108 protein-coding genes and 10 pseudogenes (2 of these 118 cut by a window edge) are annotated in these 115,343 nt (G+C 32.4%); 48 read left to right on the forward strand and 70 right to left on the reverse strand.

Annotated features, from left to right (window positions below):
• The 4 genes and pseudogenes from Q3V31_RS17705 to Q3V31_RS17720 all read left to right on the forward strand — a co-directional run.
• Positions 1-73: pseudogene (locus Q3V31_RS17705) on the forward strand (GNAT family N-acetyltransferase) (its annotated part extends 126 nt beyond the left edge of the window); the annotation flags it as partial.
• A 209-nt stretch (positions 74-282) separates the two neighbouring features.
• Positions 283-738 carry a CcdC protein domain-containing protein gene (locus tag Q3V31_RS17710; RefSeq protein ID WP_090813486.1) on the forward strand — a complete coding sequence of 152 codons (456 nt, stop codon included), beginning with the start codon at positions 283-285 and terminating at the stop codon, positions 736-738.
• Positions 739-817: 79 nt separating this feature from the next.
• The gene (locus Q3V31_RS17715) at positions 818-1,324 is read left to right on the forward strand and encodes a DUF3189 family protein (RefSeq protein WP_000576334.1); all 507 of its coding nucleotides are present in this window, start codon (positions 818-820) and stop codon (positions 1,322-1,324) included.
• A gap of 190 nt (positions 1,325-1,514) precedes the next feature.
• Positions 1,515-2,321, forward strand: a complete 807-nt coding sequence (locus tag Q3V31_RS17720) for a DegV family protein (RefSeq protein WP_000831936.1) — start codon at positions 1,515-1,517, stop codon at positions 2,319-2,321.
• Positions 2,322-2,396: 75 nt separating this feature from the next.
• On the opposite strand, the gene Q3V31_RS17725 is transcribed toward Q3V31_RS17720, so the two are convergent.
• Positions 2,397-2,969, reverse strand: coding sequence for a DJ-1/PfpI family protein (locus Q3V31_RS17725; RefSeq protein WP_090813485.1), 573 nt, complete (start codon positions 2,967-2,969; stop codon positions 2,397-2,399).
• Between the two features lie 118 nt (positions 2,970-3,087).
• Positions 3,088-3,450 carry a hypothetical protein gene (locus tag Q3V31_RS17730; protein ID WP_090813484.1) on the reverse strand — a complete coding sequence of 121 codons (363 nt, stop codon included), beginning with the start codon at positions 3,448-3,450 and terminating at the stop codon, positions 3,088-3,090.
• On the opposite strand from Q3V31_RS17730, the pseudogene Q3V31_RS17735 reads away from it, so the two are divergent.
• A pseudogene (locus tag Q3V31_RS17735) lies at positions 3,408-3,740 on the forward strand (ester cyclase); the annotation flags it as partial. The gene Q3V31_RS17730 and the pseudogene Q3V31_RS17735 sit on opposite strands and share 43 nt — an antisense overlap.
• A 195-nt stretch (positions 3,741-3,935) precedes the next feature.
• On the opposite strand, the gene Q3V31_RS17740 reads toward Q3V31_RS17735, so the two are convergent.
• Positions 3,936-4,634, reverse strand: coding sequence for a hypothetical protein (locus Q3V31_RS17740; protein WP_000189504.1), 699 nt, complete (start codon positions 4,632-4,634; stop codon positions 3,936-3,938).
• A 508-nt stretch (positions 4,635-5,142) separates the two neighbouring features.
• Between Q3V31_RS17740 and Q3V31_RS17745 the strand changes: the two genes are divergently transcribed.
• Positions 5,143-5,943 (forward strand): GNAT family N-acetyltransferase, encoded by an 801-nt coding sequence (locus Q3V31_RS17745; RefSeq protein ID WP_071734483.1) that lies wholly within the window; start codon positions 5,143-5,145, stop codon positions 5,941-5,943.
• A 46-nt stretch (positions 5,944-5,989) separates the two neighbouring features.
• Entirely contained in the window at positions 5,990-6,865 is an 876-nt protein-coding gene (locus Q3V31_RS17750) for a glycerophosphodiester phosphodiesterase (protein ID WP_000723970.1), read from the forward strand.
• A gap of 146 nt (positions 6,866-7,011) precedes the next feature.
• Here Q3V31_RS17750 and Q3V31_RS17755 read toward each other — a convergent pair whose 3' ends face one another.
• On the reverse strand, positions 7,012-7,479 hold the full coding sequence (locus Q3V31_RS17755) for a DUF2306 domain-containing protein (protein WP_000021857.1): 468 nt from the start codon (positions 7,477-7,479) through the stop codon (positions 7,012-7,014).
• A 160-nt stretch (positions 7,480-7,639) separates the two neighbouring features.
• Between Q3V31_RS17755 and Q3V31_RS17760 the strand changes: the two genes are divergently transcribed.
• Entirely contained in the window at positions 7,640-8,170 is a 531-nt protein-coding gene (locus Q3V31_RS17760; RefSeq protein WP_000495204.1) for a DUF4269 domain-containing protein, read from the forward strand.
• A 45-nt stretch (positions 8,171-8,215) separates the two neighbouring features.
• Here the strand turns inward: Q3V31_RS17760 and pdxR (Q3V31_RS17765) are convergent, their stop codons facing one another.
• Positions 8,216-9,649 (reverse strand): MocR-like pyridoxine biosynthesis transcription factor PdxR, encoded by a 1,434-nt coding sequence (pdxR, locus tag Q3V31_RS17765; protein ID WP_000102200.1) that lies wholly within the window; start codon positions 9,647-9,649, stop codon positions 8,216-8,218.
• A gap of 156 nt (positions 9,650-9,805) precedes the next feature.
• Here pdxR (Q3V31_RS17765) and Q3V31_RS17770 point away from each other — a divergent pair, with 156 nt between their 5' ends.
• The 16 genes and pseudogenes from Q3V31_RS17770 to Q3V31_RS17845 all read left to right on the forward strand — a co-directional run bounded on the left by Q3V31_RS17770 (position 9,806) and on the right by Q3V31_RS17845 (position 22,153).
• A complete protein-coding gene (locus tag Q3V31_RS17770) occupies positions 9,806-10,717 on the forward strand; it encodes a DMT family transporter (RefSeq protein WP_000551599.1) in 912 nt (303 codons plus the stop codon).
• A 282-nt stretch (positions 10,718-10,999) separates the two neighbouring features.
• Complete coding sequence (locus Q3V31_RS17775) at positions 11,000-11,923, forward strand: nucleoside hydrolase (protein WP_000416765.1); 924 nt, start codon at positions 11,000-11,002, stop codon at positions 11,921-11,923.
• A 77-nt stretch (positions 11,924-12,000) separates the two neighbouring features.
• Positions 12,001-12,465 carry a GNAT family N-acetyltransferase gene (locus Q3V31_RS17780; RefSeq protein WP_001102666.1) on the forward strand — a complete coding sequence of 155 codons (465 nt, stop codon included), beginning with the start codon at positions 12,001-12,003 and terminating at the stop codon, positions 12,463-12,465.
• 261 nt (positions 12,466-12,726) lie between these two features.
• The gene (locus Q3V31_RS17785; RefSeq protein ID WP_329765680.1) at positions 12,727-13,296 is read left to right on the forward strand and encodes a DUF4256 domain-containing protein; all 570 of its coding nucleotides are present in this window, start codon (positions 12,727-12,729) and stop codon (positions 13,294-13,296) included.
• 224 nt (positions 13,297-13,520) lie between these two features.
• Positions 13,521-13,634, forward strand: a pseudogene (locus Q3V31_RS17790) (cytochrome C biogenesis protein); the annotation flags it as partial.
• Positions 13,635-13,669: 35 nt separating this feature from the next.
• Positions 13,670-14,116, forward strand: a complete 447-nt coding sequence (locus Q3V31_RS17795) for an NUDIX domain-containing protein (RefSeq protein WP_000836818.1) — start codon at positions 13,670-13,672, stop codon at positions 14,114-14,116.
• A 199-nt stretch (positions 14,117-14,315) separates the two neighbouring features.
• Positions 14,316-14,576: a heterocycloanthracin/sonorensin family bacteriocin gene (locus Q3V31_RS17800; protein ID WP_001001870.1), complete on the forward strand. Its 261-nt coding sequence runs from the start codon at positions 14,316-14,318 to the stop codon at positions 14,574-14,576.
• Positions 14,577-14,687: 111 nt separating this feature from the next.
• A pseudogene (locus Q3V31_RS17805) lies at positions 14,688-15,720 on the forward strand (serine hydrolase domain-containing protein).
• 31 nt (positions 15,721-15,751) lie between these two features.
• Positions 15,752-15,895 (forward strand): hypothetical protein, encoded by a 144-nt coding sequence (locus Q3V31_RS17810; protein WP_000787556.1) that lies wholly within the window; start codon positions 15,752-15,754, stop codon positions 15,893-15,895.
• Between the two features lie 281 nt (positions 15,896-16,176).
• A complete protein-coding gene (locus tag Q3V31_RS17815) occupies positions 16,177-17,385 on the forward strand; it encodes an L-lactate MFS transporter (protein WP_000814376.1) in 1,209 nt (402 codons plus the stop codon).
• A gap of 130 nt (positions 17,386-17,515) precedes the next feature.
• On the forward strand, positions 17,516-17,932 hold the full coding sequence (locus tag Q3V31_RS17820) for a GNAT family N-acetyltransferase (RefSeq protein WP_016129555.1): 417 nt from the start codon (positions 17,516-17,518) through the stop codon (positions 17,930-17,932).
• 186 nt (positions 17,933-18,118) lie between these two features.
• A complete protein-coding gene (locus Q3V31_RS17825; RefSeq protein ID WP_000757617.1) occupies positions 18,119-18,562 on the forward strand; it encodes an NUDIX hydrolase in 444 nt (147 codons plus the stop codon).
• Positions 18,563-18,592: 30 nt separating this feature from the next.
• Positions 18,593-19,723 carry a DNA polymerase III subunit beta gene (gene dnaN / locus Q3V31_RS17830; RefSeq protein ID WP_016129553.1) on the forward strand — a complete coding sequence of 377 codons (1,131 nt, stop codon included), beginning with the start codon at positions 18,593-18,595 and terminating at the stop codon, positions 19,721-19,723.
• A gap of 22 nt (positions 19,724-19,745) precedes the next feature.
• Entirely contained in the window at positions 19,746-20,261 is a 516-nt protein-coding gene (locus tag Q3V31_RS17835) for an NUDIX hydrolase (RefSeq protein ID WP_090813481.1), read from the forward strand.
• Between the two features lie 70 nt (positions 20,262-20,331).
• Positions 20,332-21,252: a hypothetical protein gene (locus Q3V31_RS17840; RefSeq protein WP_000719882.1), complete on the forward strand. Its 921-nt coding sequence runs from the start codon at positions 20,332-20,334 to the stop codon at positions 21,250-21,252.
• 67 nt (positions 21,253-21,319) lie between these two features.
• Entirely contained in the window at positions 21,320-22,153 is an 834-nt protein-coding gene (locus tag Q3V31_RS17845; RefSeq protein WP_090813480.1) for an alpha/beta fold hydrolase, read from the forward strand.
• 53 nt (positions 22,154-22,206) lie between these two features.
• Here the strand turns inward: Q3V31_RS17845 and Q3V31_RS17850 are convergent, their stop codons facing one another.
• Entirely contained in the window at positions 22,207-23,169 is a 963-nt protein-coding gene (locus tag Q3V31_RS17850; protein WP_329765681.1) for an MBL fold metallo-hydrolase, read from the reverse strand.
• 297 nt (positions 23,170-23,466) lie between these two features.
• Here Q3V31_RS17850 and Q3V31_RS17855 point away from each other — a divergent pair.
• The 4 genes and pseudogenes from Q3V31_RS17855 to Q3V31_RS17870 all read left to right on the forward strand — a co-directional run bounded on the left by Q3V31_RS17855 (position 23,467) and on the right by Q3V31_RS17870 (position 26,708).
• Positions 23,467-24,435, forward strand: a pseudogene (locus tag Q3V31_RS17855) (LAGLIDADG family homing endonuclease).
• A 117-nt stretch (positions 24,436-24,552) separates the two neighbouring features.
• Positions 24,553-25,635 carry a hypothetical protein gene (locus Q3V31_RS17860; RefSeq protein ID WP_090813477.1) on the forward strand — a complete coding sequence of 361 codons (1,083 nt, stop codon included), beginning with the start codon at positions 24,553-24,555 and terminating at the stop codon, positions 25,633-25,635.
• 50 nt (positions 25,636-25,685) lie between these two features.
• On the forward strand, positions 25,686-26,258 hold the full coding sequence (locus Q3V31_RS17865) for a histidine phosphatase family protein (protein ID WP_016129548.1): 573 nt from the start codon (positions 25,686-25,688) through the stop codon (positions 26,256-26,258).
• Between the two features lie 54 nt (positions 26,259-26,312).
• On the forward strand, positions 26,313-26,708 hold the full coding sequence (locus Q3V31_RS17870) for a RidA family protein (protein WP_090813475.1): 396 nt from the start codon (positions 26,313-26,315) through the stop codon (positions 26,706-26,708).
• A gap of 731 nt (positions 26,709-27,439) precedes the next feature.
• Here Q3V31_RS17870 and Q3V31_RS17875 read toward each other — a convergent pair.
• The 6 genes from Q3V31_RS17875 to Q3V31_RS17900 form a co-directional block, all read right to left on the reverse strand.
• Entirely contained in the window at positions 27,440-28,255 is an 816-nt protein-coding gene (locus Q3V31_RS17875; protein WP_090813474.1) for a YwqG family protein, read from the reverse strand.
• 78 nt (positions 28,256-28,333) lie between these two features.
• A complete protein-coding gene (locus Q3V31_RS17880; protein ID WP_090813473.1) occupies positions 28,334-28,741 on the reverse strand; it encodes a DnaJ family domain-containing protein in 408 nt (135 codons plus the stop codon).
• A 78-nt stretch (positions 28,742-28,819) separates the two neighbouring features.
• Entirely contained in the window at positions 28,820-29,959 is a 1,140-nt protein-coding gene (locus Q3V31_RS17885; RefSeq protein ID WP_329765682.1) for an alpha/beta hydrolase, read from the reverse strand.
• A 93-nt stretch (positions 29,960-30,052) separates the two neighbouring features.
• Positions 30,053-30,418 carry a hypothetical protein gene (locus tag Q3V31_RS17890; protein WP_000432665.1) on the reverse strand — a complete coding sequence of 122 codons (366 nt, stop codon included), beginning with the start codon at positions 30,416-30,418 and terminating at the stop codon, positions 30,053-30,055.
• A 270-nt stretch (positions 30,419-30,688) separates the two neighbouring features.
• Positions 30,689-31,060 (reverse strand): YxiJ-like family protein, encoded by a 372-nt coding sequence (locus Q3V31_RS17895; protein ID WP_000600383.1) that lies wholly within the window; start codon positions 31,058-31,060, stop codon positions 30,689-30,691.
• A gap of 11 nt (positions 31,061-31,071) precedes the next feature.
• Entirely contained in the window at positions 31,072-31,923 is an 852-nt protein-coding gene (locus Q3V31_RS17900) for a patatin-like phospholipase family protein (protein ID WP_000789305.1), read from the reverse strand.
• Between the two features lie 179 nt (positions 31,924-32,102).
• Between Q3V31_RS17900 and Q3V31_RS17905 the strand changes: the two genes are divergently transcribed.
• Positions 32,103-32,480, forward strand: a complete 378-nt coding sequence (locus Q3V31_RS17905) for a PH domain-containing protein (RefSeq protein WP_000522461.1) — start codon at positions 32,103-32,105, stop codon at positions 32,478-32,480.
• A 121-nt stretch (positions 32,481-32,601) separates the two neighbouring features.
• Here the strand turns inward: Q3V31_RS17905 and Q3V31_RS17910 are convergent.
• The 5 genes and pseudogenes from Q3V31_RS17910 to Q3V31_RS17930 all read right to left on the reverse strand — a co-directional run.
• Positions 32,602-33,075 (reverse strand): annotated as a pseudogene (locus Q3V31_RS17910) (GNAT family N-acetyltransferase); the annotation flags it as partial.
• Between the two features lies 1 nt (position 33,076).
• Complete coding sequence (locus tag Q3V31_RS17915; protein ID WP_000999074.1) at positions 33,077-33,598, reverse strand: YfiT family bacillithiol transferase; 522 nt, start codon at positions 33,596-33,598, stop codon at positions 33,077-33,079.
• Between the two features lie 16 nt (positions 33,599-33,614).
• Entirely contained in the window at positions 33,615-34,142 is a 528-nt protein-coding gene (locus Q3V31_RS17920; RefSeq protein ID WP_090813470.1) for a GNAT family N-acetyltransferase, read from the reverse strand.
• Positions 34,143-34,204: 62 nt separating this feature from the next.
• Entirely contained in the window at positions 34,205-35,527 is a 1,323-nt protein-coding gene (locus tag Q3V31_RS17925; protein WP_090813469.1) for an FAD-dependent oxidoreductase, read from the reverse strand.
• Positions 35,528-35,608: 81 nt separating this feature from the next.
• Positions 35,609-36,388, reverse strand: a complete 780-nt coding sequence (locus Q3V31_RS17930; protein ID WP_001104270.1) for an undecaprenyl-diphosphate phosphatase — start codon at positions 36,386-36,388, stop codon at positions 35,609-35,611.
• A 132-nt stretch (positions 36,389-36,520) separates the two neighbouring features.
• On the opposite strand from Q3V31_RS17930, the gene Q3V31_RS17935 reads away from it, so the two are divergent.
• Positions 36,521-36,727 (forward strand): hypothetical protein, encoded by a 207-nt coding sequence (locus tag Q3V31_RS17935; protein WP_000267716.1) that lies wholly within the window; start codon positions 36,521-36,523, stop codon positions 36,725-36,727.
• Between the two features lie 49 nt (positions 36,728-36,776).
• Here the strand turns inward: Q3V31_RS17935 and Q3V31_RS17940 are convergent, their stop codons facing one another.
• The 8 genes and pseudogenes from Q3V31_RS17940 to Q3V31_RS17975 form a co-directional block, all read right to left on the reverse strand.
• Positions 36,777-37,157 (reverse strand): nucleotide excision repair endonuclease, encoded by a 381-nt coding sequence (locus Q3V31_RS17940; protein WP_001048945.1) that lies wholly within the window; start codon positions 37,155-37,157, stop codon positions 36,777-36,779.
• Positions 37,158-37,234: 77 nt separating this feature from the next.
• On the reverse strand, positions 37,235-37,798 hold the full coding sequence (locus tag Q3V31_RS17945; protein ID WP_329765683.1) for a GNAT family N-acetyltransferase: 564 nt from the start codon (positions 37,796-37,798) through the stop codon (positions 37,235-37,237).
• Between the two features lie 39 nt (positions 37,799-37,837).
• The gene (locus Q3V31_RS17950) at positions 37,838-38,410 is read right to left on the reverse strand and encodes a YybS family protein (protein WP_001079054.1); all 573 of its coding nucleotides are present in this window, start codon (positions 38,408-38,410) and stop codon (positions 37,838-37,840) included.
• Between the two features lie 197 nt (positions 38,411-38,607).
• Complete coding sequence (locus Q3V31_RS17955; protein ID WP_090813467.1) at positions 38,608-40,038, reverse strand: PQQ-dependent sugar dehydrogenase; 1,431 nt, start codon at positions 40,036-40,038, stop codon at positions 38,608-38,610.
• Between the two features lie 91 nt (positions 40,039-40,129).
• Positions 40,130-41,848: an alpha-keto acid decarboxylase family protein gene (locus tag Q3V31_RS17960; protein WP_090813466.1), complete on the reverse strand. Its 1,719-nt coding sequence runs from the start codon at positions 41,846-41,848 to the stop codon at positions 40,130-40,132.
• 379 nt (positions 41,849-42,227) lie between these two features.
• Positions 42,228-44,099, reverse strand: a complete 1,872-nt coding sequence (locus Q3V31_RS17965) for an ABC transporter ATP-binding protein (protein ID WP_329765684.1) — start codon at positions 44,097-44,099, stop codon at positions 42,228-42,230.
• On the reverse strand, positions 44,096-46,342 hold the full coding sequence (locus tag Q3V31_RS17970; RefSeq protein ID WP_000912549.1) for an ABC transporter ATP-binding protein: 2,247 nt from the start codon (positions 46,340-46,342) through the stop codon (positions 44,096-44,098). Before Q3V31_RS17970 ends, Q3V31_RS17965 begins: the two co-directional genes overlap by 4 nt.
• A gap of 162 nt (positions 46,343-46,504) precedes the next feature.
• Positions 46,505-46,609, reverse strand: a pseudogene (locus tag Q3V31_RS17975) (IS6 family transposase); the annotation flags it as partial.
• Between the two features lie 486 nt (positions 46,610-47,095).
• Here Q3V31_RS17975 and pssA point away from each other — a divergent pair.
• A complete protein-coding gene (gene pssA, locus Q3V31_RS17980) occupies positions 47,096-47,587 on the forward strand; it encodes a CDP-diacylglycerol--serine O-phosphatidyltransferase (RefSeq protein ID WP_000481773.1) in 492 nt (163 codons plus the stop codon).
• Positions 47,588-48,046: 459 nt separating this feature from the next.
• Here pssA and Q3V31_RS17985 read toward each other — a convergent pair whose 3' ends face one another.
• The 7 genes from Q3V31_RS17985 to Q3V31_RS18015 all read right to left on the reverse strand — a co-directional run bounded on the left by Q3V31_RS17985 (position 48,047) and on the right by Q3V31_RS18015 (position 54,008).
• Positions 48,047-49,162: an NAD(P)/FAD-dependent oxidoreductase gene (locus tag Q3V31_RS17985; RefSeq protein ID WP_090813646.1), complete on the reverse strand. Its 1,116-nt coding sequence runs from the start codon at positions 49,160-49,162 to the stop codon at positions 48,047-48,049.
• 126 nt (positions 49,163-49,288) lie between these two features.
• Positions 49,289-49,942, reverse strand: a complete 654-nt coding sequence (locus Q3V31_RS17990) for a YdeI/OmpD-associated family protein (RefSeq protein WP_329765685.1) — start codon at positions 49,940-49,942, stop codon at positions 49,289-49,291.
• Between the two features lie 210 nt (positions 49,943-50,152).
• Complete coding sequence (locus tag Q3V31_RS17995) at positions 50,153-51,142, reverse strand: hypothetical protein (protein ID WP_090813464.1); 990 nt, start codon at positions 51,140-51,142, stop codon at positions 50,153-50,155.
• A gap of 116 nt (positions 51,143-51,258) precedes the next feature.
• Positions 51,259-52,026: an arylamine N-acetyltransferase family protein gene (locus tag Q3V31_RS18000; protein ID WP_090813463.1), complete on the reverse strand. Its 768-nt coding sequence runs from the start codon at positions 52,024-52,026 to the stop codon at positions 51,259-51,261.
• Between the two features lie 138 nt (positions 52,027-52,164).
• Positions 52,165-52,668, reverse strand: a complete 504-nt coding sequence (locus Q3V31_RS18005) for a MepB family protein (RefSeq protein WP_001091371.1) — start codon at positions 52,666-52,668, stop codon at positions 52,165-52,167.
• A gap of 107 nt (positions 52,669-52,775) precedes the next feature.
• The gene (locus tag Q3V31_RS18010) at positions 52,776-53,144 is read right to left on the reverse strand and encodes a DUF4180 domain-containing protein (RefSeq protein ID WP_090813462.1); all 369 of its coding nucleotides are present in this window, start codon (positions 53,142-53,144) and stop codon (positions 52,776-52,778) included.
• A gap of 171 nt (positions 53,145-53,315) precedes the next feature.
• Positions 53,316-54,008: an HAD family hydrolase gene (locus Q3V31_RS18015; RefSeq protein ID WP_000120527.1), complete on the reverse strand. Its 693-nt coding sequence runs from the start codon at positions 54,006-54,008 to the stop codon at positions 53,316-53,318.
• 436 nt (positions 54,009-54,444) lie between these two features.
• Between Q3V31_RS18015 and Q3V31_RS18020 the strand changes: the two genes are divergently transcribed.
• Both Q3V31_RS18020 and Q3V31_RS18025 read left to right on the forward strand, forming a co-directional pair.
• Positions 54,445-55,110: a response regulator transcription factor gene (locus Q3V31_RS18020; RefSeq protein ID WP_000800740.1), complete on the forward strand. Its 666-nt coding sequence runs from the start codon at positions 54,445-54,447 to the stop codon at positions 55,108-55,110.
• Positions 55,103-56,575 (forward strand): sensor histidine kinase, encoded by a 1,473-nt coding sequence (locus tag Q3V31_RS18025; RefSeq protein ID WP_090813461.1) that lies wholly within the window; start codon positions 55,103-55,105, stop codon positions 56,573-56,575. The genes Q3V31_RS18020 and Q3V31_RS18025 overlap by 8 nt, the downstream gene beginning before the upstream one ends.
• Positions 56,576-56,631: 56 nt before the next feature.
• Here Q3V31_RS18025 and Q3V31_RS18030 read toward each other — a convergent pair whose 3' ends face one another.
• The gene (locus Q3V31_RS18030; protein ID WP_033656805.1) at positions 56,632-57,924 is read right to left on the reverse strand and encodes a hypothetical protein; all 1,293 of its coding nucleotides are present in this window, start codon (positions 57,922-57,924) and stop codon (positions 56,632-56,634) included.
• Between the two features lie 467 nt (positions 57,925-58,391).
• On the opposite strand from Q3V31_RS18030, the gene bla reads away from it, so the two are divergent.
• Positions 58,392-59,327: a class A beta-lactamase gene (bla, locus tag Q3V31_RS18035; protein ID WP_000637281.1), complete on the forward strand. Its 936-nt coding sequence runs from the start codon at positions 58,392-58,394 to the stop codon at positions 59,325-59,327.
• 235 nt (positions 59,328-59,562) lie between these two features.
• Here the strand turns inward: bla and gerXC are convergent, their stop codons facing one another.
• The 5 genes from gerXC to Q3V31_RS18060 all read right to left on the reverse strand — a co-directional run bounded on the left by gerXC (position 59,563) and on the right by Q3V31_RS18060 (position 65,884).
• Positions 59,563-60,723, reverse strand: coding sequence for a spore germination protein GerXC (gene gerXC / locus Q3V31_RS18040; RefSeq protein WP_097871941.1), 1,161 nt, complete (start codon positions 60,721-60,723; stop codon positions 59,563-59,565).
• Entirely contained in the window at positions 60,710-62,188 is a 1,479-nt protein-coding gene (gene gerXA / locus Q3V31_RS18045; RefSeq protein WP_001042777.1) for a spore germination protein GerXA, read from the reverse strand. The genes gerXC and gerXA overlap by 14 nt, the downstream gene beginning before the upstream one ends.
• Positions 62,189-62,244: 56 nt before the next feature.
• Positions 62,245-63,324 carry a spore germination protein GerXB gene (gerXB, locus tag Q3V31_RS18050; RefSeq protein WP_000166385.1) on the reverse strand — a complete coding sequence of 360 codons (1,080 nt, stop codon included), beginning with the start codon at positions 63,322-63,324 and terminating at the stop codon, positions 62,245-62,247.
• Between the two features lie 440 nt (positions 63,325-63,764).
• Positions 63,765-64,442, reverse strand: coding sequence for an ABC transporter ATP-binding protein (locus Q3V31_RS18055; protein WP_000447830.1), 678 nt, complete (start codon positions 64,440-64,442; stop codon positions 63,765-63,767).
• 11 nt (positions 64,443-64,453) lie between these two features.
• On the reverse strand, positions 64,454-65,884 hold the full coding sequence (locus Q3V31_RS18060; protein WP_001010241.1) for an ABC transporter permease: 1,431 nt from the start codon (positions 65,882-65,884) through the stop codon (positions 64,454-64,456).
• A gap of 514 nt (positions 65,885-66,398) precedes the next feature.
• Here Q3V31_RS18060 and Q3V31_RS18065 point away from each other — a divergent pair.
• Positions 66,399-66,860 (forward strand): GNAT family N-acetyltransferase, encoded by a 462-nt coding sequence (locus Q3V31_RS18065; protein WP_000665292.1) that lies wholly within the window; start codon positions 66,399-66,401, stop codon positions 66,858-66,860.
• Between the two features lie 352 nt (positions 66,861-67,212).
• Positions 67,213-68,214, forward strand: a complete 1,002-nt coding sequence (locus Q3V31_RS18070; protein ID WP_000577726.1) for an alpha/beta hydrolase — start codon at positions 67,213-67,215, stop codon at positions 68,212-68,214.
• A gap of 208 nt (positions 68,215-68,422) precedes the next feature.
• On the opposite strand, the pseudogene Q3V31_RS18075 reads toward Q3V31_RS18070, so the two are convergent.
• The 6 genes and pseudogenes from Q3V31_RS18075 to Q3V31_RS18100 form a co-directional block, all read right to left on the reverse strand.
• Positions 68,423-68,956: pseudogene (locus Q3V31_RS18075) on the reverse strand (MBL fold metallo-hydrolase); the annotation flags it as partial.
• Complete coding sequence (locus tag Q3V31_RS18080) at positions 68,914-69,513, reverse strand: undecaprenyl-diphosphatase (RefSeq protein ID WP_033656674.1); 600 nt, start codon at positions 69,511-69,513, stop codon at positions 68,914-68,916. The pseudogene Q3V31_RS18075 and the gene Q3V31_RS18080, both read right to left, overlap by 43 nt.
• 592 nt (positions 69,514-70,105) lie before the next feature.
• A complete protein-coding gene (gene pulA / locus Q3V31_RS18085) occupies positions 70,106-72,676 on the reverse strand; it encodes a type I pullulanase (protein ID WP_329765686.1) in 2,571 nt (856 codons plus the stop codon).
• Between the two features lie 485 nt (positions 72,677-73,161).
• Positions 73,162-74,865, reverse strand: coding sequence for a M4 family metallopeptidase (locus Q3V31_RS18090; RefSeq protein ID WP_090813459.1), 1,704 nt, complete (start codon positions 74,863-74,865; stop codon positions 73,162-73,164).
• Positions 74,866-75,552: 687 nt separating this feature from the next.
• On the reverse strand, positions 75,553-77,499 hold the full coding sequence (locus tag Q3V31_RS18095) for a bifunctional metallophosphatase/5'-nucleotidase (RefSeq protein WP_090813458.1): 1,947 nt from the start codon (positions 77,497-77,499) through the stop codon (positions 75,553-75,555).
• A gap of 577 nt (positions 77,500-78,076) precedes the next feature.
• On the reverse strand, positions 78,077-78,589 hold the full coding sequence (locus tag Q3V31_RS18100; protein WP_090813457.1) for a DinB family protein: 513 nt from the start codon (positions 78,587-78,589) through the stop codon (positions 78,077-78,079).
• A 536-nt stretch (positions 78,590-79,125) separates the two neighbouring features.
• Here Q3V31_RS18100 and secY point away from each other — a divergent pair.
• Positions 79,126-80,430 carry a preprotein translocase subunit SecY gene (secY, locus tag Q3V31_RS18105; RefSeq protein WP_000490110.1) on the forward strand — a complete coding sequence of 435 codons (1,305 nt, stop codon included), beginning with the start codon at positions 79,126-79,128 and terminating at the stop codon, positions 80,428-80,430.
• An 81-nt stretch (positions 80,431-80,511) separates the two neighbouring features.
• The gene (locus tag Q3V31_RS18110; protein WP_000083090.1) at positions 80,512-80,955 is read left to right on the forward strand and encodes a carboxymuconolactone decarboxylase family protein; all 444 of its coding nucleotides are present in this window, start codon (positions 80,512-80,514) and stop codon (positions 80,953-80,955) included.
• Between the two features lie 203 nt (positions 80,956-81,158).
• On the opposite strand, the gene Q3V31_RS18115 is transcribed toward Q3V31_RS18110, so the two are convergent.
• Entirely contained in the window at positions 81,159-82,076 is a 918-nt protein-coding gene (locus tag Q3V31_RS18115; protein WP_090813455.1) for a DMT family transporter, read from the reverse strand.
• A 148-nt stretch (positions 82,077-82,224) separates the two neighbouring features.
• Between Q3V31_RS18115 and pdxR (Q3V31_RS18120) the strand changes: the two genes are divergently transcribed.
• On the forward strand, positions 82,225-83,664 hold the full coding sequence (gene pdxR, locus Q3V31_RS18120; protein ID WP_000706784.1) for a MocR-like pyridoxine biosynthesis transcription factor PdxR: 1,440 nt from the start codon (positions 82,225-82,227) through the stop codon (positions 83,662-83,664).
• Positions 83,665-83,970: 306 nt separating this feature from the next.
• On the opposite strand, the gene Q3V31_RS18125 is transcribed toward pdxR (Q3V31_RS18120), so the two are convergent.
• Together Q3V31_RS18125 and Q3V31_RS18130 are read right to left on the reverse strand one after the other, a co-directional pair.
• The gene (locus Q3V31_RS18125; RefSeq protein ID WP_090813454.1) at positions 83,971-84,393 is read right to left on the reverse strand and encodes a DUF3995 domain-containing protein; all 423 of its coding nucleotides are present in this window, start codon (positions 84,391-84,393) and stop codon (positions 83,971-83,973) included.
• Positions 84,394-84,548: 155 nt separating this feature from the next.
• Complete coding sequence (locus tag Q3V31_RS18130; protein ID WP_001177627.1) at positions 84,549-85,082, reverse strand: TetR/AcrR family transcriptional regulator; 534 nt, start codon at positions 85,080-85,082, stop codon at positions 84,549-84,551.
• 412 nt (positions 85,083-85,494) lie between these two features.
• On the opposite strand from Q3V31_RS18130, the gene Q3V31_RS18135 reads away from it, so the two are divergent.
• The gene (locus Q3V31_RS18135; protein WP_097871945.1) at positions 85,495-86,988 is read left to right on the forward strand and encodes a multicopper oxidase family protein; all 1,494 of its coding nucleotides are present in this window, start codon (positions 85,495-85,497) and stop codon (positions 86,986-86,988) included.
• An 85-nt stretch (positions 86,989-87,073) separates the two neighbouring features.
• Here the strand turns inward: Q3V31_RS18135 and Q3V31_RS18140 are convergent, their stop codons facing one another.
• The 3 genes from Q3V31_RS18140 to Q3V31_RS18150 all read right to left on the reverse strand — a co-directional run bounded on the left by Q3V31_RS18140 (position 87,074) and on the right by Q3V31_RS18150 (position 89,501).
• Positions 87,074-87,571 carry a DUF421 domain-containing protein gene (locus tag Q3V31_RS18140; protein WP_090813452.1) on the reverse strand — a complete coding sequence of 166 codons (498 nt, stop codon included), beginning with the start codon at positions 87,569-87,571 and terminating at the stop codon, positions 87,074-87,076.
• Positions 87,572-87,634: 63 nt separating this feature from the next.
• Positions 87,635-88,492, reverse strand: coding sequence for an NAD-dependent epimerase/dehydratase family protein (locus tag Q3V31_RS18145; protein ID WP_329765687.1), 858 nt, complete (start codon positions 88,490-88,492; stop codon positions 87,635-87,637).
• A gap of 82 nt (positions 88,493-88,574) precedes the next feature.
• Positions 88,575-89,501 carry a zinc-binding dehydrogenase gene (locus Q3V31_RS18150; RefSeq protein WP_090813450.1) on the reverse strand — a complete coding sequence of 309 codons (927 nt, stop codon included), beginning with the start codon at positions 89,499-89,501 and terminating at the stop codon, positions 88,575-88,577.
• A gap of 110 nt (positions 89,502-89,611) precedes the next feature.
• Here Q3V31_RS18150 and Q3V31_RS18155 point away from each other — a divergent pair, with 110 nt between their 5' ends.
• Positions 89,612-89,854, forward strand: coding sequence for a hypothetical protein (locus Q3V31_RS18155; RefSeq protein ID WP_088008915.1), 243 nt, complete (start codon positions 89,612-89,614; stop codon positions 89,852-89,854).
• A 35-nt stretch (positions 89,855-89,889) separates the two neighbouring features.
• Here Q3V31_RS18155 and Q3V31_RS18160 read toward each other — a convergent pair whose 3' ends face one another.
• From Q3V31_RS18160 to Q3V31_RS18175, 4 genes are all read right to left on the reverse strand, one after another.
• Positions 89,890-90,093: a hypothetical protein gene (locus Q3V31_RS18160; RefSeq protein WP_000290880.1), complete on the reverse strand. Its 204-nt coding sequence runs from the start codon at positions 90,091-90,093 to the stop codon at positions 89,890-89,892.
• A gap of 212 nt (positions 90,094-90,305) precedes the next feature.
• The gene (locus Q3V31_RS18165) at positions 90,306-91,067 is read right to left on the reverse strand and encodes a glycosyltransferase (RefSeq protein ID WP_000140913.1); all 762 of its coding nucleotides are present in this window, start codon (positions 91,065-91,067) and stop codon (positions 90,306-90,308) included.
• A gap of 235 nt (positions 91,068-91,302) precedes the next feature.
• Positions 91,303-91,719, reverse strand: a complete 417-nt coding sequence (locus Q3V31_RS18170) for a VOC family protein (protein WP_090813449.1) — start codon at positions 91,717-91,719, stop codon at positions 91,303-91,305.
• Positions 91,720-91,967: 248 nt separating this feature from the next.
• The gene (locus Q3V31_RS18175) at positions 91,968-93,338 is read right to left on the reverse strand and encodes an aminotransferase-like domain-containing protein (protein WP_329765688.1); all 1,371 of its coding nucleotides are present in this window, start codon (positions 93,336-93,338) and stop codon (positions 91,968-91,970) included.
• Positions 93,339-93,463: 125 nt separating this feature from the next.
• Between Q3V31_RS18175 and Q3V31_RS18180 the strand changes: the two genes are divergently transcribed.
• Together Q3V31_RS18180 and Q3V31_RS18185 are read left to right on the forward strand one after the other, a co-directional pair.
• Positions 93,464-94,402 (forward strand): DMT family transporter, encoded by a 939-nt coding sequence (locus Q3V31_RS18180; protein ID WP_329765689.1) that lies wholly within the window; start codon positions 93,464-93,466, stop codon positions 94,400-94,402.
• A 17-nt stretch (positions 94,403-94,419) separates the two neighbouring features.
• On the forward strand, positions 94,420-96,111 hold the full coding sequence (locus tag Q3V31_RS18185; protein WP_090813447.1) for a M3 family oligoendopeptidase: 1,692 nt from the start codon (positions 94,420-94,422) through the stop codon (positions 96,109-96,111).
• Between the two features lie 70 nt (positions 96,112-96,181).
• Here the strand turns inward: Q3V31_RS18185 and Q3V31_RS18190 are convergent, their stop codons facing one another.
• Positions 96,182-97,258 (reverse strand): helix-turn-helix domain-containing protein, encoded by a 1,077-nt coding sequence (locus Q3V31_RS18190; RefSeq protein ID WP_090813446.1) that lies wholly within the window; start codon positions 97,256-97,258, stop codon positions 96,182-96,184.
• A 330-nt stretch (positions 97,259-97,588) separates the two neighbouring features.
• Here Q3V31_RS18190 and Q3V31_RS18195 point away from each other — a divergent pair, with 330 nt between their 5' ends.
• A complete protein-coding gene (locus Q3V31_RS18195) occupies positions 97,589-98,557 on the forward strand; it encodes a phosphotransferase enzyme family protein (protein ID WP_139265935.1) in 969 nt (322 codons plus the stop codon).
• Positions 98,558-98,641: 84 nt separating this feature from the next.
• Here Q3V31_RS18195 and Q3V31_RS18200 read toward each other — a convergent pair whose 3' ends face one another.
• The 5 genes and pseudogenes from Q3V31_RS18200 to Q3V31_RS18220 form a co-directional block, all read right to left on the reverse strand.
• The gene (locus Q3V31_RS18200; RefSeq protein ID WP_097871949.1) at positions 98,642-99,391 is read right to left on the reverse strand and encodes an aminoglycoside phosphotransferase family protein; all 750 of its coding nucleotides are present in this window, start codon (positions 99,389-99,391) and stop codon (positions 98,642-98,644) included.
• Positions 99,392-99,505: 114 nt separating this feature from the next.
• Positions 99,506-100,300, reverse strand: a complete 795-nt coding sequence (locus tag Q3V31_RS18205; protein ID WP_090813445.1) for a VOC family protein — start codon at positions 100,298-100,300, stop codon at positions 99,506-99,508.
• A gap of 117 nt (positions 100,301-100,417) precedes the next feature.
• A pseudogene (locus Q3V31_RS18210) lies at positions 100,418-100,519 on the reverse strand (alpha/beta hydrolase); the annotation flags it as partial.
• Between the two features lie 66 nt (positions 100,520-100,585).
• Complete coding sequence (locus Q3V31_RS18215; RefSeq protein WP_001003861.1) at positions 100,586-101,338, reverse strand: class I SAM-dependent methyltransferase; 753 nt, start codon at positions 101,336-101,338, stop codon at positions 100,586-100,588.
• A 278-nt stretch (positions 101,339-101,616) separates the two neighbouring features.
• Complete coding sequence (locus Q3V31_RS18220; RefSeq protein WP_001047225.1) at positions 101,617-101,955, reverse strand: winged helix-turn-helix transcriptional regulator; 339 nt, start codon at positions 101,953-101,955, stop codon at positions 101,617-101,619.
• Between the two features lie 176 nt (positions 101,956-102,131).
• Between Q3V31_RS18220 and Q3V31_RS18225 the strand changes: the two genes are divergently transcribed.
• A complete protein-coding gene (locus Q3V31_RS18225) occupies positions 102,132-102,848 on the forward strand; it encodes an SDR family oxidoreductase (RefSeq protein WP_000029176.1) in 717 nt (238 codons plus the stop codon).
• A gap of 444 nt (positions 102,849-103,292) precedes the next feature.
• Here the strand turns inward: Q3V31_RS18225 and Q3V31_RS18230 are convergent, their stop codons facing one another.
• The 8 genes and pseudogenes from Q3V31_RS18230 to Q3V31_RS18265 form a co-directional block, all read right to left on the reverse strand.
• Positions 103,293-106,463: an ATP-binding cassette domain-containing protein gene (locus Q3V31_RS18230; protein ID WP_090813444.1), complete on the reverse strand. Its 3,171-nt coding sequence runs from the start codon at positions 106,461-106,463 to the stop codon at positions 103,293-103,295.
• Positions 106,464-106,542: 79 nt separating this feature from the next.
• Complete coding sequence (locus tag Q3V31_RS18235) at positions 106,543-107,022, reverse strand: SRPBCC family protein (protein ID WP_016129479.1); 480 nt, start codon at positions 107,020-107,022, stop codon at positions 106,543-106,545.
• 428 nt (positions 107,023-107,450) lie between these two features.
• Positions 107,451-107,759: pseudogene (locus Q3V31_RS18240) on the reverse strand (class I SAM-dependent methyltransferase); the annotation flags it as partial.
• A 192-nt stretch (positions 107,760-107,951) separates the two neighbouring features.
• Positions 107,952-108,800: a GNAT family N-acetyltransferase gene (locus Q3V31_RS18245; protein WP_090813443.1), complete on the reverse strand. Its 849-nt coding sequence runs from the start codon at positions 108,798-108,800 to the stop codon at positions 107,952-107,954.
• A 27-nt stretch (positions 108,801-108,827) separates the two neighbouring features.
• Positions 108,828-109,568 carry a class I SAM-dependent methyltransferase gene (locus Q3V31_RS18250; RefSeq protein WP_097871953.1) on the reverse strand — a complete coding sequence of 247 codons (741 nt, stop codon included), beginning with the start codon at positions 109,566-109,568 and terminating at the stop codon, positions 108,828-108,830.
• A gap of 17 nt (positions 109,569-109,585) precedes the next feature.
• Positions 109,586-110,323: a 5'-methylthioadenosine/S-adenosylhomocysteine nucleosidase gene (mtnN, locus tag Q3V31_RS18255; RefSeq protein ID WP_000151937.1), complete on the reverse strand. Its 738-nt coding sequence runs from the start codon at positions 110,321-110,323 to the stop codon at positions 109,586-109,588.
• Positions 110,320-110,994 (reverse strand): DUF3885 domain-containing protein, encoded by a 675-nt coding sequence (locus Q3V31_RS18260; RefSeq protein WP_139265919.1) that lies wholly within the window; start codon positions 110,992-110,994, stop codon positions 110,320-110,322. The genes mtnN and Q3V31_RS18260 overlap by 4 nt, the downstream gene beginning before the upstream one ends.
• A gap of 12 nt (positions 110,995-111,006) precedes the next feature.
• Complete coding sequence (locus Q3V31_RS18265; RefSeq protein WP_090813441.1) at positions 111,007-111,501, reverse strand: HD domain-containing protein; 495 nt, start codon at positions 111,499-111,501, stop codon at positions 111,007-111,009.
• A gap of 190 nt (positions 111,502-111,691) precedes the next feature.
• Here Q3V31_RS18265 and Q3V31_RS18270 point away from each other — a divergent pair, with 190 nt between their 5' ends.
• From Q3V31_RS18270 to Q3V31_RS18280, 3 genes are all read left to right on the forward strand, one after another.
• Positions 111,692-112,390: a response regulator transcription factor gene (locus tag Q3V31_RS18270; protein ID WP_000981333.1), complete on the forward strand. Its 699-nt coding sequence runs from the start codon at positions 111,692-111,694 to the stop codon at positions 112,388-112,390.
• Positions 112,380-113,537 (forward strand): sensor histidine kinase, encoded by a 1,158-nt coding sequence (locus Q3V31_RS18275; protein ID WP_001243292.1) that lies wholly within the window; start codon positions 112,380-112,382, stop codon positions 113,535-113,537. The genes Q3V31_RS18270 and Q3V31_RS18275 overlap by 11 nt, the downstream gene beginning before the upstream one ends.
• Positions 113,538-113,718: 181 nt before the next feature.
• Complete coding sequence (locus Q3V31_RS18280) at positions 113,719-114,735, forward strand: D-alanyl-D-alanine carboxypeptidase family protein (protein WP_001159422.1); 1,017 nt, start codon at positions 113,719-113,721, stop codon at positions 114,733-114,735.
• A gap of 54 nt (positions 114,736-114,789) precedes the next feature.
• On the opposite strand, the gene Q3V31_RS18285 is transcribed toward Q3V31_RS18280, so the two are convergent.
• Positions 114,790-115,248: a DinB family protein gene (locus tag Q3V31_RS18285; RefSeq protein WP_000288274.1), complete on the reverse strand. Its 459-nt coding sequence runs from the start codon at positions 115,246-115,248 to the stop codon at positions 114,790-114,792.
• A 2-nt stretch (positions 115,249-115,250) separates the two neighbouring features.
• Positions 115,251-115,343: the 3' end of an alpha/beta fold hydrolase gene (locus Q3V31_RS18290; RefSeq protein ID WP_090813440.1), read on the reverse strand. It continues 648 nt past the right edge of the window; the window shows 93 of its 741 coding nt (coding positions 649-741); the start codon falls outside the window, past its right edge; its stop codon occupies positions 115,251-115,253.

A 115,343-nucleotide genomic window follows, 5' to 3' on the forward strand; every position in this document is an offset into this window, starting at 1 on the left:
TCCAGCTATTGAACTAGTAGCTATATATGAAGACCAAGTAGTAGGTTTGATAGATATTGAATATGAAATAAAAGTTTAAAACAGTTTAGGAATGTACTAATAAAGCTACTAAAGACGTATGAGTAAAAAGTACGTCTTTTTACTTTTATAAATTATGCTTCAGGCTGATGGGAAACCACATTCCATATTATACAAATTAAAGTAGCTATCGTATTTCAAGTATGGTATGAGCAGAGACGAATATAATTTTCAAAGGTAAACAAGTATATAGGAGGACTCTAAATGGATATTCTACTTGTTATTCTTATAATTGTATTAATGCAAGGTAAGGAATTCAAAGTGAATATTAATCGTATTTGGCTCATTCCGACTTTGCTGTGCTTTGTAACAATCCAGTCCATTATTCATATGGGACAATTAAATATATTGCACGTACTACTATTCGTTGCAATGCTCGGAATTGGATTGGGTCTTGGAGTTATTAGGGGAAAAGCTTTAACATTTCGATTAGATAGTGAAACAGGTCATGTATTACGAAAAGGAAATTGGTTAAGTACAATTATTCTCCTTGTTATTTTAGGTGCAAAGGTTTTGATTAAGCAAAGTATGTTTCCTGACAGTACTCACTACACATTAATGGTTGTAACGAATGCCTTTTTATGCATCACATTAGGTACAGTAATTAGTAGACGATATTATATTTGGAAAAAATATAATAAGTTAATACAAAAAGTGTAAATACATTTATCCCTTGTTTAACAATGCTGTGAACGGTAATACTAAATAACATTGAATTTTTACAACAAGGGATGATAATATGATATTCATTTACACAGATTTCGGCGGAACACATTCAACTGCACTCGCTGCAGCTTATCATTTGAATAAATTACCAACCGATCGGAAGTTAACGAAAGAAGAAATTTTAAATGTGGAGTACTTTAATAAATTGAAAACAGAAGATATGGGGAAAATTATTTTTCATGGACAAGATGAATATGGGAATCCCGTATATACAATTGGATGCGGGGCATCCAAGGTCGTTGTACCTGCGATGAAGCATTTAGGAGAGATTTTGCAAAAACATTATCAAAGTCATGAAAAGATTATTTTTTCTAATACATCACCAACTGTTCCTTTACCCATGACTTTTGGTGGACTGTTTTCTAGAAGGTTCCACATCGACTTTATCGGTGTACCATTACTCGTATGGGGAGCAAAACTTAGCTGTGATAACATACAAAGACTTGTTAGTTATACGAAAGAAGCTGGCCGATTGACGAATGATTATGTTGTAATTTTAGATAACGAAACATTTAAGTAATGTTAAGAAAAGACCGCAAAATTTCGCGGTCTTCTTTTTTTGACAAATAGACAAAAAATATTCACATTTATTATACATCTTCTATAGCTAAAATATTAAAGTCCTGTTACTATTACAGGGGATATTCTCTTTTCATAAGATAAATATATAGAAAAGTCAGAAAAGAGGAATTGAATAAGGGAGGAACAACATGAAGCGTGTTGCTTGGATTACTGATAGTACAACTGCGAGTTTTACAACAGAAGGAGATAATTTTGTTATCCCAATTGAAGTTATTATTGATGGAGTGTCGTATAAAGATTGCGAAGAGGGAGTTCATGAACGTCTTTATGAAGCGTTAAATGACGGAAGAACGGTTACTACTTCACAACCTAACATAGGAGAAATGGTAGAGTTATTTACGAAATGTAAAGAAGAATATGAAGAAGGTTTTGCAATTGCTATTAGCGGAAAAGTAAGTGGGACCTATCAAAATATGAAGCTAGCTGCTGATATGGCAGGTTTCCCTTTAACTGTATTAGATAGTGAAACGACAAGTTATCCAATGGATGAACTTATGAGAAAAGCTAAGACGTTATACAATGATGGTATGACTTTACAAGATATACACAAAACATTAGTTGATGAAAAAAGAAGACCTTATTATGTATTTCCAAAGAGCTTAAAAGGTTTATATGCAAGTGGTCGTGTAAAGGGAGTTCAATTTTTACTTGGAAGTTTATTAAGTGTCAACTTAATCTTAGAAGTAAAAGGCGGAGAACTTTTACTTGAAAAGAAAGTACGTAAAATACAAAAATGTAGAGAATACATTAAAAATGAGCTTGAAAAAGAATTACCAAAAGTACTTCATATGTTCTATGCTAACGATAAAGATGGAGCTGAAGAATGGATTTCAGATATTAAACAATCATTTCCTGAAATGGATTTCAAACTGTATCCATTACCGATTTCATTTGCTGTTCATGCAGGTGAAGGTACAATAGCAATTAGTTATTAAAAGGAAAAACCCGTGAATGATTCGCGGGTTTTTTTATTTGAAAATGGGACACACCACGTCGCCAGCAAGTTGAAATTAAAAATATAAACCTTTACCTACTGGCTGAACCGTTTCTAGCACAGTATCAACCATTTCTTCATTAATTAGAGTTCTTATGATCCAAGCTGAGAGATCTTGAGCAGCAAAACAACCCGCAGCAGTCGAGATACTTCCTTCGTTTACGAAACTTTGTTCAATAACGTCTACATCAAATTCTTTAAGCTGTTCTACTGCGGATGGATATGTAGTTGCTTTTTTGCCAGTTAGCAATTTTTTAGCTCCTAGTAGTAGTGAACCAGAACACATTGATCCTATTAATTGTCTTTGAGGATCTACATGAATACTAGTAATATATTCTTGGTTTTTATATAAATCTTGTACCCCTTTGCCACTTGCAAATATTACAGCGTCAGCAGAAGGAATATCTGATATGCTTCCTGTCATGGGAATACGTAAGCCAGACATGGATATATGAGTTTTTTCCGTTCCTAATAGTTGGACATTCCAATCAGAAATACCGCCAACTAAACGTACACGATTTAATAAATCCCATGGTAGAAAAACATCTATATCAGTAAACTTATCGAAACAGACTATTGCAATTTTCATTTTCTAATCCTCCATTACTTTTGTTAACAGTACCAATTAACTTTTCTAATACTTGAGCTACACCATTTTTATCATTAGTATCGGTAATTTCAAACCTGTTAATTAAAGAAGGAGGGAACTACCTCCACCATTCTTTAACAGTAATTTTATGGGATTTTTCATTTTTATCTATAATCTCTACAAAACAATCATATGTTTCTAGTTTAGCACTGGAAACTCCAATGTATGGATCTTCAATATTAAAAATTATGCTTGCCGTTGCGGAAAAAACATTATCTAAGGGAATATTTCCACTTTTTAAAAGACGTTCGAAGTCTTTCAATAAATCATCTAAAGACTCCTTTATTATTGGAATTTCAAAAACTTTGGGTGTAATACTTTTTTCTAAAATATTTATGACAATGTTATCTATATTTTTCTCTTCAGCAATATTATATACATCAAATTGTATCTGAAGAAGAACAAACAGTTTGCAGAACACCTAAAGATTATGCTGAACATGTAAGAGAGATGATTGAAGTATATGGAAATTTCTCTTTAGAAATTCAAGAATTTTTAGTACAAGGAAGTAAAGTGTATGTACGTTGGAAACAAGTAGGTACACATCTAAGAGAAACCGATGGATATCAACCTACAGGACTCCCAATAGTTCAAATGGCAAGTGCGGTGTATAGAATAGAAGATGGGAAAATTTCAGAGTATTGGATTCAAATTGATAGGTCAGGAATTCAAAATCAATTTGATTTCAATAAAAATATTAATAATATTTAGTAGCTAATTTTTAAGAGTAATAGAAAAATAAAGCACTATACAAAATTTGTTAACACAATCGTTCGATATGGGATTTCCCGTATCGCGAAATCCGTAAAAATCAAACAACTTTAAAGAGCCTTTCTGCATTTTATTGCAGAAAGGCTCTTATGTTTTTATATCAAAATTAAATAAATTTATTATCATTACACTTTTCTATCGTAATTCAGCTGTCTTTCTAATAACAATCTTATCAATATCATCCTCTTCATCACCAATAAATAATCCACGTTCTTTTAAATATGTTTCGAAGTATAAATCTGCTTCTGCACGTTCATCGTATGGCTTTACAGAAAGAACGAAACCTAATTTATTTTGCTCCTCTAAATGAGAAGTGGAGATGTAAGCCGGTACATTGTGGCGTAAAAAGAGCTCTTTAACTGGAATGATCATATCTTTCATTAATTTCGTTAACATACCCATTTCAAACTCAAAATTAAAGCGATCTATACTAGATAAATCCGCGAATACTACACCAATAAAACCTGTATTAAATACTTCTTGATATTCAATATCTTCGTCACCATAAAAATTCTTTTCGATCAAATAATTTATAAAATAAGAAACACCATCACTTTGTTCAAAAGGTTTTGTTGAAAGAACGAAGCCGATTTTCTTTTGTTTATGTAAATAAACACATGACATGTATGCAGCGATATTATGTTCTTTAAATAATGCACTCGTTGCTCCAGATAGACCATCTAGTACGTGGTGCACAATTTGAAGTTTTTTACGAGCGAAATAATAGGATTTCTTTTGTAACTCCAATGTATCAATAAAGACAGAGCCGATAAAGCCTGTATTTGAAATAATAGGTGTTTGCTTTTTTCTTCCTCTGCGCTTTGCTTGAGTCATTGTTAAAATCATCCCTTCATGTACAATTAAAATAAAAAAGAACATTTGTTCGTATATTTATATTTTACTATTAAAACACTCTAAAGTAAAGGGTTTTTGACGAAAAAAACAACAAAAAAGACACCTGAAAAGGTGCCTTAAACGCTGTAGGGAAGAGGTTTCATCCCAACTATTTATATTATGATACAGAAACAATCTCTTCTGTATCTTCTACATCTAAATGACAGTCCATAGTACGAACATCTTGATCCTCATGACTTCCGAAATAAATAGTAATTTTCATATGTATCGCTCCTTTATTCTAGGAATACCTAAAATAATTACTAGTAATGTTAATATTTATTATATACCACTTTTTTCATTCCGACAACGTTATATCATTTTTAATTCTTTTAGGACGCAAAGAGTGATTTATAGAGATATTTTTATAGAAATAGGTAGATTTCTTATATGTTATATTTAATACTGAAGGATTCGAATACGAAATTTTATGACAGGAGCAAAATGAATGAATTATAAGCAGTTACTAATAGACAATTTTACATATAAAACCTCATACATTGCGCGGCGGGTAATTGGAATGGATGTAAAAGAAACGAAGGATTACATTACTGTCGACTGCGGATTACCTGCAGATACATTTAATATTATTACACTACTAAATAGTAATGTAACGAAAGGGATCGAGAAATTATATAAGGAGGTAGAATGCTATAATCAAAAGAAATTTCCAATGAGTGTTTGGTTTTGGGATGATAAGCAAGAACAGACTATAAAAAGCGAATTAATCAAACTTGGTTTAAAAGAAGTAGAACAGAATATCGCGATGGTAGCAGACTTAAGAAAAATTCATCCAATAATAGACATTCCAGTAAGTTTTACAATAGAAAAAGCAACATCGCCAGAACAAATACAACAATTTGGCGAAACGTTAGCAGCTTTATTCGGTACATCAACAGAAGGTACTCACGTACAAGCATACTATAATCAAATTGCTTCTTTAGATTTATGGAATAGTGATGCCATGAAACTATACTTAGGCCTTTATAAAGGGAAGGTAGTATCTGTTGGCTCTTTAGTTTGTACGGAAGATAGCGTCGGTATTTATGATATAGCGACTAAAGAAGAAATGAGAGGAAAAGGATTTGGTTCTATTATGTTCAATTTCCTGCTTCAAGAAGCAAAACAACTAAAAGATACTTACTGCATTTTACAAGCTTCACCTGATGGAATAAATATTTATAAAAAATCTGGCTTTCAAGCTGTAGGACAAATGACAGTTTTTGAAAATCGACATTTAATTGAATAATTCATCCAAATCAAATCGCTTTAAATATAGGAGTAAACATACCGTTATGAAGAAAATATCTATAATTACAATTATCTGTTTCTTTTTTGTAATTAGCACTTTTGTTTTTCAGCAAGTAAATGAACAAAAATATACAAAAGCTATTAATCAATCAAATCATATTAAAAATATTGCGCATAGAGGGGCTTCTGCATATGCACCGGAACATACATTAGAAGCGTATCAATTAGGACAGCAATTAAAAGGTGACTATATAGAAATAGATCTCCAAATGACAAAAGACGGACATTTAGTAGCTATGCATGATGAAACATTAAACCGTACAACAAACGGTACTGGTTTTGTAAAAGATCATACATTAGATGAAATAAAACAACTGAATGCAGGTTCTTTTTTCAATAAAAAGTATCCAAATTTAGCAAAGAAAGAATTTGAAGATGCTAAGGTTCCAACACTAGAAGAAATTATTGAAACGTTTGGACGTAATGCAAACTATTATATTGAAACAAAATCGCCAGATGAATATCCTGGTATGGAAGAAAAGCTATTAGAGATTATAAAGCACTACGAAATAAGTGATAAAGTAATTATTCAATCATTTAGTGAAGAAAGTCTGCGAAAGATTCACAGTTTAAATGACAATATACCGTTAGTACAATTATTATCATATAAAAAAGCAGTTCAATTAACAGACTCAGAAATAGAAAAGTATAAAACATACTGCATTGGCCTAGGCATGAACTACAAATATATTGATGCAGTCTATGTGAAAAAAATAAAGAAACATGGATTAGAAGTTCATCCATTTACAGTAGATAATGAAAAAGATATGGAAAAGTTACTAAAATGGGGTGTAGACGGGATGTTTACTAATTATCCGGATCGTTTGCATTCAGTATTAGATTTGAAAAGTCAAAATTAAAAAGTATTATTCTTAAGGGAGTAATAAATAAAAAAGAATCCAATAAACATATTGGATTCTTTTTTATTTCTATACGCCAAACTTGATATAATACAATATTGATGATTATTTTTCATAAGTTTTGTCAGAAAGTAATCAAAATGTAATTAATTTTTTCTTTGTTTTTTATATTTTTTTGATACACTGACTACGAGCGGAATACCGATTAACGTCGGCAAAAACCAAAACCATATTGGCGGCAGTAAATTTATAATAGGAATATGGATGCCGATATTTACTAAAAGTGCGGTGACGGCACCTATATAAGAACCTAACATACCTCTAATGTGGTGATGGAGCCAATTTTTCCAACGCCTTTTTCTTGCAAGGTATCCATAAATCGCGAATGAATAAGAGAAAATTGCTACATAAAATAAATATGCGATTTTATCCCAGTTTATAATGGATAATATAATTGCAGTAAGGGTGATGACAACATAGGATGCATGATATATTTCACCCCACTCCGTATGTTTTCCTTTCTTCTTTTGAGCAACCATAGCTACAATACCGGTGATTAAGCATATTGTTCCAAATAGTATGTGTATGGTTAAAAGAATGCTGAAAATGCTCATAATAATTCCTCCTTTTTTTATTTTTATAGTATTGCAGTATAGGAGAAAAGTTGAAAAATATAGTTAGTTCGGCTTAATATTTTGAAATAAAGGTACTCTTAGAACAAATTTTTTTAAATTAAGTGAGGCTCGTATTACGTTAAATGAAGGAGAGACTTCTATGTTTACATCTATTACATATTTACAATCGGGGAATAACAAACAACAAAAAATATATGATGTTTTGAATGAGCTAAACATAATGGAGGATTTAGCTTTATATAGCCCAGTTCTTTGCGGGACAATCCCTATAAGAATTGATACTCCTCAATCTGACTTAGATATTGTAATGGAAGTATATAACTTTGATGTTTTTGAGCAGGAAATGAGATCTTTATATGGCTCTTATGAAGGATTCAAAATAAAAAAGAAAAAAATTAAAGGTACTGAATCGATAAAGGTGAATTTTAAATTTGAAGGTTTTGATTTTGAATTATTCGCTCAGCCTAAGCCAGTGCGTAACCAAAATGCATATAGACATATGATAGTAGAGCACATGCTATTAATGCAGCATCCGCATATAAGGGAAGAAATTATTCGCTTAAAAGATCAAGGGCTAAAAACAGAACCGGCTTTTGCTCAAGTATTAAACATTGACGGTGATCCCTATAAAGAACTTATTTTATTAGGACAGGAAATGAGATTATGGTAAAAAAGGCACATAAAAAATCCTCTTTATAAAAAGAGGATTTTTTTATTATGCCATTAACTTACGAATCAAATTACTTACTATAATAATACCTTGAGTAATTTGTTCAGGGGAAGAATACCCATAAGATAAACGTATAAACTGATCTGATTCTTCCTCATAAATACGTCCCGGGTTAATAAGAACTCCCTTTGATTGAGCCTCTGAAAATAGTTTTTTCATCGAAATGTTAGGCACCACCCTTAGCCATATAAAAAATCCACCACTAGGGATATCCCATGTAGTAATGTCAGCGCAGTACGTATTTAGTGCTTGTATCATTATTCGTCTTCGTTCTTTTAGGTGAATCCTTACGTTCGCTACGTGATCTTCATAACCCCCTTTACTTAACCATTCCGTCGCAACTCTTTGAGATAAAGAACTTGATCCATAGTCAGTTTGCATTTTTATATCTGACAATCTCTCGATAACAGGCTCTGGTCCGATGATCCATCCAATTCTAAGTCCTGGGCTAAGTGTTTTAGATAGACTACCGATATATAATACATGTCCATGTTTATCCATCGACTTTAAAGGAGGAGGCGGTAGGTCATCAATCCATAATTCACGGTAAATATCATCTTCAATGATAGGCAATTGTTCTTTTTCACATATTTTTAGTATTTCTTTTCGTCGATCCTCGGACATTAATACACCCGTCGGATTTTGAAAACAAGGAATCGAATATAAAATATTTTTCTTTTGACTATAATTAATTCTTCTTAACAAATCATTAGGGATAATTCCATGTTGATCCATCTGTATTCCAGAAAGGTGAATATTAGCCGATTGAAATACGTGAAGAGAATATAAGTAAGAAGGCCGTTCAAGTAAAACAGTTGACTCTCTATGTAAAAGACCGATTGATATTAATTGTAATGCCTGTAATGCACCAGAGACTATTAATATAGAACTCGGTGATGTATTTATTCCAAATGATTTTACATAATTACTTATTGCTTCACGTAAAGGGAGATATCCTTTTTGTTCTTCATATCCGAAATAATCTAGTTCCTCACATACGTTACGCATAATGAATTGCATAGTTTCTAATGGGAAAAGATGCGGTGCAAGTTCTCCTTTACTAAGATGAATCAATTTTTTATTTGCTTCTGCTTCATTAATCTCTCGGACCATTAGCTTACTTGGCTTATGAATACCAGCTTTTACATATTCACTCCAATCGGGCGGGGGATTGGTAGCTAATAATGACCATGTATTATTTATTACAATTGTTCCCGACCCGATTTGCCCTTGAATTAAACCATCTGCCATAAGTTCTTCTAGTGCAGTTATTACAGTACTACGATTTACATGAAATAATTTCGCTAACTGCCGCTGGCTAGGAAGCTTACTTCCAATCGGCCATTCTCCATATTCAATTTTTCCTTTCATATAGTCTATTATTTGCCGATATTTAGGCAGTTTTTTATCAGTAGACATATTAAAAACTCCCTCATTCATTTTAAAAATGCAAAGTGGTTGGTTTTTTCGAGGAATAACTGGTTGAAGACATTGTATCAACTATTAAATATGATGAAAAGAAATAATTGGTAATTAGAAAATGGCTGGTTTATTGGAGAGGGAGAGAGAGAAAGTATGCATAATAAAAAATGGGATTTTCGTATTGTATGTGCTCACATTTTTACGATTATTATATGGGGAACAGCTTTTCCAGGAATTCGGATGGGGCTTGAAGCTTACACGCCTGAACACCTCACATTGCTACGATTACTAATCGCTTCTTTGATTCTTTTTCTGTTTTCACTTATATACAAATTACGTTTACCTGATTTGAAAGATATTCCAGTAATATTTATATTTGGCGCTCTGGGATTTACGATTTATCATATTGCACTCAACTACGGTGAAAAGAGTGTGAATGCTGGACCTGCTAGTTTCATTGTATCGATAACACCGATATTAACGGCAATTCTTGCTTCTGTTTTTTTGAATGAAAAAATGAAATTTAATGGTTGGATCGGTGGTGTAATTAGTTTGATAGGAATTGCTTTTTTATCATTAAGTCAAGGTGATTCTATTCAATTGAATAGTGGGGTATTACTTATATTATTAGCGGCATTTTCAGAAAGTCTATTTTTCGTTTTCCAAAAGTCTTATTTAAAAAAGTACGGTTTCTTACCATTTACAATATATACAATTTGGTCTGGTACGGTATGTATGCTTATTTTTTTGCCCGGGATTTATGAAGAAATCGTAGCAGCTCCTATAGAAATTACTTTGAGTGTTATATATTTAGGTGTGTTCCCGACAGTACTTCCATATATTGCATTAGCGTATATTACATCCCATTCCGGTGCTTCTGAGGCAACAAGTTCTCTATATTTAACACCAGTTACTGCATGTTTTATTGCTTGGGTATGGTTAGGCGAGGTACCAACCTTTGTTTCGATTGTTGGAGGGATAGTTACTATACTTGGAGTTGTGATTGCTCATTTAACATTTAATAAAGATGATTATAAGCAAATTGAGCGTGAAAAAGTATGGTAAGACATTCTTACGAGTATTTGCAATTTGAATGCAAAATTTCGGATTAATAACAGGCTTTCAATTCAATAAATATAGTGAAAAAGATTTATATTAAAATCAGCTAGTCCAATATTTGTACGAGATTTAATTAAACTGTTAGATCATTTATCTGCAAAAGAACTAGCATAATGCTAGTTCTTTTTATCAATACATTACTCACCATTAATATTTGCTTAGAATTGTATAGATTTAAATTTTTTCCACATATACATAATTATCTTACCTATGAAAGGAGTGCATTTCTTGGAGAAGGTTTTATTTTTTGGAGACCCAGGTATTGATGATTCGTTTGCAATTATGTATGGCTTACTGCATCCTGAAATTGAAATTGTTGGTATCGTAACTGGATATGGAAATGTTGAACATATACATGCCGCTCATAATGCCGCATATATTTTGCAGTTAGCAAACAGACTAGATATTCCTGTAATTAGCGGAGCAACAAAACCACTTACAAATGAAATTACAACGTATTACCCTGAAATTCATGGACCAGAAGGATTAGGACCCATACATGTACCGGAAAGTGTGTTATCCATTCCGATATACAATTTTGGTAGTATTGCTTCGATTCTTGTAAAGTATGGAGAAGATCTAACAATTGTCGATGTAGGAAGATCTACCTCGTTAGCAATTGCGTTTAATTTATGGAACGACTTGATGTTAAATGTAAAAGGAATTTATTTTATGGGTGGTGTCTTTTTAGAAGCAGGGAATGTTACTCCATTAGCAGAGGCAAACGTGTACGGAGATCCTATAGCAAGTCAAATTGTATTTCAGCAAGCGAAAAATATAACGTTATTCCCTTTAAATGTAACAAATAAAACGGTTTTAACCCCAAGTGTATTTACTTATATTTTAGCTAATACAAAAAATCCATTTAAACCGATTATGAAACCCATGTACGATTATTATTTATCAGCATACCAAAAGCTCAATCCATCTATTGAAGGACCATTATTACACGATGTACTTGCTATAAGCGGTTTGGTGAATCCTACTTTTTTAAATTACACATCCCGAAAAGTGACTGTGGATATATGCGGTGAAACGAAGGGACAAACTTTTGCTGATTTTCGCCCACACTCTAAATCTGAAGGGGCTCGTATAGCGTTACAATTAGATGAGGAAAAATTTATTCAGGATTTTATGAAAATCATGTTATAAGTTGATGTCGAAAAAGGGAATCATTTCACTCCGTTGAATATAAAAGATAAATTCTCTTTTTAAAGGAGCTTAAAATAGTGAACGTCCAATTAAAAATTGTTACGAGAGAAAATTGGGAAGATGCATTAAAGTTACAAGTTAAAGAAAATCAAATGCAATTTGTTCCGGCAGTGGCAGTATCACTTGCTAAAGTATACATAAAACCAGATGGTGAAAATGTCGAATATATTCCATTCGCTATATATGATGGTGACCTTATAGTCGGTTTTATTATGCATGCTTTTGTACGTGAGTCAACAGATATGTATTGGATTAACGGATTTATCGTTGATGAAAAAGAGCAAGGAAAAGGATATGGAAAAGCTGCATTACAGGAAATCATTAACTTAATAAAAAATAACTTTAAAGAGTGTGAGGAAATTAGATTAACTGTTCATAAAGATAATATTTCTGCAAAGAAACTATATGAATGTTATGGTTTTAAACCGTTAGGAAATGTATATGACGGTGAGGAAGTATATCGCTTATTGTTGTTGAAATAAAGATGTACTGTTTTGAATAAAGTTACATCGTGTATTTATAGTGAACAGGCAAAGAACATCTAGAATTGAAAGATCGATTAAGAAACTGTTTGGAAACAATAAGTTGTTCCGTTAAAGGGTCAAATTGCGGAGAATTGGTTGTACCAATTCATATAAATTATCACAAATTGAATTCACGCAATTATTTTAACATTTTATTATAAAACAGTATTTATATATACTTAAACTATCATTAATAAAAACATCAATGGAGGAACTAATATGAAACAGAGCAATAAAAAAGAGTTGTCACTAGAGCAACGTGAAGAATTACTACAAACATTGAAAGATCGTTTTGAGAATAATATGAACCGTCATAAAGGTTTAGAATGGGCTAATGTTCAAGAAAGGCTGAATGCTAATACTGAAAAATTGTGGTCGCTTAATGAAATGGAAAGAACTGGTGGAGAACCTGATGTTGTAGATTTTGATAAAGAAAAAAGCGAATACATTTTTTATGATTGTTCAGCAGAAAGTCCTAAAGGTCGTAGAAGTGTTTGTTATGACCTTGAAGCGCTAGAATCAAGAAAGAAACATAAACCAGAAAATAACGCTATTGATATGGCAACTAGTATGGGCATTGAACTATTAACGGAAGAAGAATATCGGGCGTTGCAAAATCTCGGGAATTTCGATTTAAAGACATCGAGTTGGGTGCAAACACCTTCTGATATTAGAGAACTTGGAGGTGCCCTTTTTTGCGATTATCGCTTTGGACACGTCTTTGTGTATCACAATGGGGCAGAATCTTACTATGCCGCAAGAGGCTTTCGTGGTTCGTTAAGAGTCTAAAATTTGTACAGGCAGGTAAATTTGAAGTAGAGAATAGATTTGCTTATGGAATAGTAGTGATTGCATACTTTAGCTACGGCTTCGATTTTGAGGCCGCAAAGAATAGGGCTAATCGAACCTTATTGTAAAAGAATGAATCAACTAAAAATAGCAAGAGTATGTTTCGATGATTTATTTTCATAAACATACTCTTTTTTAGAATCGTTTATCAAAAATATTAGTTTCAATTAAATTGTAAACTAGAAGATGTAAAATGTTATCTTCTAGTTATTAATAATGTTCATCCATATGAAGCACCTATGATTAATATTATCCCGCTTTTAAATGACAATTTTTGAGCAAGTATAAAGTGAATGATTAGGAGGAATACAAAATGAAAAGTAAATTCCATCATATTGTACGAGCTATCATGATAAAAGATGAAAAATTACTAGTTGCTGAATACATAGGACATCACTATTTTTTACCCGGAGGCCATGTTGAAATTGGGGAATCAGCAGAGAATGCACTAATAAGAGAGTTACGCGAAGAACTTGGAGTAACTTGCAGTATAAAACAATTTTTAGGTGTCATAGAAAATAAATGGCAAGCTAAAGAAACCCTCCACCATGAAATTAACCACATTTTTGAAATAGATTCAAATGAGTTGAAATCAGATTTTACTCCAATATCTAAAGAGTCCCATTTAGTATTTCACTGGATTGATTTTACTAAAGAAAATATAAACTCCTATACAATAATGCCGACACCTTCAGTAAAAGAATTACTAGAAAGAAAATTAAGTGATGAACTATTAACTTGCTGGATTAGTAACTTTTAGTTATCTCTATTTATATTAATTCCGTCCACTAAAAGAATGTAAAGAAAATAGGCTCATGAACAAGGTACATCACCTAGTGTAAAGTCATATTTTGTTGATGTACGCATTTAGTCTATAGCCTTATTTCTACTTTATTTTTAAAAAGAAATAAACTTAAAGATATGGACGGAATTTACATTTGTAAATGGAGGGTTTCATAATGAATGAGTTTCAACAAGAACTACAAGCGTTAAACCTTAATGCTTATCAACCTGGTAATGTTGTGTATTGGGATCAGCAACAAAATCAATATCCATATTATTACATCCAAGACGATGCACGTCGTTGTGGCGGATGCGGTGGACGTTGTGGTGGCTGTGGTGGTCGCTGTGGTGGTTGTGGCGGCGGACGTTGCGGTGGTTGTGTAGGTTGTGTTGGTTGTTTCAGCTGTTCTAATTGCTGGAACTGGTGGATTATTTAAGTACAGAATAATATTTCACATGAAAGAAAAGTGTAAATACCAGTTTATGTTGTGTTAACGCTTTTCTTTCATGCTATCATTTTTTCGTTTTCATTTTAGGGGGAAATTTATTTGTACAAATATGAGAAATTAATTTCATGGGTAGAAAATATTAAAGAAACAAATCAAAGTTCTGCGGCTGCACTTTGTATTATGAAAGATAATAAAATTGTACTAGAGCACTATAGTGGAAAGCATTCAAATTCTCCTATTAGTAAAAAAGTAAACATATCTTCACAGTTCAATGTCGCTTCCGCAAGAAAAAGCTATTTAGGATTAATGGTAGCTTATGCAGTTTATGAGGGGAAAATAAAATCTCTTGATGACGAGGTAGTAAATTATTTAAAAAAACATGATCCTTCATTACTCGGTAAGACAACGATAAGACACTTAGTAACTCATTCACACGGTTTAAATGAAACCGATGAGGGGACAGTTTTTCGTGAATTTGAGCCGGGACAAGCTTGGGCGTACAGAGATATTAATGTAAGAATGGTAACGCAGCTTATTTATCAGCTGTATAATAAGAGTTTTCCTGAATTATTAAAGGAGCGTGTATTCCTACCTGCCAACTTCAATGAAACTAGATGGAGAATTGAGCATGATGAAAATTTAGTTAAGGTTATTGTAAATCCAAATGAAGATGCTGTAGAAAGTGTCGGTGCAGTAGATGACGGATCCGAGAAAAATTTATTTGTCTCTGCGAGAGAATTTGCATACTGGGGGAACCTGCATTTAAATAACGGGTACTTAAATGGTAAACAAATTGTGCCAAAAGAAGTTATAGAACTTGCTACAAGCATACAAAGTCCAGCGTATAAAAATAAAGAACTACCTCAAAACGGGTTGTTTTGGTTCGTTCAAAATGAACCTGCTTTACTTAGCGAACTTGGTGAGCGAGTTCCGAAAGGTTCCTATCAAATATTAGGAATTACAGGACCCACGAACGATATTAGTCATTCCAGAATATAATGTCGTCGTTGCTAAAATGTACAATAAAAGATACAACTATGGTGGAGACAATTATTTATATTATTTACGTGAATTTAGCAATTTAGTCGCTGATGCATTTAGTAGCAGTATAAATAATACGATTAGGGCATAACTACTCCTATAATAAAAAGGAGTGAACAATAATGAAAAATGAAGTGAATAAAAATAAAAAACAAAACATAAAGGATGTAAACACAGAACAAAATGCGATTTATAGCGATCCGAAAGATGCAGCAAATATGCAAACTGTACCGCAACCGAAAGACTTCGAGGAAGTTGAATATTAATTTTCTCTCCGACTTATTTATGAAAGAAAAATACGTCTTAAGTCTCATCACTTTCAGCAAATTATTTGATAACATATATACATAAGCATTTGAAAATGTCTTATCTTAACAAAGCTTTCTTTAAATACATCCGTATATAACCTACAAAAAGGCACTTCTTGATGAAGTGTCTTTTTGTGTAAACTAACTTAATTTCCATTTTCCGTACGGTATCGTGCAATTTATCATGGATATACTAATTGTGAAAATTCATGTCATGATAAAAGAAGGGGACAGTTAGTATGAAACAATCATCTATAAATCCGTTGCTAATTGTTCTAGGTACAATCATTGTTCAAATTGGCCTAGGTACAATTTACACATGGAGTTTATTTAACCAACCCCTTGTAAGTAAGTTTGGATGGAACCTCAATTCAGTCGCGATTACTTTCGCAATTACGAGTTTTTCTTTATCATTCTCAACTCTATTTGCAGGAAAGCTACAACAAAAATTTGGACTCCGTAAACTTATCGCTACTGCAGGAATTGTTTTAGGACTCGGTTTAATACTTAGTTCACAAGTTTCCTCATTACCATTACTTTATTTATTAGCTGGTGTTGTCGTTGGATATGCTGATGGAACAGCATATATTACCTCACTATCTAATTTAATTAAATGGTTTCCAAACCGTAAAGGACTTATTTCTGGTATATCTGTTTCGGCATATGGAATGGGAAGCTTAATCTTTAGATATATAAACGGAAATCTTATCAACAGTCTTGGGGTATCACAAGCATTTTTATATTGGGGTATTATCGTCTTACTATTAGTGTTGATAGGATCATTCTTCTTACGTGAAGCAATTGTAAGTAACACTACGGCTGAAACATTACACAATGATTATACGCCGCGTGAAATGATGAAAACGAAACAAGTATATCTCTTATTTTTCATGTTATTCACATCATGTATGGGCGGACTGTATTTAATCGGTATGGTAAAAGACATCGGTGTGCAGCTCGTTGGTCTTAGTGCAGCGACTGCCGCAAATGCCGTCGCAATGATCGCAATCTTTAATACAATAGGTAGAATTATTCTTGGAACGTTATCAGATAAAATAGGCCGATTAAAAATTGTCTCTGCTACATTTATTATTATTGGATTATCCGTCTTCACTTTAAGTTTTATTCCACTAAATTACGGGATTTATTTTGCTTGTGTAGCAAGTGTTGCCTTTTGCTTTGGTGGTAATATCACTATATTCCCAGCCATTGTCGGGGATTTCTTCGGATTAAAAAACCATAGTACAAACTACGGGATTGTTTACCAAGGTTTCGGATTTGGTGCGCTTGCAGGATCATTCATTGGAGCACTACTTGGCGGATTTCAACCAACCTTCATTACAATCGGTGTTTTAAGTATTATCTCCTTCATTATTTCTATATTAATTCGTCCACCGAATGCAGAGAAGAAAAAGGAAATAAAACATTTACATCGAAAAATAGCTTAATTCAAAAAAGGGTCCTAATGTCAGGGCTCTTTTTTATTACGCTAACTTTGCTTCTTTACTAACTCATTAAAGACAGGACAATATCATTATAAAATTGAATAGATAAGTAAAAAGGAGCGTGATACTTAAAATGAAAATAGCGCAGCAGTGGGTACAAGAAGATAGTGATTACATAAGAGAGAAAGTAATTGAATATAACCAAAAACATCTTTCAAATGAGGAAAAAACACCTTCAGAAAAGGTAAGTTTTATAGTAAGGAATGAAAAAGAAGAAATAATCGGAGGGGTAACAGCTATAACATTTTGGCATCAGTTGCATATTGACTTTCTGTGGGTGTCTGAAGAATATAGACACGAAGGCTATGGTAGCAAATTAATGAAACTTATTGAAGAATTTGCAATCGAAAAAGAATGTCGACTGATAAAATTAGACACTTTTAGTTTTCAGGCTCCAAACTTTTATAAAAAACATGGATATAAAGTGATCGGAGTCAGTAAAGATCATCCTAAAGGACATCATCACTACTATTTAGAAAAAAGGTTGTAAAAAACATATTAAATTTATAGTTGCTATCGCTTAGTATCTTTTAACCGAATCGATTTTTAACATTTAGAGGGCATGTTTTGATTATTCTTTTTCAAAGCACGTTCTTTTTCTTTTTTGTGAATAAAAATAATTTAATGGTAGAATGAAATAAAGACAGAAAATTCGTATCATTAAAGGGGATTAAACATGAAAAAGGTGAATGTTACATACGCGCTTTTATACGATGAAACTCACGAAAAGCTCTTAATGGTTAAAAACAAAGGGAAAAATGGCTCTTATTACACTTTACCAGGTGGAGCAGTAAAATTAGGTGAAACGTTAGAAGAGGCAGCAATTCGTGAAGTGAAAGAAGAAACCGGACTAGATATATATGTAAATGGGGTTTGTTCCATTAGTGAAGCGTTGTTTGAGGAAAGGGGACATCATGCAATCTTCTTTAATTTTTTAGGAGAAATAATCGGAGGGGAAATCTGTATATCACGACCAAAAGAAATTGAAGAAATTATCTGGATGGAATTACATAAAGCAGAACCTTATTTACGTATACCAGAACACTTAAAAGGCCTTTTACAAAAGAAAGAAACAATACCTTATATTTTTAATGGAACTATTATTCATCAATCTTCATAAATATATTATTACATTTAAGGCGGGGGAAAAATGGAGTTTATCGTTAATCATAAACAATTTACACAAGCTCTTTCAGAAGTAAGTAAAGCTATCTCAACAAAAAATTTAATTCCTATATTATCTGGAATAAAAATAACAGCAAATCCATCCGGAATTACTTTAATCGCAAGTAATTCGAATATTTTCATTGAAAAATTTATACCTAGTTCAATTGAAGGTGTACAAATTACAACTATTGTAAAAGCAGGAAGTATTGTTGTACCAGCGAAATATTTCATTGAAATTATTAAGAAAATGCCAAGTGATATTTTAATAAAAAGCATGAATGAGCAATTGATTACAATTCAATCAGATGAAATTACTTTAAACTTAAATGGATTCTCGGCGAACGAATTTCCAAATGTACCATTTATAGACGAACATGCAGAAATACAAGTAGAAACGGAACAGTTGATTGAAGTATTCAAACAAACTGTCTTTGCAGCTGCTAAAAATGAATCTAGACCCGTTCTTACTGGCGTACATTTTGTTATTGATCATAACAAATTAATTTGTGCTGCTACTGATTCGCATAGACTGGCTTTACGTGAAATACCCATTTCTTCACATGCGAAATTAAATTGTATTGTACCAAGTTCCACTATTAGTGAACTACTAAAATTAATGAACAGTAATTCAAATGTAGTATACATATATCTTTCAGAGAGTCACATTATTTTTAAATTTGGTACAATTACGTTGTATTCAAGGCTTATTGAAGGTAAATATCCTAATATATCCGGCCTAATTCCAAATGAATCCCAAACAGTTATTAATATAGATAGAAAGCAGATTTTACAAGGTGTAGATCGGTCAAGTTTATTAGCTAGTGAATGGGCAAACAACAACGTTAACTTAGAAATCATCGACGAATCCACAATACAAATCTCTTCTAATGCTTCTCAGATTGGTAAAATATCCGAGACACAACAAATAGATACTATTCTCGGTGAAAAGCAATTAAATATATCTTTTGATGGACGATATATGGTCGATACTTTAAAAGCAATAAAAGAAGATAGAGTTACTTTAAGTTTTGGTGGTTCCATGAGGCCGATAGTAATTGAAGCAGGTGAACAATCTGCAGCAGTATATTTAATATCACCTGTTAGAACTTATTAAGAAGAAAGGAATGAATTAAAAAATGTACAAGCATACTTTATGTTTTATAAAAAGAAATGAAGAAATACTTATGCTAAATAGAGAATATGATCCTGTAAAAGGATTATGGAACGGTGTAGGAGGGAAGATAGAAAAAGGAGAAACACCGTTAGAAAATGCAATTCGTGAAATAAAAGAAGAAACAAATATAGATGTGGAACAAAATCAAATTCAATTTAAAGGCATTATTAAATGGGAGGATTCCTCATATTCTGGTGGCATATATGTCTATCTAGTTGAGCTACTTAATGAATTTACATATCACACTCCAAAAAAAGTCTCAGAAGGAATTCTAGATTGGAAAGAGGTATCTTGGATTCTAAGTGACTATAATTACGGCGTAGGAGAGATGATACCTAAATTTTTAACTGAAGTACTTTATAATGAATTAATATTAGAGCACTCTTTCGTTTTATCAAATCATAAATTAGTAGAGTATAAGAATAAAGAATTAGCTAAGCAGAGCAGCCCAATAGATTCAATACATAAATTAGTGTAAGCAGTAACAGAAAATAGCTAATGTAATCGAAGTGAAACTAAAGATAAAATTTAACGTGAGGGTGAGTATTATGAAGAAAATAATCGCTTTACTCTTAGGTATTGTTCTAATTATTTTTGCTTTTTTTCATTACAATAAAGAAAGTTTAGTTCAAAATGATAAATTGTTTGTTGAGGACTTTAAAGGTAAAAATGATTCATATAAAATTCAAGCAGCCATTAATAAAGCAGAATCAAGTAAAATTAAAACGGTTTTGCTCGATGATAAAAAATATAAAATTACTTCACCAATCATCGTTAAGCAAGGTGTTAAATTATTATTCGGTTATGGTACACAGTTTGTTGTTGAGGGAAACTTTAGGGTATTGGAACTAGAAAAAAATGCTTCGATTGAAGGAGCGTACATAGCTATTGATGATCCTAAATTTAATTCTGAAGTTATATATTTAGATGGTAAAAATAAGTATTATAACACTTGGAACAAAACACAAATAAAAGATATAAATATTATAAATTGGGCCGAAACAAATAAAGGAACAGGAATTTCTTTATTCACTGGTGAAAAAGAAAATGAAATCTCATTTATTAACTTCGAAAACATTAAAGTAGCAGGAATGGAAACAGGGTTAAAATTAGTAGCGAAAAAACCGAAATCTGGACATGCTTGGATAAATGCCAACCGTTTTATGAACTTCTCTCTAGAGGATTGTGTGAATATGATTTATATGGATAGTAATTTAACTACGCCAAATGAGATTAGCGGGAATCAATTTACAAATCTACAAATACAACCGTCAAGTAAAACAAAAAACATTTTAAGGGTAAGTGGACAGCATAACGAATTCAATGGAATGGTGTGGGATTTACAGAAAATTAATCACGAAAACGAACTCATTGAACTAACTGATAAGAGCATGAACACAGTAATTGAAATGTCCAGTGTACCAACAAATAGAGTTTTAGATAGCGGAAAAGCTAATATAGTAAAGTAATATTTTTATTTATGAATTCACTTCTAAGAAGCAGTTAGAAATAAAAATTCTAGACAGGAGATTCAATATGTGGAAAACAAATATTATCAAAACTACTAGAGGCAAGTTCGAGTATTTTGTGAAGGGAGAAGGTCCGCCTTTATGCGTTACACATATGTATAGCGAGTATAACGATAATGGAAATACTTTTGCAAACCCGTTCACTGATTTTTATAGTGTATATTTAGTTAATTTAAAGGGTTGTGGCAATTCAGATTTAGCAAATAACGATTCCGAATATAGTATGACGGAAACTGTTAAAGATTTAGAAGCGATTCGGGAAGCTTTATATATTAATAAATGGGGGATTGCTGGTCATTCGACAGGAGGGATGTTAGCTCTTGTATATGCGACTGAAGCACAAGAAAGTTTAACGAAAATAATTGTTGGTGGCGCGGCAGCGAGTATGGAATATGCATCTCATAAAGATAGTATATACTGTAGTGAAAATGAAAATTTTAATAGAATCGTATCAATTATGAATGCATTAAATGATGATAGTACATTACAAGAAGAAAGAAAAGCATTAAGTAGAGAGTGGGCACTTATGTCTTTTTATTCTGGAGAGAAGCTTGAAGAGGCATTAAAATTTCCGAATAGCGGAAAGACAGTTGGCAATCGGTTAAATTATTTTAGACAAGTTGAATATAAAAACTATGATGTTCGTCAGAAACTTGAATACGTAAAAATCCCAAGCTTTATATACTGTGGTAAGCATGATGCACAATGCCCCTACATATTTTCTCGTGAAATAGCAAATTTAATCCCGAACGCAGTATTAACTAAATTTGAAGAAAGTAATCATAATCCATTTGTTGAAGAAATAGACAAGTTTAATCAGTTTGTAAACAATACTTTATAATAAATAAAAGCGAATCTTTCTTCTATACAAGGGAGATTCGCTTTTTACTATAATTAGACTTTTCGCCACCAAGCATACCTAGGATAATCTTCAGATTTTAACGTAATAGATTCACCAATTTGTGGCGTTGTAATTTTAACTCCTAAACGTTCGGCTTCTTTCGTAACACGTTCTACTGGGTCACTCCATTCGTGTAAAGCTAATGTAAAAGCACCCCAATGAATCGGAAGAAGTAATTCTCCTTTAACATCAATATGAGCTTGTACCGTTTCTTCAGGCAACATATGAATAGCAGACCATCTCGCATCATATTGTTCACATTCCATTAAAGTAAGATCAAACGGACCGTATTTATTACCAATCTCCTTAAAGTGCGAAGCATAACCACTATCACCACTAAAGAAAATTTTAGTCTCTTGACCAAGAATAAGCCATGAACACCATAATGAACAATCTCTATCTGTCATACCACGTCCAGAGAAATGCCTTGCAGGCGCACAAACTAACTTAATATTATCAAGCATAATTTCGTCCCACCAATTATGCTCACTAATTTTACTAGGTGAAACACCCCATTTAATAAGATAACGCGCAACTCCAGTCGGAACATAAAAGTGCTTTGCACGATCTTTTAACTGCATAATACTTTTGTAATTCAAATGATCATAGTGATTATGCGAAATGATAATCGCATCAATTTCCTGAAGATCTTCACGTTCTAAAGAAAAAGCACCACTATAACGTTTACTATTAAAAACAGGGAATGGGGAAGAGGCATCGCCAAACATAGGATCTAGCAACAGTTTTTTACCTTCTATTTTTAAAAGAGAAGCAGAGTGACCAAACCATGTAACACTCTCTAAAGACTCATTATCTTTATTCGATAATACAATAGGTAAATTCTTTATAGGACGCAGCTTTGTTTTTATTTTAAAGTAATCAGACATTAAACCTATAATATCTTTTGGTTTAAAACTTACATCAGTATGAATTTGATTTATATATTTCTTTTTCATTCGTTCTCCTTTTTACGTTTAACAATATACGTATGTTGTTATTGTTGCTATTTGTATTTTAAACTATATCATTTTACCTTTCATCTTAAATGCAGTACTTTTCATTAATTTGACATATTTATTATTTGTATATTTAAAATGAATTTCATTTAGCAGCAGCTAAAACTAATATGAAGTAAATGTAAATTGTTTTAATTTAGTAAATCCCTTCTTATACGCAAAAAAGAACATATGTTTCGTTATATGTTATAGAAGCAAATATGTCTCTAAATAATAAAAAGGAAGGAGAATTTGTAAATGCAAGCAGAAAGAAATAAGAAGTCAAAATGTAAACTATCAAAATCTGAAATAATGCAGCTTTATGCAGAAGGGAAGAGTACCTCAGAAATCGCGATGCTTGCTAATGTGTCTGCAAGGTATATTCGTATGGTTTTAACAGACAATAACTTTCCAAGACGCTCTATAGGGAGTTGGAAGAGAAAGTATGACATAACAGAAGATTATTTTAAAACATGGTCAAATAACATGGCTTATATATTAGGGTTTATAGCAGCAGATGGTGTCATACAAAAAGAAAGTTACATTCTAGAAGATATAAAAAAAGAATTAAACACCAACCAGCCACTTTATCAAAATAAAAAAACAGGCGTATATATGCTAAACATTAATAGCAAAACAATAAAAGATGACCTTATGAACATACACGGAATCATGCCATGTAAATCATTTAACATTGAATTTCCTTTTGTACCAGAAGAATATTTACATCATTTTATTCGTGGGTATTTTGATGGGGATGGTTACGTCAATTATGAAACTTATACAGTCAGTTTTGTAGGTGGATCATATAATTTTATGAATTCTTTAAATCAAATACTACAAAATCACAATTTACCAGCCGATTTACTAGATCAAAATAAACATTATCGCGTCATTTTATCCGGAAGAAAATCAATACAACTATTTTCAAATTGGATTTATAAAGACAAAGATATTTATTTGCATAGAAAATATGAAGTATTTTAGAAAGAAAGTCTAAGTTTAGACCAATTACAAGATCGAAAACTAAAACAAACTGCCGTTAAACAAAGAAAACGAAATTTCCTTAAAGAATATATGAAAACTAAATGTAATGCTACAGCTTGTTCTAATTTAGAAATAAGTGAATCAACTTTTAAACGTTGGTTAAAAAATGATAATCAATTTAACAGAGAGTTTGAAAAGAGTAATTTGATAAATCCAACTAGCGATAACTATAGGTATTAACATAGCCATACTAAGGTTTTTAATTTGAAATCATTAAAGGATTCTTATTTTTATTTATAGAACATAGTAAATACATAGATTTTACAATTAAATTACTAAAAAAGGAGGGATTTTAAAATGCTTGCTAATTATATTCCGGAGAAAATACTTAAAACAACTTATGAGACAAAAATGATTTCATCAGGTGAAAATTATCCAACTTTAAAAATAAGCGGAACAAACCTTCAATATTTACTTGTAATGCTCCATCATGGAATTGAGTCAAATACTATAAAAACGAAGCTAAATTGGACGAACGAAGAATTCGAAAAACAAATACATGCATTAGAACTAGAAGGTTTATTGAAAAAGATAGGAGAGAGTTACTATCCAACGTGTATGGTTATAACAGCTACTGAAGGAGAAAAACTTTATAACCTATGTGAGCCTCTAATTAAACCTACACTTAACATAATTGAAAAGTATTCTAATCAAATTGATGCTATGTCTAAAAGAATCGAGACATTTAATCATTTATCTAAAGAATCGTATAGTCTTTTACTTTATAGCGGTGTGTTATTAGATTCTGGACAAATAATTAACATTGAAGAAAACTATTTAGAAACAGAACGGCCTTTGAGAAACAATAAAAGATATTATTATGCGATTCTAGAACAAGAACAAACAGACAAAGAGGCCTTTGGAATGTATGGTAATACGTATTTGGATTTAGGGGAATATCAAATTGGTCTTTATGGAAACACTCGATATACAACTTTGAATTTAATAACTGCGAATAAAGAAACGTTTGAAGAATATTTTCACGATGCTATTATGGATATTAATTATACGAAAAAGCAATTAGTTGAAAATTTTGTAGCAGTAGATAGACAAGTAGACTTAAATTTAAATGTATTATACGAAGAATTAGGCTTATATAAAAATTCACAACCTGTTATCCCAGTGTTTACAGCCGCAGACTTATCTATACTTAACGAAATCGCGAACACGGTCAGTGAAGATTTGATTTTATTATGTAAAGAAAATGAGAAGCCTTTAAAAGAATACTTTGCAAGCAGCAGATACTCAAAAGAAATAACTTACGAAGAATTTTTTATTTGGTGGTATCACTTTTTCTATACAAAAGTAACTGAAGAATTAATTAAACACGGCGTAATTAAAATCAGTTCCCAAAAGGATCAGTCATATATAATGTATTAAACTATACGTATAGAATTTAAACTTCACATATGTAGCAGGAGGATATATGTATGACTGTTTTATGCTTAGTTAGACACGGGGAAACTGAATGGAATGCTATTGGAAAGCTCCAAGGCCACGAGAATATTGAGCTAAATAAAAACGGTAAACAACAAGCCGAAAGATGCGGTTTGTATTTGCGTGAAAAACAATGGGATATAATTATTTCTAGCCCTTTATCAAGAGCTAAGCAAACAGCTGAAATCATAAATACGTACATGTTAACATCAGTAAACATAATTGAAATGGAGAATTTTATAGAACGTGATTATGGCATGGCTTCAGGATTAACGACAGAAGAGCGGACGAAAATGTTTCCAAAACGTAATTATAAAAATCAAGAACCAAGAGAACTACTAAAAGCAAGAATTATAACCGGTTTAAATATAATCCTGAAAAAATACCCAGATAGTAATGTTATTTTAGTTACTCATAGTGCCGTTATAAACACAATTCTTGCTCTTATATCAAATAATGAAATTGGATCAGGAAAAACAAAACTTTTTACGGCCTGTATAAGTAGCATTTATTATCATCAAGAACAATGGAAAATACGTGAGTATAACAAAATTGACCATTTATAAACAAATAATAAAAATAAATATACAGAAAATACGATATTGAAGGAGAGAAGAGCCATGCAAAAGAAATTTATCAATCCAGAAACAATGCCAGCAACTTTTGGATACTCACATGTAGTTGAAGTTAGTGACGCTAAACGAACAATTTACATATCTGGACAAGTAGCGATCAATACCGATGGTCAAATAGTTGGCATTGATGATTTAGCTACACAAACGCGACAAGTATTCGAAAATATTAAAAGCGCATTAGAAACTTCGGAATTAAATTTTAATGATGTAGTAAAATTAACATTTTTCTTAACAGATATTTCTCAAATGGCCATTGTTAGAAATGTTCGAGATCAATACATTGATACTAAAAATCCACCAGCAAGTTCAGCTGTAGAAGTTAGAAAATTAATTAACGATAACTTATTAATTGAAATCGAAGCAATTGCTGTAGCAAACTAATTTTAAAAACTTATTCGTAATCATATCAATACAATTCGTTTAATGCATTCATTTTAAACGAATTGTATTTTTTATTGTCTTAAATATCATTTATATCTGGAGACATTATCATCAACAACTTATAAAACAACAACAAAACAAATAACCACACAAATCCATCACACAGAATGAATCCAAAGAAAAGGGGAGTCTAACAACTTCAATTTACATATAATAAGTTTATTACTTTTTGCTAGTTAACATAATATATATTATAGGTAGTTGTAGAAACAAAGTAATCTCAGGTATCAAAAACCAAGTAAACTATACTTAATGAGACGAAACAGGGATTTTTAGTGAGATTCACACAAAATCATATCTAAATGGATTTCTACAGTTTTTACCGTTTATTTTGCTATAAATTAATCACAGCAAATCTTAATCGATTATTGTTTAAGATTTAACGAATTGAAATCATTTTTGATTGGCAAGAATTTTTTATGCGAAATATTTTTTGCTATATAAAATACAAATTAATAATTTTATTTTATGTGTTACTTTATAAATTTATTGCTATTTACACACGTTTACAACTTTACATTATTTGTTGTTATTTCTGTTATTTACGCTTGACTTTTATTGCACTTATCGTTTCAAATCTTAGTTAACATAACGTTTATTTTTCAACATAAAAAAATCTCCCTCACCTTTAGGAAGATTTTTTAGCTTGCTAATATTTCATTTATATTTATTTAGTAACAATCCCAATTGTATATAACATTGGAAAAATCTAGATTTAACAAATCGTCTTTCTTTATAAAGAAATTAGCAACACCCGAATCTCCCCACATAATATTTAATGAATCGTCTGTATCGATTTGCAGCAATAATATATTATGTTGCTGGTACTTTTCTTCCCATTCCCTTGGATCTGTCTGTGTGAAAAATGGATAACCACCAATTTTATGTCCTTGATCTTTACATAAATCATCATACAGTTCGCCTAATTCTATGTTGTTTTCTTCATCAACGATTTCTTCCCAATCAATGTCATCGCTTATAATCTTTTCAAATCGATAATCTCTTAATGTTACTGGTTGATAACCCACTTCAAACTTTAGTTTCGCTGCTTCAGGTATGATAAAGTCATCTAATTCTAAAGTGTTTAAATAACTAAAATCAGTAATAACCTTATTTAAATCTTCTATAATTGTAGAATGATAAATAAGTCGAAAGTCATTTTGTCTTGTTAGATGATCAAAATCTGCTCCGAAAAGCTCATCATCAGCACTTACGAAAAATTGTAACATTCCCTTTTGAGGCATATATTCAACATGCGGCATTTCTTCAAAGTTTAACTGCGCAAGTAACATCATAGGTTGTCCATTTAAGTCTTTAGGATGCTCTTGGCTTATAGGTAAATACGGATAACCACCAAATTTGCTCTCAAAAAGAGTTGTCTCTGCTTTCGTTCCAGACACTTCAATATACGGTTTCACACTTTCTTCTAAAATACTACGATACTGCTCTAGTTCTTTCGGAATTTGAAGTTGATACGTATTCTTCATCACATTTTCCTCCCTTTAAAAGTGAATTAAAAATGCCTTTCTTAATTATATAGCAAGAGATAGATTTATTGAAAATCGTTAAAAATCCGTTTTCACCCTTGTTTTTTGCGCACTTGGTGGACAAATTAAATTATGTTCTGAAACCTTTTTATTAATAATTCGAATTAAATTCGCTGCTTCTGCGCTATTTGTTGTTTCTTTTAGAGTTTCTTTTAAAACATCGATTTCCTTTGAAAGTTCAATCCATTTAGGCAAAACATGATTATTTTTCAAAGTTCTATAAAGTTGTTTTTCTGGATTGTACGAAAGTTCTTTATCTAGGTTTAGAGGTTTCCCTTTACCAGGTAAATCATTAAAAACCCCTTTCTTTTCTGCTTGCTTTATGATTGAGCTAATATGGTCTTCATAAGTAAATGACCAAACCTTTTCATCTTTAACTAAAATTTCTTGTTTTTCAAGGTTTTTATCTAGTTCATCTTGATTCATAGATTCATTCCCCTTTTCATTTTTTAGCGTTGTTTTTGTATGTTTCAATGTTATCAATCCATCAAATAACTTTTCTCGCTACCACACACTGTCATGTCCGCCTCGAAACTCTTCGTAAGTAGATTTGTACCCTTTTCCTTTTAAAGCTTTGTACAGGTGCCTATTAGCCGTTAAAAGAGGTTTGTTTTCGAGTTCTCCTGTTGCTATGTAAAAATGAGGTTGACTCGTATTGGAATCTATAGTTGAAATTTTATTTTCAATCCAAGGAATTTTATTTTCATAACCATCTTTTTTCCAATGAACGGATCCAGACATTGACAACACGTTCCCGAAAATGTGTGGATTTTGAACTGCTACATAACAAGCTGCTAAGCCACCAAGACTGAAACCGGCAATTGTTGTATGTTTCGCTTCTTGATGCACACGATACTTCGACTGAATCCATGGAAGTAATTCCTCCGTTAAAAATGCATTCATTTTATCGTTATAAGTTAGCTCTTCTAGCCGATTAACTGATTCTATAGCAACAGCAATACAAGTTGGGATTTCTTTTGCGTGAATTAAATAATTGAGTGTTCTTTCGATTGAAAGGTTATTAATGAATGAATTCCCATCAAATACAATGAGAAGTTCTTGAAGATGTGAAGTGTGAGAATAATCATGAGGCGTATAAATATGAATTTTACGTGTGTTATTTAAAATCGTACTATGAAAAGAATATGTTTCAATTTTTCCGGATGGATAATGGTTTGAATGAAAACGACTGCTATACTGCACTTCCATTCCTATGTTTAACACAGACGCTTTATTGGCACCTTCTCCAAATGTATTTTCATTAAATTGGTCTAGTTCGTACTGTTCACTACGCTTTATCCAATCATTTTCGAAAACATCGTTTACTGAAAAATAGTACGTTGAAATAAAACTCTTATCCGTCCTAAACGTTGCATACCAAATATCTGTCTGTAACAATTGTTTTAATTGATTTACAGACAGATCCCAACCAGGAAAACTTCCGAATACATAAACGTTTTCAGTGTTTAGGTCCCCTAACCAAATATACGTTATAAGCTTATACTGACTATCTACAGGACATTGTTCTATTAGTGGCGTATTATTCGACTTTATTTCATGCAAAAAAGTATAAAAAGCTTTCTCGCTTCCATTCTTTAATTGATTATTAAGCTCCTCTAACTTAGGACTAATTATTGAAGTCACCCATCTTCCTCCTTTGTATTTCTTTCTTTTCACTAAATTGCTTTTATAAAATTAGGATTAGGATGTTTTGTATTTAGATGAGTTATTTATGAGCTATTTATCAGAAAGTTTATCAATTGCCTGAATAGAAAGTTCCAACGCTTTTATCCGTCTTGTTAAAAGTGTTTTTTGAGGACTACCAGCTTTAGACTTATCATAGGCCCTCTCGATTGATGGAAGCAAACCAGCAAGGACATTACGAGCTTCTGCTAACTCTTCTTGACTATATTGATGACTTTCTTGATTCCAAATGTTTTCTAGCACTGCTAACCCTACGCAAACAGCATTAAGTCTTTTTTTCACTAATGTAGTATTTGCACCTTTTTGAGTCATTTGTGATAGTGCATTTTCAAGTTTACGGATTGTTGACTGTAAAGATTTTATTGATTCCAATTTATCTATATTTGATACGTTTTCCATGTTAATGTTGTCCCTTCTCACTTATTTTGTTTAATGTTTGATAAAATAAGTACTTGATTTCACTCGAAATATTTTAACATAATTAACTAAATATATTCGAGATGGACAATAAATTAAAGGAAAACGGTCGCTAAACATCTCTCCCTCCCTTGCATCATTCTATATGTACTTCTTTCTTCGTATTAGAATCCCTATATAAACAAGGTATTAAAATTGTAGTTTTTATGAACATAAAAACGCACAAGCAATGTAACTTGTACGTTTTTATTTTTATTCAGTAAGATAATACAGTAATAGTTTCCGGACCTTCTCATAATTCATGAAATCTCTATATAAAATGGGATACTTCACAATTTCTGTTTCTATAAAACGATATTGCGGAAACCATTCATAAAATGATTTCCTTAGCCACTTTATTTGATCAAACACAATCTCCTTTTCGTTGTTATTAAGTACGTAACTTAAAGTACCTGCTGTATGCATCCAATAATAATTTAAATCAGCGTTTATACAGTCCTCATCTGTAAATTTACTTTTTAAGTCTCGTTGCAATTTTCCTGTAGCACGATACGGAAACGGTTTATGCAGCGAGCTATGCATTTTCTGCAATTCATTAAAAATAATCTTTTTTCCTAATATCAACTTCTCCCCCTTTATTTCTCTATCCAACTTAATAATTTTTCATAATGATATTGAGCATCTGTATAGCCAAGGTTATATAGATTAACTAGTTTTTCTTTATTTCTTTCTATTCCGCTTATAGGAAGTTGTACGCTAGGTTGAATGACATAAAAGTTGTCTTTTTGTTCTATTTGATTCATATACGATATCGTCTCATTATAAAAACGATAATGTTCTACTAAAGATTCTGCGATATTCGGATATTTTCTATATAAAATTTTAGCCAGGCCTGAAAATTTGTTTCGCTGCTTCTCATACCCTCCTGGCTTTGTCATAATAACGACGTTCTTTTGATAACCATCAGTTTGAGCTTTTAAAACTGGTATAGGATCTATAATCCCTCCATCTAACAATTTTCGATTATCATAATCTACAGCAGGCGCTATAAATGGGACAGAGCTTGATGCACGAATGATTTTTAAAATATCATTTCCGTGTTCTATTTTATTGTAATAAACTGCTTTTCCTGAATCGCAATCAGTCGTTCCTATTACAAACTGTTCATTTGAGTTTAAGAAAGTTTGAAAATCAAATGGGACAATTTTGTTTGGTACTTCATCAAATAAAAAATCCATTCCAAATAATTCACGTTTTCTAATTAAGTTTCGATAAGATATATACCTGTGATCTGCTACTAGCTCTGTATTTACTTTCTTATTTCTTCCTTTTTGACGTGATAAATAGGTTGCGCCCATACACGCTCCAGCGGATACACCGACTACATACGGAAAGAATAAGTCCCTTTCCATAAAATACTCGAGTACTCCTGCAGTATATAATCCTTTCATCCCGCCGCCTTCTAATACTAAACCGATATTCTTCATGCTTAATCCCTCTACTTCTGTTTTCTTACTTACATGTTAGCACAAGATTTTAGGATGAGGTTATATAAAATAGTTGCAATAATAACAAAAAACTATTAAAGCAATGTCATAAACTCTTAGTCATTCGCGTGGTACAATATAAGAAACTCATTCCACATATTATAAAGGAGGAATTTCTTATGGGTTTATTTAGTGGTATTTTAGGAAACGCATCAAATGCGAGTACAGAAAGTGTAGAACGTGATTTAGAGAAGATTATGCTAGACGATGAGAAAGTTGAGCATGCTTATAAATTAATTCGTGATTTAATTGTATTTACAAATCGCCGTCTTATTTTAGTAGATAAACAGGGGATATCAGGTAAAAAAACAGAGTATCATTCTATTCCTTATAAAAGCATTACACAATTCAGCATTGAAACAGCCGGGCATTTTGATTTAGACGCTGAGCTTAAAATTTGGATATCTAGTTTGAGTACGCCGATTACAAAAGAATTTAAAGGTGACGATAGTGTTTTAAGCATTCAAAAAGCGTTAGTAACATATACGACAAAATAACGCACTTTTGTATTTTTATTCACTTTCAAAATTACTAACCCGAAGATTTTGGAAGAATATACATTATTTTTGTATATTTAATCCCAAATAACATAAAAAGGTAAAGCGTTTTTTAAATGCCTTACCTTTCTTTTTTGTAATAAACAAGTGTAGTTTTATCATTTAATTTCTTTATTACTTTTGTTCTTTTATAACCCATCTTTTCGTATAGAAAACAATTTCGTTCTTCCTCTAAAATTGTAGCAAGCTCCCAAGTTGTTATTTCTGGAAACATCTCCTCGATTAAAATTAATACTTTTTGAGCAATTCCATTCCCTTGATATTTTGGAAGTATAAACATCGGGCTTATCCAAAATTTAAATACTTCATCTTTACGGGATATACAAATTGCTCCGACAAGATTCGTATTTTCTATAATTTTATAGAATCCGCTGTCCGGATTATTTATCCTTAAAATAGTTTTTTCAATAGATTCTTTTGCTGGATTTGTTTCATAGTCTTTATATTTATTTAATAAAGGGCTAAATGAGTCTATTTGCATTTGAAATAAAACTTCTGCATCATTTTCTGTCGCCTTCTCTAAAGTAATCTCCATGTTACCAATTTAGTCGATTTCTTAATGAAGTGATATGAGCTGTATGATGACGTCCGTGCCATGCATATAGTCCAATTGCAGCAGCAAGTTTTGTTTCCCCAGTATCTGGATGGTTAAATGTCTTTTCTAAATCTTCAACTTCTAGAGAATATAAAAGGTTCACCCATCTTTTATGTAATGAATCTAGCATTACTAGTGAAACATCTACTGGTAATTTAGAATCAGGTAGTTCTGCCCACTTTTCTTCTTTATATGGTTTAATAGTTGGATTCTTTTCTGTTAGTGCTAATTTAAAGCGTATGTAGCTATTCATATGGCTATCAACAACATGATGAACTACTTGACGAACCGTCCATCCACCAACTCGATACGGTGTGTCTAACTGCTTCTGATCTAAATCTTTGATTGCTTTTGTTAGTTCATTAGGTAAATCTTCAATTTCTTGAATCCATGTATCAATCATTTCTTCAGTTATAGGACGTTTGTATGTAAATTGGCCAATTGGATAACGTAAATCATTCATGTATAAGTCCCCCTTATTATAAGCGCGAAGTATTTCTCCAAATATAATGTACAAACTTCACATGTTCTCCGTTTAATTCTACAGAAGCTGTATCTGTTTCGTTATGATAAGAAGAAAATCCGCTTTTTTCTAGTACAATTTGTGATGCGAGATTATTTGTAGTTGTTTTAGCGTGAACCTCATTAATTTCATTATTTTTCGCCACGTCTAAAACTAGTTTTACAGCTGCTTTTGCAACTCCTTTTTTTGTAAACTTTTCTCCGACTCGATAACCTAACGAACTGCTTCGAGTTTCCGTATCTATATCTACTAAATTTATTCGTCCTACAATCTCTTTTTCTTCATTACGAATTAAATAAAAATAAGAATCTCCATCCGCCTGTTCTATTAATAAATCGTCTAGTAGTTTTTGGAAATATTCAAAATCAAAATATTGCGAGCCGCGATTTGGTACCATTGTTTCAAAAAAAGATTTATTCGTAAGTTCAAACGTAAATAAATCTTTAGCATCGTGTTTCTTTAATTGTTCTATGTATACTTTCATCTCGATTACTCCTTCTATATCTACTAACTGTTATATATTCTTTTTTATCGATTAATCTCCTGCTATTTCTTTCGCTTCAGTAACACAGCAAATAGCACTTTCGGATGAAATAGGTGAAATGGACTACGAATTAAATTCATCACTCTTACTAATCGAATATAAACGTCAGAGTCAGTTGCAGATAGTTGATATATTTGTTTCGTATACCATAGCTGAAATTTTTGCTTTATCGTTAATTCTCTTTTTAACTGAGGATGACGTGATATTTCCGTTGTAGTCATTTCCCAAGGAGTTTGTATGATATTCGCAGTCTTCTTATAAAACTGTTGTGTAAATGTTTTATCGAGATCTTTTCTATCTTGTAGTAGTAATTGCAACTGGTAAGCTTCCATAGCCGCAACTGAAACACCTTGCCCGAAAACAGGATCAAAACGACAATGTGCATCCCCAACTACTAACAATCTTTCGGGTAGATTATTTACTAAATCAAATCGCCGACGTACTTGATAAGGAATTTTGTATGTCTTTATATCAGTAATTCCCTCAGCTTTGTTTAGAAAATCTGTCACATTTGGGATTGATAGATTTTCAGCGAAATCATAAAACTCATCATCTGTTTGAGGTGCTTTCTCATTTGCATATCCGCTGAAAGTAACAAAATAACGATTATCCTCAATCGTTTGAATAAGAACACCATACGGATTATCAGGGAAACTTGGAGACATTAGCATATTACAGCAGTCTAATTTCTCATTTTCTTTGAGTTTAAACATTCTAGTTGCGTAAAATAAATCGATACGCACCTTTTCTTCTTGTACCTCAATATCGTATTCTCGTAACCACCCTATACTTTTTGAACCGAATCCACTGGCATCAACTACGATATCTGCTTGAATCTCTTCTTGCGTGCCAGTCTCTAAACATTTAGCTTTTACTCCACATATTTTGTTAAACTTTCCATCTACTAATAACCCTTCAACCAATGTTCCAAACTGTGTTGTAATATTTGAAATTAGATCAATTCGTTTTTGAATATGCCATTCAAGTAAAAGCCTACTTTGTTGAATCATATGCACTTCTCCTATGAATGGTTGTTTCCATAAGCCAAATTGATGCCATTTTAAATCACGAGTAAAGTTATTTACGATACTACCCGCTTCAATTAGTTCATTAGTGATAGTAGGAAACAATTCCTCAATTGCTTTTTCTCCACCTTTTAATAACACATGAGGATGATTACTTTGTGGAACTCTTTTACGCGTGTCTATTCCGTTCCATTCTTCTCCGGCCTCTAAAATGATTACTTCTTCAAAAGTAGTTGATAATGCTTTTGCTGCAAGTTTTCCTGCTATACTTCCGCCAATAACGATAGCCTTATTAAACATATTTTCCCCCTTAATGAAAAAAGACCCTGCCTTGTATGAATGAAACAGGATCTTAACTACATTGCTTCTTTATCATTATAATTAAAATACATGAGTGAATTGCAACGTTAAAATTAAAATACCTAATCCCCATACGTAATACGCGAATACTTTTAAGGAATGACGTTTTAAATATTGAATCATCCATGAAACTGCTATGTAACCAAAGAACGCTGCTGATAACGTTCCGACAATTAAAGGTGTACTAGAGATTGATTCTGCTTTCCCTTGATAAACATCTGCTAATTGCAAAATGATAGCTCCAACAATGGCTGGAGTTGATAATAAAAAAGAAAAGTAAGCAGCCGTTTCACGGTCTAGCTTCCTCCATAATGCAGCGACGATTGTCATACCAGAACGGGAAATTGCAGGGAAAATTGCAGCCGCTTGAAATGAACCGATGATAAATGCATCTTTATATGTAATGTCATCCATTTTTTTACGACCATTCTTTTGTTTATCTGCCATGTAGAGAAAGAAACCTGTCACTAAAAACTCCCATCCAATCGTAATACCTGTTTTTGAAATATCTTCAAAGAAGTCTTTAAATAACAATCCGATTACAACTGCAGGTATCGTCCCAACAATAAGCAATAACATTAGTTTTGAAAATGGATTTTTAATTAAGTATATAAATTCCTTTTTGTAATAAATAAACACTGCAAGCAAAGTCCCAATATGCAGCATCGTATCTAAAAACAATCCTGCTTCATCTAATTGAAACAAATGCCTACCTAAATAAAGATGCCCTGTACTACTTATCGGTAAAAATTCTGTTAAACCTTGTATGATCCCTAATATAAAAGCTTCTAACCAATTCATGATGGTCCCCTTTCTCGTTTGCTTGTACCAATATATGAAGGTTCAATTTTCGATATGAAAAAAACTATATTTCTCTATGAATTTACTTTTATTTTATGGATATATATGTAAAAAGGAGTGAGGAGGGTTACTATGTGGCAACATACGAAATTCGGCAATGTATTACTGTGGGCAGGACCTATCCTTGTGTTTATAGGGTTATGTATGACAAATGTTATTTCAGATATCCCTTTTTTTGAAGGAAAACATAGAACGCTTGGAATTATAATTTTATTTATAGGGCTTTTCTGTTTAATTGCTGCTAATCATTTTAAAAAAGGAGAAAGAAATGAAGAATGAAACACAAAAAAACAATCCCAGTATATGTGCTAGGATTGTTTTTTGTTACTTATTTATAGAACACTTTATCAACGTTATATTTTGCTTTATATTCATTAATAATGTAAGTTTCGTAAATTTCTCTTTCTGTTGGATCTTCTACGATACATGCATCGATGCGGTATACTTCATCACGATGATTTTTGATTGGTGAAACATTGTCTTCAAAATGCTTTTTAATACGTTGTCTAATTTTACGAGCTTTACCTACGAAAAGAAGTTCGTCATTAATATTGAAAAACATAAAAATGCCGCCTTTATCTCTAGGGAACAAGTGGAAATCGATAAAACCGTTAATCGGAGTAATTAATGGCTCGTCTCCTTTAATAACTTGTTTACGTTCAGTAATTGAAACATCAGCTTCAGGAATATTAATTTTAATCAAGTTCATTCACGTCCTCTTTTATTATAAAGATAAATAATAGCATAAGTATGTAAGAAAAGCTATGTTAAGAGAGATATTTCATTTTATAATTCAAATATTATAGGTATATCATGTAAACTTTTTTTCCAAATCATATGATCGTTTGATTCGCCCCAATAATCCTTCAGCACATAACTAGGTTTTCCAAACTTTTTTGTCCATATACTTTGTGCTTTTTTGTATCCACTATCTAAACAGCACTCAGTTATTCCTCTGCTAAGTAATGTAAGATACATTGTATTTAGTAGTAAACTCCCTACACCTTTTCTTTGATACTCCGGAAGTATAAATACAGTTCCTATTTCATACAAATCCTTAAGTACACTGTCTGTACAACTATTAATCAATGTACTTGCTGGACCGATTTCAATTGTTCCAATGATTTTATCGTTACTTGTATCTATCGCTAATAAAAAGTAACGACTTTCTCCGTTACTCTCCAAATCATTTTTCAAATACTGTTTTTTCGTTTTAATTTCATTTTCTATGTCATCTAATAACTGTGATAACCCTTCATTTTTAAATGTATCAGTAATAACAAGACGAAAAAACAAATGTAGTTCATCTAAATCATCCGAATTTGGCCTTCTAATGTTAACGTTATTCACGACTTGAATCTCCAATCTTTAAAAATATATGAGAAATTGTTAATACCATACTTTATATACTCTATTCAACATTATTCTACAAAGGCCTGCATAGATCCAGCAGTATAAAAAACTCAGTATAAATATTAATGTAATAGCTTTTATATCCATAATTGTATGAACAGTAGGACCAAGTACTGGAAAGCGGAATATATCGAGAACGATCATAATCCCTATAAGTAGACATATCGCCGAAAAGGAAACAACCCAAATCCTTCTCTTGAATTGTATAAAAGATACTCCTAACACTATACCTAATAAGCCTGTAGTAAAGGGAAAAACAATAAGTTCACTTGGCTCAATAATGAATAATAGGAAAATAGTAAGAATATAAGAGAGTATTCCCTCACGAATAGAATAACAAATAGCTAGAAAAATCGGCAGCGTCGCAAAAGGACTAATAAATAACCCGATACCAGGGATTAAGTTCCCCGCAGATTGAAAAATAGCAGCAAGTGAACCGAGTAATGCTGTAATGACTAACCTACTTGCAGGAGTCATCCTTCTTTTATAAACTAAGTTCACATCATGTGATATCATCAATTGATACCAATAGCTTCTAAAGCGATTCATCAAATTACCCCCTAAAGAGACCTAATTCACCACTTATTATTTTTATTCATATACGTATTGATTATATTTTACTTTCTGATTGTTAGGAATCACTATACAATAGATGTTTATCCATAGAAGGTTTTTAAAAGGCGCTAAATCATGCGTTTGAAAAAGTATGAATTCCATATATTTTTAGACTAAGAGTTTATACCGTATTAAGGAACAATTTCAAAAATAGTACCTTTGTTAAAATCCGTTACTTTCATTGATCCATAAACTCCTAAATATAATCTAGTTTGATCTAAGTTTGTTCCCAAACTCATATAATAAGCTGCTTGAGCACCAAAATCATAATTGGTTTCAATAACATGAAAATCATTACGTTTCCCGTCTATAGCTGCTCTAGTAAAAGCTAACATTCCCTTTACTGGAGATTGAGATTGTTCTTTCTTAGCAAGATCTGTAAACACGACACTACCAGCTAAATTTTGAATTGCAGTTCCCATATATGGCTGGACTCCTGTAAGTGAAGTTCCTCCAAATTTATCTAGTCTGGAATCTTTATGAAAATAACTAATTAGAGGCTGAATACGCCTCACTGACGTTTGAATTGTTTCATTATAATAAGCCATTGTTCTCTCATCCAATGTCTGATTCTCAGAACAGTGCCTTATAAAAGACGTAGGGAATTCCCCTTCCCATCCTCGCCAACCAAAATTAATAAATCCATCTTGATTGGTAGTGGATCGCATTACATGCGTTTGAACAAGTTCGGTAACCGGCATTGGTTTATAATGAGTAAACGAAAAAATGGACTCTACTATATCTTGTCCGACATTTCCGGCATATTTGATATATTGATTATAAAACCTTTGGAATGAAATACCTGTTATATTACGAACCCCTTTCGCAATTACCGTAAGCGTTTCTTGTATAGATAATGGAAACTCATTAAAGCGCGTAACTACTGGAGGGTTATTTATAAATGTATTTTTACTTACATCGATTTCAATTATTTTACCAGCTATTTCTAAATCATCCTGGCTTAGATTAAATGGATCATAACCCGATCCACCATCTCCATTTGTAAAAACAAGTTTTCCAGTCTCGGGTGAAAAGTTTAAACTATTAACACCGTTATGATTAAAAAATGGCCGTTTTATGTTAAGTAATGTTCTTCGTTTTTGAGGTTGACCGTTTGATTGTAAAATCCATTCTTCAATTGTATCAATATGATCATATTGGGTATCTCTATTTGTCCACTTTAAATTTAAAGTTTTCGGGTCACAAGGATTCGGTTTAAATTGTTCTGTAAGTGCACCTGGTCCTTGAGTCCCAACCATTGAATAATGGAGATAAAATAAGCCATTATGATTAAATTGCGGATGAAACGCTAGTCCTAGCAATCCGCGTTCATCATAACCGCTACTAGAAACACCTTCTTCAAACGTGCCTAATTTAATAATTCGCGGACTAATATTTAAAAATGTTTTTATTACACCGTCTCCTATATAAAAAATCTCTCCTAATTGGGTTGCAATAAATAGTCTTTCAGCCGATTCACCTGGAAGTATGGCTGTTTTTATTACAGTTGGTAAATTTATGTTATGAATGACTGGCCGTAAACTAACCTTAATTTTTGTCAACTTACTTTACACCCCTTTAATTGCGTTTTATTAAAAGAGTATGATTAGAACTGTTCGATTAGTATTCAATTAGGGACTAGGGCATTGAATACTATTTCTGACTGCGCTGCTTTTCTTGCTTCTCCATATAACTACGCATCCGTCGCATATATTCAGGTGCGTCCATTGGATTCTCTACGATCATTTCAATTATACAGAGTCTTTTGGCGCTTTCCTTTTCAGCATGGATTATAGCCTGATCAAGCTCTCCATAGGTCCGGACCGTAACGGTAAACGCGTTACCTCCAAAAGCTTCTGCCAGCTTGGTGTAAGACCATCGAGGGATTTGGTTGTACTTTTGATTCTCTGTTTTGACATTTAAATATCTCTCGATTGTATAACCATCGTTGTTCAAAACAAAGATTATAGGCTTGCAGCCGTAATAGAGCATAGAACTGATTTCCTGTGCCGTTAGCTGCAGGGCACCGTCACCTGTAAACACCAATACCCGGCGTTCCGGCGCGGCCATAATAGCACCAAACGCCGAAGGGATTGCGTAACCGATGGACTGCCATCCACCTTGTCCAATATATGTTACATTACCCGGCAGTCTTACCTCTCCCATTCCATAATAAAACGTTCCGGTCTCGGCGATTACAATATCCCCCTCTTTCAGCATGCGCTGAAAACGCGGATAATAGCCGTCTGCCATTAGAGGTCCGTCGGCAATAGTTGTGAATTGCTCATAAGGGAATGACAATTTTTTTGTCAAACCTTTGCCCGTATAACCCACCTTCTGAACGGCAAGTAGCATGTCGGCTGCAAGAACATTCGGATATTCCGCCTCAGCGATTTTAACTATATCTGGTTGAATATTGACAGTTATCAGCGGGTTCAGCTTTGCGGTAAAACTTGCGGTGTTTGTGTCCGCCCATACCATGCCAATCGCAATGATACAATCTGCATTCTCCACCGTACTTTGGACTTCAGTCCTCCCGAAAGAGCCTAGATACATTCCGATATAATTTGGATGGGTCTCATCGAATCCTCCCTTCCCGTACATCATCGTTACAACAGGCACATTCATTGCATCGGCCAGTTGCCGAGTTGCTGTCTGAAGGCCGAAACGCATCGTTTTCACATCCACCAAGATAACTGGCCGGTTGGCACGTTCCAAAAGCGGACGGACATGATTCACTGCAGCCTGAAGGGTATTAGGGTTGGATGTTGGACGTGGTGGTACCGGTTCTGTCCAAACTTTAATCGGCTTGGTCACTAAATCATTAGCCACAACCAGGTATACAGGCTTTTTCTTTTCCTTAGCAATGCGAATCGCAGTCTGAATTTCAATCTTGGCATTTTCCGGCGTAAGCACCGCGGTATATGCCGTAATCTGCTCATACACCTTGCGAAAAACGTCAAAATTTCCATCCATTAAGGTGTGATGCATCAGCTTATGCTCTTTTTGATCCTTCTCAGGAGACGCACCCACAATGTGTATTATTGGTACATGTTCGCTGTTGGCTCCCGCTATCGCATTGCATGCGCTGAGCTCTCCGACCCCAAATGTCGTAATAAGAGCCGATATTCCTTTGATTCTTGCATAGCCATCTGCAGCGTAGCCCGAGTTTAGTTCGTTTCGTCCTTCTATAAAACGGATGCCGTTATAACACTCCAAAGTATCAAGTAGTGTAAAATTATAGTCCCCTGCGACACCAAAAATTTCGGTAATGCCCTCGAGTTTCAGACAATCGAACAAATACTGGCCAACCGTTTTTGGAGCAGGTCCCCTTTGTAAACCAAAGTTGCCCGTATTAATCATGTTGTCCATCGCTTGCTCACTCCTTATCTATTTCTTGGGCTTGTTCTGTTTTATAGTACCCTTTTTGATAATGCCCATTAATTAAACCGATTATCCGTTGGGCAATAATTAATAGGGAAGAAATGCTCCTTATCTTTGGAGATAGTTATAAAACAAGAGAAGGAGGAGAAACACTAAAACATTACAAGAATGTATTAATTAATCTTCTAATGTTCTTTTTAAATTGTTTCCCTTTAAAATATTCCATTTATCATGCTCCTCACTCTGTTTTGCAAATGTCTAGCTTACTTTTAAAAACTTTGTAACAGAACCTTAAAAATAATAAAAACCCACGAAGAAAATGCATTTTCTTCGTGGGTTTAGTTATTTAAATGGACTTTCACCTAACTCAAGAAGCATCCGCACCTTCAAACTGACTATTATAAAGCGAAGCATAGAAACCATCAGCTTTCAATAACTCTTCATGATTACCTTGTTCTACAATATCGCCGTCTTTCATGACAAGGATTAAATCTGCATCACGTATTGTTGATAATCTATGAGCGATAATGAAGCTTGTTCTACCTTCCATAAGGTTTTCCATCGCTTTTTGAATCAGTACTTCTGTACGAGTGTCAATGGAGCTAGTTGCTTCATCGAGTATTAATATTTTCGGATCCGCTATAAGGGCACGTGCAATTGTTAGTAGTTGCTTTTGTCCTTGGGATACGTTGCTTGCTTCTTCGTTTAGTTCCATTTGATATTTATTTGGTAATGTTTTTACGAAATTGTGAACGTGAGCTGTTTTCGCTGCTTCAATTACTTCTTCGTCTGTAGCATCGAGTCTACCGTAACGTATATTTTCCATGATGGAGCCGTTAAATAGCCAAGTGTCTTGAAGTACCATACCAAACATGTTGCGCAGGTCTACTCGCGTGAAGTCTTTTATATCGTGACCGTCGATACATATTGCACCGCTGTTTATGTCATAGAAACGCATTAACAGTTTTACAATCGTTGTTTTACCAGCTCCGGTTGGTCCGACGATCGCTACCTTTTGTCCAGGTTTAATGTTAGATGAGAAATTATTGATGATGATCTTATCTGGATTGTATCCAAATTGAACATCTTGGAAGGTAACTTCTCCTTGAACTTTTTGCAGCTTCACTGGATTTTCTGCTTCTGGCACTTCCTCTTCTTCTTCTAAAAATTCGAAGACTCTTTCTGCAGCAGCTGCAGTGGATTGAAGTACGTTCGCGATTTGCGCTACTTGAGCGATGGGTTGCGTAAAGCTTCTAACATATTGCACAAATGCTAGAATGTCTCCAACTGCGATGGTTCTCTTTACCGCAAGCCATCCACCTAAAATAGATACAGCGACGTAACCGATATTACCGATAAATGTCATAATCGGCATCATCATTCCGGATAAAAATTGAGATTTCCATGCGGAATGGTAAAGGGTATCATTTACCTTTTCGAATTTTTTTACTTCTTCTTCTTCTTTGTTAAAGGCTTTTACGATATTGTGACCACTATAAATTTCTTCGACCTGACCGTTTACGTGTCCTAAATATTCTTGCTGGGATTTGAAGTATTTTTGTGATCGTTTTACGACTGCCATGATGAGAATCATCGATACTGGCAATATTAAGAGCGCCACTAATGTCATTTGCCAGCTGATTGATAACATCATGATAAGTACACCGATGATTGTAATAACGGATGTGATGATTTGCGACATACTTTGGTTTAAAGTTTGGCTCACCGTATCTACGTCATTTGTAATTCTCGATAATACTTCACCGTGCGTTGTTTTATCAAAGTATTTCAGCGGCATACGGTTAATTTTTTCATCGATTTCTTTTCTGAAGTTATAAGATACTTTTTGAGCTACCCCAGAAATAATGTACCCCTGGATAATACCAAACACAGTGCTCAGTATATATAATCCAAGGAGTAAAATGACAATGTTTCCGATATAGGTAAAGTCAATGGCCGCACCAGGTGCTCCTGATACTTTGCTTACAAGTCCTTCGAAAAGTTTTGTTGTCGCGTTTCCTAAAATTTTTGGACCAACGATTGTAAAGGCTGCACTACCGATTGCGAAAAGGATAACGATTAAGATTGATAATTTATAGGGCTTCAAGTATTGAAGGAGTTTATTCATCGTTCCTTTGAAGTTTTTTGCTTTCTCAATCTTTCTCATGCCGCCCATATGACCGCCACCGCCAGGACCAGGGCCGCTTTGTTTTGTATTTTCTATTTTTCTATCACTCATGATGACAACTCCTCTCTTGAAAGTTGTGATAAAGCAATTTGCTTATAAACTTCACAGTTTTCCATAAGCTCTTCATGAGTACCAGTTCCAACTATTTTTCCTTCGTCAAGTACAATAATTTTATCGGCATTCATGATTGTACTGATTCTTTGAGCAATAAGTAAAATAGTACTTCCTGTAATCTCATTGTTTAAAGCTCTGCGCAATGCTGCGTCTGTCTTAAAGTCAAGAGCTGAGAAACTATCATCGAATATGAAGATTTCCGATTTTTTCGTAAGAGCACGCGCAATAGAAAGTCTTTGTTTTTGACCACCGGAAACGTTCGTACCACCTTGTGATATTTCTGTACGGAAGTTTTCAGGTTTCGCGTTAATAAACTCCATAGCCTGCGCGATTTCTGCCGCTTTTTCGAGTTCTTCTTCAGTTGCTTCTTTCTTACCGTATTTCAAATTACTCTCGATTGTACCTGAGAAGAGAACTCCTTTTTGCGGTACATAACCAATTTTCTCTCTTAATTCCTTCTGCGATACTTCTCTAATATCCGTGCCATCTATTAATATTTGGCCGCTTGTGACATCGTAAAAGCGTGGAATTAAGTTGATTAATGTTGATTTACCACTACCTGTACTTCCGATGAAAGCTGTCGTTTCACCAGGTTTCGCAGTAAAGGTGATATTGGAAAGCACATCTTCTTCTGCACCTGGGTATCTAAAGCCAACATTTTTAAATTCAACGTAACCTTTCTTGTCTGAAGCAAATGTTTTTGGCTCTTTTACATCACTAATGGTAATGCCAGTATCTAAAACTTCTGCGATACGTTGTGCGGAAACTGAAGCACGTGGAACCATAATAGATACCATTGAAATCATTAAGAAGGCCATGATGATTTGCATTGTATATTGCATAAATGCCATCAAATCACCAACTTGCATATGTCCCATATCCACTTGGTGTGATCCAACCCAAATAATAAGTACAGTAACGGCATTCATGATAAACATCATCATTGGCATCATAAATGACATTAAACGGCTTACAAATAAATTTGTTTTTGTTAAATCTTGATTTCCTTTTTCAAATTTCTTTTCTTCATGTTTTTGATTATTAAAAGCACGAATAACAAGCATACCGGTTAAAGATTCACGAGTGATTAAGTTAATTTTATCTACTAACTTTTGGATACGCTTAAACTTAGGAATCGCGATGCTAAATAAACCAATGACTAGGCTTAAAATCGCAATTACCGCAACTGCGATAATCCATCCCATTGAAAGGTCTGTAGTAAGTACTTTAATAATGCCGCCGATACCTAAAATTGGTGCATAGAATACAATGCGAAGCATCATAACCATAAGTGTTTGAACTTGTTGGATATCATTTGTACTTCTTGTGATTAGAGATGCAGTGGAAAACTTATCAAACTCCGCATTCGAGAAGTTTGTAACTTTCCGAAATACTTTCTTTCTAAGGTCCCTGCCGAGTCCTGCAGCTACTTTTGCAGCAAGTAAACTCACGATAACGGTAGCTGCCATACTTACTAAGGATAAAAGTAGCATTTTCCCGCCGGAAGTAAGAATAAAATTAGATTGGAGTTTATCAGTATTGATACCGATTTTCTTATACTCATTCTCGATGTATGAAACAGCTGACTGTGTTACCATGCTGCCTGGCATATTCTTAAACTTTTCATCTGCCTTTTCTTTCATTGCATTGATTTGATCTTGAGGAAGTTTCGCAATGATTGCAAAAGGATCTGTATTTGGCGGCAGTTTCGCTGGTGTGTTGTTGTCGCCTGTCGCAGCAGGAGAGAAAGCAGATGAGCCACCTTTTTCAATTCCTTGTGTAATTAACATTGGTTTCCCAAAGATATCGTTAAGTTCGTTAATTATTTTTGTATCTTCTGTATGTAACTTATAAAGTGGCTCTTTATCAAGCTGCGGATAATCTTTGAAGTCATTTTTTAGTTCACTTTGAGAGAGGTCGTTCTTATCTAAAAGCACATAGTTGTCAGCAACTTTTTTCTTCTCGTTTTCATTCATAAAGAGCGTAAGTTTATCCATCTCACTTTTACGAATAACCTCAGGTACTGCATTTTCTACACCTTTTTGTTGAATCCCTACATTGACAATGTTAGACATGTAGTCTGGCAGTGATAGATCGCATACTGCCTGTACAGTTAAAAGACATACAACCGCAATGATGGAAGCAATAAATGGTTTTAAATGTTTGATGATCTTTAACATTTAGTTCATCTCTCCATTTTCTTTGTCTAATTTTTTTAGTTTTTACTCCGCTTCTCTCCTTTATTCTTCGTATTCTCAGTAATTCATTCTAACAGCTCTTTACGTATTTTCGACTACAGATTAATTTTATGACTATATGAATATATGATGCAAATTTTAGGGTGTAGATGTTGTTTTATAGGACTTAAATCCCAAAATAGAACGCACATGTTTATTGATAAAACGATGATCTTGTTCCACTATATCATTAATATATCTAACTAATCTTTTCTGGCGGAAAACCAGAATTTCGTAAACTAACTGAATTGATTGATGAATATCGGATTAATATGTTTCCTGTACTCTTAGGCAGTGGAATACTTTTATTTAAAGAAATTACGGACAAAATCAATCTTAAACTTATAAAAACAATACATTTAAAACCGGAGGAAAATGTTTGACTACTCGGCAATTCAACTATCGGGTGCTAATGTTCAACAACGCGTACCGAAAATAATCAAACATATTTTATAAAAAGTGATTCTATAAAATATGTTTAGAGCCTATTTTGGATAACTCTTTTTTTCAAAAACAGGTTTTTTATATTAGGTAAATTAGCAGTAATAGACTTACCAACATAACGTACAGGAAATCGACTTTTCTCTTGTCGAAATTTACTTAGCATACAGTGGTCATATATTTTCAAGAATAACGGAAGAATATATAGAAAATGCTACATAAACGTGAAGTTTGATCAACTTAGGGGGGACAACCTTGTTCAATCACATAGTAAAAGCTGTACCCAATTTATTTACGATTGGAAATTTATTGTGCGGTGTTTTTTCAATTACCATGAATATGAGTGACTATTTGGAAGTAGCCTCCATTTTTATTTTCTTTTCAGCTGTTTTAGATCTCCTTGATGGAAGAATTGCGAGAAAATTAAAAGTGAACAGTGAGTTTGGTGTACAATTGGATTCCTTAGCTGATATTGTTAGTTTCGGAGTTGCTCCTGCACTTTTATTTCATTCGATAGCAACACCATCTATTTTAACTTCTTTGGCATTTATCCTTTTCCCAACGATGGGTGCTTTAAGATTAGCTAAATTTAGTATAAAACCAACCATTGGATATTTTAAGGGATTACCTATTCCAGCTGCTGGATTACCATTGGCCGGTATGGGATTGTTTTCATATAGCAATGCATGGATTACATTAATCCTTGCTCTCTTAATGGTAAGTCCAATTAGGTTTAAAAAACTTTAATTGGGATCCCATCTATCGCTTTAATTTCATTTGTGAAACGGTTCGCTAATATCCATCAAGTTGAGGTTTTTGATGTTATTCATCATTTTACGAATACAGCGATGGGACAGACTTTAAAGAGCTTACCTATTGTAATTGCTCATAATAGATTGTGAAATTGAATAGCCTCCAGTTTTTGAGGTTATTGTTTTTATTTCGGATATGTATTAAAAGAAAGGATATTCGTCTCTATATTGAACGAATCAATCTTTCTTCTCTAATGCCTCAAACGATAAAAATGCACTTCGTTGCTATAAAAGGCAAAAAATTTTCGTTTTGTGGATTATTTATTTTCTTAACTTGATAGCGATGTGGTGGTACCCCTTGTTTAAAAGAACTCTTACCTCCAAAAATACTTAGTTACGCCCAAATAACATAATAAAAAGATTAGGAAATCACTCCTAATCTTTTTGTTTATTACTATTCCATTGCCCCAGCAACGTCATAATCGTTTAAATCTAATTCAATTGGTTGTCCTAATGCCAGTTTAGCAAGTTGAGATCCTAAGTATGGTCCCGCAGTTAAACCTGAAGCACCTAATCCGTTTGCAACGAGAATACCTTCAAATTTAGGTAGTGGACCAATAACAGGTAAGAACCCTGGTGTAAACGGTCTAAAGCCAACTCTTGTTTCAATCATTGTACCATCTTCTAAACCAGGCGCTACTGTTAACGCTTTATGGAATACTTCATGTAAACCACCCGCTGTTACACGGTGATCGAAACCAGTGTCATTTTCATGGGTAGCACCGATTACGACATGACCATCGCCAAACGTTAAAATATATTGATCGTTCGGCGGCATAACAACTGGCATATTTCCTGTTGCTGTATTTTCCATTTGTAAATGAACAATTTGTCCTTTTTGGAACGTAACTAAGAAATTAATTCCTAATGGGTTTAAGATTTCGTTCGCCCATGCGCCTGCAGTTACCATTACCTTTTCCGCTACAATTGTTTCGTCATTTACTTTAACTCCCGTAATATGATTCCCTTCACGGACTAATACTGCATCACCTTTTATGAAAGTTGCACCATGCTTTTTCGCAGCGCTTATTAATGCGTTGCGTAATAATCTTCCATTTACTCGTGCAGCGCCACTAATATGAACAGAACTATATTCTTCCGATAATGCTGGGAATAACTTTTTCGTTTCTTCAGCTGATAAACGAGTGATTTCACCAATCTCCGGTGCATCTTCACGGCGTTTATACGCTCGCTCTTCCATTTGATCTAGTTTTTTCTCATCAGTATGTAAACTAATTGCACCTACACGGTTGTAACCTGTATCCGTTTCACCGTCTTCTTCTAATTGCTGAATTAACGAAGAATAGTAACGTGCACCGCCTTTAACGATTTTATACCATGCTTTATTACGACGTTGCGACAGCCACGGACAGACAATACCTGCTGCTGCATCAGTTGCTTGACCTAAATCTTGACGATCTACAATAGTAACCTTCGCACCATTCTTAGCAAGATGATAGGCAGTAGATGCCCCTAAAATTCCCGCTCCAACTACAATATACGATTTCATTTCAAACACCTTTTCTCTTTTGCTAATTATTTAAATATAAGAACATACTTTAGTATACTGAAAGGAATCCTCTTTTCAATGTACTCTTTGCAATTAATTGTTGCATCATTGTGACGTTCCTAATTATTATTTTTTCTTCTTACGGAATAATTCAATTGTTTTATAGCCTTGTGAAAGGATTTCAATCATTTTCTCAAGACGTTTATCGCGTGTTTTTTCTTGTTTCACAGAAAATAAATTACGTGCCCAATTTTTTTGATAACCAGGAGTTAAACTTTGATAAAACTTAAGTTCAGCTGGATGATTAGCCAATAATGCTTCGACATCTTGAATACGATCTGCATAATCAGCAACACATTGACTCATAGCAGGCGTTTTCGTCGCTTTTTTCTTTTCGCGCTTTAAGCCTACAACAGTAAAGACGTCATCCATACTTACCATTCGTGCAAACTTAATATCACTCTGTCCTACATACCCATCTTCGCCAACGTTTAATGCTGGGAACATTTCATCACGGTGAATAAACGTACTGTAACGAGAATTACCTTTTTTCGGATACGCGAAGAATATGTAACCTTTTTCAATTAGTAATTCTTCATTACTAATAATATAATTCGTTTGTTTTACCATTTCATCAAGTGTTTCTACAAATACAAAAATGGCATCGTGTTCTTTTGAAAATGCAGTTTCTTTCCCTGTAAAAATGTCATAATCACTAGGTTCATTAATTACGACCATATTTGTATACTTATTAAGTTTCAATTTATCAATAATTGACATGAAAATCTTCCTTTACATTCAAAATTCATTGTTTATACTGTTCTAGTGTATTATATCTAACTAGAAAATCAAACTTTAATAGTTGTTTTAAATTAAGCTTTTAGTATTTTTTTATTACTTTTTTATACATAAAAAAAATAGACTAGACTCAATTTCAAGCCCAGTCAATATATCATCCGTGTTTTCCTCTATAAACTGTATTCCTATTTATTAATCCTCTACATTTACTCCGACCCGAATTGCTGTATCTATTTGTTGATTGTATACGGTTACTTTTTGAAAAGGATTATGTATTAAAATCGGTGTTAGATCATAGACTCCTTTGTCTTTGTTTATGGGAATTTGAGACTTTACAGTATAAACTGTATTTGGTTCTAAATCATAAAATAATACATCCTTATTATCTATAAATTTCATTTGCTCCCAATCAAAGAATTGTATTAATGCATATTGTTTTCTTGAATTACTATTATTGCCGACCTTCGTATAGAAATTCAAATTTTTATCGTTAGTTACTTCTTGAGTTAACCATCTCTTGTAATTATTTTCTTTAGCAATAAAAACACCATCTAAAATATCCTCTGTTTTCTTTTCTCCGTAACTATTAAATTTAACTTGATTATTTACAGTCTCATCCCCACCTACTACTGTACTAAATCTTACAAACAGAAGATTTGAGGCATCAGTTTGTTTCCTGAACTCTTCATCCAATATCTTTTTATCTGGGAATTTAGCAATAACAAAAGTTATATCATGCAACCCCTTTGGTAATGGTGGAATTTCTATCGGGATTTCCACTGCTTCTCCCGCACCTACTTGAAAGGTGAAGTCTTTTGCTAACTCTCTATCATCAACTTTAAATTTACTTTGTTTATAATCAACAAGTAGAAACATCTTATAAACTCTTTCAGTTTTAATTAGATTTCCTAAAGAAATAAATTTTTTAAGACTTTGATTTTCTTCTATATTAAAGTTGAAATCCTTCTCGATTTCTCCATTTAGATTATATATCCCTAAATTAATTCCCCCAGTTTTGGCAAAAGGCAATTTATCTCGATTTAATGCACTTTCAATAGTTGATTTGAAATTAGTGCTATCTAATGAAATTCCGGAAAAATGATTAGTTTGTTTTTTATCTTTGGTGCAGCCACTAAACAATAATAATATTACTAACATATATACTAGCCTAGTGTGACTCATTTCATCACCTCTAATATAAATTTTATAAATTCGAAAAGCATATTAGAAGAAATCTTTTAAATCAAAATGAATAAAATAGCCGATTCTGAATAAGAACCGGCTGGCTATTTGTTTCATCACAACTCAATAGCAAATAAAGTATATAAAAGCTCCCTATATTGAGCTTCTGTAATTACGCGTTTCGTTTTTTCCTCATGAATCATTTCAGTTAAACTCGTATTCGTTAATGAGACATGGCCAGATTCCGTCAATTTAACTGCAATTGGTCCCTTATTAAAAATAGATTTCTCATCTTCTATTACTCTTTTATGAACATCGTTCACTACTGCTTCATCAATGATACGATTATAAAAAGCATGACAAACTTTCCACTCTCCGTTCGTATCTTTTCTTTCTAGAATGTAATTTCCTTTACTTGTGTCTCGTTTTCTCACTCGATACGAACCATTTTTAGAGGAAACAGACTCTCCAGTAAAAGGTACAGGGATTAAAGGTACTAATGAAGCGATACCTACATCAATTAAGTATCGTTCGTTAGCATAATTTAAAATAATCGTTATATGCCCATCCTCAAGTGCCCATGCGTTTATTTCATTTTTATATACGGTTCCAAGTGCAAGTTGTACATCATAACCACAATCTTTTAAAAAGTAGTAAAATAGAGTATTTAATTCATAACAAAGTCCGCCGCGAGATGTAGTTAAAATTTTATTCTGTAAATTCCCCATAGTAATTGTATTCGCATTGCGTGCTATAACATCTAAATTCTCAAATGGTATAGTGTGTGCAAATGCAAAGAGAATTGTATTTAATTCTTCAAACTTAACTTCAGTACGGTTTGCAAGATTCAATCTTGTAAAAAGCTTTTGTTGTAGACTTGTCATAATCAGCACCCCTTAAATTTTATAAGTTAAAATAGTATATGCTGATTGTAAATTTGATGGGGTACTGAAACAATGTACATTTCGTTTAACTGTACCGGTACAAAAATTCTAACTCACAAGATTACTTAAGAAAAGAAGCTACAAATACAAATTTAATAGTTTGTCTATAGGTAAATTATTATGATCGCTTAAATCAACAAAATATTGAAGTTGCCACATTTGGCTCTTTTTAGCTTGGTTGCTAACAGGGATATCCCAAATTGGATAAATTCTCATAGCCATCTTTCCTTTTTGACTTTGCGTCTTCAATATTTTTTCTTTAAGAAGAGTTTCTTTAGGGAAAATAAATTGCCCTAGTTTATTATCATCTATACAAGTGATAACTAATAAGTCAGGAGCAGCGTCATAAGAAAACGCTTGATTTTGCATATTGTCATCTTTCTCCCAAAAAGAAACAAATTGACCAATTTTATTAGGAGTAATTTTTGATATTCTAAAACGAATGCTTTTATGATTTAAGTGGAATAAACATCCTGCATATTCTGCGTTTTGCTTTTCTTCTTTTAGATTCGTGATTATTAATTTGTTAGGATTGTAAACTAAATTGTTTAATTTTCGGATTGTATCATTAAAAGTGTTCAAGAAAAATCCCCCTTTATTCATTTCTTAGTTTACCACAAACGTTAGTTCTTATATGTTGTAAATAATTAGCGACATGAAAAGAGGAAGATTTTACTGAGGTATTATTATTACTTTAATGTACTTAGTTTTTCAATTGCTTGTTGTTCAGTTGCTAAGTAAAAAATGTCTTTCCCTTTATTACATTCATAAATAAAATCTTTTAAGCTTTTACTAGTATACATAGAGAAATCTCCAATGATAGCAATCTTTACCTTGTAGTTTATAAACTTTTGAAGAATATCACCCGCAAGGCGTGTTTTTAAGTCAAAGAACTTTTCACTTATTAATGATTTGTCGATAATAATATGTTTCGTATCTACTTCATATTGAACTGTTGCCATAAGATCCAACGCAGTTTGAACATCAGATATTAGTACTTTATCATTTTTTATGACCGCAATATTTATTCCATCGATAACTAATTTCTTTATTTCCATAGTCTCACCCCTTTATTACTTACACAGTATGAGTAAATTTGTATTGCAGCTCTTCATATTAATCATAGTTCAAATTAGATACAGCAAACAAAGTAGCCTCTTGTTATTTCAAATATAAATTATTTATATTACTAATACGGTCAATGAAATTATTAAATATCGAGATCGGTTTTACTTGTTATAAAAATATTGTGGTTTAACATAACTTAACAAACTATCCAAAGTATTAATCTCGGCATACGGTTGTATTTCGGCAGTGTTCTTGATTATCTGAGGGTTAAACCATACGCCCTTTATATTTGCATTTTGACAACCAGCAATATCCTTTTCTAAGTCATCCCCAACAAATAAAGTATTTTCCGGCTGTACATTTAGCTTATTTAATGCTAATTCGAATATACGTTTATCAGGTTTACTAAGTCCCACTTCTTCAGAGATAATGATAGTATCAAAGTAATTGTTTAAATTTGTGTTAATTATTTTAGCTTTTTGTCTATGCGTTGAGCCATTTGTTATAATTCCAATTTTAAAGTGCCTCTTTATATGATTTAAGAAATGAATAGTATTTTGGTCTATTGAAAAACATTTAGGGAAATTTTCATTCCAGAAATCTTGGATATAATTGTGTGGCAATCTATATTTCGGCGCGAATTCATTAAATAATGATTCTAAAACTATCGTTTTATCACGAATGCCGTATTCTCTTTTATCGTATTCTTTGAATTTCTGTAACATATTGTTTTTGACTATATCACTAACATCCTCATAACACTTTTCTAAAACAAATAAAAACAATTTATCTACTGCCTTATCCCTATCAAGTAACGTATCATCTAAATCAAACAGCATCGCTTTATAACTCATCAAATAATTTCACAACCTTTCTCACATGATTTAAATAATCCCTAGTTCGCACCTTAGGCCTTTACTAAATTAGCAAAAAAACTCCAAAATTTGTGGCGTACGCTCTAGAATTTCGCTGGCTTCTTTTATATTTAAATTCATCTCCCTTTCTCCCTTCTAGTAAAGTATCGAAAGTATATTTTCAAACAGTTTAAAAAACTACATGCAATTTACATTATTATACATTAGTTTTTCGTAAATATTAATCGTTCAGCTTTTTATATGATAAGTTTTTTCAAGCACACAAATATTTCTCCATAAAAAAGGAATATGGGTAATAATACTTTTTTATGGAGAATACACAATCTTGAAAATGGAGCTAATACGTTAATCGTCCCACTGTTTCTCCACATAAACTACAGATAGTACGGCTATAATGACTACCAGAGGTGATATTATGAAAAACTATCATATTCTCGTGGTAGAAGACGATCAAGAAATTCAGGAATTAATTAAACAATTTTTAATGACACAACAGTATACAGTGGTAGTCGCATCAGATGGATTAGAGGGTATGACACAATTTAATAAGCAATCCTTTGATTTAATTCTTCTAGATGTAATGATGCCCAATCTTAATGGATTTGAAGTATCCAAGATGATTCGAAGTCAGTCAAACGTACCAATTATTATGCTAACTGCGTTAGAAGAGGAAGAAGATCAAATGAAAGGGTTTGATCTTGGAATCGATGATTATATAACAAAACCCTTTTCGTTTCATGTTTTGATTAGACGAGTCGAAGCTGTACTTAGAAGAAGTTATGATAAAAATGTAAATAATCATTTGGTATTTAAAGAAGTGCGTATCGATGTTGATGCATATAGAGTATATGTAAATGACATTGAAATTTTATTAACGACAAAAGAATTTGAAATTCTACAACTACTATTTCAAAATGAGAGAAAAGTACTCACAAGAGAAAATATCGTAGAAAAAGTTTGGGGGTACGATTATTTTGGAGAAACACGAATAATTGATACACACATTAAAAACCTACGTAAAAAATTAGCTATTCCTTACATTAAAACAATAAAGGGTATTGGTTATAAAATTGATGAGTAGCATTATAAAAATTATGAAGATGAAGCAAATTACTTATAAACTCTTTATGACTACCTCTCTCATTTTGTTATCCTTTGCAGTATTGATTTATTTAACTTTATACTTCTTTCTCCCTACGTTTTATGAGCAATACAAAACAGATCAACTTCAAACAGGGATAAAAGAAATCATTGATAAGTCTAAAGATCTTACGTTTCAAGATGCGATACCACTTTTTGATGAATATGCCAAAAAAAATAATGCGATACTTTATCTTCAAAATAATGAGGGAATAATTAAATACTCTCCTTCATTTTCTTTTACTCAAAATGGTTCGCAAACAACAGTAGTTACTAGAGCGACACGGTTCGAGAATGCAGGTACCCTTAGCAATTCATATAACGTTACGAAACCAATTCAATTCCAAGATGGTAGTTTAACGCTTATAGTCTTTGCTACATTTCAACCAATTGATGAAGCTTCACAGGTTTTAGTACGCTTTCTCCCCTATATTAGTATCATTGTACTCGTAATTGGTATAGGGAGTGCTTATTTCTATTCCAGGTTTATTACAAAACCACTTATTTATATTAATGAGGGTGCACAAAAGATGGCAAATTTAGATTTCTCCGAAAAAATTGAGGTTCGCTCTACAGATGAGTTAGGAGAATTATCTAATAGTTTGAATGACATGTCTATTAACTTACAACAAGCTATGTTTGATTTAAAAAAAGCAAATCAACAATTAAAAAATGATATTGAAAAAGAACGAGAAATAGAAACAAAACGCAGAGAGTTTTTTGCGATTGTAGCACATGAATTAAAGACCCCTCTTACTGTAATGAAAGGATACTTAGAAGGGATGATATACAATATTGGCCCTTATCAAAATCGTGATCAATATTTAAAGAAAAATCATCAAATTATTGAAAGTATGGAACAATTAGTTCGTGAAATTTTAAGCATGTCGAAATTAGAACAACACACCTTTAAACTAAAAATAGAAGAAGTTAATCTTTCAAAGTTAATAGGTACAATCACAAAAGATCTCGAATTTTTTGCTTCTCAAAAAAGCATCCAAATAATAAAAGAAATTGATTCTGATCTTTCTGTTTATACAGATCGTGTTCTTTTTGAAAAAACATGTAAAAATATTATCCATAATGCGGTCATGTATTCACCACATAATGAAAAAGTCTATATAAAGTTAAGTGAGGATTCTAAACAAGGTCAAATCAAAATGCAAATTATGAATACAGGTGTCAATATTAAAGAAGAGGATATACAACAAATTTTCAAACCATTTTATCGAATTGAAAAATCAAGGAATCGAAATACTGGAGGAAGTGGTTTGGGGCTATATATTGTTAAACAAATTCTTGAAACGCTAGATATAAAGTATTCTATAAAGAATATGGAACGTAGTGTACAATTTAGCATGAACATTCCATTATCTAAACAAAAAACAAACAAACTCCCCTCTTAGTAGGACGAGTTTGTTTGTTTTTGTAGTTTTAGTATTGTTATTTTTCGAGTTACTTTTTAAGCATTATTGGGATTAGCCTTTTTACCAATCCACATACCTAAGCCCACCATGCCAAGCCAACAGTAAATTGCTAACATAAACATCAATCGTTGTACGGATAACCCTTCAATCTGCATTTGACTCTTCCCAACAATTGTTTGGAAAAGTTGCGACCATTCGACATTGTAAAATACCCCTACTCCCACAATCACAATCAATATAAAAAATTGTAAAAATATATTCCCCACATTTCTCCATGTTGTGTAAATGAGTAAAGAAAGCTCTCTATGTGTAGTATCCACCATATATACTTTCAAATTATTTTGAGAAGAAATACTATTAATGGCATAGCTCCCAAATGTAACGCTAAGGACTATAAATATTGGAGAATAAAACCCGAATATCATGATTAAAGTACTTACTAAAAACAAATGGATTGGATTAACTTTCTTAGCAGCTTTGATATCTAAAAATATGGACATCAAAATCCCTAATAGGTATGGTCCAACTACAATGAAAATACAGATTAACATGTTATAGAAAGTAAAACTATAAAAAATACCTATCAAAAATAAATATCCATTTCCTAATCCAAGTAAAAATGATTCTGCCTTTAAGCGAATTGGTAAAGAAGATGAAAGTTTATGAAAGAACTTTCCTTTCAACAAACTCAAAAACATGAAACAAATAAGCGCTATAGAGAGTAGAAAGAAACAGAAAATATATTGGTCATTATTTATGTTACGACTTGTTCGTATCAAAAGAATAAGCATTGAGACAAAAAGAAACTTTCCTACTACCGATACGATAGAGATAGGTAAAAGCCCTTTGGCTAACTCTGTTCTCGGCATTTTTTTTATAGCAAAAAGGATACTGATTAAACAAATCCCATATATACATGTTATCAGCGGCGGCGATAGAAAACTAATCGCTAACAATACGATTATTAGTAAAAGAAAAACGATGCCAATAATAATCGCTTGTTGATTTTTATTATAAATCTTTCCCCCGCCTTCCACATGTAGAAACAATAAAGTACTCGTCATGGTAGAAATTGTACTAACTGCAAAACCAGAAACTAACGCACTTATTTCGAGCCATCTTGAACTCCATCCAAAGAAAGTAACACTAAGTAATGATACTATCAGAATAGAAACAGTCCAATATAAGGAGCGGTGAATCCCAGCCTTATTCACAATAGGTATCCAGATAAACACACCCGTCATATAAGTTGTATAAAACAAGATTGATGGCCAGTATCCCTCAAAGCCTTTCGAAATCTGTAATCCATAAACAATATAAATAAGCATGGGTGTAAAGATAGTCGTTATTAGTAGACTAAATGTAGTTATACTTTGCACCACAAGTCTTTTTTGCTTTGGCGTATGTATCGTATAACACCTCACTTAAAATGAAATCAGTAGTTGTTATTACTTATTTTATCCGAAACGAGGTTGTTATATATGCGCTATCCAATTGAAATTCCCGTTACAAGGAAAATTCAATCTAAATCCATATTAAATTAAGTGAAGTTCAAAAAAATGGATTTTGCGATGCTGAAAAACAAAGTTAATGGATATATTAAAAACTTTAATCATAAATGGAACAAATGTGTTACTTAGATTGTCTATTACGTATAAAAAGGTGCTTTTGGTAGTACTCTCATTTTGCCATGCAAGAAACACATGAGGAGTGCTATCTGGTAGATTTATTAATTGTATCGGTATGTAAAATACCTAAACAAAATCCATATATTCTTGAAAGAGGTTGAAAATGTATGATAGTTTCAAAGAAGTTTTTTCACATTGCACATTATAAAAAGATGCTCCCTGTAGTATTACTTTCATGTGTAACGCTTATAGGCTGTTCCAATAGTAATATTCAATCCGAATCCCCTAAACAAACCAAACAAGAGCATATAAGTAATCAATCTTTTGTTAAGCTTGAAAAAGATTATGATGCTAAGCTTGGTATTTATGCATTGGACACAGGTACGAATCAAACCGTTACTTATCGTTCAGATGAACGGTTTGCATACGCATCTACCCACAAAGCCCTTGCTGTAGGAGCACTGTTACAAAAGACATCAATAGAAGATTTAGATCAAATAATTAAGTATACTAGCAAAGATCTTGTGAATTACAATCCAATTACTGAAAAATATGTAGATACAGGTATGACTCTGAAAGAGCTTGCGGATGCTTCCATTCGATATAGCGATAATACTGCACAAAATCTTATTCTTAAACAATTAGGTGGGCCAAGTGAATTCAAAAAATCACTGAGAGAAATAGGAGATACTGTCACAAATCCTGAACGTTTTGAACCAGAATTAAACGAAGTGCAGCCAGGAGACACTCGTGATACTAGTACCCCAAAGGCATTAGCTACTAGTCTTCAAGCATACGCGCTAGGCGATATACTTTCCATTGAGAAACGGAACTTTTTAATAGATTTGATGAAAAGAAATACTACGGGGGACAACTTAATTCGTGCTGGAGTTCCAGGAGAATGGGAAGTAGCCGATAAGACTGGCTCTGGGTCTTATGGAACAAGGAATGATATTGCAATCATTTGGCCACCAAATAAAAAGCCAATTATTCTTGCGATACTTTCTAATCATGCGAAAGAAGATGCGAAATACAATGATAAACTTATTGCAAATGCAACTAAAATAGTGTTAGATTCTTTAAAAGTAACGAATAAATCATAGTAATGAATTTAAGCTACTCCTACTTTACGGCACATATAGTTAGACTTGTACTTATCTAAACGCTAAGAAATGTAAGTGTATTTTCAGGCAACGAAGGAGGCAAAAGCCTCCTTCTACTCCTAATCGAACTCTCATCCCATTCCTAAAGAAGACGCCACCACATCGTAGTGGTCTTTCGCGTTCGAATCTCCTATTTAGAGTTAATATTTTACGTTTCCTTTCATCTTCAACCATTCTAATGCTCAATCATATTACGCATATTTTTAGATTTTCCATTTGTAGCTATATTAATCGAGACATTTAAATCTAATTCTTTATTTTGAAGGGATATTCCCCCCTCTTTTTTATATTGTTTCCACAATTTAGAATTCTGCCGATATAAGGAATGTGATAACTGATACGTGTCAATCCCTCTTTCGATTCCTTTTCGGTACGTTTTTTTTATTTCTTTTTCAACTTGGTTCTCTGCAATTTTTTTAATATCATTTACAGGCATATAATTTATTAATTGAAAAATATCAGCATCGAAATGGATGTTCATAAGCATGCGTAACTTTCCATTTTTAATAAAATGCTTTGTATCTATCTTTGGATTTTTTAATACTATATGTCCAATGATTTTCTTGTTAAATTTTAATAGTAATGGAGCTCGTTTAGTATTTTCATCCGTCCATCGAACACCAGCAATATCATGGCTGTTTAAATGATTTATATAGGATTTATCGTTTATAAAACCATAACCACTAAATTTTAACATTGGAAATGATGTATGCCCTTTTTTCCAATATGTTTTAGTTGTAGCTAAGAAAGGAATGCGAGTTGTCATCCCAGGTTCATAATAATTTCTTTGGAATTTATATAAAGGTAACGGATCTATTATTGTATATTGCTTGGTTATCTCTTTTGGTAAATTAATGATTGTATATAATTGAGAAATATTTAATATATTATTGTTCGCTAATATATTTTCTAAAGGCTCCTTAGTTCCAAATATCCACATAGTATCTCGAAATTGAAAAAACCGAGAAAAAAAATCATTAAATTGATTTAAGTCGCCATGTTTTAGAAACCTCTCTGTTACAACAATTGTTTTGAGATGCTCCCATGAGATTTCTTGTTGAGCACCCTTATAAAAATCAAATGCTGCCTCATCTAAAATGGGGCCTTTTCCCTTTCCGATATAGGCCTGGCTATAATTACGGGTAGTGCTCCCTTCTTGTTTAGCTATGTTAGAAAAATTAATAAATTGCGGACGGATGATATAATTATTATCTTTAAAATCGATACCTAGACTATTTATATACAAAACGTGATGCAACTCTCTTTGATCCCAACACCCTGTTAGAAACGTACACATCATAAAAAGAAATATAACTATTCTTTTATTTTTCTTCATCGGTACTCTCTCTTTTCCTTGTATTATCTTGCGTATGCAATTCTTTAGGTCTTTTTTTCATATACGTGAAAGGAAGTCTAAATGTGGCTGCTAGCATACTTTTAAACACAGGGGGTGAATATGGTGTAAAGAATGGAACTCCAAAAGAGCGTAAATTTACTACATGTATCACCATCACAAGGACACAAAAGATAAAACCCACTATGCCTAATAAAGAAGATACTAAGAATACTACATACCGCAATATACTTATTATTCCTGTTACTGACTGATTAGTTAAAGCAAATGTCGAAACAACCGAGATTGCTATTATAATGACCATAGATGCTGAAACAATTCCTGCACTAATAGCAGCTTGTCCAATAATTAATCCCCCTACAACAGATAATGTTTGACCAAATACGGCAGGAACACGCAATCCTGCTTGTCTCAAAATTTCAAATAAGGTCATCATAATTAGCCCTTCTAAAGGAGCTGGAAAAGGAATCCCTTCTCTTGATAAGCTTAATGTAGCTAGCAACGTATAGGGAATCTGATCTGGATGATATGTAATTAGTGCTATCCAAATTCCTGGAAGAAATATAGAAATCGCTATCCCCAAAAGACTTACAAGTCGTACAAAGCTACCGAATATGTAGAAAAGATCTTGATCTTCAGATGTATTCACAAAAAAAGGAAATGTAACTGGTGCAATTGTCGCTGTTGGTGACCCTTCAACTAATAAAATAAAACGCCCATATAGCAAACAATTCACAGCATAATCAGGGCGTCCAGTATATTCAACTAAAGGAAATACACTAAATTGATTGTTTGTAATTAATTCTTCAATTTGTGCACTTGAAACAACCCCGTCTATTTTAATTTTTCTTAATTTTAATCGAACTTGATTAATGATATCTTGGGATGCGACATCTTTTAAATACAAGAGTGCTACTTTAGTTTGTGTTCTTTCTCCAATAATAAATTCTTCATAACTAAGAGAACTCGTTTTTAGCCTTTTTCTAATTAATCCTATATTTGTGTTTAACTCTTCAACAAATCCATCACGTCCACCACGAATAGTCATCTCTGTATTTGTTTGTTCAACTGACCTTGTAGGTATTTGGGCAATATCAACTATATATCCATGTTTAGATTCTTCAAAAATAATAAGGAGGTTACCTTCAAATATAATCTGAGAGATAGTTTCATTCGAATTTACCATATCTAATTTCTTTACTGATAACTGGGGAATTAATGTTGAGAGGTTAAACTCTTCTATTGAATTACTTGAAAGCTCTTTGCAAACATGGGATGATGTGGCTTGTTTTAATTTTGTATTGTCAATTAAGTTTTGACAATACATAAACAATACTGAATTCTTTTTTTCTTTCTCATCCAAATCACGCTTTATTACTTTTACATCGTTGCATCCTTCAAACCACTCTAGTACTATCTTCTCATTTATTTCTACTCGTTTGTTCATCTACGTTGTCTCCTTCAAACTCAGCAACCTTATATAAAATACATCCTCATACTCTTTTAAGAGCTTTTCTTAAATTTAGCAACCCATACAAACACTATTAGTAAGATAGAAAACAAAAATAGTCCTAATGCTGAAACTGGTAAAATAATTTGAGATACAAACCAATAGAAACTAGAGTCACTGATGGGTAGTATACTTATTAATAAAATACATGAAAGTATTGCAAACATAACCCCATTTCTCGTTTTCCGATTTGTAATTGATAACAAATCTGGAATAAGAAAAACAACAAGTGATAAACGAATAAAGATCCCTACAAGCCACTGATACACGGAGAGAAAGTCTAAATTTTCAATGTACCTTCCTATTGACACAAGTCTCCATTCTTCAAATGCTGGATACCGTTGGTTTGCTGCTACGAAAGGTCCAAATTCTATAATAGCTGCCATAACTGGGCCTATTGTGATACCAATAATAACCATTCCCAAAGCAATCAGTTGATATAATTTGACTTTTGAACAAATGTGATGCTGTAAGAAAAGAATAAAAATTAACTCTAAAAATCCTGCTGCAGGATAAACCATCCCCCTAAATACTGGCTTCATTCCATTTTCCATCATTGGCTGAAGTAAAGAATAATCTTTATGCGGAACATTTGCAAACATTACAAAAAAACCAAGTAGGAATACAATAGGTAACAAAACACCTGTTGTAAGTGCAATAGATTGAATTCCTCTTGTAGCATTATAGAGACAAATCATTGAAAAAAGTATTCCTAATACAAAGTGAGGTGTTTCTGGTAAATAAAAAGAGAAAAAAGTTAATGTTTCTTTTAGTGCAACGACACCAATTGTTATTAAATAAATCACAACTATGAATATGATTGGATATACACTGAGTTTCCCAAAATTATTTTTTAACCACGAAAACAAGTGTTCATTTTTTATGTTTCTATATATGATGAATATTAATGAAATCCAAATCAAGTATATAATGCTTACTAATATGATAGAGATCCACGAATCTCTACCCGAGGTATCTAATAACATAGGAATCATAATGACATGATTAATTATCCCTATACTACCAATGAGTATCATAGAAACTTGAAATAAAGTAATTGTTTGCTTAGTCATACATACCACCATATTTTGTAATGAATAAATATTACATAGTATAACTGATACATTGCATCTTTATTCCAAATGGTTAGTGCTTAGAGCCATGGACAATTAAACGCTCTTATTTATAAAATCTATCACATGAGATGTAAGCTAGTTCCTTTTTACAGATAAATAATTAAACGGGACAGTATTTAGATCATACATCTAGATACTGTCCCGTTTTTTATATGCAATTCTTGAATGATATAGTAAACCGATCATAACAAAAAGAACCTGTAGAATATACTACAAGTTCTTTTTCGAAATTTGTTAAAAAGGGAATAACAAACTATATTAACATTCAATACAGGGAGACCATTTTGATTATGGCTTGGTTATATTGTATATCAAATATAAATATTTGAAGAAACTGATTTCGAAAATTATGTGAATTAAAGACTAGGGTATTTATATTAAATTTCGTTTACTACCAACTTCTTCTTACTTAAATAAACTGCACGATCTGATTTTTTAGCAACTTCCTGTGAGTGCGTCACAACAATAATACATTTATTTTCTTTATGTGCAAGTTCTTGAAACAGTTCTATTATATCCATTGCCGTTTCTTCGTCGAGGTTTCCTGTCGGCTCATCCGCAATCAGTAAATCAACATTACAAGATAACGCTCGAGCAATTGCTACACGCTGCTGTTGCCCGCCACTTAGTTGCAGAACATTTCGTTTCGCTTCTACTTCTGTAAGTCCTACTTTTTCTAATAATTCTAACGCTCTTGCCGTTTTATTTTGCACTTTAACACCTGTAATTTCCATTGCTGTTAAGACATTTTGAAGAGCAGTCATATAGGTAATCAAATTATAAGATTGGAAAATTACCGATACATTTTGATTACGGTACCGATCCAAACCAATTTTTCGAATATCCTTTCCATTAAACAGTACATAACCATTTTTAGGTATATCTAGCCCACAACCTAAGCTAAGAGTAGTGGTTTTACCAGATCCGGATGGTCCTAGAATCGTGTAGAAATGTCCTTTTTGAAAAGAAAAGTTAACATTTTCTAGTATCGCTACTTTTTTTCCGTTACTTTCATAATAATAATCTAAGTTTTTAAACTGTAAAATCGTCTCCATATCGAGCCCCCTTATTCATCTTTTAAAAGAATTTGTTTTGGATTCAGGCGTAGAATAGATAATGCTGGAAGAAGCGTTGCTAATATAGCAATAGCTAGTCCAATCCCCCCCATTTTCCCTACATCTTCTCCTGTTACACTTACATTAATTTTATCAATTGGATCCTCTTTTTGATTTTGTACAGTTCCACCAGGTCCAGCTACCATCACAGTTCCATTTTGTGAGGTGTTTGTTTCTTCTCCTGCTGTAGCAATTTCACTCGAAAGTAAATTATTCCCTATGAATTGAGAAATTTTTGCTCCTGTTGTTATGGATAATCCAAATGCTAAAATAGCGATACATACTACTTCTACTACGAACTGCGCCATCAGTTTCCACTTTTTCTCTCCAATGGACAATAGAATCCCCATTTCTTTACGACGTGCTTTAATCGATAACATAATGATTAACCCTAATATAATCGCCCCTGCAATCGATACAATATAAATAATCATTTGAGAAGTAGAAGAGATATTTTCGATAGGACCAATCATTTGTTTGTACAACGAATCATGTGCATCTAATTTATAATAATTAAAATCAATATCAGATTTTTTTGCTTCTTTTTTAAATGCATCAATGTTTTGTGGATCTTTCAAGAAATACACGACTTGAATGCTACTTATACCTTGATCTACTTCTAATTTTTTCATAGTTGAATGCGGCATATATAGTTTATTAGCTGGATCCATTATAGGAGGTGCCTGTTGACCCATGGCTTGCTCATTCGTTTCGTAAATGCCGATAATTTCAACCTCCAGGGTTTCCTTCTTATCCCCTGATTGCACTTTAACTTTGTCTCCTACTTTCAAATTGTTTAATTCCGCTAATCGTTTTTCCATTAAAGCTACATTCTGATCTTTCATCTGTTCTGTAATTGGTTTCCCATCAATGATTTTACTTTTTCCATTCTTAAAGCTTTCTTGTAATGCAGTTTTGCGAATGCCCTCAATCATAAAAGAAGAATTCATATCTATTTCTGTACCGGAGCTTGAACCGCCTCGTACAGCCGCCATTCCCGCCTTACCTTTTCCTTCTTCTTCTCCTTCTGAAGCTCCTACTAGTTTAAGTCCATCCGAAATTCCGAAAGTGTTAGTTATGTAATTATAGTCTTTTACATACTTTGACTTCGCTAATTGATCTGCTTCTTTTGTATTAAGCTTTGGCGGATTAGGCATCTCTCCAGTTTCCCTAGCTTGTTGACCTAATTTGTCAAAATCAAGACTTAAAGTAACATCTGCACCGAGTTTTTTTCTTGCTGCATCAGCAGCTTTTTTTGATGCATTTTGGATTGTAAATCCTGCCAACACTAAATTTGTAACAATTAGGAAAACCGCCATCAAAATTAATGATGTTCCTACTCTTTTTTTCATACTGAGAATTGCTCGTTTCATAAAGTTCATTTTTTCTTACCTCCTTGATAACTTGTATTCTATATAGGTTATCTAGAGTCTATATGGAGCTAATCAGTAGTTTATCTAGAGATATAAGGAGTTTATGTGTAGTTATTCATTGACCTGGTCAAGAAAAACCGGAACACATATTCAAAAACGTAATCGTTTTTGAATATGTGCAAGGAGGTATATGGCTTTAGATAGCATTGAATGAGAGCATACAAATCCATGCTTATTACGTAATTTCTATACAACAAATAAAAACCACCCTATTTGGATGGTTATATGTGTGCTTGTTAAATATGAAAATTCATTAAAGAATATGGAGGTTTATTGAAGTTGGTCGGATTTTCTAATAACAATATGGTGTTAAAAAGCCTAACTTATAATTTTATAAGTTAGGCTTTTATGCTATCTATAAGAAAAAGTTATAGAGACTCATAATATTTTATAATTTAACCTATTGTATTTAAACAAGTATAATAAAAGTAACAAGTGCATATATTAAGGAGGTTTTTTAATAGTGAAAGAAACTATAACATTTAGGATTGCAACGGCAGATGATTTAGATGAAATTGTAAAAATGCTTGCTGATGATGTTTTAGGAAATAAAAGAGAGCGCTATGAAACACCACTCCCTGATAGTTATATAAGAGCATTTCATGCTATTGATTGTGATCCAAATAACGAGTTGATTGTAGCGTGTGATGGGACGGAGATTGTTGGTATTCAACAAATTACATTTACGCCTTACATTGCACGTCAAGGGGGATGGAGAGCTACCATTGAAGGTGTACGGACAGCCTCATCAAAACGTGGTAAAGGTATAGGAAGTAAACTTATTAAATGGGCTATTCAACGTGCTAAATTACGGGGATGTCATTTAGTACAGTTAACAACAGATAAAGAACGACAAGAGGCTTTACAATTTTATAAGAAATTAGGTTTTAAAGATTCTCATGAAGGATTAAAACTCTTTCTCTAATGAATATAGCTATAGGCTTCGAAAATTATGGTAACAATCACTGTATTAAATATACAAATTGACACATTGTCTTTCATATAAATTACGTCACTTCAAAAGGTGTACCTTTTGATACGAAAATAAGCAAGTTAATGTTCTCTTTTATGAATGAGAATATTAACTTACTTTTTAGATTTTAGTAAAAATTATTTATAGTTTTATTTTATTGATAGCTTTATAATATAATATACAAATTCCTCACCTGTTTTATAATTCAAGCATCTACTATTAGGAAAAGAGAATATTTTACAATTAATTTACAGCATAAATTTTGTCCATTTTTTAGACAATATGTATTTTGGAGGAGGTTAATTTGATTTTTTCAAAACTCATTGATCGATACGCCTTGTATGATTTGCACAAAAAAAGAAGTGTAGAGTTTCAGTATACTTCTCTTTCTAACACCTCACTATATATAAAGGACATGGAATTTTTTTATAAAGTAAAACCATCTCATATTCATTTTAACATTAAGCATTTAAAACAAGAAAAGGAATACATGGTTGGGCAATTCAAATATAAAAGCTCGGTTCAATCTGGTGATTCATGCAACGACTCTGTCACTGGGGAGTTATTCTTACATAAAAATGAAGATGCACCTCATGTCATCTTTGTTCACGGTTGGAGAATGGATTCTAACGAACGTGTCAAAAAAATATTCCATGACCATATGACCAACTTGAAGTGGAATATGTATTATTTCACTTTACCATATCATTTTGACAGAAAACCGAACCAATCCCTATACAGTGGAGAGTACATGGTAAGTGCCAATATTGAACGAACTGTAGAAGCAACTAGACAAGGAGTAGCTGATTTACGAACTTTGATCAAATGGATTAAAGCAAATAAAAATGGTCCTTTGATTTTAATAGGAATCAGTTTAGGTGGAGTTATTACTAACTTAACATCTCTTGTTGAACCAGAAATTGATGTGTTAGCATCCATTTTCTACGCGAATCGACTCTCTTATTCAATTTGGAAGACAAATCCAGGTAAATTTATTAGAGAAGACTTGGAACATCATGGTGTTACGTATGATGATTTAATAGCTTATTGGAAAATCACTGAACCGAGTCAAACATTACCAAAAGTAAAAAAAGAAAATATTTTATTAATTTCAGGCAAGCATGATCTATATGTGCATTCTGAGGATACGGACTATTTGTGGGAATCCTGGGAAAGACCTACGCGATATATTTATACATGTGGGCATGCCGGGATTGTCCTTAAACGTAAAAAAATTGCAACTGATACTATCAATTTTATTCAGAATCGATTGAACTCCCAAAACTTCCCCAAAGACATACCTTAAATTGTGAGATTACTAAGTACGGGGTAGTACCAACATTCGTACGCTAAGATTCTTTCAACATAAAGATTGTTGATAACTTGTACGTGTCAGTAATGCTGATGTTACTCTAAATACAAAGAGCATGTTTTAAAAGATGATAATAACATGCTCTAAACTTATCTATTTATTTTAATTTCTTAAAGATGTCTACAGGTAATATTGAAACATCTCATGTATTAAAAAGTGCTGCCTGCAGTGCTTTTATGTATCGATCTGCTGACTTCTGAACAGCAAGGTCCGCATGTTCTGACACTACTCGATGAAAAGCGTTATAAATACGGTTGAATGGTAGCCCTTTTACTTTATCCATCATCTCTCTTACTTTACTAGCAGGAAGTAGAATCAGATTTGGATAACTGTACATGAAACTAACTCACTGACAGTCGGCAATCATTTGAATGATATCACCTGTTAGCAAAATACCTTTATTATGATTTCCACCTTTCCAGTGTAAAACAGTTCCTCCTTTAAAATGACCTCCAATACGATTTAAAGTAATGCCATTTGTTAATTCAAAAGACTCGCCTGACCAAAAAATTATTTTGTTACTTGGACGTACTACCCATTCTTTTTCGTTTTCGTGGATGTAAATAGGTGCATTGAATGTATCGACCCATTCAACTTGTATAAAATAATAATGAGGATGAGAAATGGCTATACTCAAAATCCCTTTGATTTGTTTTTGGATGGTAAAACATGTTTCTCTACTCTTTCATATAGAGAAAGCAATTGTTTGATAAAAGAAAATTTCGGTACTAACCAATACGAAAATAACGCTGCAACACCTCCTATTAAAGCCCCTATTGCAACATCAAAAGGATAATGAACCCCTACCCAAATACGAGAAATCGCTACACAAAATGCAAGTATAAGCCATAACCATCCAGTCTTTTTACGAACAAGCCAAAACGAAAAACAAATCGAAAAAAAGAGTATCGTATGGTCACTAGGAAATGAATTATCTACAGTATGGTCGACAAGTTTATTCACATTAGGTAATACTGCAAACGGTTGATAATTCAAATGAAATTTCCCTGCTATTTTTCCAATCACCTCAGCAATCACAAAAGCAAACATCGCTTGAATAACCATCATCCTACTTTTTCTGGACCCGGTAAACCAATAAGCTATAATAATTAAACCCAAAATATATACCATATATTCTGCCAAAAATACCATGGCTGAGTTTAGGAATGAATATTGTTTACCTAAATCATTAATTGCTCGAAAAATATCAATATTGAATTGAGAAAAAGACAGTTTAAATTCCTCCTTTTTAGTAAGGTGTTTTACTGATTGCCATATACCTTCATTACATGAATAGTTTTGGTTATTGTACTCATCTGAAAATACGAACCTCTTATAACATCGCTTTCTTCTTTTTCACTATAATAAAAAAAGAATAAGGAAAACATCGAACTTTCTTACAAACATTCGTGCATTCTTACAGTTTTGTCATTTTCTCGTCATTTTGTAAATGGATTCATCGTCTTGCCTTTCGCTATTTTCAAAAACTCTTGTAACTCTGGGTTTATATCGGTCTTTCGGTATGTAACGGCTAGTTCCGCAACAATTTTAGAATCGCATATTTCTTTTTAAACAACTTCTAATTGATATAATTTATTTGCAGACACCTATCCGCTGTTAATTAAATAAGAAAAGTTCATTTACACTACCTATACCTGCAACTATGGATACCTTAATTACAGATTAAAAAGGAGAAGAACCTTGATAAGTTCTCCTCCTTTTGTTTATTGTTATTATTAAATTATAATAAAATTACAGTATGTGAAATTATATTGCTTTAACTTTAAAAGCGAAGTGAAAACAACCGTCACTTCGCTTTTTGCATTTATTTAATCGGTTTCTCTATTTTTAAAACTAGTGAACTTAATGCAGGAACTTTAATTTTATTATCATGGATAACGTAAAGTGTTTTACTACCTGCCTGTTTACCGTCTACTAGCACTTTCCAAGGACCTTTCGATGGAAGTGTTATGTCAACAGCTTCCCTATTTGCATTGTGAGCCACTATAAAGGAGTCGCTTTTATTCCCACTTCCCTTTCCATCTAGTGTATATGCTACAACATTTTTGGGAACATCGATAAAAGCTATATGCTTTTTAATTTGCTCTGCAGATGTCATACGAAAAGCTGGGTATTTTTTGCGTAAATCTATTAAACCCTTCATATACTCTACTTCATTATTAAATGCTGCACGGCGTAACCAGTCCATCTGGTTAATTGAATCAGGAGATTTGTAACTATTATGATCACCATACTTTGTGCGCATAAACTCTTGTCCTGCATGTAAGAATGGAATACCTTGTGATGTTAATAAAATCGAAGAAGACAATTTGTGCATTTGTTTTCGCACTTCTTCACTGTCACCTGGATTAGTCAACTCAAGTTTGTCCCATAATGTATGATTATCATGTGCTTCCACATAAGTTAGCACCTGCTCCGGATCTTGATAAGTAGACGAATTTGTATCATAGTCAATACCGGCTGTAATGCCTTTTTTAATACGGTCTTCCATGTTTTGCTTTCCATTTACAAAACCATTTTCTTTCTCCTCAAATACACTACCTTTCAATCCATCACGAATATTATCGTTAAAATGAGCAATCCCTTTCATTTTCTCTGCATTTTTTTGATTTGCTTTCAATTCAGCTGCAAGTGGTGTATTTAAATCCCAACCTTCTCCATGCAGAATAATAGAAGGATCAATTTGATTAACAGCTTTACGTATCTCATTCATCGTTTCATAATCATGAATACCCATTAAATCAAAACGGAACCCATCTAAATTGTATTCTTTTGCCCAGTATGTGACGGAATCTACCATGAATTTTCTCATCATCTTTCGTTCTGAAGCGGTATCATTCCCTACTCCAGTTCCATTTGCTAATGTTCCGTCTTCATTGTAACGATAATAGTAACCTGGAACTAACTTATGAAAATTTGATTCAGCAGCATTATACATATGGTTATATACTACGTCCATCACAACACGAAGATTATTATCATGCAATGTTTGAATCATTTGCTTTAATTCAGTTATTCGAACGGTTGGCTCAAAAGGATTTGTAGAATAGGAGCCCTCTGGGACATTGAAATTTTTCGGGTCATATCCCCAGTTATATTGTGGTTCATTTAAATTCTCTTCATTTACTGAAGCATAATCAAATATCGGTAAAAACTGAACGTGAGTAACACCAAGATCTTTCATATGATCAAGTCCTGTTTTTACACCTTCAGGCCCTTTTGTTCCTTTTTCTGTTACACCTAAATATTTTCCTTTTTGCTTAATACCACTTTCAGGTTGAATGGAAAGATCGCGTACATGCAATTCATAAATAATAGCATCTTCCGGATCTTTAAATTTCGGCTTTTTGTTTGCTTTCCATTTTTTCGGATTTGTTTCTTCTAAATCAATAACTGCACCTTTATCTCCATTTACAGAAGCAGCACGCACATACGGATCAACCGCTTCAGTCCACTTATCCCCAATTTTTACCTTATACGTATAAAAGAGACCTTTTTGGTTCCCTTTAAGTTCTGCTTTCCAAGTTCCCTTTTCACCTTGTTGCATGTTTATTTCAGTACCTATTTTATCGTTCCATTTTTTGTATGTAACTAGCTTTGCCTCACTCGCAGTTGGAGCCCATAAACGGAACTTTGTTTCTTGCGGTGTATACATATTACCTAAATCATTACCACCATAATAAAATAAATTATCAAATTCCTCGCTACGAATGACTTTACCGATTTCAGTATTCGCATCAGCTAAGTTTGCTATTTTAACTTTGTATGTTTGTTTTAAATCAATTTTCTGTTCCGTAATTATTTTAACCTTATTAGTAATATCTCCACTATTTTTATCATAAGGACTAATTCCCTTAATTTTAACGCCTTCAATTTCAATTTTCTGTTCCTTAATATTAAACGGAATATTAGTATTTATAGTGATTTCATTAAAACTATCAATAGTAGCTTTTTGAATAGAGAGATCAGAAGAAGGCTTAGAATCATATACTTTTTCATCACCCGAAAGGATCCATACTTCAGCACGACCATCCCTTATATTTTCAACCCAGTGATCACCTCCATCTTTTTCCCATTCATTGGTACGAACTATAAATCCTACACGATTATAGTCACCATCTATTTTTATCTTAGCGTATTTTCCAAATTCATCTTCACCAGTAAATTCATAAGATTTACCGTTTGCATTTTCTCCCCATACCCAAAGATTCCAGTCTTTTGTATTTCCAGATTTCTCTTTGTAATGAATGATAACTTCAGTTGTTTTCGAATTTGAAACTGCCCTCACATTCTGAAAAGAAAAAACAGATGATAACATAACGATTATGGCAAGTAATAAAAATGATTTGTTAATTAATCTTTTTGTCATTTGCACCCCATACACCCTTTCTTTAAATAGTACGAGCTATTTATTATGCTCATACTAAATTACACTGCTTAAATTAATGTAGAAATCTCTTTTACTTCACCCCCATATTGACTATTTTCACGCATGTATTTCAATGATCTTTTAATACGAAAACGTTTGCATTAAAACTCAAAAAAATAGATTTGTTTATTCCTTCTTATATTTGTAAATACTAAAAGATCAGGGAAATCATTTTAAAGCAATCGTTTGTTATCGCTTTCATTTTATAGCACTTACTATTAAAAGGTCAATATATTATTAATTTTCTGTTTTTACATCCTTTAAATCTTATATATTTGTCGTAGCTTATTGAAGATAGACAGCCTGATTATTGCTTAGTAAGTTTATTTTCAATAATACATTGCTACGTAAAAAACCAGCTAATATCCTTAAAATGACATTAGCTGATTTTCATAATGTATTAATATATGAATGAGAACTATATTTCTAGCTTACTTAATTTTTGCTGCATCAAATGCTTTTTGCACTGCTTGAACTTCAGCTGTATTCGCCCCATATTTATTAGTTGCCACTCGAATACATGCGGATTTCAATTCTTTGAAATTAGAAGTCATGTTTAACTCATCTGTATTTGCATAATAGAAAATATCAAACATTTTATCTTCACCAATTCCTTTAACAGTTACTCCGTTATGAGTTCCGCCTTTTGCAATGAGATACGCAACTTTATTAATAATACTTGAATTAAAATGAACGCCACCTTGATCCCATCCATTAAAATCGTTAAATTCACTGTAATCATCTGGATACGGTACTCCAAGTGAAGATGGAACAGAAGCTGGGTTTTCCATATCACGGAAAACAGATCCAGTTTGTTCTCCCATTGTCCAGTTAAAGGTTCCATTATTTACATATTTCTCAATAGATGTTCCCATAATATCAGATAGCGCCTCATTAATCGCACCAGATTCACCGTAATATTCAAGATTAGATTCGCTAGAAGTAACCGCATGTGTAAATTCATGTCCAGCTACGTCATATGCCTTGACAATAGGATCGCCATATACAAGCATACTTCCATTATTAGCACTTAATGCATTCTGCCAATTTTTCGGATCATTCGTATCTTCAGAATCCCAAGCGTGTACAACTGAAACTACCTTTTGTCCCTTATTATCAAAACTATTACGCTTATATTTATCCTTATAAAAATCAAATACCTTTGTTGCTAAGTAATGAGCACTTACTGCTTTTGGATCGTTAAATGTTGTTGAAGTGCTGGTTGCTAGTGTACCAGGATAATAGCTTTCTTCTTTAGTAATATCTCTGTAATTCACATCATATGTTTCAATTCCTTGCCCTCTTGTATAATCAGCAAGTGCATATTTGCCATTACTTTGTTTAGAAATACCAAATGAACGAGATATACCTAAATCATCTTTTCCTGTTCCATTTAATGATGTAAGACTACTTTTTTTACTTTCCTTTAAAGCTCCAACTAGTTTTTCACTTGCTTTTAAGTTAGATTCTTGTACCATATTTTTTAACATATCACCATTTTGTGCATTTACTAAATAAGTTCCAGAAACATAGTTTGGTGTTGCCGCTTCAAAGGTAACTTGGTATGCATTGCTAGCTTGTCCATTATTTTCATCGACAAAAATAACTTCCTTAACTTCTGGCTCAGAAATAAACTTGATATCGTTCCCGTACTTCGTATAAATATATTGTTTTGCTCCATCTTTTGATAGATTAATAGGCTTTTTCAATTCTTCTTGTTTTAAATTTTGCGCGCTATCGCCTGAAACACTTTTAATAACACCCTTATTATCTACGTGTGCAGTTAATTGATGGCCATATACTTCTTTTCCTTCGTATGTTTGCTGCATACGCACAAGTGTTGTTCCATCATACGAACCACGTTTTTGAAGAACTTTATAATCTACTCCTGTTTCTCCATTGACTTGATTTGGAGAAAGAGCTTGTTCAGCTTTCTCCTTAAGAGCATCTTTTACTACATTCTCTGGTGTTTTTTGTGACGGTTGTGTAAGTTCACCTGAACGGAATGAGTCCTCCTGAATTTGAACTTGTAGTTGATCTGTTTCCTCTGCATGACCTATTCCGTATGGTGCCACAGCTGTTAAAGCTAATCCTGTTGTTAATGCTACCTTAGTTAATGTTTTTGTTTTTTTCATTTTTTCACCTCGTATAATTTTTGAAATAGAAAGCTTGTACAAAGTATACTGTCTAATCTTGTCGGAAAAAAGGGAAAATACAAAATTCATGTAATATTATGCAAAATTACATGAATATGGTCGATAAAATAAAAAATGAGCCCTTTTAGGTGCTCATCCAATTGGTTAGTTATTAATTATCTATATTCATTCTAATCAAAGTACACTTATATCTTATTAACAACATAAAAAACCACTCTTTACTATTTTAAGAATAGTAGATAAATACTTTAGTGGGGCAACGCATATACAAGTTAGATTTTTCAATATAATTTTGTTATTTATGTCTATAACTGCATGGATTGGAACGTTTTGAGACTGCTGAAGTCTTATATGAGTTTCAGGCTTTTTTTATCTTGTCAAAAATATTTTTTAAAGATAAATTTTTCTCCCCATTTAAATATAGAAAAGGACATATCTATTGCATGTTATTAACTTAAGGTATGTTCTTTTAAAGCATATTATAAATATACATAGTGAGAAATGAAACAATAATTATTCAAATGAAAAACCCCCTGAATTTTTAAAGCGATCCAGGGGATTTTTTACCGATGATTCTCTATATTTCCATACCGAACACAAACTTTTTTAGGATAATGGTATGTCCAAGTTGAATAGTTTTTTGCACGAGAGCCATCTTTTTTATATTTATTTAATTATCCTACTAAGTTTTTTGTAAAATTCACCTTTTCTTTTTACATGATTAAACTGATTTGGATTAATATTAGCTTTTTGTGAGAGTGCTACAATCTCTTCTTTTGTAATTGAATCTTTAGTATTTATAGATGCTATATTTGTATATTTTCCATCTTCTGTTTTTGGGATTTCTAAAATCCCTTTATCTACAAGATCAACTACAGCCTTATGCTCTGAAGAATGTGTATCTACACCAGTAATTTTCCAATTATGCATAACTTTTGGCGTGTATACACCGTTCTTTACCTCTTTTAAATATGTAATAGCAAGGTTACGAATGGTTCCACCTGTTTCTCCGAATGCATTCTCTTGTTTAGATGACCAAGTTTGTTCAAATTTACGTCCCTCTAAAGCTCCTCCTTTTGCCTGAAGAGCCTCCATTCTATATGCATTCATTCCTAGCGTCATAACATCGCTCATTTTGATTGGTTTATTTGTACGAATAGAGCGTAAATTTGTAATTCTACTACCATATGGTTTTGTTAAGTCAATTTCGTATTTTACGCCTCCAAAGAAATCGTTCGTACTGTATTTAGACGCACGACGGTTTTTATCAAAGCTAACTGTTACATCTCCGGCACGAGATGAGTTAAAATATCCTGCTGCCCATTCCATATAGTCTTTTAAATCTTTTCCAGTTATCTTATATACTGTAATTTCTCCCAAAGCATATTGATAATTATAAGCAATATCTTTCTTCTTTATAGGACCTATATCCAAACGGGCATAATCATTATCAATTTGATGGGCTACTACATCCGCCTTGCTGTAATGGAGCATGACTTCATGAAAGAAATCTGATAAAGGTGTCTCTTGAATCTGCACACTTGGAATACCCTTTATTTCATTTTCAGGAACAAGGTTTCTACCCTTTAATTGAGCGACTACAACATTTGCATCTCCCCTCGCATACTCGTGAAAAGGTGTTAGTGTTTCTTCAAGTGTAGGATCAGATACTACTGTTGTTCCATCAGTATTTTTTACAGGTATAGCGGTAGCAGTTTTATCTTTTAAAACCAGCTTTCCATCTTGCTTTATAAAAGTAAGGTCAATACGTGAAATATGCGTTCCGTATTTATCTGGTTCTGTAATAATTACACCATTTACAACTTCTTTTTTTACAAGTTTATGCATATGAGCCGCAAAAATAGCGCTTAGTTCCGGACAAGCATTCGCAATATCTTGAACACCAGTACCTGGGATTCCATTCTCATTTTCTAGTCCCATATGCATAACCCCTACCATTACATCTACTTTATCTTCTAATTCTTTAATAGCCTTTTTTGTCTCTTCTACTGGATTTTTCACTACTAAACCATCCAAATGATCTGTCCCTTTTTCAAAATCACTAATCATTGGTGTATTCATACCAATAATCCCGACTTTAATTCCACCTTTTTCAACAATCGTATATGCAGGAAGAAAACGCTCTCCATTTTCCTTATAAATATTTCCTGCTAACGTCTTTCCCTTGTATTGCTCACTAACTTTTTTCAATGTATCTAATCCAAAGTTGAATTCATGATTTCCAAATGCCCAGGCGTCATATCCCATTGTATTCATTGCTACCATCATTGGCGATTGTGGCTTATCGTTGAATAATTCTACTGAGTTTCCTTGAATTGTATCCCCGGCATCTACTAATATGGTATTTGGGTTTTCTTGACGTACCTTCTTTATAACCGTATAAAGCTGCGTCAAACTTCCACTCATATTTGCTCCATCAAGCGCATAATCCCAAGGCATAAATCTACCATGAATATCTGCAGTACCTAACAATGTAATATTAACATTAGATTCCTCAGCCTTAGAAATAGCTGGTTTGACTGTTACTGCTGTTACAAGAAGCATAAGAATAATAAAATTGCATACATAGTTCTTCCATTTCATTTTTTGCATAATAACAATATTTCTCCCCTTTTTGTACTGTCATAAAGTTGCTTGAACTTTAAAAATATAACTTGTTATTCAGAAAACTTCAACTGCAAAAATAAAGAGAATAAAATGCATATATCCCTTAATAGAATTGTATTTTATCGTTTTCTGACAAAATACTTATTCCTCAAACGCGTGAAAGGTGCTTACCCAATGGTAGGTGTAAGAGTACTTTCAAAAATTTGGACATATAGCTCATTTCCGAAAATCATTATAACTTAAAGATATAGTGTGTAATGCTGATTACATTTTCGGATTTCATTGCCAATTTATTTCCTTCTAAATGAAAATGCTGAGATCACTTCCAAAAATAATAACCCCGCTCTTCATTTAAGACGGGGTTACACTTATACAGCAAATCGGATTCAGATTTTTTTCGAATGTTCGTTTCCTCTTCAGGGGTAAGATCTGCTAGTTTCGTAATTTCTTCAGCTTTTTGGTTGCTTTCAACTAAATTCATCATAATTTTAATCAGGATTTCTATTTTATCACTCGAACCCTTGATGCTATCCCAAATCGCTCAATAAATAGATAATGATTTTTACTTTTCAACTCCACAAAGCAATTTTATCTCTTTAATTTGTTCTATATGACGCTGTTCATGCAAATAGATCAGTTCTATCCACTGATCAAGAAGTAATTCTCCAAGAGCTGGATGCGTCACTGATTTTTTCGCTAATATAGATTCATCTTCTATTGTACTCAGGAAACGCATCAATTCTTTTCTAGAGTCGTTTAACAAATCAACCATTTGCTGCACTTCAAATGGTTCTATACTTGGTTCAATCATTTCTGGGGCTATAAATTTTATCGATCTATCTAATAAAATAGTGTGAATTTCTTTACGCTCATTTAAGATACTATCCATCTTTTTTAATCCCGATGAAATAACTGTTATAACTCTCTCATCTAATAAAACTAAGTGATGACAAACTTGTGCTATACTCCATTTATCCTTATCTGGTTTCCTATTAAATTGAGCATCACTTAACAAAGTAATTTCCTCAAATAATTGATTTCTAGTTTCATAAAACTTGTCATTTACAAATTTCATGTGAATTCTCCTTTCATTAGAACCTACATACTTAAATTCCTACGCTAGAAATATTCTCTATGGAAAAAAGATTTTCCTTCACTATTATTCCAATCCAATCTTTTCTTTCTTTAGTAGGTTCTCTAATTCATGCTGAAATGTATGAGTTCTCTCAACATCCTTGAAGATTTCCTTGAGGTTATTATGCGCGACAGCTACATCATAATACTTTCAACGGAATCCTTTCAATATAACTACATAAAACGTTCCTAATTATCAATCTAGCATTAAATATATGTAAAAAATCAACCTATTCATTCATTTTTAATGCTTATGTATGTACATTTGTTAATTTATTAGTTATATTATGGGTATTGAATGATTACGAAAAGTTAATAAATCGCTTGTATAACACCTTATATTTTTATATCCGTGAAAACTACAAAATGTATAAAATTCCATTTGTCAAATGAATTTAATGCGGAAGGAGGTTTGTGGTTACTTCATCGGGATATAATAATCAGTTTTGAACTGATAAAAATATAGGAGGCGACATAATGTTTCGTACGATTTCAAATTTCATGAGAGTAGCTGAGATAAGAAACAAAATTCTTTTTACACTAGCGATGCTAATTGTTTTTCGAATTGGCACGTTTATTCCAGTTCCTCATACTAACGCAGAGGTATTAAAAGTACAAGATCAAGCCAACGTTTTAGGCATGCTAAACGTATTTGGCGGAGGAGCACTGCAACACTTCTCAATCTTTGCTGTAGGTATCACACCATATATTACAGCTTCTATCATTGTACAATTACTACAAATGGACGTTGTACCTAAATTTACAGAGTGGGCAAAGCAAGGAGAAATGGGCCGTAAAAAATCAGCTCAATTTACTCGATACTTTACAATCATTCTCGCATTCATACAATCCATTGGGATGTCTTATGGTTTTAATAATATAGCAGGTGGACAATTAATTACAGATCAAAGCTGGACTACATACTTATTTATTGCGACAGTTTTAACTGCTGGTACTGCATTTTTACTTTGGTTAGGTGAACAAATTACCGCTAATGGCGTTGGTAATGGAATCTCAATGATTATCTTCGCTGGACTTGTTGCGGCGATTCCGAATGTCGCTAATCAAATTTATTTGCAACAATTCCAAAACGCAGGCGATCAGTTATTCATGCACATAATAAAAATGGTTTTAATTGGACTCGTAATTTTAGCGATAGTTGTTGGTGTTATTTACATTCAACAAGCAGTTCGAAAAATACCGATTCAATATGCAAAAGCTGTTTCAGGAAACAATCAATATCAAGGAGCAAAAAATACTCATTTACCCCTTAAAGTAAATAGTGCAGGTGTAATTCCTGTTATCTTTGCCTCAGCCTTTTTAATGACGCCGCGTACAATTGCGCAGCTCTTCCCTGATTCAAGCGTATCTAAATGGATAATTGCGAATCTTGATTTTGCACATCCATTTGGAATGACACTATATGTGGGTCTTATCGTTGCCTTCACATATTTCTACGCATTCGTTCAAGTAAATCCTGAACAAATGGCCGATAACTTAAAGAAACAAAACGGATACGTTCCTGGTATTCGCCCAGGTAAATCTACAGAACAGTATGTAACAAAAATTTTATACCGTTTAACATTTATCGGTGCGATTTTCTTAGGAGCAATTTCAATATTGCCACTTGTATTTACAAAAATCGCTACATTACCACCATCTGCTCAAATCGGTGGTACAAGTTTACTAATCATCGTAGGTGTTGCATTAGAAACGATGAAGACGTTAGAAAGTCAACTTGTGAAGCGTCATTATAAAGGATTTATAAAAAAAGTGAATTAATTACAAAAACACACTAGAAGTCACAATAGCGACCTAGTGTGTTTTTATTATAAAAACTTATAATAACGGAGGTTTTGTCATATGAGTCAAAGAATGTCTTATTATGATATTTCGCCTGATGGTATGAAAATTATGATGGATATGGAGAAATACACGAAGAAATCTTCAATTAATCGAGCTGTTAGAGAGCTTATAAAAATTAGAGTCTCTCAAATTAATGGTTGTGCTTATTGTATCGATATGCATACTTCTGACGCCCGAAAATTGGGTGAAACCGAGCAAAGAATTTATTGCTTAAATGCTTGGGATGATTGTGATTTTTATACTCCTGAAGAAAAAGTGGCTCTGGAACTATCAGAGCATATTACTCTCATTCCTACTAAAAGAGTTCCTGAAAATCTATACAACCGAGTACGTGAATACTTTGACGAAAAACAATATGTTGATCTTGTGTTAATCATTAATCAAATAAATAGTTGGAATCGAATTTCTATTGCGATGGGTAATACCGTAATAAAAAAATAATACTTACCCACCAAACAATATGCGATCGATTTAGTTAAGTGTAAAATCAAATACACCCTATATTAAAACACAGTTGGTTATTTCCCCAACTGTGTTTTTGATTTTACTATCTCTAATCTGTTAATCATTTTCTTCAAATTAACTATTTTTTCTTCTAAATTTCGAATACGTTTTCCTCAGTTTTCCACATCATTAAACTTTAACTACATCTCTTTTTTTAACAACCTTCCTTGCTTAAAATAAATTCCAAGTGTAGAACGATTTGCTAAAAATACACCAATCAAGATTAAACAAGCACCAATTCCCATTGTAGGATTTAATGGTTCTCCTAATACAAAGTAACCTACAATAACAGCGATTAACGGAGATACATATAACCACGTTGATGGAAATACAGGATTTGTTTTTGATAAAAGCCAGTAATATAAACCATGTCCACCGATAGAACCTACAAATATGAGATATAAAATTGGCCATTGTACATTCCAAGATGTTAAGATTGTTGGATTAGGCTGCTCCATTACGATAGATACAATTAACAACAAAACTCCTCCATAAAACATTTGAATGCCGTTAATGAGAAATGGTGATACGTTAGGTAAATCTGAAAGTATTTCTTTTGAACGAATAGAACCAATTCCATAAAACAACTCCCCTACTAATATAACAAGGCAAGCGATACTCCATATGAATGTAAGTTCTTGATGCATTCCAGGTAAAGAAATACAAAAAACACCTATAAGTGCTATAACTAAAGCAACAAGTTGTTCTTTTTGCAATTTTGTTTTATTTCTCTTTGATTGCAATAGCAAGATCATCATTGGACCCGTAGCAGATAGAACTGCAGCTAATCCAGAAGAAATATATTGTTCAGCCCAGTATAGGGTCGCGAATGTCATAAATGTTAAACAAAAACCAGCATATATAATACGTTTCGATAATAAGTATGGCATAATATCCTTTCGCTTTAATTTAAAAATAATAATGAGAATAAGGCCCGCCAAAAAGAAACGAATTCCAGCTGAAAATAATGGTGGTGCCCCCGCTTCTATTCCAATTTTTATCGTTAAAAATGTCGTTCCAAAAATAATACATACTAAAATATAATTTAAAATGACCATTTTGCTTCCTCCTTTTTACTCTTGAAACGAGTATAGAGGATATGGTGTATAACAGTGTATCAACGCATATAACAGTTGAATAAAAATATAGTTGATTGTCAGACTGTTTTTCGCTTTAATTAAATTAAAAAGAAAAACAGGTGATTCTATGAAGATAGTACTGCGTAAAGAATCCAACATACCATATTACCAACAAATATATATGCAAATTGTTGAGAGAATTCAAAGCGGGATGCTTTCACATGGCGATTACCTCCCTTCTTTACGTTCTATGGCCGATGATTTACAAATTAGTTTATTAACTGTTCGTAAAGCGTATAAGCAGTTAGAAACGAAAGAATATATACGCATTGAGCAAGGAAAAGGTGCCTATATACATAAACGTGTGAATAAAGATTTCAAACCAATTCCGTATCAATGGCAAAAAACGAAATCCATTAATGTTATGCGTTCTCAATATGTAATGAACCAACACCGTAAATATTTCGATTTTTCACAGGCGGTCCTTTATCCACGTTTATTACCAAATCCGTTTCTTTCAGATGAAATGCACAAATTACTTAATAAGGATCAAATGATACTTGCAACATACGGACCGGTTCAAGGTGATAAAGAACTTAGAGTGGAAATAACAAACTACTTAAAAGAACACCAACAAGTAGTTACAGATCCATCTCAATTATTAATTACAAGCGGTGCCCAGCAAGGAATCGATTTAATCGCCCAAACATTATTAAAGCCTGGAGACGTAGTGTTAGTAGAAAGTCCGTGTTATGGAGCGGCGCTTGATGTATTTGTTAATAAAGGAGTTCAAATTATCCCTGTTAGTCTTGATAACAACGGCATTCGCTCAGATTTAATCGATGATATTTGTCAAAGAAAGAATCCTGTTTTGTTATATGTGAATCCTACTTTTCAGAATCCAACGGGCACAGTAATGAGTAAAGAAAGAAGAATGGAAATTGTAGAACTAGCAGAGCTTTATCAATTTTTCATTTTAGAGGATGATTCTTTCGGAGAGATATATTTTGAGGATTTTAAAATTCCCCCTCCATTAAAAAGCTTTGATACAAATGGTCATGTTATATATTTAAAAGGATTTAGTAAAACGTTAGCACCAGGTCTTCGCATCGCGGCACTTGCAGCTGAAGGTCCTATCTTTGAATGGTTATACGCTGTGAAGGCTTCCATGGATATTGGCAGTCCCTTATTGACACAAAAAGCACTACTTCCTTTTTTACGAGCGGAACGAATGAAAAATCATTTAGAAAAATTACGGACTGCTTTACAAATTAGACGCGATTTAACAATTGATATATTATCTCCATTAAAAGAATTAGAATTTGAAATACCTAATGGAGGATTTAACTTATGGGTTACACTCCCTCAGTCAATCGATCCTTTTACATTATTACAAAAAGCGAATGAAGTTGATGTTTCTTTTTTACCCGGCACAGCTTGTCTGTTAAGCCATGAAACTCAATATAATCATTTACGAATTAGTTATTCAATGTTAAATGAAAAAGATATGCTGATTGGATTAGAAAGATTATATGATACAATTGCCAAGTTTAAATCATTCATTTAAACTCCAAAACAACACTTTAAAATTTTATTAAAAGTCAAGATATAAGCTGAACCTATTATTAATAGTGAATTCTTATCTAATGTCATACATTATATGTATAAAAATTAAAAGGATAGAAGAGCTTGAATACATTCGCCCTATCTATCCTCTTTTTAACCACAAATGACTAATCATAGCGGACTTCGCTGTCAACAGAACCTGTATTGCTCTATTGCTATGCTCAAACTTCTTTTTATTGCTACTTGTTCAATAAGAGGTGTTTTCTTCCTGCATGAAATTTATTTTATAGGGAATTCATTATACTTATTAAAACAACAACATGATATAGACAAAACCAAAGAATAAACATAATGGACTATAGAACCAAGTGTCATATCTAGCAAACTGAGAATGTTTAATTTTTTTGAAAAATCCAACAAACTTAAAATCACCAATTGCCCTAACAATGAAAACTAAAGCACAGACAATACTTCCGATTTTAGATAAACTATTTGCTTCTAACCCCTGCAAATAACCTACTTGAACAACAATAATGACACTAGCTAATAGAATAAGAATGGCTACGAATAATGTTCCCCATATTCTCGGAGTAAAAGCAGGCTTATGTTCTCCCTCTTTTACTGGGATAACAGCGGCAGAACCCCATCGACCTCCAAAAGCCCAATAAATATGCAAAAAACTGATAAAACACAGAAGCACTACAGCTACTAATGTTAATAGTAATTTCATTTATTCGCCCCCAATGTCGAAACTCCAAAGATAACATACACTACCGTATGTTACAGTAAAAATTTTGTCCCTTCAGGTTTTATAACCATACTAGGGACATTTATCGAATAATCAATTATGCCTCAGCATAATTGCGTCCGGAGGCTTTACTTTTTTCAGTGGATGTTTGGACACCTGCTGAAAGAAGTTAAAAGCTCAACCATTTTATCAATATCAAAATTAGGATTTGCTTCAAACCTTGTCATCCATCCTACATACGTTAAATAGGCAAGTCTCGCTCGATCAATTGATTCAGTTTCGTCTACGCCCATTTTTTGATACAATTTTGCAACACAAGAAATTCTTTGCTCTTCTATATCTACTAAACGTGTTGCCACAACAGGATCATATTTAGCCCAAGCATAAATACCATTCTCAATTTTTTTATCTCGATTAAAACTAATCTGTAATAGCTGTTCTAAAGAGGCATCCGGTTGCTCCATACTTTGAACAATCAGCTTTGTTGCATGTACTTCCCAAAAGTCAAGCATAGAATCTAAAAGCTCTTGATGGTCACGAAAATAGTGATAGAAGCTTCCTTTGCTTATTTTTAGCAATCGAGCAAGTGCTTCAATGCGAACTTTATGTATTCCTTCATTAGCTAATTGTTGTAATCCTACTTTTATCCAGTCTTCCCTCGTTAATTGCATATCATCTCTCCAATAAAATACGGCAGCGTATGTTTTACGTTAGATTAATACTATTCTCATTTTTTGTCAATTATTCATCCTGTTTATTATTATAAACTTTAATGTTGTTGTTAATCGTAATATTGATCGTTATCACCCTTGGTAAAATACAAGCACATACTAAATCAAATAGAGTTTCTGTTATGTCCAGTAAAATACCTTCCTCTGTAAATTCCAAGAAAATTCGGATGGTCCACAGCCTAAAACCCCTGAAGAAGCAGTTAGACCACTAAATTTTTCTGTATATTATTTTAAGTCATATTAGCTTCACGTGTATAAGGAATATATCAATGATTTTGTTGGTCAAGTATACAAACAATACAACATTCACGTAATAGAATATACTATATTACACGAAAGGAGATAGCGATATTTGGAATTAAAAAAATTTATTGATCCCCTTCCGATTCCCTCTACAATAAAACCTAAAGGAACATATAAAGGTAAGCCGTTTTATGATGTACGTATGATTGAAACGCTACACAAGTTTCATAGTGATCTACCAAAGACGAAAGTATGGGGTTATAATGGCATGGTACCTGGTCCAACGTTTGAGGTGAAAAAAGATCATCCTGTATATGTGAGATGGTCTAACGATTTACCTAAAAAACACTTCTTACCTGTTGATACAACCGTTCACGGGGCGCATGATAACCCAGAAGTACGAACTGTTGTACATTTACATGGAAGCCCAAGTGAACCAGATAGCGATGGTCATCCTGAAGCATGGTTTACGAAAAACTTTCAACAAACAGGACCTAGTTTCGTAAAAGAGATTTATCATTATTCGAATCGAGAACGAGCAACTGCCCTTTGGTATCATGATCATGCACTTGGGATTACTCGTTTAAATGTATATGCGGGTCTCGCAGGACTTTACTTGATCCGTGATAAAGAAGAAAAATCACTACCCCTACCTAAAGGGAAATACGAGATACCACTTATCGTTCAAGATAAATCTTTTAATCCGGACGGTTCCCTATTTTATCCTGCTCAACCTGAAGATCCATCACCAGGTTTACCATACCCTTCTATTGTTTCTCTATTTTTAGGAAATACAATTGCAGTCAACGGGAAAGTATGGCCATTTTTAAAAGTGGAGCCCCGCAAATATAGATTTCGTTTATTAAACGCTTCTAATACTCGCACATACAAGTTCCAATTAAGTGACCTTAGCTCATTCTTTTTAATAGGGACTGATGGAGGCCTTCTTAAACGGCCGATTAAAGTACAAAGTTTAGATGTTTCACCAGCAGAGCGTATTGACATTATTATTGATTTTTCAAGGTTTGCAGGAAAAAAAGTAGTTTTACAAAATGGCATTGATTTAGATAATCCAACTGGTGAGATTATGGAGTTCCAAGTAACGAAACGATTATCCTGCCCAGATAAAAGTAAAATACCATGCAAATTAAGTAACATTGACTTTATTCCCGTAGAAAAAGTAAAGAAAGTAAGACGATTAACGTTAAATGACTCAGAGGATGAATTTGGGCGTCTCATGCTTTTATTAGATAATAAAGAATGGGCCGATCCAGTGACAGAAACACCCTTATTAAATTCTGTTGAAATATGGGAGTTAGTAAATTTGACCGTTGGGATTCATCCTATTCATATACATCTAGTTAATTTTCAAGTTCTTGATCGTCATGATTTGAATGGAAACTTATTAGATTCTCTCCCAGCTGATTTGGGTTTAAAAGATACCGTACTAGTAGCAGGTGAACAAATCGTTCGAATTATTATGAAGTTTGAACCCTATTCTGGAGATTATGTATGGCATTGTCATCGTTTAGAGCATGAAGACCATGATATGATGAGACCTTTAAAAATCATACCTTCCAGTCTTATTAAGTACAAAAAGTAACACGAAAGTCCCTTCAGAATTACTGAAGGGACTTTTACATATTTGCGAAAAGTACCTTTATGTATAAGCACTTTTCAATCTATAACTATTTTTTAAGATTGTATTTCTCTAATAGCTTTTCTAACATTTCTAACGTAACTGGCTGTGCCGTGGTAGTTAGTTGATACCCAATACGTCCGTTCGTTTCTACAGTTGCCTGTTGTAAATTCTTGATTTCATGTATACCTTTTTCTCTCAGATGCATAAACAATTGTTGTTCTGACATTTTTGCACGTAATAAATTCTTTTTTAAAATCTTTCCGTTTTCTATAACAATAATGCTAGTTCCATTGAGAAACTTTTCTAATTTTCGTGATTTCAATTCAAAAAAATGAATGATAAGTAAAACACTCGCAAAAATAAACGCAGTAAAAATAGATGGGACTACTTTCCTACTTAATATAGGTTCTACAATAATACGACCTATAGAAACAACAATAATAATTTCAGCTCTGGTCATTTGGCTAACGGACTTACTACCTGTCATTTTTAAAACAACAATTCCAGTGAGGATTAAAATAAAGCTTTCAAAAAGTATATTCATTACAGTCCAATCCTTTAATTGTGAATGTTACTAGTATTCCCATTAAAAGATTTTTATGATATTTCACATACTCATCAAATCTTTAAACCCTTCAGACCATGAAGGATATAAAGGTATCCATCCATACGCATTACGTGCTTTATTATTTGAAGCACCCCTCTCCCAGCTATTTTTCCCCGTTTGAATCTTAGGATTAAGTGCCCCTATTGCAGTTGTATATATCGGTAACCACTCTTTACTAGTAGCTGGGTAATCATCAACTATATTTACTATACCTGAGGGCCAATTAAGAGCTAACACTGCTGCCCTAGCTGCATCCTCGACATGTATAAACGAGCTGATCCCATCCGTCGCAACAATTTCGTTATTTAGAACTTGATTCGCAATCAATCCGTTTTCCGTATACCACGTTCCTGGGCCATATAACGTACCGTATCGAAGTATAACTGCTTCGGATAATTCAAAGGCTGTTTCTTCTAATTTAGCAATACCATTTATCGTAGCTTGACGAGGTATAGAAGCTGAAAAATCTAGCGGATCTGTTTCTGATGCAAGTGTATCTCCTGGTTCATATGCCCACGAAATACTTTGAGCAATTATTTTCTTTACACCTACCTTTTTAGCTGCGTCAACGAGATTACGAGTACCTTCAATTCTAATTTTTGCATTATCTTCAAAATCCCATGAAGACAATGATGTTAATTGATGAATAACTACATCGGGATTTGTCTCTTCTAATACAGAAAATACAGCATAGCGATTAAATACATCGGCTTTTACTGGTATAGCCCCAACTTTTTTTATTGCTTCTACTTGCGATTCATTACGAATCATTGCAAATACCGTATGCCCCTCTTTTATTAACATTGGCAATAAAGAACGTCCTATTACACCCGTTGCACCTGCTACAAAAATTTTCATATGTATTCCTCCTCATTTTGAATATCATAATTAAGACGAAACATATGTAAAGTATGTGACAAATATTTGGTTAGTTTTTTCATTATTCATATGAAACGTATACTTTTAAAGGATTAATTATCCCTTTCTCCAATTCCTCAAAACATTGTATGAGTGCAGTATAATGTATTTCATGTTGAAAAATTTCTTCTATAAATGGTGTTTGTTCTATTTTTCTAAAAAACCAATCTGCATGTTTTTGATAATCATATCCGTCACTTGAACCAATAATTTGCAATTCTTTCCGATAAAAGTCGGCGGTTAATGTTAGTTCTTCTTTATTACCATCTGAAAGTATACATATTACACCTTTACTATTAAGAGCTTTTTGCAATGTACGAAATCCGCTATTTGTAGCTGAAGATTCGAAACCGTAACTATATGTTTCTATTATTTGCTCTTCTGAATCATATATGTTTTTTGCACCAAATTTCTGTGCCAATTCTCTTCTATTTTTATTAGGTTCAACAACATCCACATGATCCACACCTGCATAGTATTTTAAGAAATAACATGTGAGTAAACCCATAACTCCCATGCCAGTAATAAGTACCTTTCTATCCTGTTGTGGGTTTAGTTTTAATACTCCTTTAGCGGCATCACATGAAAGAATGGATAATAAGGCAACTTTAGGATTTATATAACTAGGTACTCGAGTTACTTTATATCCCTTAACTATTCCTATCGTTTGATGCCCATAAAAAGAAACTACTTTATCGCCTACGTTTAAATTTGTTACTTTATTACCAATTTGAATAACTTTACCATAACTTTCATATCCAGTTTCTCTTGGATAAAAAGGATTTGTATCTGTAACATCCGATTCTTTATACTGTGGTAACTCTGCTCCAATACTAATTGCACCTGCGATTGTTTTAATGATAATTTCATCATCCTGTATAGACTTAATTTCACAAGTTTGCCAATTTAATTGTTTACGTCCTTCTAAAACTAACTTATATTGTTCCATTACTATCCTCTCACTTTACAAAAATATATTCTCACCAAAATTCAAACAATATATAATAGATTCATCCAAAATTAAAGCTATAACGTTGGCTAGCACTCAACAGTGATCACATGATAATTGAATTTGATGGATATGAAATTAATGAGTATGTTATTGGTCCTAACTGTTCTATTAACCAGTTAATAGTAATGTATTTAAACGTGAAAAATGAAGAGTTATCTAATGAGAATCTTGTAAGTTTATTTTGTGCACGATATCATTTTGAAAACATTCCAAAGTCATTACAAGAAAACATTACGAGCGATGTCGTCATTGATTTAGACACGGACTATATTTATATCCCTAATAGATAACAATAATCTAATAAACTAAAATGGTTGAATGTAACTTACGATTCAGACAAGAATTTAATAAAATAAGTAATTGCCCAAATGGAAGTCGCGAATTGAGTGACAAAATACATTGTCCATTCGAAAGAAGTCAGTTTTCTCTCTCGTTTAATCTTCTTTAAGTATCTGTAAAATATTAATGTACTCAAAAACATAAGTAATAAAGAGAATTGTTGTAGATCATCGACTATACGTACCGCCATAGACTCCATCACCCTCCTATAAAAAATAAAAACTATACTTTAAGGACATCATTTATTTGGCAATGTTTTTCCATTTATTCAATTAAATTTTAAAAATGTTTTATGCGATATATGTGTAGAGATAATAAATAAGATTCTTTTTGTTTTGTTGAATTTTATTTATCTTGATTCACCAGTTCATTTGAGGATGATTTGTTTAGAAATCTTCACAGTTACCTTTCTTGGTTATCATAATATGTTTTATCTGCGTATTTTTTATCCTTTCCTTTTAGATAAGCTAAGATTACTTTTGGATTTTTAAGTAAAGTCCAGTCTCCATATTTATCAAATCTTCTGCATGAAGTTATCATTCCATTTTTAATTGTACCGAATTTCTTATTATTTTGCTTTCCCCATTCTTTTAATCGTTTAGCGAAATCTGCATCTTCGGCCATAAGCATGTTTTCATTAAATCCGTTGATTGCCATAAAGTCTTTTCTATAGCACCAAAAAATCCCTACAGATATAGCGCCATACTTAAAAAGTAAGGGGATTATTATTAACATTGCGGAAACGAATATTCCTAAAGACATCCTTTCAAACTTCCCAGTTACCCCACCACCAATGTATTTACCTGAAGCTAAATATTTGTCTACATTAGACAACATAAACTCTGTCATTTGGGTATCAGCATCTATAGTAATGATTATTTCTCCACTAGCTATTTCGGCCCCTGCATTTCGGATTTTGGATAAGTTTTTATCGTTATTTTTTAATGTAATACAGTTATAAGACTTTGCTATTTCTTCTGTGTTATCTGTGCATCGATTTAAAACAACTATGACTTCAGTTTGATCTTTATATGCCTCTGATGCCTTTGCAATTGAATCCAAACATTTTTTAATGTACTTTTCTTCATTGTGTGCAGGAATTATAATAGAAAACTTCACATCTTTTTCTAGATTCCCTGCTAACGATTCTTTTGTTTCAGTCATAATATCCCCCTTATTTTATAAAGTAAATATCTACTATATATATTAATAGTTATTAGGTTGTATTATAGAAACTGAAGGTAAACTGTTATTTAAAAGTTTTACTTCGGAGTATTTAAAACATTACAGTAAACGTAAAACAAGCATAACCCCGTTCTGATGTTAAGAAAGGGGTTAAATAATATGAATTAAATTTGATTAGTATTGCGCCCTATGCCTCATTGTGCAACAGCGAGGTTCACGCTTTTTCGTTCGAAATCAGCACATCTAAATAGTGCTGATTGTACATAATGCCTAATATATTTCCGAAGGGATCAACTACAGAAGCCGTGATGAATCCCACGCCACGCTCTGTAGGTGCCTCATATTCTTTCGCTCCCATAGACAACAGCTTATTGAACGTTGCCGTTACATCATCAACATGCCAATACACGATAGCACCAGCTGGACCGGTCACTGTACCAACTGGTGCATAACGGCTATCGATTAAACCTAGCTCATGTTGGTAGTCTCCAATGCGAAATTCGACATATCCTGGGCGTTCAAAGTATGGTTCACTTCCTAATAGCTCAGCGTACCACTTCTTTGCATCTACTAAATTGTTTGTCCAAAAACTAACAGTAGTTAGCCCTCGTAACGTCTGTGTATCGCTCATAATCGATCTCCTCCATAATGTTGAGTAATACTTCCTCAAACTAAATAAAATAACCCTCTCTGAATTACCTTTAATTCACATATTAATAACCCATTCGCTTATTCATATTCAAGAAAACGACCTTTTAATGGTATATCATGAATGGAACGATTTTTTTATAATTAAACGATATTATTGTGACTCAACCAGAGCAGTACATACAAACAAGGCAATTATTTTCTTTTTCATATTACGCCTCTTAATAAACCTTATTCTTTATTAAACTGAAAATCTACACGGTTCATTCGTTTTATTTCCTCAATTACTTTGCCAATCCCTTCTTCAATCTTTTCTTCTTTTACATTAGATACATTTAACTTTAACAATCTCTCTTTATGAAAGTTACTTAAATAATTTTTATCAATAGAATCTATCCTTATTTGACTCTTGCTTAAATTTTTAATAAATGTGTCCGTGACTATATTTCTTTTCAACTGTAAACAAGTATGTATCCCAATTGGATCTACTGTTCTATAAGTAAACAAACTTGGATTTTCATTTTGAACACCTTCTACTACTGCCGCTAGTTTTTTTGACCTATTGTAGTAAGATGCTTTTATTTTATGTTTATGCCGATCAAACATTCCGCTCTTTATGTAAATTTCTAAAGCAGCTTGCGAGATCATAGGACTATCGATATCTAAAATCTTTTTATACTTATAAAAGGCATCTGCAATGGATTGCGGGATGACTGCAACACCGACTCGCAAACCAGGAAAGATGATCTTCGAATAACTTTTTAAATATATAACATGGTTACAATTATCTTGACTGTAAAAAGGATCAACTTTTGAATCAGTTTCTAAATCTGCTAAATAGTCGTCTTCCACTATAAATACATTATATTTCTTCGCAAGTTGAATAATCTTTTCTCTCTCTTTTTTAGAATACGAAGTTCCAAGTGGATGATGAAATCTTGGAGTTGTATAAAAGAATTTAATTTTTTCTTTTCTGAATATCCGCTCTAGTTCATTTAAATCTAACCCTTCATGTGTACGTTTTATTCCGATCACAGGGATCTTATTTGTTTCTACATATTCAATATATAAATGGTAACTTGGCTGTTCAATTAGTATCGTTTCGTTTTCATTTGGAAATGGTATTGAAGTTAATATAGCAAGTGCTTGCTGCACACCTGACGTTATAAATATATTATCTTCCTTCGTGAAAACTTGATAGTTTGCTAACTGTTTTTGCACAACCGAAATTAAAGATGGTAACCCTTTCGGTGTTCCGTATATAAACAAATCATTCTTATAGGTATCAATCGCTTTATTAATGCAATGCTGAAAATCTAAGTATGGAAAAACATCTGGATCTGGGGCCGAAGAAGCGAAATCAATAATCTCGTTACTTTCTACGTAACTTCCAGATTTCTTAACAACGTAATATCCACTTTGAGGTACAGAATAAATAATATGACGCTTTTCCAATTCATGCAGCGCTCGTATTACAGTCGCCTTATTACATTCATATTGTGTAACAAGCGACCGTATAGACGGTAATTTCTTTCCTTCTTTTATCTCACCATTTTGAATCATACTTTCTAAGTCGTTCAAAACATGTAAATACTTATACATCATTACACCTCCTATATTTTTTGTACCGGTACAGTTTGTATTTGTTCACATTGTAGCACTAGATCAGAAGGATTACTATGTACGTATACTGGCCAGTAAGAAATTAACTACTATGAGGTGAAATTATGAAAAATACAACAAAAGCATATATATCAGCATTACTCTATTCATTTATTATTGGATTTTCATTTATGTTTGTGAAGCTAGCACTAACCATTACGAGTCCTCTTGATACTCTGGCTCACCGTTTTACAGTTGCCTTCATGGCAGCAAATATTCCGGTTATTTTCGGTTTTGTAAAGTTAAATATATCATTTAAAAACATACTTGCACTTTTACCACTCGCAATATTTTATCCAGCACTATTCTTTGCTTTCCAAGCATTTGGATTAGTATATACAAGTTCTTCTGAAGCTGGAATTATACAAGCAGCTATTCCTATATTTACAATGATACTCGCTTCCTATTTTTTAAAAGAGTATACGAATACATGGCAAAAAACATCTGTATTTATTTCTGTCGTCGGTGTCATATATATATTTATCATGAATGGTATAGGAGCTCATGAAACGAGCTTCATCGGCGTTATTCTCATTTTATTATCGGCATTATCATCTGCTTGCTATAATGTGTTAGCTCGAAAAATGACAAAGAAATTCAAGCTAATGGATTTAACATACACAATGACAGCAATTGGTTTTATTACTTTTAATTTAATCGCTATCGTCAGCCATATAAACAAAGGTACAACAACTGTATACTTTAAGCCATTTACGAACAGCACATTTCTTATCTCCATTTTATATTTAGGATTACTATCATCCTTACTGACAGCATTATTATTAAACTATTCATTATCTTATATTGAAGCAGCCAAAATAAGTGTTTTTAGCAACTTATCTACACTTATTACCATTATCGCAGGCATTGTATTCTTACACGAGCAAATTGCCTACTATCATATTGTCGGTACACTTATGATTGTTCTTGGAGTAATAGGCACAAATTTTCTAGGAAAAAAAGGAATCATAGCGAAAAAGAAGAATACCTCCTTGAGTAAATAAAAAGTGAGGGGTAAATAATGCAGAACTCTAATACGATCGATATCCGTAATATACATGAGCTAGAGAACGAATTGTCTACTTTATTAAGTAAACCCATTTCTTCAGGAGAAGATTTAGAAAATTGGCTGAAAATACAGTCGAAATTAATTTGGGAAATCGAAGAACAATTAAGATCACACTATATTGACTTTCAATGTAATACAGATAACAAAGAAATAAAAGATATGTTTGAATATGATCAACAATATGTAAGGCCTCTTTTGAAACGTTATCAAAATTCCTTTGATAATAAATATTTAGAGTCACCCTTTCGAATGCAACTTGATCCAAAAACTTATAGCTTACTAGATAAAAAAATAAAAAATGCGCAAACATTATTTTGTGAAAAGAACATTGATTTAGAAGTAAAAGAAGACAAATTAGTAACCGAGTACTTCGAAATTACAGGCAGTTTGACTGCACTATGGGATGGCGAAGAAAAAACAATTACTGAACTACAGTCTTACTTACAAAATCCGAATCGTGATATACGAAAAAAAGCAAAAACGCTCATTTCTGAAAAATTCTTATCTGTTGAAAATAATTTACAACATATTTTAAATGAATTAATTGCAATCCGTCACCAAAAGGCAAAAAACATTCAATTAGATAATTATCGTGATTATATGTTTAAAAAACATGAACGTTTTGATTATACGGCTGATGATTGCTATGAACTTGCAGAATCCGTTCGTAAATACGTTGTGCCACTTATTGATAATATATTTAATGAGAAAAAAGCTGAACTTCAAGTAGATACACTTCGTCCGTGGGATCTAAAAGCAGCCGCACCAAATCAAAAAGTATTAAAGCCCATTGAAGACGAGGGTGATTTAATCGAAAAAAGTTCTCATATTTTACAAAAACTAGACCCAGAATTTTCTGCATTATTGAGCCGTATGCATAAAAATGATTGCTTAGATTTAGAAAGTCGTAAAGGAAAAGCACCTGGAGGATTTTGCGAACACTTACCTGCTTCTCAATTATCTTTTATTTTTATGAATCTCAATCATACACATTATGATGTTACTACTTTCCTCCATGAAATGGGCCATAGTATTCATAATGAATGTATGAATCAGCTAAAGCTACAAAAATATTTAGAAATCCCTTCAGAATCAGCTGAGCTAGCCAGCATGACAATGGAATTGTTTTCGATGGAGTATTGGGATACATTTTATGAGAATACAGAAGAATTTATAAAAGCAAAATTAGATTTCTTTAAAGATATTGTTAAGTATTTACCACAAATGCTTATCGTTGATCAATTCCAACATTGGATGTATGAAAATCCAAATCATACTGCTAAAGAAAGAAATGAAAAATATTTAGAATTACATAACACTTACCAATCGAATGTGGTAAATATTGAAGGTTATGAAAACTGGATAGCAACTGGCTGGTTACCTGTACTACACATATTCGAAATACCATTCTATTATATCGAATATGCAATCGCGCAACTTGGTGCATTGCAAATGTATAAACAATATAAAGAGAATCCTAAACAAGCACTACAAAATTACAAAAAAGCATTATCTCTAGGTAGCTCTGAATCCTTACCAGAGGTATATGAAGCAGCTGGAATTCGTTTTGATTTTTCTAGTGAGACAATAAAAGAATTAATGGCATTTGTAGAAGAGGAATTAAATTTACTTGAACAAATATAAGTAAAAAAGATGCACCTATACTTTTAGGTGTATCTTTTTTACTGTATTCTCTTCTAATTAGTTTCAATTTTCATCTCGCTTTATTAATAAGCTCTATATATTGTAGGTCCCCATATCCTATTGTTGGAAAAAGATTAAACAACCTTTTTAGTAACTCTTGTGTTGGTAAATCTTTATTTTTGGAGATATACTTTACTACTACATTATTTTCTTTTAGCATCTCTAAATATAAATCTATCGCCTGATACATTACAGGTAGTATCTCATGAGATGGCTTTTTATGATTTACTAGAACTTCATTGTAAACAGAAAAATAGTTCCCTAATTCAAGTTCTATTTGACTAACTTTAAATTCATCCTCTCTGAAGCTATTTAAGTATACTTTGCCCTTATAACCAGACTGTTCAAGGTAAGAAAGTACTGTAAGTAGATTCATTTGGCAAAACATATCTTCACCGAACCATAAAACAATACATTTATACTCTTTCTTAAAAAGATTCTCTAAAGGATGAATAACCTTTTTCGTATAATTTTCTACAGTACCTTGGTGCCCTTCTGCCCTTGTTTTAATAAACTCATCATCAAAAATCTGTGCAGTCGTCGCATTTACACACATAGCTTCATTAAATGGAGCGTAATCAGACTCCCCCATTAGTTTTTCACTTTTAAATTCTTCATACATAAATTGACCATTTAATATGTTTAGTACATCTTTATCAAACAGATCACTCTTCGCATTTCGTAACTGATCAACTTCAATTTTTCTAGAAAAATTCATTCTATCCCACTCCTTGCCATCATTGATTGAGAGTTTAATAAATGATTGAACCGGTATTTTGTTAAGTTGGAATTTTCCTGGGGTTATACCAAAAACAGTTTTAAATGCTCTACTATAAGCCTCTTGCGAAGAGTAACCGTAATCAAATGCGATATCAATTATCTTTCTATCATTCGTCAGATCTTCCGTTGATAAATACAATCTTCTAAGAAGAATATATCGTCTAATACTTATCCCTGTTACTTGATGAAATTTAAACGAACAGAAGTAAGGAGAATATCCCATATAATTAGATAATTTATCTAATGAAAACTTCTTTTTTAAATTGCCCTCAATCCATTCAATCATTAGCTGTATATGTTCATTCATTTATCCCCCTCCTCACTAAAAATTATAAGAAGTATCTACTTCTTTCTTTTGATATTTCTTGTGGTTTATAACATTAACCACTCTCTAGAACCTTTAAATATCATATGTAATTACTCATTTCATATTTTTTCAGCTATCTTATTTTGTTATACATTTACTTGAATTTCCAATAAAGTGAAACTTTAATCAGTGGGGAGTTTGTTCCTCCCCACTGATTATTATCCCATACTAATCGGGATTTTATGGGATAAATCTTTTTTAAAGGATTCTACCAAATAAAACACGAAATTTGTAAGTTAAGGAACTAGTAGTTTTGTGAGTGAAAAATTTATGTTTGGAAAGGAAGTTAAAATGAATAATATAGAAAAAGAGATACTTAAACTAATTAATAAACTATATCCATTGGATTTTATTGAAATGACACTAATAACAAATGAAATGTATCAATGTTTCACAGCACAAGGTACTTACTTCGTTAGAATTACAAACTATAAAACATATGAAGAGCAATTAGAAGAAGTTACATATACGAATTTTTTATATCAAAAGGGCTTAGGAGTCCCTCCAATAATACCTTCTTTAAAGGGGAATTTAGTAGAGAAAATAACATTAGACAAAGAAGTTTTTGCTGTATTATATAAAGCTGCTCCTGGTATACATTTACCAAGAAACGACTGGAATTCTAATGTATTTAAAAAGCTTGGTCAACAAATTGGAAAATTACATCGTATATCTAAAGACTTTGAAAGAATTCAACCGGTAAATCATATAAATGACTGGTATGAAAATGAAGAGTATAATTTTCTTAACTATATCCCTCAAGAAGAAACTTCTATAAGAGAAATTGCATCTGACGTTTTAGCTTCTATAAAGGAACTGCCAAAGAATCCTTCAAATTATGGCTTAATTCACGGAGATTTATGGTTAGAAAACATATTAGTCGAAAATAATTCAAATTTAACAATGATTGATTTTCAAGACTGTGAGAAACATTTTTATATATTCGATTTAGCAGTTCCAATCTATAGTGCGATAGAGTATTCATTCGTTGGGAATGGTAACATAGTTGACTATGAGAGTTCTATTACAAAAGCAATAGTTGAAGGATACAAAGAAGAAAATGATTTACCTAAAGAGATGCTAGACCAGCTACCATTGTTTACTAAATTAAAAGAGATATTCGAATATAGCTTAATGCATATGTATTGGAATAAAGAAAAATTAACTGAGGAAGAAGTACGGATAATGAATCTTTATAGAATGAAGATAGAAAATAAGTATACCTATATCAATATTTAAAAATGCTGTTGTTTAACTACAAGGAAACTTTAGTTAAACAACAGCATTTATTAATTAGCTACTAGACAACCTTTGTTTTATTACTTATAAATACTGATTCAATAATCTTTTCAAATACACTTCATTTTGCGGAGATATTCCCTCAGAAAATCTAGCTGCAATAATAATAGGAGCCCATTGAAAAATCTCATCTCTAGTTAGATCAGTATTATTGCAATATATTTGTAAATACATTTCCGCTAATTCTATATAAGACTGCGCATACAATAAATATGTACGAAACACATCTGCACGAATATCACCTGAACTAGCATCTACCCAATCTATAATATTCACATTCTTTTTACTCAAAATTAGATTAAATGGATGGAAATCCCCATGGCATAATCTGTGTTCAAATTTGATTGAATGTAACTTATTCAATATATTTTCCTTTTGCTTTTCATCCAATTTATGTACAGATTTAATTTGACGCTCTAACCTTTCCCTCATTGATTCCATTTCATCCGTATTCACACGTCTATCATGAATCTTTTTTTGCTCATTAACACATAGGCCAATGTAATGCTCTGCTTTATTCAAATTATTAAGTAGAAGCTCACCAACACTTTCTCCTTCCGCATATTCCATAATAATAGCTTGTCTACCTTGTATCTCTGTAACTTCAAATACTTTAGGAACGTGTAAACCACATGAATATGCATACTTTTGTTTTTGTGCTTCGTATAGAGATTCTGTATTAGGGAGATATTCTTTAAACAATTTTACAGCTTTATTATCACAAAGATAAATTTCAGCCGTATTTCCTTTGGCTATCGGATTTCCTAGATTCAATTCATTTCTCTCCTTACAGTAAATTAGAATAACACTTTATACTCCTAAATTCAGTGTAATTATCTGAAATCCTTTTCTTCATAAAAAATGCAAAAAACTTATCCCTCCCTATAATTATATAGAAAGTGGTAAGTTTAATTTGCTAGGAATATCGGAACGAAACTCCGGTGTATGCAAAACAGAAAATGAATACCTTTGCTGAATAAACAATACTTCAGTATGTTTATTTTCAAATGGAACACTATTTTTCTTAAAGTTATTTTGGATATGTTGTAAAAACGCATGATCCGGTGTTCCGAATGAAACATGTACTTTCGGTGGTAAAGCTTTCATCGCGATTGGAATCCACGGTCGCTGCCACCAGGTTGCAACGATATATGCAGTGCCACCTATAACAAAGTTAAAAATATCCCCATCTTCCTTCGTTTTCATGTCTAGATTTGATTTCAACCATTCCGTAAATACAGGTACACTTTTAACCGGAAGACCAATTTCCCTTACATATAAAATGTTTAACGGTGAATGCGGGACTAATACCTCTTCTTTAACATAACTATGTGCGATAATTTCGAGAAGATTTCCATCACCATCTTTAAAGTATAAATTGAATAGACCGTTCTCCTCACCAATTGTATTTCCATCTTTCCATTTCACAATGAGTAATCCAGAACCTTCAAGCCATCTTACTGTTTCATGAAATTTTGAATATGGAATCTCAAAGGCGAAATGCGCAGGTGCAATTGGTTCATATACTTCTTGAAAACTAATTGTTGTATACGGTGTTACTTCAAATTGAACAAATGATGCGGTTTCTTTTTTTATTGGAAAAGATAATATGTCTTTATAAACTTGTTTTACCCCTTCTATTGAAACCGTTTGTAGTTTTATATCTGATATATGTGTAATCACGTTACATTCCCCCTTGTTTCTTATTATCTATTCTTATTGTATTACACTTATAAATAGATAAAATCAAACCGAAGGATGGATTTTTTATATAAAAACTACAACTTTAGTATGAATATGTTAGCTCCAATTACTTTTTATTTCCTCTATAACAACTTCTGGTTTATCCCAATGCAGCAAATGTGTAGTGTCAGGAATTACTTTTACTATACTGTCAGTTTTCTCTGCATTCTTTTCCACAAAAAAAGCTGATTTTTTTAAGAAGATCAGCTTTTACGTTAAAATACACTATGATTTAACAGCAATAATCATAAACCTTTTTGAATTCGTACGAATACCTTTTTCAGAACTATTAGTGTCAATGAACTTTTGTAAAATATTAAAATCCTCTTCTTTTTCTCCAAATCTAGGAATAATAGGCGTATGTTTTAATAAGAAAATGAGATCCTCAGGAGTACTGTAATAATCAGTAACATCATATTCACGTACTTGTACGAGTTCAAATCCTGCACTAATAAGTTCACCCATATACTTATCTTTTAACGTACCATCTCTTTCACCTAAACATTGCCCTCTACCAAATGCTTCTTTAAGATTTAATTTATCACGTTCGCTAACTTGTTGTGTTAAGAAAAAAGCACCTTTTTTTATTACTTTTGCCAATTCAGATGCTACAAATGGCGCATGACAACTTGAAGCAATATCAAAATGAGCATGCGGAAACGTTAAAGCTTCAGAATCCATTTGAAGAAATTCAACGTTTTGTACACCTGCTTTATTCAAATTAGAATATGCTGTTTTGATCATTCCATTAGAATTATCTATCCCAATCAGTGATGCAGCTGAAGATGCTATGTTAAGTACATTTTCTCCTCCACCTGTACCAACATCAAGTAGAATATGTGATGGTTTACATCTTTCTTTCACTTCGCTATAAAAGTCCCAAGTGTCTCCTACAGTCTCACATTTTAGCTTACTAAAATCCCAACCGTTTTCACTTCCCACTTTATCATAAAAATTTTTGTACTCTAATTCATTCATTTTATTATTTCCCCTTTGCAAAAATGTATTAAATGTTTATGATGATCTTCGAAATAGACTCAAAGTTGATATTTTCGTAAATCTCCTTTTTTATCTGGTACGCATTTTTTCAGCCCCGAACAACTAGTTACTTCGAAAGATACACCATTTCATCCATATCACCTCATCTAGAAGACTGCATATGCAATAACCTATAACACTATTTAATTATATATTATAAAATACAAATTATTAAAACGATATGTTTCGACACACCATATTTAGTTTACATAATAATATTATAGTTTGTTCTTATCGATATATTCTAAATGTCCTCTTCCCCAACCACACATACTATCCAAAACAATACTGACTGTTTTTCCATGCTCGGTTAGGCTATATTCCACTTTAGGTGGTATTTCTTGATAAATTTCGCGTTTTATTAGTTGATCGTGCTCTAATTCACGAAGCTGCTTCGCTAATGTTCCTTGAGATATATCTGGTATTAATCTCTTTAATTCACCAAACCGTTTCGTTCCATCTGTTAATAATATAAATAAAATGAGTGGCTTCCATTTACCCCCGATTATTTGTAATGTTGCTATTACCCCTTTTAATTTCGGTTCCTCTAAATTCATTTTCCTCACCACTCCCTCCAGTAATTTTTAATATTATGTATCCATACAACAAGCGATTAGTACGAAATTCGCGACTAAGTACATATAAAGTGCGTACTTTTCAGTAGTCATTTTTTAACGAATAATAAAATTAACACAACTTATTTTAAATCTTATATTAAGGGAGATGTTTAATCATGTCTATTACTGTATTAAAGGATAAACATATCGTTATCATTGGCGGGAGTTCTGGTATTGGATTAGCAACAGCAAAACAAGCAATTGAACAAGGAGCACATGTTATTATTGCAGGAAGCTCAGAAGAAAAATTAATGCTTGCTCGAGAAGTAATAAATAACAACTATCTTCAAACTTATGTATTGGATAACCAAGATAAAAACCAATTACAAGATTTTTTCAAGAAAGTTGGGAATTTTGATCATTTATTCACACCAGGAGCCTCTTACACACTTGGACCAATAACTGCTACAGATGATATCGCCGAAAGCAGCTTTATCGGAAAATTTTGGCCACAATATTATGCCGTAAAATATGCAATTCCTTTTCTCTCAAACTCTGGATCTATCGTATTAATGTCCGGTGCATTTAGTCAACGGCCACTTAAAGGAGCGCCTGCTTACGGAGCTTGTAATGGCGCTATTGAAAGTTTAGGAAAAGCTTTAGCTGTTGAATTAGCTCCAATTAGAGTTAATGTTGTTTCTCCTGGAACGATACGAAGGGAAAATGAACAAAACGAAAATAGACTAGCTGCTTATGAAGCTTATAAATCCCTTTCTCTTGTACAGAGACCCGGGCATAATGATGAAATTGCACATACTGTCCTGTATTTAATGCAAAATGGCTTTACTACAGGCAATGTATTATTTCCTGATGGAGGATACACATACCATTAAATTATTTAAAACAAAAGCCCCTTATTAAGGTGGCTTTTGTTGCTAATTTAGAAACTGCTGAAGTAATACAGGATCCTTTTTTAAAAGTTCTGCTAAAAACAAAAGTTGAGAGATACATGCAATTGTGAAATTGAAACAAGAAAGAGTGGTAATCTGTCTTGATATTTACGGGCAAATTTATGATAAAGAAAAAAAGGCATAATTTATATGCCTTTTTCTTTATCATTATTTAATTGGATATGACATCTCTGTAACACAATTATTTTTCTCTATAAATTATCTACCTCAAAGCTCAACTTTAGCTTAACATTCTATTCTTCTATATGAGAGTTAACCATTTTTAATGATTAAAACAACAATTAAATATGTTATTTTTACATAATTAAAACCATGTATTTTCATCCTTATAACTAATTAATTTAATCATTATACTAGTTATTCCGTTTAATTATTTGTCTCCAGACATTCATAAACTGCCATCATTTCTCGCTTATTCAACTCACGAATTCGATTAAATATTAGAATGTCTGCAACATCCTCAGTTCGTAAACTTTCATCCACAACATCACTAACTTTTCCAGTTAACCATGTTTGTACATCTATGCCATCAACAATTTCTTTAAGCCCTTCATCATTAATACCACTTGCATTACAAGTTATACATGGAATTGTTAATTTAAACACGCCATCATGTAGGTTATCTTCGGTTATAACTTTTTTTCCGTTACAGAATGGACATGGGTTGCTTTTTTTTATTTTATTAATTTGGGTAACTAATTTTTTATAACCAAATGCTTCATACACATATGTTAATTTTTTATATTTTCCATTTGTGAAATACTTATCTATGATAGTTTCTCTTGTTTCATTGATATTTTGGAAATCACAAATAGTCACCTTATTATTATTGCTGATTGATTCGATATTACCTTTAATTTCGCCCCAGAATGGTAAAACATTTTGTAACACCATTTCATAGTTTGAAAAGCTTGCTTGTTCTAATTCAAACATTTTCAGTGCGACTTGTGTTTTCCTAGGCAGTAAAGAGACATCTTCTGTCATAATCATATTGTCACCTACGATAGATTTCAATTTGATGAGTACAGGTAAATCTCCTACAATTTTTATTATTTCATTAAGCGGCTGATTGATAATTTCACGAATATCTGTATCTCCAAATTTAAGTGGTTTTTGGTGATTTAATACAGTTGCCTCACAAATTGGACATGTCATCATTTCTTTAGAAGTCTTAATATCTTCTTTAATAGCTGCTTTTGAAATAACAATATAACCGCCAATAATTGTATTAAATCCTACCCATGTTCTACGTGTCTTGCCTTTCTTATCATAAAATGACTTATCAAAATAGCCGTACCAAAATGTATGTTTTTCTTCCCCAGACATATCACTATAGCTCTTTGACAAATCATGGCCAAGCTCATTTTTAATTTCTTCAAATAGAAATTCTATTTTTTCATATTGATAAAATTTTAATACTTTCATGATTTCCGGATCGAATAGACCATCCCAAAATGGAACATTTTTATCTTGAATTGTAATTTCTTTATCAAAAACTTCAATTTTAAGACGTCCCGAACATGATGGGCAATGATTATCCTGAGAATAGAAATCGAAGCTTCTCGTATCTTTATTAGTCGGATGAGCAGCTACAATATGATTGATCAATCCACCAATTTCATATAAGAAACTATATTGACTATACAAATGTCTTTCGAGATCAATAGCAACAACAGGTGCAATTGTATCAGATTCGTATTCACCGTAAATTAAACGAGCCATTGATGATAAGCTTTTTAATATGCCACCCTTATAGATGTTTTCTGCATTTTTAAAATAATCAATATGATTTTCTTCTAAGTAATTAATTCCATTTTGTTGATTCAGTGTTGAAGAAATATGTATTTGCTCAGCATTATTCAGACTGCTTTTTTGAAGATAATAATCCTCATGACTTACTACATCAAGATGCTCTATAGATTCAAGCTGTCTTTTTCCAAAATCGACAATATAATCAGAACTTTCTAGCATGTAACTGTTATGCTCAATCATTATGATAGAGACTGATTCATCTTGCAATATCCCTCTAACACTATCTATAAATTGATTTAAAATATTTTGCGATAAACCTTTTGATGGCTCATCAAAAATAAACAATGTATGTGGATTTCTTGTTTTTGCAAATAACTCAGAAACTAAATGAACACATTGAAACTCACCCGTTGATAATGTTTGTGTTTTTCGTTCTAATGTTAAATAGCCCAGTCCTAATTTGATTAGTAGGCTCAAGCGTTTATACGCAATATCTTCATTTGGAATTTCATCAATAATATCCTCAATTGAGCGCTCAAAAATATCATCAATTTCTTCACTATACTTTGTCAGTTTCTTTTTAATATCTAGGAAAGTTGCTACAGTTGATCGACTTGTAATCGATTGGTTTCGATCTTGTCCTACCATAACTAGTTTATCTTTTGGATATCGATTCAAGAAATCTGTAGCTAAACACTCATTGACAAGTGTAGATTTCCCGCATCCAGACTCTCCTGTAACAGTTACAAGTCTATTTTTAGGAATCTGAAACTCAGTCATTTGGATATTCCGGCAATATAATTCATGGAATGTATAATATTCTGTTGGCATTTCGTAATTTCGTTCCGATAGTATTGGCTTTGGCCTTGGTGATTCTTTTACGATTTTTCCACCATATTTTCCACTACCAGGTCCGAAGAACATTTGCTCATCCGTTGTATCCAGTACTGTATCTGAATGATCAATGAGCCAAATTTGATTTTTACACCCTAATTTTTTGATCTCTTCTAATATTTGTAATAATGTTTCGTGGTCAAGCCCCACGGAAATCTCATCAATAATAATTACAGCATTTTCACTTACTGCCATGAATTCAGCTAAGTAAAGTCGTGTTAATTCTCCACCTGACAACGTACCCATAATTCGATTTAATGTTAAATAACCAATGTTCATATTAACTATATTTTGCAGTATATGTTGTTTTGCTTCGCTAATATTTAATTCTTCTGCTAATGAAAGAATAGATTCAACACTTAAATCATTAATACCTGAAATTGTATGTGATTTAGCAAATAACTCAATAGTACGTTGTTCAACTTCTTCACTATAACGTTTCCCCTTACATTTTTTACACTCAATATTTTTAGTAGTACCACGCCCTTTACAGCCAGCACACCAACCTAATTGATTATTAAATGAAAAGACTTCAGGAGAAAGATTAAATTCTTCCGCTAGTTTTTCACGAATCTCTTTAAAAACACCTGTATGAGTGCCAATCGTCGAACGCGGATTGGAAGAAATTGATGATTTCCCTAAAAAAAGTACTAAAGGCATTTCTTCCATTTTAATTGCACTAAAATTAGTTTCCATAATATTAGGAAATAAATATTGATATTCAGCCTTTGGCAATAAGGAAACTAGACGCTTCTTTGATTCTTCACCAATTGTTTGACAAAGAGTTGTTTTTCCAGATCCAGATAAACCAGCAATACCAAGTGATTTATTAAATGGAATGACAGTATCAAGTTTATTTATGTTATTAGCAATTAATTGATTTACTTTCATATTAACCTCTATTCTTATTTTTCCACAAAATCATTTTTATAATATAATAATCATATAATGAATATTACTTATTATACAATTACCCTCTCACTTCATGAATCTTATCCTTGTATCTTTCAAACCATTGTTGCCATTCACTTTTAGAAAATTCTTTCTCTTCCCCTTCTAAAACGTAAGAAAAAAGATCTAAACAAATATGCCAACCAGCTATATCTTTCGGTGTATGATCAGTTAATTCATGAATGTATTCTTTAAGAAGTAAAAGAGAACCATTTTCCTCTTTATGTACTTCAAATCGGACACGATCTTTATCCCATGTGAATTCAAGGACTGAATTTAGTTTGCACTCCAAAATATCAATATTTAAAAATGAACCATCCATCATGTCGAACTTTATAATTCCACCTGTTTTAAGGTTTTCAATCTGTAAATTAGACATCCATTTTTTAAGCTTGCTGTTTTCAGTTAAAACAGACCAAACTTCCTCTATTTTATAAGGGAATTGGCGTTCAAATTTTATAATATAGCCATCAGTTTGTTTCTCTATTTGAGCTAACATTTTTATTTCCCCCTAATCTCGTACAGAATGTATGTTCTTATTTTATTTTACACGAATTTATGTATAAAAGAAATCTCTATGGCAATGAAATATTAAATTAATGTGTGAATGGTAATTCGAACATTAATTTATTATATATTTTCTCCATGTGTTTATTGCAATAGGCACACCTCAACATTCCCACAAAAATATTCAACATGAGAAAACGTTGATTTATTTACTTTATATGATATTCCCATTAAATATTTAAAAGAAATTCTCTTTAAGCTAAATGATGTTAAGAAGAGCTAATATAGTATTCAAATCAAGTTATGTATAATGTTCAAAATCACTTATTCTGTATGTCTGCTTCCATGTTAAACTTTAGATTACAGCACAAATATAAAAAGCCGCATTTGCGACTAATGAACTGATGGAACTAACACCTACATTTGAACTATATTTTGATATGCTTCATCTCGGAAAAACGCATCAGTAACACCGCACCGAATATGCCCTGCTGGCTTTAAAAATTTATAACAAATTTCAGCTGCTTTTACACCTTCTTCAAACGTAAGGTGTTCCCATACATGCTCTGCTAAAATAGCTGAAATGGAATTGTATTCAAATCTTTCTGCCCAAGTGGTATTGTCTAGTAAATTAAGTTCATCATCTTGAGTTTGAATCCAACCTGGATTATTATTAAATACTCCAGCTCCGACTACTACTTTAATTTCGTTTTGCTTAATTGCCATCACTTTCACCTCATAAATCTTTTAATGTATTAATATATTATATGTTTACTATATATTTTCCTTTTTCAACTAAAGTGCCAGTTAGCTCAATAAGATATGTGACAAGACTTCTGTTATTTTTACTTATCCTCCCACATACAGCAAAAACGTCTATAGTGCAAAATAAAAAGCGAAAAGAATAATTCCTTCCGCTTTTTATAGCAATAAATACATTTCATATTGTGCTAAAGAATTCTTTTCAAATCCAGATTTCTTTAAAAACCCTTCCAGTAAATTGTTGTTTGGAAACCCAATTGATAAACTTGATAACTTTAATTCTTCACTTGCTATCTGTAATAATTTCGTCCCAACACCAATATTTCTATAGTCTTTGTCTATGAAAATAAAACTAATTTTTCCTTGTTCATTTACACATACAGAACCTTTTATATCACTATCAACATATGCACCGTAAAATGTATGATTTGTTTTTTCGATATAATCAATATCATTTTGCCAATTTATATGGAAGTTTAACCATTTCTGAATTTCAACTTTAAATGTTGGAAATTCTAATTGTATTAATTCAATATTTTTATTACCTTTATTCATTATTTCAGTTAAATCATTTAAATTATAATAAGAAAGATCATATACTTTTTCATAACCTAATTTTTTATAAAATTGAATCGCACGATCGTTTCCTACAATAACTTCAAGAAAAAGCTGCTTACATTTATTTTGTGTTGCTTCTTCTTTATGTAACTCAAATAACTTTTGACTTACACCAATGCCGCGAAACTCTGGATGAACCGCTAATGTTCCGCAGCGCATTGTTTTTATACTTTCATATACCTTAATACCACCAAGTATTACGCCAACACATTTGTCTCCGTCTAAAGCAAGAAAGGAGTGCTCCAGTGAATTCCCTTCTGGTCCAAAAAACCTTTTTATAAATTCTTCTTTTGAAACATCCATTTTAATAATATAATCTGAAAATCCATCCTTAAAAGCTTCATATACCAAATCTATACTGACTTCACTACATCTCTTGTATTGAATCATATAAATATAATCCTCCGCTATGATTTGTTATATACTACATTCAAACACATGAAACGCATTCCCTTCACCATATCCATCCTTTATTTCATGAACAAAAATTTGACTAAATCCATTAGCAATAAGTATATTTTCAAACTCTTTTAAATCATATAGTCTTATAGGAAAATCCATAATCTCAGTTTCTTCAATTTTCTCATCATGAACGACTTCATATTTCAGTATAATATTTAAAAGTTTTTGCACCTTATCATATGACACTTTTCTATACTCAACAATTAATTCATTATTAATTTCTTTTCTATTTGTCTCTATCCAATCTAGAATTTGTTCTGTATCACTTCCACCTTGTACAATTGTTAGAAGCAATTTTCCATTTTCCTTTAAGTTTTTTTTCATATTTTGAAGACTAATTTCTACTAAATTATCAGGTAACAGTGAAAATGAACCTATAGGAATCATAATAAGATCATATTTTTTATCACTATGGTATTCTTCTATTCTCCCTAGTGACACAACCGGTTTTAAGTTTAATTTTTCCGCTTTCTGTTTACACACTTTAAGCATGTCTTCTGAAAGGTCGAATCCTTCTATATTCACACCATTTTGTATAAAAGGAATTAGCATTCTACCATTTCCGCACATTGGTTCTAACACTTTCATGTTTTTGTTTTTTGCAAAAGAAAGATAAAAATCCAATTCTTTTCCACTCGCAATTGATTTATCACTTTCATATATCTTTGTACAAAGTTCTCCATAATACGTATGCAATAATAATTCCCCTCTTGTTATCTATTGTTAACTACAGTAATCTCATAAACACGTAAAAAAGCAATTAAATGCTCACACGCTCTTTCGCATGCTAACATTTTAAAGATTTTTTGTTCTTCTTTCGTTTTATCATTCGCTTGATCCGAAGCAGCTTTTAAACATAAAAATGGTTTTTTATTTATATGACATACGTAAGCGAAAGCAGCTACTTCTTGATCAACCGCCAATGCTCCGTATACAGTATGAAGTAAATATCTCATTTCTGAACTACGTATACGTTGATCCCCAGATAAGAATGTACCGAAGTGAACCGGATCATAAGAACGTATTTTTTTTATTCTTCTTACAAGTGCTTTTGTCGTTTCAATAGGTGCTGTTCTACCGTTATATAAATTAAAAACATCTTCTCCTGATCCAGCAGCAGTAACATCATGTTGTATTGCGTTGAGCGCAACTACAATATGACCATTTTTTACCTTATTTGATAAACTTCCGCATATCCCTGTCATAAACAACTCATCCGGCTGAAATTCACTAATTAATAATTGCACACAACTAGCACAACTTACTTTACCAACACCTGTTACAACTGATATCACTTCTAATTCATTAATAAAATGAAAATGAAATTCCCAAGCTGCTATCTTCTCTACACGCTCACTTGGATAATGTTGATGCAAATACGTAAGTTCTGGTTCCCATGCGGATACGATGGCGATACGTTTCATTACACGCTTCACTTCCCCTATTGTCATTTAAATAAGCTATCTATACTTTCTCGTTCATAATCTGGTATCCACTCTTTATACGCCTCATATAAATCCCGTATCATTTCTTTATTCTTCGCGATTACTTCACATCCTCTATCATCATAAATAAACATGATTATATCCTTTGTTACATTTATAAAAAATACATCTGGATATGAAATTTCTATTTTTCGTCCTAGGCGTGGGCATAGGTCAGGGAAATCTTCATGATTAGCAGCTTGAATAAGCGGTTCATATTTAATATCTTCCGCAAAACATTGTAAAGAAAGTTGATATGTACAATATAAGTCAGCTTCTTCATCTTCAAATAGAAAAGGGAATGTTTCTTGTCTTATATGAAACTTTAAATCTTTCTTTTTAATAAATCTATTGTATACATTTATTTTCTGCGAATTTTTTATATTTTCCTGTTTAAATCGATAAACATTTGTGACTAGAAAGACGGTATCTTCTTTTGAAAATATATCTTTAAATAGACTTTTATTATACCTATATAGTTGTGTGAAATATTCCATATTATACGTGTTACCATCTTCTTTGAATTGATATTTATCTTTCCCAAAATCAAAATGAAGATGATTTTCCCACTGAAAGTATATGGACGGTACTAATGTAACTCCTGGAAATGTTTGAATCATATATTCTTTTAATTTCATTTTATACCCTTTCTACTCTACAATTTCTTTTAAATGCCAATATGCTTCTTCTAGCCACGGGTGTATGACTTTTAATGTATCCTTTCTTTCCCACAAATATGAAATATATACAAAAGCAGCATGTTTACGCAAAGTAGTGTGGTAAGAGATAGCATTTAAAACTTCTTCGTCCTCTATTTTAAATATCTCTTTTGCAATTACTCTCGATAATTTTTGATGAATAATCATTGGAAATTCTCGTTCTTCTTGTAATATTTCTATTCCAAATTTTTCAGCAACTGCAATCCGCTCCTCGTTCGGAAAGATTGCACTAATATCATGGAAACACCCTGCAATCGCTGCTTTTTCTTCATCTTCATAAAATATTTCCGCAATTTTTCTTGCCTCATTTGCCACACGAATTGAATGTTTATATGTACATTCTTTATTGTATTTTAATAGAAAAGCTTTAATATCATTTTCTATTTTTCCAGTCGGAGTAAATGAATATATATCATTATATAACATAGCAAGTCCCCCTTATAACTAACTTTCAATATAACGTGAAATTTGAATATCCTTCTTATTTTGTATTCGTTTTAATTGTGTTAATTCCTTTTTAATACGTTACGTGAAATTTTATGTAGAAACATTACTACAAAATACATAAATGTTTGATATTATAGTAATGTTGATGATTCGCAAGGAAAGGAACTATATGATGAATAAAAACATATTAATTATTGATGATGATAAAGATATTGTAGAATTACTCGCTGTTTATTTGCGAAATGAAGGTTATAACATTTATAAAGCTTATGATGGTGATGAAGCATTACAAATGATATCTACATATGAAGTTGACCTTATGATTTTGGATATTATGATGCCAAAACGAAATGGATTAGAAGTTTGTCAAGAAGTGCGTGAAAATAATACTGTACCTATTCTTATGCTTAGTGCAAAAGCTGAAGATATGGATAAAATATTAGGACTTATGACCGGTGCAGATGATTATATGATTAAACCGTTTAATCCTCTAGAATTAGTTGCTAGAGTGAAAGCATTGTTACGTAGATCATCTTTCCAAAACGCTGCCACACCAAAGAATGAAGATGGTATTATTCGCATTCGTACAGTTGAAATTCATAAACATAATCATACGGTTAAAGTAAATGGTGAATATATTAAGCTCACCTCTATCGAATTTGATATTTTATATTTACTTGCGAGTAATACTGGAAGAGTATTTAGCTCTGAAGAGATATTCGAACGCGTTTGGAATGAAGACGGTTATGGTTCTAATAAAACGGTTATGGTCCATATTAGTAATTTACGCGATAAACTTGAAACCGTAATGAATGGTGAAAAACTAATTCATACGGTTTGGGGAGTAGGATATAAAATTGAGAAATGAAGCATTTGATATATTAAAAGATATACCAAAGTGGAAGCTTATTTTTTGGCTTTTATTAGCTATCACTCTTACACCTATTACCGAATTAATTATATTTCGCCTCGTAACGAGTGTAATTGAGAGTTCACTTACTCTAAGCGAACTAGGTAAAGAATTCATTCGAATTTTTGGTTATGAAAAGTATAGAGGGATAAAGGAATCTTTATGGATGATGATCGTTTCTTATTTGTTTTTATTTTCTATTTTCTCATCCTATCTTTACATTTTTTATCGTCATGAAAGAAAGCTTTACTATGAAACTTGTATCAAAAAAATGATTGAAGAAATTCGATATATTGCGAGTGGAAACTTTAATCATAAAGTTTCTATTGTACAGCATAATTATTTAGAAGAATTGGCAACTGGCGTTAATCAAATTGTTGAACAGTTAAAAGTATCAATTGATGAAGAAAGACAGGCGGAACAAGCAAAAAGCGAACTAATTACAAATGTATCACATGACTTACGAACGCCTCTTACATCTATAGTTGGATATGTGAATTTAATTCATCATGATAATTATAGAGATGAAGTGGAATTGCGTCATTATATACAAGTCATATACGATAAAGTAACCCGTCTCAACGCATTAATGAATGATTTGTTTGAATATACACGTGTTCAAAATAAAGAGTTAAGTTTAAATTCTGTTCCTATTGATATTGTAGAATTGCTTGGACAATTAACTGTCCAATTTCGGATACAGCTTCAAGAAGCTAATATTGAATGTCGCCCTTCTTTCCCATCTCAAAAGCTAATGGTACTCGCTGATGGGGATAAATTAGTACGTGTGTTTGAAAACCTAATCATAAACGCTATTACTTATGGAAATGATGGAAATCATATTGATATTACAGCTTACGAAGACAATAATACGATTGCAATTGATATAACAAATTACGGACAGGCTATCCCAAGTACTGATTTACCTCATGTTTTTGAACGTTTTTATCGCGTAGAAAAATCACGATCGACAAACACCGGTGGATCAGGGCTCGGATTAGCAATTGCAAAAAGTATTGTCGAACTGCATAAAGGAACAATTGAAGTATATAGTGATGATGAAAAGACAACTTTCACTGTAAAATTACTTCCATATAAATGTTAATATGGCATATTTTTAGGTTCAATTTCTTATCTAATAAGAAATTGAACCTTTAATTTTCCATCAAAATCCAAAATTTAAGAATTCCTTAAAATTCTTTAGAAATTCTTTACCTTTTCTTTCTTACTAATTAAGCATTCCTTCTTACAATAATATTATTGATGTAATTGTAGGAGGATCGCGTATGCAATTTTTTAAAAAAATAACAATTTTATTATTATCTTTTCTTATTACTGTACTTATCGTTTTATATTTTTATCTTTATGTAAATGGTCCAACTATTCGAGCTAAATCAGCTATTTTAATAGATACTAATTCTGGTGAAATTGTTTATAAAAAAAATGAACGTACTCCTATTCAGTCGGCCACTTTATCTAAATTAATGACAGAATATATTGTAATGGAACAACTTCATGATGGCAAAATACAATTAGATGAATCTGTGAAAATTAGAAACGAAGTTTTTCAAACAGAAACAAGTCCGATCCAAGTAACATCAAAGGATAACACTACCGTTCGTGACTTACTTCATGCTTTGCTTTTAACCGGAAATAATCGTTCTGCGCTTGCACTTGCAGAACACATTGCTGGAAATGAAGATAATTTTACATCGTTAATGAATGAAAAAGCAAAGCAACTAAAGTTATCACAACAATCTCCATTTTTAAATTCAACCGGAATAAATAGTGAAAAGAATAGACAATCAATTACTACAGCAATAGACGCAGCCGAAATAGCTGCACAATTAATAAAAGACTATCCAGATGTATTAAATATTACTAAACAAACCTCTTATCGATTTACCTTCAAAGATGTTCAAGTTTTCAACACAAATAAAATGATTTATTCTCTTAATAAAAACATTAAATTAAAAGATGTTGATGGCTTACAATCTAGTTTGTCAACTAACGGTAATTACAGTTTTGTTAGTACCGCAAATCAAGGAGACACACGTTTTATTTCTGTAGTATTAGACGCCAATGAAGAAAACACCGCTTTTGTTGAAACAAAAAAGTTACTTCAATACGGTTTTGAACCTACCTCATATTCTGCACTTCAAGCTTTCAAAGACACTATTACATCTTGGACCATTTTACTTCAGTTTAAAAATTTAATCATACAAACAGTAATAATCTTTTTAATCATTACGATCCTAATGTTTTTACATATACGTCAGAAAAAATCCGAGGACTTTAACTAACCGTTCTCTTTTATATAAAAAACCGACTTGCATTTAGCAAGTCGGTTTCTCAATCTACAATCCTCTTCCAATTAAATTCGCTGAAACGGGCTGAAGATTTAATTCTCTTGCCCGTATTGATAGCTGACCTATATGATGAATTTCATGTACAATAACATGTCGTAACACTTCACCATACTTATACTCTTTATCTGTCCATGAAACTTTTAATATTTTATTCTCTAAGTCTTCTGTCCACGATCGTAGAAATCCCTCTAAATCCTTGTTATACAAATCAGATAACGCTTTCAGTTTTTGGATTGATTGATAATCCTTAAATTGCGGCTCATCTACTTCCTTTCCTTTCAAATCACAAATCCAGCTATACTCAACATCTACGATATGAAATAGTGTTTCTAAAATACTCCCAACACCTCCAACACGTTTGCGAAGCAATTCCTCCTCTGTAAGCTGTTCACACCACTTAAACCAATCTTCTCGTACTTGCCAATTATATTGAAATAAAGTGTACACATTTATCTCCCCCCTCCCCCAAGGATCCACTTAACAGCATCTATAATATAATGTGGAGCATCCTTTTGGATATAGTGACCGCTATGTTCTGCAAT

This window comes from Bacillus nitratireducens, from assembly GCF_036320425.1.
Taxonomy (GTDB): domain Bacteria; phylum Bacillota; class Bacilli; order Bacillales; family Bacillaceae_G; genus Bacillus_A; species Bacillus_A nitratireducens.

What these genes read in the sequence shown, in the direction of transcription:
- Q3V31_RS17710 (WP_090813486.1), top strand. Translation starts at nt 283, where the DNA reads ATGGATATTCTACTTGTTATTCTTATAATTGTATTAATGCAAGGTAAG.
- Q3V31_RS17715 (WP_000576334.1), top strand. Translation starts at nt 818, where the DNA reads ATGATATTCATTTACACAGATTTCGGCGGAACACATTCAACTGCACTC.
- Q3V31_RS17720 (WP_000831936.1), top strand. Translation starts at nt 1,515, where the DNA reads ATGAAGCGTGTTGCTTGGATTACTGATAGTACAACTGCGAGTTTTACA.
- Q3V31_RS17725 (WP_090813485.1), bottom strand. Translation starts at nt 2,969, where the DNA reads ATGAAAATTGCAATAGTCTGTTTCGATAAGTTTACTGATATAGATGTT.
- Q3V31_RS17740 (WP_000189504.1), bottom strand. Translation starts at nt 4,634, where the DNA reads ATGACTCAAGCAAAGCGCAGAGGAAGAAAAAAGCAAACACCTATTATT.
- Q3V31_RS17745 (WP_071734483.1), top strand. Translation starts at nt 5,143, where the DNA reads ATGAATTATAAGCAGTTACTAATAGACAATTTTACATATAAAACCTCA.
- Q3V31_RS17750 (WP_000723970.1), top strand. Translation starts at nt 5,990, where the DNA reads ATGAAGAAAATATCTATAATTACAATTATCTGTTTCTTTTTTGTAATT.
- Q3V31_RS17755 (WP_000021857.1), bottom strand. Translation starts at nt 7,479, where the DNA reads ATGAGCATTTTCAGCATTCTTTTAACCATACACATACTATTTGGAACA.
- Q3V31_RS17760 (WP_000495204.1), top strand. Translation starts at nt 7,640, where the DNA reads ATGTTTACATCTATTACATATTTACAATCGGGGAATAACAAACAACAA.
- pdxR (WP_000102200.1), bottom strand. Translation starts at nt 9,649, where the DNA reads ATGTCTACTGATAAAAAACTGCCTAAATATCGGCAAATAATAGACTAT.
- Q3V31_RS17770 (WP_000551599.1), top strand. Translation starts at nt 9,806, where the DNA reads ATGCATAATAAAAAATGGGATTTTCGTATTGTATGTGCTCACATTTTT.
- Q3V31_RS17785 (WP_329765680.1), top strand. Translation starts at nt 12,727, where the DNA reads ATGAAACAGAGCAATAAAAAAGAGTTGTCACTAGAGCAACGTGAAGAA.
- Q3V31_RS17795 (WP_000836818.1), top strand. Translation starts at nt 13,670, where the DNA reads ATGAAAAGTAAATTCCATCATATTGTACGAGCTATCATGATAAAAGAT.
- Q3V31_RS17800 (WP_001001870.1), top strand. Translation starts at nt 14,316, where the DNA reads ATGAATGAGTTTCAACAAGAACTACAAGCGTTAAACCTTAATGCTTAT.
- Q3V31_RS17810 (WP_000787556.1), top strand. Translation starts at nt 15,752, where the DNA reads ATGAAAAATGAAGTGAATAAAAATAAAAAACAAAACATAAAGGATGTA.
- Q3V31_RS17815 (WP_000814376.1), top strand. Translation starts at nt 16,177, where the DNA reads ATGAAACAATCATCTATAAATCCGTTGCTAATTGTTCTAGGTACAATC.
- Q3V31_RS17820 (WP_016129555.1), top strand. Translation starts at nt 17,516, where the DNA reads ATGAAAATAGCGCAGCAGTGGGTACAAGAAGATAGTGATTACATAAGA.
- Q3V31_RS17825 (WP_000757617.1), top strand. Translation starts at nt 18,119, where the DNA reads ATGAAAAAGGTGAATGTTACATACGCGCTTTTATACGATGAAACTCAC.
- dnaN (WP_016129553.1), top strand. Translation starts at nt 18,593, where the DNA reads ATGGAGTTTATCGTTAATCATAAACAATTTACACAAGCTCTTTCAGAA.
- Q3V31_RS17835 (WP_090813481.1), top strand. Translation starts at nt 19,746, where the DNA reads ATGTACAAGCATACTTTATGTTTTATAAAAAGAAATGAAGAAATACTT.
- Q3V31_RS17840 (WP_000719882.1), top strand. Translation starts at nt 20,332, where the DNA reads ATGAAGAAAATAATCGCTTTACTCTTAGGTATTGTTCTAATTATTTTT.
- Q3V31_RS17845 (WP_090813480.1), top strand. Translation starts at nt 21,320, where the DNA reads ATGTGGAAAACAAATATTATCAAAACTACTAGAGGCAAGTTCGAGTAT.
- Q3V31_RS17850 (WP_329765681.1), bottom strand. Translation starts at nt 23,169, where the DNA reads ATGAAAAAGAAATATATAAATCAAATTCATACTGATGTAAGTTTTAAA.
- Q3V31_RS17860 (WP_090813477.1), top strand. Translation starts at nt 24,553, where the DNA reads ATGCTTGCTAATTATATTCCGGAGAAAATACTTAAAACAACTTATGAG.
- Q3V31_RS17865 (WP_016129548.1), top strand. Translation starts at nt 25,686, where the DNA reads ATGACTGTTTTATGCTTAGTTAGACACGGGGAAACTGAATGGAATGCT.
- Q3V31_RS17870 (WP_090813475.1), top strand. Translation starts at nt 26,313, where the DNA reads ATGCAAAAGAAATTTATCAATCCAGAAACAATGCCAGCAACTTTTGGA.
- Q3V31_RS17875 (WP_090813474.1), bottom strand. Translation starts at nt 28,255, where the DNA reads ATGAAGAATACGTATCAACTTCAAATTCCGAAAGAACTAGAGCAGTAT.
- Q3V31_RS17880 (WP_090813473.1), bottom strand. Translation starts at nt 28,741, where the DNA reads ATGAATCAAGATGAACTAGATAAAAACCTTGAAAAACAAGAAATTTTA.
- Q3V31_RS17890 (WP_000432665.1), bottom strand. Translation starts at nt 30,418, where the DNA reads ATGGAAAACGTATCAAATATAGATAAATTGGAATCAATAAAATCTTTA.
- Q3V31_RS17900 (WP_000789305.1), bottom strand. Translation starts at nt 31,923, where the DNA reads ATGAAGAATATCGGTTTAGTATTAGAAGGCGGCGGGATGAAAGGATTA.
- Q3V31_RS17905 (WP_000522461.1), top strand. Translation starts at nt 32,103, where the DNA reads ATGGGTTTATTTAGTGGTATTTTAGGAAACGCATCAAATGCGAGTACA.
- Q3V31_RS17915 (WP_000999074.1), bottom strand. Translation starts at nt 33,598, where the DNA reads ATGAATGATTTACGTTATCCAATTGGCCAATTTACATACAAACGTCCT.
- Q3V31_RS17920 (WP_090813470.1), bottom strand. Translation starts at nt 34,142, where the DNA reads ATGAAAGTATACATAGAACAATTAAAGAAACACGATGCTAAAGATTTA.
- Q3V31_RS17925 (WP_090813469.1), bottom strand. Translation starts at nt 35,527, where the DNA reads ATGTTTAATAAGGCTATCGTTATTGGCGGAAGTATAGCAGGAAAACTT.
- Q3V31_RS17930 (WP_001104270.1), bottom strand. Translation starts at nt 36,388, where the DNA reads ATGAATTGGTTAGAAGCTTTTATATTAGGGATCATACAAGGTTTAACA.
- Q3V31_RS17935 (WP_000267716.1), top strand. Translation starts at nt 36,521, where the DNA reads ATGTGGCAACATACGAAATTCGGCAATGTATTACTGTGGGCAGGACCT.
- Q3V31_RS17940 (WP_001048945.1), bottom strand. Translation starts at nt 37,157, where the DNA reads ATGAACTTGATTAAAATTAATATTCCTGAAGCTGATGTTTCAATTACT.
- Q3V31_RS17950 (WP_001079054.1), bottom strand. Translation starts at nt 38,410, where the DNA reads ATGAATCGCTTTAGAAGCTATTGGTATCAATTGATGATATCACATGAT.
- Q3V31_RS17960 (WP_090813466.1), bottom strand. Translation starts at nt 41,848, where the DNA reads ATGGACAACATGATTAATACGGGCAACTTTGGTTTACAAAGGGGACCT.
- Q3V31_RS17965 (WP_329765684.1), bottom strand. Translation starts at nt 44,099, where the DNA reads ATGAGTGATAGAAAAATAGAAAATACAAAACAAAGCGGCCCTGGTCCT.
- Q3V31_RS17970 (WP_000912549.1), bottom strand. Translation starts at nt 46,342, where the DNA reads ATGTTAAAGATCATCAAACATTTAAAACCATTTATTGCTTCCATCATT.
- Q3V31_RS17985 (WP_090813646.1), bottom strand. Translation starts at nt 49,162, where the DNA reads ATGAAATCGTATATTGTAGTTGGAGCGGGAATTTTAGGGGCATCTACT.
- Q3V31_RS17990 (WP_329765685.1), bottom strand. Translation starts at nt 49,942, where the DNA reads ATGTCAATTATTGATAAATTGAAACTTAATAAGTATACAAATATGGTC.
- Q3V31_RS17995 (WP_090813464.1), bottom strand. Translation starts at nt 51,142, where the DNA reads ATGAGTCACACTAGGCTAGTATATATGTTAGTAATATTATTATTGTTT.
- Q3V31_RS18000 (WP_090813463.1), bottom strand. Translation starts at nt 52,026, where the DNA reads ATGACAAGTCTACAACAAAAGCTTTTTACAAGATTGAATCTTGCAAAC.
- Q3V31_RS18010 (WP_090813462.1), bottom strand. Translation starts at nt 53,144, where the DNA reads ATGGAAATAAAGAAATTAGTTATCGATGGAATAAATATTGCGGTCATA.
- Q3V31_RS18015 (WP_000120527.1), bottom strand. Translation starts at nt 54,008, where the DNA reads ATGAGTTATAAAGCGATGCTGTTTGATTTAGATGATACGTTACTTGAT.
- Q3V31_RS18020 (WP_000800740.1), top strand. Translation starts at nt 54,445, where the DNA reads ATGAAAAACTATCATATTCTCGTGGTAGAAGACGATCAAGAAATTCAG.
- Q3V31_RS18025 (WP_090813461.1), top strand. Translation starts at nt 55,103, where the DNA reads ATGAGTAGCATTATAAAAATTATGAAGATGAAGCAAATTACTTATAAA.
- Q3V31_RS18030 (WP_033656805.1), bottom strand. Translation starts at nt 57,924, where the DNA reads ATGCTTATTTATATTGTTTATGGATTACAGATTTCGAAAGGCTTTGAG.
- bla (WP_000637281.1), top strand. Translation starts at nt 58,392, where the DNA reads ATGATAGTTTCAAAGAAGTTTTTTCACATTGCACATTATAAAAAGATG.
- gerXC (WP_097871941.1), bottom strand. Translation starts at nt 60,723, where the DNA reads ATGAAGAAAAATAAAAGAATAGTTATATTTCTTTTTATGATGTGTACG.
- gerXA (WP_001042777.1), bottom strand. Translation starts at nt 62,188, where the DNA reads ATGAACAAACGAGTAGAAATAAATGAGAAGATAGTACTAGAGTGGTTT.
- gerXB (WP_000166385.1), bottom strand. Translation starts at nt 63,324, where the DNA reads ATGACTAAGCAAACAATTACTTTATTTCAAGTTTCTATGATACTCATT.
- Q3V31_RS18055 (WP_000447830.1), bottom strand. Translation starts at nt 64,442, where the DNA reads ATGGAGACGATTTTACAGTTTAAAAACTTAGATTATTATTATGAAAGT.
- Q3V31_RS18060 (WP_001010241.1), bottom strand. Translation starts at nt 65,884, where the DNA reads ATGAACTTTATGAAACGAGCAATTCTCAGTATGAAAAAAAGAGTAGGA.
- Q3V31_RS18090 (WP_090813459.1), bottom strand. Translation starts at nt 74,865, where the DNA reads ATGAAAAAAACAAAAACATTAACTAAGGTAGCATTAACAACAGGATTA.
- Q3V31_RS18095 (WP_090813458.1), bottom strand. Translation starts at nt 77,499, where the DNA reads ATGCAAAAAATGAAATGGAAGAACTATGTATGCAATTTTATTATTCTT.
- Q3V31_RS18100 (WP_090813457.1), bottom strand. Translation starts at nt 78,589, where the DNA reads ATGAAATTTGTAAATGACAAGTTTTATGAAACTAGAAATCAATTATTT.
- secY (WP_000490110.1), top strand. Translation starts at nt 79,126, where the DNA reads ATGTTTCGTACGATTTCAAATTTCATGAGAGTAGCTGAGATAAGAAAC.
- Q3V31_RS18110 (WP_000083090.1), top strand. Translation starts at nt 80,512, where the DNA reads ATGAGTCAAAGAATGTCTTATTATGATATTTCGCCTGATGGTATGAAA.
- Q3V31_RS18115 (WP_090813455.1), bottom strand. Translation starts at nt 82,076, where the DNA reads ATGGTCATTTTAAATTATATTTTAGTATGTATTATTTTTGGAACGACA.
- pdxR (WP_000706784.1), top strand. Translation starts at nt 82,225, where the DNA reads ATGAAGATAGTACTGCGTAAAGAATCCAACATACCATATTACCAACAA.
- Q3V31_RS18125 (WP_090813454.1), bottom strand. Translation starts at nt 84,393, where the DNA reads ATGAAATTACTATTAACATTAGTAGCTGTAGTGCTTCTGTGTTTTATC.
- Q3V31_RS18130 (WP_001177627.1), bottom strand. Translation starts at nt 85,082, where the DNA reads ATGCAATTAACGAGGGAAGACTGGATAAAAGTAGGATTACAACAATTA.
- Q3V31_RS18140 (WP_090813452.1), bottom strand. Translation starts at nt 87,571, where the DNA reads ATGAATATACTTTTTGAAAGCTTTATTTTAATCCTCACTGGAATTGTT.
- Q3V31_RS18145 (WP_329765687.1), bottom strand. Translation starts at nt 88,492, where the DNA reads ATGAAAATTTTTGTAGCAGGTGCAACGGGTGTAATAGGACGTTCTTTA.
- Q3V31_RS18150 (WP_090813450.1), bottom strand. Translation starts at nt 89,501, where the DNA reads ATGGAACAATATAAGTTAGTTTTAGAAGGACGTAAACAATTAAATTGG.
- Q3V31_RS18155 (WP_088008915.1), top strand. Translation starts at nt 89,612, where the DNA reads ATGATAATTGAATTTGATGGATATGAAATTAATGAGTATGTTATTGGT.
- Q3V31_RS18160 (WP_000290880.1), bottom strand. Translation starts at nt 90,093, where the DNA reads ATGGCGGTACGTATAGTCGATGATCTACAACAATTCTCTTTATTACTT.
- Q3V31_RS18165 (WP_000140913.1), bottom strand. Translation starts at nt 91,067, where the DNA reads ATGACTGAAACAAAAGAATCGTTAGCAGGGAATCTAGAAAAAGATGTG.
- Q3V31_RS18170 (WP_090813449.1), bottom strand. Translation starts at nt 91,719, where the DNA reads ATGAGCGATACACAGACGTTACGAGGGCTAACTACTGTTAGTTTTTGG.
- Q3V31_RS18175 (WP_329765688.1), bottom strand. Translation starts at nt 93,338, where the DNA reads ATGTATAAGTATTTACATGTTTTGAACGACTTAGAAAGTATGATTCAA.
- Q3V31_RS18180 (WP_329765689.1), top strand. Translation starts at nt 93,464, where the DNA reads ATGAAAAATACAACAAAAGCATATATATCAGCATTACTCTATTCATTT.
- Q3V31_RS18185 (WP_090813447.1), top strand. Translation starts at nt 94,420, where the DNA reads ATGCAGAACTCTAATACGATCGATATCCGTAATATACATGAGCTAGAG.
- Q3V31_RS18190 (WP_090813446.1), bottom strand. Translation starts at nt 97,258, where the DNA reads ATGAATGAACATATACAGCTAATGATTGAATGGATTGAGGGCAATTTA.
- Q3V31_RS18195 (WP_139265935.1), top strand. Translation starts at nt 97,589, where the DNA reads ATGTTTGGAAAGGAAGTTAAAATGAATAATATAGAAAAAGAGATACTT.
- Q3V31_RS18215 (WP_001003861.1), bottom strand. Translation starts at nt 101,338, where the DNA reads ATGAATGAATTAGAGTACAAAAATTTTTATGATAAAGTGGGAAGTGAA.
- Q3V31_RS18220 (WP_001047225.1), bottom strand. Translation starts at nt 101,955, where the DNA reads ATGAATTTAGAGGAACCGAAATTAAAAGGGGTAATAGCAACATTACAA.
- Q3V31_RS18225 (WP_000029176.1), top strand. Translation starts at nt 102,132, where the DNA reads ATGTCTATTACTGTATTAAAGGATAAACATATCGTTATCATTGGCGGG.
- Q3V31_RS18230 (WP_090813444.1), bottom strand. Translation starts at nt 106,463, where the DNA reads ATGAAAGTAAATCAATTAATTGCTAATAACATAAATAAACTTGATACT.
- Q3V31_RS18235 (WP_016129479.1), bottom strand. Translation starts at nt 107,022, where the DNA reads ATGTTAGCTCAAATAGAGAAACAAACTGATGGCTATATTATAAAATTT.
- Q3V31_RS18245 (WP_090813443.1), bottom strand. Translation starts at nt 108,800, where the DNA reads ATGATTCAATACAAGAGATGTAGTGAAGTCAGTATAGATTTGGTATAT.
- mtnN (WP_000151937.1), bottom strand. Translation starts at nt 110,323, where the DNA reads ATGACAATAGGGGAAGTGAAGCGTGTAATGAAACGTATCGCCATCGTA.
- Q3V31_RS18260 (WP_139265919.1), bottom strand. Translation starts at nt 110,994, where the DNA reads ATGAAATTAAAAGAATATATGATTCAAACATTTCCAGGAGTTACATTA.
- Q3V31_RS18265 (WP_090813441.1), bottom strand. Translation starts at nt 111,501, where the DNA reads ATGTTATATAATGATATATATTCATTTACTCCGACTGGAAAAATAGAA.
- Q3V31_RS18270 (WP_000981333.1), top strand. Translation starts at nt 111,692, where the DNA reads ATGATGAATAAAAACATATTAATTATTGATGATGATAAAGATATTGTA.
- Q3V31_RS18280 (WP_001159422.1), top strand. Translation starts at nt 113,719, where the DNA reads ATGCAATTTTTTAAAAAAATAACAATTTTATTATTATCTTTTCTTATT.